We start from the raw sequence: 97,744 nt of genomic DNA on the forward strand, positions 1-97,744 counted from the left end.
AATAAACGACTCCAGTCGATCGATGAAGGTCTGCTGATCACTCTCTTCAATCTCACTATAAACGATGGCAACTGCCATCAAGTAGGACTGCCGATAATCGGTTTCTGCACGTCGCGCCTCTTTCAAGCAGGTCTCAACAACCAAGGCCTGGCTTCCTCCGAAGCAATCTGGGACAGTGTTGAAGATGTCTGCCCCCAACTTCCGTTCGTCATCATCGCGACTATCAACCAGCCGTTCTATGTGTTCATTCAGCTCCGGCTCAAAACGTGTCGAAAACTGCGATACAGCAGTACTAACTCTACTGCTGCTGGAAAACTTCTCTGGAACTTGAGGCATATAGGCTGTGAACACATTAGAATCACCAAATATAGCGTCGGTGTTATACTCATTTGCCCATTTCAGAGCTTTCCGTGCATGCTTCGCACCCCAGTCCTCGATAAGAGTGGCCACGGAATCCCCAAATTGTTCTCGCGTCTCGTCCGACGCCGAATCGTAAAAATAGAACCCAGCTTCCATCATGTCGATCGCATTCGAGTCCTTCGAGTTCACGATATCTTGGATATGATCGTAGAATTTATCGGCAGAGGTTTCATCGATATCTGATTCAATATCCAGTAGATGCTCCGATAGGGTGCTGTATGTGCGGCTCGCTCTGTTTTCGTTGCTCTGAGGGACGTATTCAATTAAGCGCTGCACAAATTGTCCCCGAATTTGAGGAGATGCTCCATTATCCAATTTGAGGAACAAATCCGCATTGATGAACTCCGATTCTTCTTCCTCGCGTTCAATCGAAACTATCAACGGCTTAAATAAGTCATCGGTGAGAAGTCCCCAAGCTGGTCCACCAGACCATATGAATTCAAGTGCTTCTCCGAAGGCAGAGTCTTGGAACTCTTCATTGTCATTTCCTTGAGGAAGTTTCAATAATTGAGTCGATAAGGTCTGTTTTGCTCTCCGAGGAAGCGGGTGACGTGCTCGGTCATCGTTCTCGTCTTCATACTTGTACGTGTGAGCAACAAATGCTTCAAGCCTATTTTGCTGCCATTCATCGTCAACTACAACGGTCTCTGCAAGTGCAGTGAAGAGATTTGTCCGGATTCCTCGTTCTGAAATCCGATCGAGAAGCCAGACAAGGTCGTACAAATTAAATCGTTCCACAAAACGACCACCAAGTCTTACAGTAAGAACTCCGGCAACTGAATCCGCAATACGTTGTTGTGCAGTGTCGTCAAACCGGTCAAAGACCTCAAGGATACTCTCTATTGTACTGAATAGGGCCTGATCCCGTCCCTCCTGGTCATATTCATCTAAGATGTTCTCGATAGCGGTACAATGCACTGCAAATGGCTCCTCTGACTCGTCGTCAACATCGTCCAGAAGCTGTTTGACTTCGTCGACCTGATTTGTACGCAATAACTGAACAAAGTTTGTGTCAAGAGCACCAGTATACCGCGGTTCACTCAAGTGCAGGAACGGCTTGATATCCGGGACAGAGGTTGGACGGGTGGCCTTCAAGAAGGTACGCAAGTTAGAAACACCACTGGTCTCTGCCGAGGTATCCTCAAACAGCTGATCAACCTCTTCCTCACGGTCTTCGGGCAGATCTCCCGTGAAAAACCGATCAACGTCTTCCAGTAATCGAGGGTTCTCTTGTAACGCGTTATAGAAGTCCGGATAGTCTTCTTCAAGCACTGCAATCTTAGCCAAAAAGGCCGGATTTCCGCTGACTCGACCCTGTTCTAACCCTGCATCGCTATCTTCGATTTCGCCTGCAAGCATACGCAACGCAGTGACCCGATTGAGCCCTTGTTTAATACGACGTGGCGTTTTGATATACGCCTTAGTCAATACATCCAATACTTCAGGGTCATATGGTTGAGTTAGCCGTTCATTTTGCGTTTCTGCATATGCCTCAATATCGTCCGCAAGCATAGGAGGAATTCGAATTGTGGTCTGGAAGAACTTCCGTAAGAATTCTCGCGTATTCTGGCCTTCTTTGAAGTATGTCCCCTCTTCGTGGTCAATTTGTTGAATATGGCTTTTCAATGCGTTATCATCACAGGGAATAATGTAGATACACGGCGAAACATCCATGAACGTTTTTAATGAGACTAACACCTCGTAGACCGTTCGACTTTGACATCGGTCGAGGTTATCGATTGAGATGATAATTCGATCCGTTCCAGTCTCGTCTTGTACTCTATCGATCAGTTGATGGAAAATCCGCTCATAAGCGCCGGACCACTCCTTTCGGGGATATACAAATTTCCGTTGTAGAGTCGTAGTTGCCGTTTGTAACTGTTCAGCCATAAACACCAACAATGGGGCTGCAATCAAGATCAGGAGACTGGTCGAAATACTATCGAACCCTAGGAAGCTGGATGCGACTGCAGCAATAGCGAGAACCCCAATGATAAAAATGAGATGAGTTGAATGGGTGAGGAAGTTATAGACACCTTCAATGAGGCTGTCTGTCTCTGCTCGCTTCTGCTCGTCCACATCGTAAAGCTGTCCGGTGATTTCATCTTCACCGATTAACCCATCCTCTATATTTGCATGCTCACCCAGTTCTTGGTCCAATGTGAGCAGGAGTTCTGTTCGAACAGAATCTTCAGCATGCTTCCACGCATCAAACTCAATACACACCGTTTCTCCGTTCGTATTCTGCTCTTCAATCCGATTGAACAGTAAACGGATAATTGAAGTTTTACCAGAACCCCACTTTCCAAAAATCCCGATGTGCCACGGAGGTTCAACAGTGTCTAAAATTCGCTCAAGAGCATCAACATATTCTGTATGCTGAAACGCATCTTCCTCATCAGACGCAATCGGCTCATCCGACAGGAAATTCAAATCATCCGGTTGATTAGACACAATAAATTGTTCTTGTTACCCATTATCAGGATTTCGATTGCTATCTTTAAACGACAATCCTGAATTTAGTCTAGCGACTCTCTTAGCCCATTCTGTAGGTTGAGCAGTCGCTATAGAGATGGTTGTGGCTGCGCGCACAGCGACCAGAGGGAGCGAGCACGGAGCGGTGGGTGGGGAGGTGGGGTTTGGGTCGGTCCCGCACCCTCAAAAAAAGAAGACCGCAACTACCCGCTAATCCTTCCACCACCGGCGCTCGCGCTCTGGGAACACGATCCGACTGTCGTAGGTCAACGCGAGACTGCAGCGCCCTTGGTACCAGTTCTTCTTTGCCCCCCACAACTGGATCCGATCGCCTTCTTTGACCCAGGGTTGGTCGCTTTTTGCCCACGAGGTGAACTTGATTTTCCCGCTATCATCTGCGATGAGGCCCACTTGGGCGATTGCTGGACTACTGGGTTCCCACAGCTCAATCACTGTCCCTTCGACGTTTATCTCTCCACCCGGAAGTTCGGGCACATCGGCAACCTCCAGGAGGGTACTGGGCATCAGCTTGACTCTCTCGAGCGTGTCAAATACTGCTTCCATCGTCGACTGACCATCTGCGATCCGTTCACCAAGCAGCCGTCCGATTGCGGCACGACTCGGGCCACCGTTCACTTTTTCAACGATCCGCTGGGCGTGTTGATTCACCGTCGCGAGTTCGTCCTGGGAGAGGCGCTCACGGGGATCCGGCGTTGGCTCCACGTCCTGCCGACCCGTCTCTTCGACCGTCACCCGGCTCGTCCGGCGAACCTGCTCGGTGACGACCTTCCGCGTGCGCTTCGCCCGTCCCTCTTGCGTTCCGAGTTCGGCCTGGGCACTGATGTGTTCGAGTTCGGCTTCCCGGGCCCGAATGCGCTCCTCCTGGGCGAGGGTCACACCGTAGATGCGATCATCGGCTTCCTGTGCGATCCCGTCCGGGTGATTGGCGTCCACTTTCGCCTGGATTTCCATGTTGACCGTCGGCTGGAACTCCGGGGTCTCGTCGACGACCTCGAACCCGTCCTCGTCGAGCTCCGGCTCCTCGAGTTGCTTGTAGGCCTGTTCATCGACCGAAATTTCATTACCGAATGCGTTCTTACTGGACATTGGAGTTCACTAACTCCGAAGGCGCTCACGCGCCACCACCCGCGTCTCCACCGCGGGTTTTCCACGACCGTCACCGACCAGAGTCATCTGCGCTCTCGCTCGCGCCTTCGCGCACGCCCTTGGCGGGCGCGAGCGAGAGCGCCTACACGACGGGACGCATCCAGCACCGCGCGCCGAACCGCCCGGAGCGAGCGGCCAGCGCATTCCCCGTTCGCCGCGACGCAACCACGTCCGTCGCGGTCGGCTTCGCCGAGGTCCGCAGGACCCGAACGGGAGAAGCGCTGGCGTCGAGGGCACATGCACTTTAGCCCGGAACGGGCGCGGGCGGTGCGGAGAGCGCCCGCATGCCCGGAATGGTCGGTCGCGAGCGACGCGGAGGGCGGAACGCGGCGAGCGGGGCGTGCCGGTACGAAGCATCTGTCCAGCCGGTAACGCCGCTTGGCAACACAACCGCTATCCTGGCGGACTCAGAAAGGGCGAGGCCGTCTCGGTCGTCCCCCGACCCCGTAAGCACCGCAGGAACGAGGAGCGCAGCGGCGGTCGCGGGATGCCGAGCGGCCGAGGGCTTTCAGGGTGTGTTTCGGATGTCGACCGCGATACCGGCTACGGGTTTGGTGGACTGGACTCCTCGTCGATCAGGACGTCGACGCTCCCTGGCGTCACCGCAAGCCGAACCCCCTCCACTGTGAACTGTACTTCCACGTCCTCAGTCGACGAGTTCAAAAGCTGCTCGAGCGCCTCGATATCGATGGAGTCGTACAGCTGGTACTCATCCCGATTCACCCCACATGCTTCGAGCGTCTCGATGATGTCGACCAAGAGGTCTGCCGACCCCCCAGACCCAGTCGTTGATGAGCGATCCATTGTAACGTCCAAAGCTTAGGACGGCAGGTGTTTAAAAGGTTAGGAGTCAACTGAAGTTGCTTATAGCTTCTCTAATTGACTTAGCGCGTTTGGGATAGCGTCGGCGCAACCAGAGATGATTATGCGCTTTGACGCCGACTGGATGTCACGTGCCGATGATCGCATTCTGGAGCATCTTGCTGAAGAGGGCCCGGATACCCCGAAGGAAATGGCCGACAGTGACCGCGTCCGCTTCTCTCGACAGCACATCAACGCCCGCTGTAAAACACTCGTCACCTACGGTCTCCTCGTTCATCTCGGGAACGGTGTCTACGATATCACTTGTAAAGGGAACCAGTATCTCGCCGGCGAACTCGACGCTCGTGACCTCAAGGGCGAATGAACCTACTCCTCCAGAAGTGCCACCAACTGGGCGACGTATGGGCTGTTGTCCCAGCTCCGGTGGGGGCTGATCGCGCTAAGTAGTGTTCGCGCCTCCTCGTGGGTCATATGGCCGTTCCGGGCGTGATCACAGATGAGCCGTGGTGTCGGGACAATTCGCGGCCCCTGGAGTACTGCGTGAATAAGCGCGAAGTTCGTCCCACCAAACTCGTCGGTGAGAAAGCCGTCGACGTCGAGCGCGTTCGCGAGGACGATGCCATCGGTTTCGCCGTCGTCGAGACCGAACGTCGGCCGCGAGTCCGGTGTCTCGTTACGCTCGTACGGATCGTCGACCGTGTAGTGATCACGGGCCGCGAGCACATTCGTTGCTGCGGCGCCGTGGATATCCTGATACTGCGTAATGTCACGGAGCTCTGCGACGACCTCTAGTGGCACGAACACGTCACACGAGGTGAGCAGATACTGAAGGGGATCGGGGGCGGTTTCAGTATCGTACGCTGCATCGGCGCGTGGCACGGCCAAACTGACCAGTGCGCTGGTGTCGGCCACGACTGTTCGCAGCTGTCGGCGACCGCTCATCGATCGTCGTCGGTCGCGGTGTCGACCGTTATCGCGTCGCCATCGTAGACGTCGACATCGTCGGGGGTAGCGAGATCGAGTGGCTCGTCCTCGAGATCGGCTTTGAGGAGGCGGAGTCGCTGGGCGGTCTCGGCGCCGACCAGTTGCTTGACCGTCTCGAACTCGAGTTGGTCGTCGTAGTACTTCGTTGCGACCAGCTCTTGGAACGTCTCGCTGTCAGCGGTCTCTTCGATGTACTCGCGGATGGCCTCGACGAGGAGATCCGTCCGATCTTTGTCGAAGAGATCTGCGATCGCGTCAAGTCGGTCGACGAGATACTCCGGGGACTGGAAATGGACTCGGCGTGGATCATCGCTCGCGCTCATTCTATGTGCAAGTTTTGCATACAGAAGGATAACCGTTTCGGCATATGTGCATACCTTGCACATTGTCTCAAGACTGAGCATAGGGCTCCGTCGAGTCACGGCGTGGAGTTTGCTTCAGTGCACGTCGACGTCGAGCGCTGCTCTCGGCGTCGCGACGACATGTTCCTCGAGGTCGCGCGTCCAGTACGTGGCAGGCCCACCGGGGCTACAACGTGCGCACAGCTGGAGGGGTCCTTCGAGGTGACCGAGTTCCACCCGGAACCGCGTGAGTGCTGCGAGCGCGTCGACGACGAGTCCGCAGCCGTCGCAGGCGTGATGATCGCGTTTGTCGGGATCCGGTCGCGTCTGGATGGCACAGTCGACACAGATTGGGTGGGTGACCCGCTCGTCCTGCCCCCAGGTATGCGCCTCCCCAGCCTCGGTGCCGGGCGGAGCGTCACAGAAGGAACAGCCAACGAGCGTCTGCTGCATTACTTGCCCTCCTCGCCGCTTTCGCGAGCGGCCATCCAGCCGTTGTGGAAGACGGCCAACTGGGTGGTGGAGTCGAAAGCAGTGCTACTCGGCTCGTGGAAGAGAACTTGAGCCTCAGGAACGGGTGTAACGATTCCCGCATCGACGAGCTCACCGACGAGGTTGCGGGCTGTCGCGTCGTCGACGTCCGCTGTGGCGACGCCAGCGGCGTCGCGGTCCTGGGCGAGAAGCTCTTTCTCGAGCTGTTCGTAGTCGGTATTCGTGTCGTCGTGAGGATCGGGATCAACCATGGTGAATCACGCCGCGCACGCTGTCGCGCGCCGCACGTTTCTCGGCGCGAACAAACAAAACCGTGTCAGCACGGCTCAGTCGGGTGTCGGAATTCGATACCCGATGACGGCGACGTCGTCGATGAACAGAATGCCCTTCATAAAGTCCAGCTTGGTCAAGCTGTGGCGATACAGGTTATCTCTCCCTCGGTAGTTTACTGGCACCACCAGGCAGCCGAATTCGATCTTCGGTCGCCCGTCTTTCTGGGTGCGATATCCTTTCTGGAACTTGAGCAGATCGTCGCTAATGCTTTTCCGCTCGCTTTTTTTCGACCTCGATCGCGATGCGCTCGTCAGGCTGGTACAGATCAACGCTGTAGTTAAATCCCAAATGCGACCAGAGTTTGCAGTTGGGGTTATACCCGCCGGCGCGATCGCCTTCATATTCGTACTCTGGCAATCCTTCAGCGATTTCAGCATCAAATGCCCCAATCTCCGTATTCTTCGATGAGTTTCGGAAGAAATCCTCAGGTACCTGCTCGACCGCAGAGCGAATGGACGCTAACGTGTCACTTGGAAATGACTGAGATGAGGTTTGTTTCCGTCGTTCGCTCAACATTGATACACTCTCTACCTCGACCATCGTACATGGTGACTCATCACCGGACATTCAAAACAGTATCCAGGTGTGTCTCCAACCTTCATGATGAGACCGTTGGGTGGCCCTCTGATATGCTTGGCCTGCGGCCTTGCATCTTGGCCCCTGTGGCCGCGAATAAAGGTTTGTGCCGCCACCCCCACCGTATATAGGTCGATTTTTCGGCTGTCAGGTGGCTGTTTTAGTCCATAAATCGCCAGACTGAGCCGCCTGACACCCAATTTCGTTGTCTGCTGGAAAACACACCTGCTCCCGTAACAGCTGTCAGGTACTGCTGTCTTGCGGTTTTGTAAGTTTAGGTGCAATCTGATTTCGTCGGGTGTCAGGTGAAAGATCCAAGAGGTGGCCGAGGAAGTAGTTGAGCAGTACCTCGAAGAGCCAGAACATAAGGCAGGGTGTCGGGCTTCACCCCCGACCGCAGTGAGTCGGGGAACTTCCCCCTAAAGTTTCATCTTTTTCGGTACCGTTCTTGTCTTTTTCTTTCGAGGAGATGGTGGGTTCCCCAAATCATCCATATAAATACAATCGAGGAAACGAGAAGTATTTCGAATCGAACTAGCGGAGTATTGTACACTTGAGAGATCACTACAGCTACACTCATCCACCCGAGCACAACTAACAGCAGTTGGTTCGATGAGCTTGGTCGGAGTTTCTCCTTCAAATTCATTAGTCTTCTAATATATCTCGGAGGTTCTCTCGGAGTGCTTCTCGTAATGTTCGCGGAGATCGATCCGCATCACGGGCGATCACCACCGTCCCGTCGCTTTCTTCGACAATCGTCTGTGGAATCGACCCATACAACGTTCGAGCCACGAAACTTTCCCCGGTCGCTCCCACGCTCACGGTATCGTATTCGCGGACAGTGTTGAGGAGTGTTTCACGAACCGCCTCACTCACGATGACTTGCGACTCGTATTCGTCCTCGTCGAGTGCTGCTTTCGTGGCGACTCTCGAAATCGCTTCCTCACCTTCAGTTGTCGGACTTCCCTGCTCCTCAGGCTCTTCTTTTGCAGAGGCATTTTCCTCAGCCGGCGGTTGGACATTCAGCAACGTCAGTGACGCTTCGTTGAACGTGCGCGCGAGTTCTCCGGCACGCCGCGCAGCAATAGGGGCATTCGGTCCACCTCCGGCGAGTGCAACGATTCTACCTGGAGACCGACGCGGATTCGTCACTAACGTCACTTCACACGGGGCTCGCTCGATCACGGGATCAAGCGTCGTCCCGAAGATGGCATCACGCCGACGAGACAAGCCTCCCCATCCCATCAGAACATGATCGGCATCCTCCTCCTCAATAACCGCGAGGAGCGCTCTACCGGCATCCCTACCGACTATCGCTCGCGTTCGGAGCGGAATATCCAACGTCTCAGCCGTCTCACGTGCACTCTCGAGCAGTTCCTGTTGACGTTCGACACGTTCCTCTTCGAGTTCGATCTGTTCTGGGGACATCTGTGGCGGCACTTCGATCACGTTGACCGCAACGAGTTCCGTCTTCCCGTTATCGTGCCCGTAGGCGCTCGCTGCGGCATACCTGATCAATGTCTCCTCAGTCGCGGGGTTCGCCACCGGAACCACAACACGGTACACAGTCGCTTCGTCCTCAGTTTCAGACTCAGGCGCGACCGCCTCACCGACAAGGCTCGTTGAAATCGCCCGGTCACGCGCATAGGCGAGATACCATACGACACCGATGCCAACGATCCCGAGACCGATGAGCTGAACGATCGTCCGCATCTGAACCATCACGCCGATACAGGCCAGGCCACCGATGATCGGGACTGCTGGATAGAGACGGCCGGGAATACGGAAATCCGGGTCGTAGTCTTCCGGGTCAGCGCGGCGGAGAACGATAACGGCAACGTGAACGAGTGCGTACGTGATGAGGAACGAAAAGGCTGCCACGTCTGCGAGCGTATCGATCGGGAGGGGCCCGGCGATTAACAGCAGAATCACCGCTCCTGTCGCCAGAATTGCCCGATAAGGTGTTCGAAAATTTGAGTGGATCTGATTCAGCCATTCAGATAGGAGTTTGTCTCGCCCCATTGCGAAGTTCACTCGTGCTGCGGATAGGATAGAGGCGTTCGCGGAGGAAACTGTCGCCAGCACTGCCCCGATAATCATCGCAAGCGAACCAACTGCACCGAGGTATTCGCCTGCAACGTCCGCAACCGGGATATTCGATGCTTCCAACACGTCCACGGGAAGAACGCCGGTCGAAACCAACATCACGAGCACGTAGAGGATGGTTGGCGTTACGACCGCCGCAATCATCGACAGTGGGAGGTTCCGTCCCGGATTTTTGATCTCTTCTGCGGACGTTGCGATCACCTCGAATCCGATGAACGTGACAAACACCGTCCCAGCAGTGAGCCCGACAGCACTCCACCCTTCAGGGGCGAACGGATCGAGCAAGGTTGGATCGATAGCCGCTAAGCCGAACGCTATGAATCCGATGATGAGAACGACGAGTAGAATGACGATGACGTTCTGTAATGATCCAGTTTCTTTGACCCCACGGTAATTCACGAGTGTGAGGAGCGCACCCATTGCGAGAGCGGAAGCGATGATCGGGAATATTGGATGTAACCCGGCCAAATACTGGCCGAAGCCGAGCATATAGAAGGCAGTCGCAAACATCAAACCGGCCCACATCCCCCACCCGACGATACTACCGAAGAGGCCGCCAAGTGCCCGATTGACGTAGTAATAGCTCCCACCGGCTTTCGGCATCCCCGTAGCGAGTTCGGACAGCGAAAGAGCTGCCAGCAAGGCGACCGCACCGCCAATGAGAAACGACACCATGCTCGCTGGGCCAGCCCTACCCGCGACAATACCCGGCAGAACGAAGATACCGGCTCCGATCATCGTCCCGAGTCCTAACGTGTACGCTTCGAGAAAGCCGAGATCTCGAGCAAGCTCTTGCTCAGCCATTGCATCTAACCTCCGCGTTTACCGTCGAAGTCAACGCATTATGGCGGCGCGGCACTCGTCTACTCATACTTTAGCCTCACGAGCAAACTCATATAAACTCCGCGATTGAATTTTTGATTCCGTAATTGAAGCCTCAGCATATTTTTGATTGAATAATACAGGGGTATTATATTGTCGGAGACAGTAGCGTCTGTCAGGAGGAGATAGTGCTGTGTCACACACAATAAGTAACTATCGGCTCGACGACATCGACCGTCGTATCATCCATGCCCTTATGGCGGATGCACGGAACACGTCGGCTCCGATGATAGCCGAGCAGGTGAACGTCTCTCCTGCAACGATTAGGAACCGAATCAAACAGCTCGAAGAACAGGGGATCGTTAGAGGTTACTACGCAAGTATCGACTTCGAACGCGCAGAGGACAAACTCACCTATCTGTACATTTGTACCGTACCTGCAACTGACGTCGAACATCTCGCACAAGAAATACGCAATATTCGGGGCGTCGTGAACGTTCGAGAATTAGTGAGCGGAACCCACAATCTTCACATAATGGCTGTCGGGGAAACCACGACAGAGTTCAAGCGGATCATGCGCTCACTCACGGAACTGAACATCGAAGTAGTAGAGAAAAGCCTCGTCCAGAACGAGGTTTTTGAGCCATACGCACAATACGGTGCTGATGATGCTGCACCGGCATGGGAGCCGACGGACTTTCTCCGACTCGCGGGTGGGACTGACGTTGTTGAGGTGTCGGTGAGTGAAAATGCCCCGATAGTCGATCTTTCGCTGGCAGAGGCTGCAGAACGCGACGTCATCGATGAAGATGCACTCGTGGTTGCTATCGAGCGTGACGGGCGAGTATTGACTCCACGAGGAGAGACAGTCATCCAACAAAACGACGTAATCACACTCATCTCTCGAGGAGATGAACCAAGCGAGGCTATCGAGGCGTTCCATACGGCTAACCAATCCCGGGTGTGACAGCCAATGGTCTCATGCCCTCACTGCGAGTATGAAGGGCAGGCCGCGAGTTTTAATTTTGAAACGATCCGTGCTGATCAGCGGTATAGCAAGTCTGATACCGAGATCATTGCCTGTCCAAAATGCGGAGCTGCTTTAAGATACTCGCACAGGGAGGGAGAGCTATAATGTTTCGACGGATGCTTCGTCGGTTTCGATTTAGAACGAAAGCTATCCACGAATGTCGAAACTGCGGGACTACAGTCGAAGATTCAGAGGTGGACTGTCCGAACTGCGGGTGTGAAGAGATCGCTACGTATTGCTTAGAGGAGGAAATATAATGACACAACTTACAACACGGATGCTTCTCCCCGTTGTGCATGAGGAGGACACCAAACGGACGTGTAAAGCTCTTTTTGAACATCGCCCGGGCGAACCGGATTCGTCGAAGATAATTGTTGTTCACGCGATTGAGAAAGCAGGAGGCGCGCCGGACAAGGCACCGCTACCAGCGCGGGAGGAACAAGCCGAGCGGGTTTTTGCGCTTGCTGAACAGATACTTGGAGGCCGTGGCTACGAGGTTGAGACGCGGCTCATATACGCGACAGATGTCGTTGACGCTCTTTTTGATGTTGCACGCGAGGTAGAGGCCACTTCAATTGTATTTCTGCCCCGAGAAGGGGGTCGTTTGAGTCGGCTTTTGACGGGAAACCTTTCTACACGACTGGTCTTAGATTCTCCAATTCCCGTGATCACGCTGCCGCAAGTATCTGATGACGAAGAGTAGATGATAGAGTCAGATATTCTATAGAGGTTACAGCCGAGTGCTTTGTCACGTGCGTGGAATACTTTACTGATCGAACAAAAGGAGCTGTTTCGCTCTGTCCAGTGCGGATCGGCTATTAGAGGTAGTCTCTGTCCCTTGGTCTGCATCTTGCTCGACTTCGCGCTCTTCGATAGCAGCTTCCAGTCGGTCACGTTCCGAGCGAACTGTTGTGAGTTCCGATTGTAGGCTCTGGATTTCAGCCTCAAGTTCCTCGACACGATCAATTTTTCCAGCCAACTCTGACTCCAGATGGTCGACCTTCGTTGACAGGAGTCGATTTTTTTCGTGGAGATGAACCCGATTAAGGTTAGAGGCCGTTTCATCAGTCTCGATCGAACCTCCTTCAGTCCCCTGTTCCTCATCTCTAGTCCCCTCATCCGGTATGATCGGCTCGCGTCTGTGCTTCAGACCGGCCTCCTCGATGGCAGCAAGTGTCTCGTTGTAGGTTTCGTAGTCGGGGAATCCCTCATAGGTTCCATCCTCACCCTCTCGATCGACGAACGCGTCCTCGGGACAGACTTCGAGAGCGATAGCCGCTTTTCGAACGGCCCAGAACGGCATCTGGTCGTAAGTACCGCCGTCGACACGGTCTGCGCCAGCCTCTGGAACCCATACGGGAATGTCGTAGCCAGCGCTACGCAGTTCGTCGACAGCAGCCCAGTAGTCCTCTCCATCGAGGTCTGCATCGGCGTCAGAGAGAATCCCAGTCGCGAGCGCCATCAGCTTCGCCGGCCCGCCGCCGGCGTTCACCTTCGAATCCCCGAAGGTGTTGGCCTGCTCGTCGACGAAACAGGACTGGCCGCTTTCACTGTGTCGCCAGCACGGGTCAAACTGTGGTCGTGGCTGGTTCGGATCCGTATCGTAGTCATCGCTCGCGTAGTGGCGAGCGATCTCGGTGATGTCGACGTTTTCGACGGCCTCGTAGACATCTTCTTTAAACGGGGTAATGGGCCGTCCTTCGAGGGTACCATCGAGTTCCTTCAGTCGCTCCTCGCGTCGCTGGAGCGCTGCCTCACGCTGTCGTTGTCGTTCCTGTTCCCGCTCGCGCTCCGCCTCGACCAACGCTGCTAGCGTGGCCTGCCACCCGTCGTGATCCTCGTAGAGGTCCGGCCAGAGCGTCGCGACCAGCGATTCGACGCAGTCCGTATGCTCGACCCGCGTGAGGTCGTCGGCCCAAGTGACTGCCTGCTCGATGAGAGTGTCGTCGACGGCCTCGAACGGACAGAGCTCGTACCGGACGTCGTCGGTCGCGATGGGGGTAACGACGGCGTCGTGATTTGCGTGAATCGAGAGTGGGGGCTTGTACTGACGGTTCTTGTTGTTCACCCAGTCGGGCTGGATGACATCCTTGGCACCGTCGACGCGTTCGTTCACTCGGGCCTCTGCTTCCTGGAGCCACGCGTTCGAGCGATCAAGGAACTCATCGAATACCCGTTCGAGTGCGTCCGGATCATCGCTGAAGTGATCTGCAATCGGAAGCGTGGCCTCCGGAGCACCGAACACGTACGCACCTCCCACCGAATCTAGCGCGTACACCGCGTCCCGAGTCCCGTAGAGTGTCGCGTACTCGTCGATGTAGGCGTCGAGGGTCTCCTCGACGAGTTGCTTGGTTTCGGCATCGAGGTCGCCGCGGTGTGGTTTGATGCTGTCGGCAAGGTCGATATCGCCCCACGCTGGAACTGCCCGGAGGTCGGTGTAACCAGGCGTCGGGGGCTCGTCCTGCCAGACCGTCATGCCTTCCGACTCGTCGTATCGACACGGTTCCCACCGCTGGAAGGCAGTTGACGTCTTGTAGGTGGTAACGGCATAGAGCGTTCGCTCGAGACGGCCGTGGATCTCGTCGTAGTCCCGATCGAGGCGGGCGACCCGACCACGCCGCGGATATCCCGCCTTGATCGCCTCGACGTCGTCGTGGTCACGCTTGATGTACCACCCGACGAAGTCGTTCAGGCCGATCGTGGGATAGTCGTCGACGGTCGCCAGCGCCTCGTAGACGGGTTTCGCACGGCGGTAGTGATCGTGGATGGCGGAGTTACTGAGCGTCATCTGACGTCCACCTCCATCTCCTCTGTAGGAGTCAAACGACTACGCCTCTCCATCGTTTGATCCCTCCGTGTAGGTGTCTCGAAGCTCGATCCCGACGTAACAGCGCTGGGTCTTCCCGTCCAACCACTTCTTGTCGCGCTCGAAACCAACGTGCTCGCGAAGTGCCTGCGTGAACCGGGATTTCGGCTTCACGTCGTACTCTCCGGCTGACGCAAACTGTTCATAGGCATCGTAGACGTCGCCGACCGGGACGATCCCGTCGTCACACTCGACAAGAGCATCGTGAACGAATGTACTGAGACCGAACGGATCGTCCTCTCCGTCTTCCCCTGCCGAGGGTTCTCCGTTGGCTGATTGATCGGGTTCCACTCCCGCGGGGTAGAGCTCGCCGTTCTGAACCCCCTCCACGAGTTCGGTACAGCTCTCGGTCGTCTCATTCGTCGGCTCATAGAGCTGAAGGCTGGGATCCTGACCGTCCTCGGTGACGATTCCAATTGCGTACGAGCTGTCCGTGTAGTCCGGAACAGGTAGGTCCGTCGTTGGAACGAAAGGTCGCTTGATAGGCACCCACTCGGCCTCAAACGCGTCCTTTGAATCGTAGGTGGCGGGCAGTTCACCAGGCTGGAATACCGTGTACGCCCCTGCCGACTCGTCGTAACTGTAGGTTGCTGGGAACTGATCTTTGGAGATGGTCTCGAAGTCTGTGACCCGGACGTGGGTCTCTCCAGTGCTATCTTCGAGGGTGAATTCATCCGACTGTTTAACCCAGCGGGTCTGTCGGCTGTTGTCTGTGGCTCGACGTGCGGCAGTCACACCATCTGACGCGCTGGCACCACCGTTGAAGGTGATGTGCTCCGTCGTTGTGTACAGCCGCGTCTTACCAGACTTGAGTCGATTGACGGGCTCCTCGAGGATGTTGGAAACCCGTCGGGCGAGGTCACGCCCGTCTACATCGTCATCCCGTCCGTCCACGACGAAGAGCGGGATCTTCTCTGCGGCCTGTGCTTTCCGAAGATTGGCCAGTACCTTCGCCGGACGCGTGTGTGTCGTCGTTTCGATTTCGATCGTGAAGCTGGGATCGACGTCGGGATGGGTTGCCAAGCCATCCGGACGGTCTCTCCCGTCCTGATCCAAGACCTGCACCGAAAAGCCGAGCTCGCCCAGCAACTCCTCGACGGCAAACAACAGCCGATCGTGGCTCTCGCCACCACCAGTTGGCGAGTCGGTATCGGGTGTCGCGGCCTCTTCGCCCGTTGGGGTCAGTTGACAGACGACTTCGGTAGTTTCGGCGTCCAGATCTACCTCGATCAACGGTGAGCGCTCCCTGATGTCTGGGAAGGCTTCGACAGTGCGATCCTCGAGCGTTTCCTCATCGAGTCGAGCTAGCAGTTCGTCATCGACTGCTGAGACGGTCACCCAACCGTTCTCGTCGCGAACGCCGGCATTAATCTGGACCGTCCGGATCGCTTGTGCCATGGCGACATCGAGTGGTTGGTCGTCGTCGGCCTCGGTCGCCACGGCCGGGGTGTGTTCCGGCGTCGACGTCGTCGAGTCCGATGCTACTCCGTAGCTGTCCCGTGTTCGTTCGTGAATCGCGTCGAGGGTCGTCTGGAAGTCCGTTTCCTCCCGTTCCGAGAGTGAATACTCGCTTTCCAGATGCCCCGGTGGAATCGGGAGTGGAGCGAGACTGAACGGTTCCGGACCGGTTTCACCGAACGTCGGGCTCGGGAGCCGGGTGATCCATTCACCGCGGGGAAGAGACCGAATGCGGTTCGCGAACGCTTCCGGATCCATATCCTCGTGGGCCATCACGCGAGCGATCTCCTGGTCGACGTGAATCTTTCCGACGATTGGACTGCCGACGTCATTCAACACGTTGAGGTAGACCTTCCGGTTACCTTCCGTTTCGAGCTGTTCTGGGAACTGTAGCGAGAGGCCGACCGAGAGTTGAAAGCTTCTGCCCTTCTCCAGCAGTGTATTCATTATGTCTGAGACGACGACACTGGAGGCCTCGTCGACGAGTAGATTCACAACGTAGTCATCGGGCTTCTGCTCGATGTCCTGTTTGCGCTGTTTGAGTGCGTCGTAGAGCATCGTCATGATCAGCCCGGTCATCACCTTTGCAGCGTCGTCGCGCAGATCGCCGAGTTCGAAGAGGATAACCATCCGGTCATCAAGCAATTCTCGGAAGTCGAACTGCGGATCCGTGTTATTGAAAATATGGCGTAAGTGCTCGTCCTGAGAGATGTAGTCGAAGCGGTTGCTCACACCACCCATTATCGTTGCGAACGTATTGGGATCGAGCTGGAGCTGTCGGTGAATTTTCTGGGCGACCTGCGGGTTCCTGGACCGGGGAGCAGCTCCTTCATCGACCTCTGGTGGACCTGCCTGCCAGAGTTGATCGAGGATGTGTTCGAGCTGATTGTGGCTGAAGTAGTTGACGCTCTCACGATAGAGGCCATTTTCGAGGCCGTATTCCTCGTCGTAGAGGATTTTGATGATGTACTTGATCAAGTTCGGCGCGACGACCGCCTGCTCGTAGCGCTCTTCGCCCATGACCATCTTGATGATGGTCTCATAGTGGTCGGCTTTGTCCTGTACTGCGTCGACACGATTGACGCCACTCCTCAGAGAGGGTTCGATGTTGAAAAACGCGAAGCCGGGGAGGATTTCGGGGATCGGAAAATGCAGGACGTTCTCCTCGAGGTCAGTCGTCCCAAACCGGCGAGCGTGGGCCCGCATATAGTTCTGACACATCCCATCGCCCTTCGGATCGATAATGATGATTGGGCCATCGGTGGAGTCGTACAGGGACAGGGCATCGTTGATGCTGGCTTTCGATTTCCCGGCACCAGTCGTTCCGAACCGTGCAAAATGTGTGGTCAGCAGCGACGGCGGGACGCAGGTCGGCTCATCTTCGGGTTCACCGGTTTCATCGAGCGCATAGCCGATTGTCATCCCGTTCCGAAACTCGTCCATTAGGTCGGGATGTGGGCGAGGGAGTGGATTTCGCGAGCGCTGTTCCGATCGGGTGCCACGACCCCCTTCGACGGTTAATTCCTCTGAGGAGGGGACAACGACAACATTGGCCAGCTCGTCGGCGTTGAAGACGAGATCCGGCTTTCGCTTCCCCCGGCCTGTGACGATCTCGGAGTCTCGAACATGCTGTAAGAGACGCCGAGCCCGTTTCTGCTTCGTTGCTTGGCGGAACCCCTTCGCTCTGATACGCTCGCTGTCAAGCCCATAAAACGGTCCATCGAGCGGATCGAGCGCTCGACTGAGTTGGTCGAGCCGTCGATCGAGGGACTCGAAAGTCCCTTCCATCGGGAGTGCAACCGCTCGAACATTAACGGTGAACGTCCGTTTGGGGTGTTTGGCTTCGATCCGATCGAAGCGATTGGTCGCTGCGCTTCCGACCTGGTAGTTGCGGTCGTCATCCGGCCGGTTCTCCATCTCGAACATCGGTCCGAGATACCGCTGTGCGAAGGTATCGCGACCTTCCATCAGGTCTTCTTTACGAAGTGCCGCATCGTCCGACCAGTCGGATTTCCGCTGCCAGACGACCTGGAACGCAATGGGATGCTCCGCTTCGGTCAGATGGTCGATCAACACCGCGATCGGCTGTTGTTCAGCATCGTACTCGTTCGGATCTGGGTCGCGTTTAGCGTACGGTTTGATCGTCGTCATCCAGTCCCGCTTGCGCTCTGCCTGTCCGTACCACTGCACCCCGACCGGTTCCAGATCGTCAATCGTCGGCCGAGCGAATACCGTTCCACGTTCCGTCTCTGTGGGTCGATCGAGTGTCGTTAGGGGATCATCTATAGGGATTCGCTCCGGGGGATGGGGTGTGAATACCCCATCCTCGAGTTCGATAGCCTCGCTCTGTGGCGACCACGCTTCTTCAGTGTCGAAGTCGGCTACTGCATCACCTCCATCTGTCCGCTCTGAGGTGTGCCCCTCCCGTGAGTTATCGCTGACTCCAACGGGTGAGAGGTCCTCGGTATCTGGTTGATAGAGTAACTGTCCACGTTCGAGTCGGTCTTGGAACGCTTCCCGCGAAAATTCCATCGGAGGAATGAGCTTCTTTGTGAGTGTGAGATCGACGCGCTCGATGTCGAAGGTGTCGGGATAGATCGTCTTCAGCTGCTTTTCAAGCGTGTCCAGATGCATCGGCTGATCGATACCGTAGTAGAATTCGACAGGTTCGTCCGTCCCCTCGCTTATCGCGACGAACTCGAATGTGGGCGGAGATGTATCGACTAGTGGATTTACTCGGTTCGCTAGCTTCGACGTCGCCGGGTTGGACAGTTTGTGCAGACTTTCGAACGCCGCAGGGAGGTTCTCTTTCCGAAGACGCTCGGAGGTCGGCGTGACTCGCACGTACTCCGTCATTGCGACTCTGCCTCCGGATCGCCGCCGTCGGTTTCCGTGGCCAACGACTGCGTGCGCTCATGCTGTTGCCCGTTTTGTTGAAGGTCGGGAATTGGCTCAGCGCCTGGTGTGCTTGCTTCCCCCTGATGTTGGGAACCTGAAGCACCGGGGAGGTCCTGAGATGACTGTTCCGTCGCGTCGAAGTCGATGACCTGCTTTTCCTTCTCCAGAGCTCGAACTTCGATTCCACGCCATTCACCATCGATCCCGACGAGTGCCTCGGAGTAGCCTGCTCGTTCGTTCCCCGGGACAGCGTCCTGGACGAAGCGCATTTGCGCCGAATTGAGCCCAAACTCGTTCGCCCAGTGTTCGTCCATTCCGTCGAGATGATGGAACTGCTTGATGGCGCACTGATCGAGGATTGCCTCCGCCTCCGGGTGCTGGAAGAACTCGTCGACGGTCTGCGTCAGCAATCGGATCGAAAGATCGTGGTGGCGGTGATGTCTGAACACCGTTTCGAGGAACTCTAGATTCGCGGCTTCTTGGAGAACGTACCGTGCCTCGTCGATCACAAACACGACCTCGTCGACCTCCTTGGCCCGCTCATATACCAGCGTGATCAGCAGCTGCATCACGAGGCTGGTGCTGTCACCAAGACTGCCCTCTTGCTGGGCGAGATCGAGGTAGATGATCTTCTCGTCGCGAATGTCGAACTCCGTTCCGCGTCCGAGATTCTCATAGCGGCCATCCTCCGCGAAGGGTCGAAGCTGGTCGATCAACCAGGTGGCATCTGTCTGGATCTTTCCGGACTCCTCGTCGGTTCGCACGACGAATTCGTCTGGCTCGTCGACCATCTCCTCGAGGATATCGAGGACGTCCCGCATCGTCGGGCTCTCGTTGTGATGCGTCGCGATGTCGTCGGTGATTCCGTTGCGAGCGTACGCCGTTTCGATGGCGTTTTCGAGCGTGGTTCGTTTGTCGCCGAGTCGAATGCCTCGGAGGGCGAAGTAGTTCGACAGGAAGCTCATCACGCTGTCGAGCTTTTCTCGATACGGACTGGCGTCTTCCCCCATCGCCCGCTGGACGTGCTCAGGCGTGGGCTTGATTTCGAGCGGATTCAACCCCATATTCCCGCCGACCGTGATGCGTTTCGCGCCCAGCGCCTCGGAGACACCAGTCCAGTTGTTCAGTGGTTCCAGGATGATACCGATACGATCCTTGCTCTGCTCGATCGATCGGATGAAGTTCTGTTTTGCACCGAAACTCTTGCCCGAACCGGGATCTCCGATCGTGAACATCGCGTAGCCGTTCTCCCGAGCGTACGGGTCGATGACGACCGGGCTATCGTTTCGCCAGTGAACGCCGAACTCGACGCCCTCGTCCTCGAGGATGGTCGCGTTGTGCGGCGACGCCAGAACGGCTCCGACGGCGTCGCCCAGCGCGATCGCCTCCCGTCCGAAGGGATTGGGACCGACTGGTGCAGCGGCCTGAATGGCGAGGTCTTGTTTGCAGATTGCGGTTTTCGGCGAGAGACCGGCCGGTTGCTCGCGAAGCCGACTGCGGACGGTACGGACGGACTCCCGAAGCTCGTCCTTAGTGTCTGCCCGTACCGTAATGAACATCCCCTGATCGAACACGCGACTTCCGTTCTCGACGGCCGTGTAGGTCGCGACGGCTTCGTTAGCCCGCCCTTGCAGGTACGCGCCACGAACGCTATTTTCGAGATCCGCATCGACCTGAAGGTCGTCAGCAACCCGCTGGAGCTCATCACGAGCCTGCTGCTGATTCTTGGGCGTGATATGGATCGTGAGATCGAACTCGACGTCGGTTAGCTCGAACAGTTCGTTCAAGTAGCCGTCCTTTGGATAATCTGGATAATCTGCGATATACAACGTCGAGGTCCACTGTTCCCCGACACGGGCGGCCCGGGTCTCCCACTCGACAGCAGCCGGTGCGATCACGCTTTTGTGTCGCTCGGCGAGATCATCGAGGAGTTCCCGCTCGGTTTCACCATCTGCCAGCGTCTCATCGTCGAGGAGTTCCGATAGATCGACCTCTTCTTCGGTGTCTCGAAGGCGGTCACGATAGAACTTCACGCCGAGAATAACGAGTATCAGGACTACGACGCCCACTATCGCGGCGTGGGTCGCGGTGAGATCACCAGTAGACGACGGGATGTTCAGACTCTGTAGCGGAAGGCCGACTTCCGTACTATGCATCGTCATCCCTCCGTTCGTGGCTCATAACTGGTTGTTCGCGGATGGCGTTGGCTGCGTCGTCGTACTCATGTTCCTCGCCGTTCCAGAAGTCCATCGTGAGCAGGAACAACTCGACAGTACTCAGACGTCGAGCCGACCAGCCGGGAGCCTTCTGTACGAGTTCGCTCTGGACGGCTCGACATCGCTGATCGAGTTTCTCGAACATTTTTGCCCGAAGTTCGGCGTCACGGAGACTCTCACGTCTCGCGACGAAGGGATTGAACAGGAATCCGATGACCGGAAGGGTGGTCAGCTTCTCTGCGGGTGAATGCTCGTCTCGATACCGGTTGTAGACGTCCATCGGCGTCACCTGCACGCCAATGAAGTAGCGAATCTGCTGGGTTCCCTCGAGTTCTCGTGGCCGTTGTTCTCGATATTCCGTGAGCAGCTCCTGGAAGACGGGGTTGTTCGCGACGTCTTCGTCTCCGAGTCGCGTATCGATCTGCGTGAGCAGGTCTTCTACCGGAAATGAACGGGTTGTGGCGTGGAATTTCAGACTGTAATCGAGTTCCGTGTTCGCGAACTCGCCGGCGACCTCCTGAACGTGGGCCCAGTCACCCGACATGGCGAAATCCATGTTTCCCGGGTCGACCTCGAGGAACGCCTCCATGGTACGGTCCGTCCGCTGAATCGTCCCGGCGCCGGGCCAAGCTCGTTCGATGTTCGTGAGGTCCTGTGTTCGTTCGTCCGGCGTGAAGGGGGTATAGTTGATGAGACCTCCCTCGTTGCGCGTCGTATCGGTCGCTTCGTCGGTTGTGGCGTGGTCGGGAGCGCTATAGGTAAATCGAGGCCGTTTACAGTAGTAGCGATAGACGTCCGCGAGCCACGTTGATGCTGCAAGATGGGACGGGCTCGCGTATACAGCCGCCACACCGAGGATGATCCCCGTAAGAACGAACGGGAGGACGAGTGTATCGCTCCCGACGAGGCCTGCGAGGAGCAGCCCTGCGATCGGGAAGCCGAACAACACGTAGACGTCGCCCTCGTCGACGTTAACGATGGGGATGCGGTTTTCTTCGCCCAGTTCGTCCATAATCCGTCGCGAAGCTGCTTCGTTGTCTGGTGCCATGATTAGTAGTATCCGGGATCGTTTTCGGTGCGTCTGTATTGCGGTACACCCTGCTGGCCGTACGCATCGGTCACGACGTTATCATGGGTCGTTCCACCGCCACCTCCTCTGTTGCTCCCACCTCCACCGCTGTTTCCGGCTCCTCCGTCGCCTCGGTATGTAGGGCCTCCCCAGTGGTTTCCGAGACGTTGGGCGGCTGCGTGCCCTGCAGCTGCCTTTGGCCCCCATCGTGCTGCCGTCGCAGCGATGGAGGGCCCTGCAACGTAGGCAGCGCCAGCGATCGCCCCGACACCGACTGCAGCCTTGGTGGTCCCTCCGATGAGCTTTGCAGTGACGGGGCTTGCGTACTTGAACAGCTTCCAAATAATGATCAACGAGAGGACGGGGAGTGAGGCAGCCACAAGATAACTCAGGAACGCACTGTCGGGAGCGACGGCCGACTCGGTTCCGTTGGAAAACAGGAGTTCATACCCCTTGAAGAAAATCGCAACCGGAAGTGGCAGAATGGCAAGCGGGACGAACTTCATGCAAACAGCTTTGGCAACACGAGATACTACCGGAATCCCGCCAAAGGCTACTGCAAGACCGATCGGCATCGCATACAAGTAGACGTACAGAAGAATTTCGCGGATGAAGAATAACGCTTGGAGAGCCCACATCGCAAATCCACCGATGGCGGCCATCAGTAGTGCGAGAGCAGGGTTTGTTACTGAAACCTCGAGAAAGTCAATCATCGCCCCCATGAGGACCTCGATCTCGGGGACTAGGGCGATCGTGAATCCATTCACTAGATATAGCGAGAGAACGGCGGCCCAATACCATACTACGATCAGGAACGCTCCGGTCCATGCACTCCGGCGCGTTTTCCGAGCTTCATAGGAACTCCCGATATCAAAAATACGGACGGTGTGACGGCCCTGAACGCAGATCAAGAGTAGAAGCAGAGCTAACAGCATAATCTCCCCGCCGACTAGAGATTCATACAATGCCACCCAAGGCTCGTTCTCAGGACGTCCAAAAACGAAGGTATCACTGGTTTCCGGGACTGGCGTCCCAAACAAGCTCTCTGTGATTTCTCTGTAACCGTCACTCAGACCAGTCTGGAACCACTCAATAAGCGTCTCGACCGCATCCTCGAACCATTGACGTCCGAAATCGACGAGATCCATTACTGGGTCACCTCGACTTCGATATCACACTCGACTAAATCTTCTCCACTATACGCGACTGAGTACTGTTGTGATGGATTGGGATCTTGAATAGCCGTTCTGATCACCACCTCGAACTCTCCTCGCTCCGTATCAGGTGAGCAGGACACGTTGTCACTCGCTGGATTAAACGGAGTAGAGTGACTGTATATCGTGACTGATCCTCCAGGTGGCAACCCGATCTGGTCGGCGTGTCCACCGAGGTCACTCTCCGTATCGTAGATCCCGCTCTCATCGTAATCATCTGGAGTTGGCCTAGGAACATCTCCACTGAACACGAGTCCGGAAGCAGTATCCGGACCACTGCCCGTGTTCTCGAGCGTGAGGATTACCTCCGTCTGAATAGTTCTCTCGCTGGCACCGTCATACATTTCATCAGGATGGTTTCTCCCGAGCAACAGTCCCGTAATCTGAGTATCTGGCCGTATCTCGATCGTCGACGATGACTGCTCCGTTCCTTCTGAAGATCCAATCACTTCGTATTCCCCAGGAACGTAATCGACTCCGAGTTCGACTGTTTCTCGGCTAACGCCCGTGGCTAATTCACGCTCGACGAATAGTTCCCCATCGGGTTGCACAACCGTCACCGCATTGAACGGGTGGTTCTCCTCGAATTCAAGGATGATCTCCGTTCCCTCGACTGTGACTCGTTCGAACCCCTCCGTGTCTTCCGGCTCTTCGTTACTCTCTTCGAATGCTGCGCAGCCACCGAGGCTAGCTACAGAGCTGGCAACGATACCTCCGAGGACTTTTCGTCTGGTTACGGTGTTGATTCTCGTCATCGGTGTTGATCCTCCGGAATTCGCAGGAATGAGCCAAGTTTGAGGCCCGCATACAGTGCTACCACGAACGGAATCGAGAATCGGACAACGTCGACGATCAGTGTCAGCCACCCGCTTATCGTCGACAGCGGATGCCATCCGACACTCGCACGATCTCCAACGTACGCAGGGTCGTGTGTTCGCCACGATCCCGGATGATATTCTGCAGTGTAGCTTCCCGGTGTGCGGATCGTAACGATCGCGACGCCCGAGGCGTTGGTTTCGACTCGCTGGTCACCGATCGTGATGTAACCGGAACGCTGTTCATGTCCTATTGGGGCAACACGCGGATGGTCTTCGAACGGGTTCTCAAGGGCGATCGGGGTACCGGTCTCGGCATCGCGGAGTTCGATACGGAGCGTTGCTTCTGTCTCGTTCTCTTCGACGGTTTCGACGGTGAGGTTGCTCTCACGGATTTCTCGCTCGGTTCCGCCATCGGGCTCGATGATATCTGCCGATTCACCGCGGACGATCCCCTGAACTTCGAGATGATCCCGGTCGATCTCGTCGTACCGAACGGCAAGCCCGTATGAGCGGACGTACGGCTCGTCGACGATCCCGATTTCGACGTTTTCGTGCACCGTTGGTGCTGGTGATTCGCTTTCGAATCCCCACACTTCGCGGATCTCTGGGCCGTCGCGAATCGGTTCAGCCCTAGGCCCAACTTCGGACGGGAATGCCCGCGTATACACTGGAAGCGCGTCGGAATGGACGACCTCCTCATCTGTCCGATTCGAGTGGACGAGATAATCCCAATCTGTGTCGCGAGCGGTGTAGTACCGCCAGACGCCTCGGACGGTTGCATCCCCGTCTTCAGTAAGTACGTAGCCATGCCACGGTTGCGTCTGATGGATAGCAACACCGGAATCGCCGTCCGGATATTCCGCGTGGTAGATGTACGCGGTGAGGTTGTAGACGTCGACATCGAGTGTTTGTGAGACGGTTACGCTATCTGTCGGATACTCGTATCGTGTCCGGGTTTCGTTGCCAACTTGTTCAGTAATCTCCTTCTCCAGTTCGACCTCGATCTCAGCTTCGAAGGTTAGTGTGGATGAGCCTGCGCCAGCGAGTTCGTAGTCGAAGAGAGGAGTATGCTGGCCGTCCTGCTCGGCGATCACGTCTCCGTCTTGTTTCACCCGGACCTCACTCACTTCGTGGTCGACAACCGACCACTCGACTGATTGATTGGATTCCGACTCATCATCTGGTACCGCAACGCGGTAATCGACGAAACCGCGGAGCTCGCCGTCCGGTGCGAGGTACAGCGACGTTTCCTCGTCATCGAGGTGAACCATCGTGGACGGCTGCACAGCGAAGATAGTCGCATGAGCGTCCTTGATGAACACCGAATCATTCAGCTCCGCGTTATCTGGGTATACAGACGTCTCACTGTCACCCGCCTCGAGAGATTCGAAATCGTAGGCTGTCCAGTGTTCGGCTGTCTCAGGTGGCTCTTTGAACGTGATATCGGTGCAGTTGCCGAGGGCGTGCATGGACGTCCGCTCCTCACCATACCGTTCTTCGTACTCTGCATCGGTCAGGCACTCGTTGGGAGCTTTTGACCAGAGCGTCGCCGTCTCGTTTTCGCTGAGACCGCTGTCGTCACTTCCGGGGCGTGGCGGATGATCGGCGCTGGCAACGCTTACAAGACCTCCCACGAGGACGGTGAGAGCGAGCGCGAGGCCAAGTGTCGAGCGGCGCATGGTTGATGTGACGAGTGAAGCGGAAGGTTCACCGATTACCAGGGAACTAGGTCAACACATTCGGCGAGTGGAAGCCCCATCACGGAGCCAGCGACGGTGTACAAGGGGCCGAGTACGAGCAGGACGACGGTGGATTTGAGGGCCGTTCGCTTGTGTCGCTTGAATCCCTTCTTTTGCTCGGGGCTCATCGTGAACATCTCGGCAAGGGAATCGGCCTGCCAGACGACGACAAGTCCGACGATCCCGAGAGCCGTCGTGATCTGGAAGAAGCCAGAGATCATGTCCGGCAGTCCCTCAGCATCACAGACGACTCCATCCTGAGCCAGAGCGGGCTCGACAGCGATGATGCTCAGCACGATCACTGCAGTGACCGTCTGGCGAATGGCTGGTCGATTAAAGGTCGATTCAGTGGTCTCTGGTGGATCGTTGTCGCTCATTGGTGCGTCTCGTTTTGGGGTGTTTCGCTGCGTTCCGTGGTCGATGTCTCGGGTACGTTTCCATCAGGAGTCCCAGCAGTATCGTCGACGAGTGCTTGGAGGTCGCTCAATCGGTTTGTTTCCTCGGCGATGTCTTCGAACGAGTACCCCTGCTCCTGTGCACGTTCAAGGAGATCCCGAAATTCGTGGGGATCAATGTCACGAACAGCCATCTCCTCGCGAAGCGCCTGCCGGTACAGTGCGGAGGCGTTGATGTAGTCAAACCACTCCAGGAACAGCTGATCGATTTCCTCGATGGTGACCTGTCGGGTTTTCATGTGTCTGCACGTGGATTTGTGATGATTGAATCCCGGTTCATAGCATACACTTGCCGAATACCTTCGGGAGGTGTGTTATACTCACCCGTGATTACACTGTCAAACGGTGTGAACAGTCACAGGCAATTATGTTATAACTCAGCAACAAATTCAAAGAAGGAAAACCACGGAAGACCTCTTCAAATCGCTTTGATCTAGCGCTGACAAATCTTCAGCGGGATGCCCTCTTTGGATCGGGTTGTAACTCGAGGCTCGAGGTTGATTTCGTCCTTCTTTCCCCACTCGAACTGGAATTTCTGTCCGATCGTCGCCAGAACTACTTTCGCTTCTAAGAGAGCGAATTCCCGGCCAATACAGGTTCGACGTCCGCCACCAAACGGGATGTATGCAAAGTCGTGGAGCTCCCCTTCAAACTCGTTGGTCCATCGCTCGGGACGGAATTCCAGTGGATCCTCGTAGAACTGCTCATCCCGATGGACGTGAATAATTGATAGGTGGATCTCATGTCCCTCCGGAATTCGATACCCGCCGACTTCGACATCGGTTATCGTCTGACGGGGGATTGTATGAATCGGTGGGTAGAGTCGCAATGCCTCCGTAATTATCTGGTCCGTGAACTCCAAGTTCTGGAGATTGTCGTAGGTAGGTCGCCCTCCATCAAGAACCGTATCCAGTTCCTCTTGGAATTGCTCTCGGATGTCTGATTGTGTCGCAATCACGTACCAGGTGAACGCGAGGGCAGCAGCGGTCGTCTCGTGCCCCGCAAAAACCATCGTGATCAGCTGATCTTCAATTTCTTCGGTTGTGAATTGCGGTCCATCTTCCCTATTACGCGCTTGTTGGAGCTGTGTCAGTAGATCCGGCGTCGTCGAGGCAGCTGCTGTCTGTTCAGGGATTGATTGTACGTTCGATCCGCTTGGCTCGTTAATAGATGGGGAAACTCCTGTCTGGTCGCTTCCTTCCTCGAGTAGCCTTCGAACCTCCTGGCGGAGACGCTTCGTTGATTGGTCGAACCGTCGCCGGGCAGGTGTCGGTACCCACGGTGGCAGAATCCATGAAGACGGTGTGAACCATTCGTTGAGTCCGTCGGCAGCGTCACGGAGATCTTGATCCTCCCCAGGAACCAATGCACGACCGAACAGTGTGGAAAAGAGAATCTCGAGAGTGAGGTTCTTCATCTCCGGCTCCAGATCCAGTGTTTCTCCCTCCTTCCACGTCTCGAGGCGTCGCTCAGTACATGCGACCATTTGATCCGTGTAGCCCTTGATTTGCTCGCGGTAGAACAGCGGTTGCAGCATCTCACGCTGGTGACTCCACTGCTGTCCCTCAACCGAAAGGAGGCCGTGCCCGAATGCCCGCTGATAGTCCTCAGTCTTCCCGAACGCGTCGATGTCGGAAACGAGAACACGGTCAAAATAATCCGGGTGGGCAAAGACAAATACATCGTCAACTGCCGGGAGGTCCATCCGATAGATGTCGCCACACTCCGACGTGGCACGCTCCACAAACTCAAACGGATCGCGAGCGAACTGCACGGCGTTTTTGAGAACCGGATACCCGGATGGCGCTGGTGGTAGTTTGGAGCTCACGATAGTCGGTCTTTGTGGGAATACCTGTAAAAAGTACCGTCGCAAGGAACGAACTATTTGTGATTTTGAATGAGATGCGTGTATCCAATCAGTTCGTTTCGATACCAGATTTGTACGATATATTCATAGCATTGGGAACGATAGCTTATCAAATGGGTGAGATTGAGTGACACACCCCGGACTTGTGGCAAAAAACCCGCTTACGGACGAACAGATTGTCGTCCGTGAATTCATCAGTGATCTTACTGGCTCTACCTCTCTGGATGTGCTTCGTTCACTCGACGAGGCACCCATGACGGCGTCGACCATCGCAGACTCCAGTCAAATTACCCGACAGACTGCATCGAGACATCTCGCTCGACTCACGGACTGGGGGCTGACGAAATCGGCTGTTACTGGCGGGTATGAACTTACAGCAGGCGGAAAAATTGTCCTTGAAGCCTTTGAAGCGTGTCCTGATGGTCTCGATCGCGAGCCACTCACCCAGCTAACTCGGTCAAAACACACCATCCCACTCTTACAAACGCTTTCAGAACAGCCTAGCCGCCCAAGCGAGCTAACAGGTACAGCTGACGGGTCTCCCTCACGTGCCACTGTTCGGAGAGCATTGCGAATGTTCGAGACTGAAGGGTGGTGTGAAGAGGCAGACGGTAAGCACAGACTCACGTCCACCGGGGAGCATACATTAGAACGGTACGAGGAACTGGCCGAAACAATTGAGCAGGTGCTGGAGAAAGCACCCTGGTTTCAACGACTCAGTCCAATTAGAACAGATATCCCGGTTCGGGCCCTCGCTGACGCAGAGCTGTATGTCTCCTCACCTCACTCACCTGGGATCGTCCTCGCAACGGCTCTCAAACTCTGCGACCCGCGGCTTGACAACTTCCGTGTGTTGACGTCAATCTTCAACCCGACACTCTTTACCGCATACGATAAGCTGCTCAAACTGGGTCTCAAGGGCGAAGCAATCGTCGATTCCTCGCTCTACGAGCGACTCCATGAAGAAGAAATGGAGTACTTCCTAGACGATTCAAACTACGGCAACTTTCAGATTTTTTGTCTCGAAGAGCCACTGACGCTCGGTATTGGGATCTACGATGGGAAGCAGATCGCGATTGGCGCGTACAATGATACCGGAGAGGGAGAACATATCGCGATGATCCTCAGCTCAAACAAGGCTGTAGTCAAATGGGGAGAGGATCTCTATAACTGCTATCGTAAACGAGCCCGGGATCCTACAGAGATCAAGCCATAGTGTGAATGGGAACCACCCCACTTCCCAGACATACCAAGAAGAGAAGTACGACTATTCCTTGTAGGAACAGGTTCGTTGGCAGGGTAAAATCTAAGCGCCTAGCCAATCGAATGAAGATATATTACCATGGTGCTCCGCGGAGTCCTCGCAGGGTATCTCCTGGGATCTGCGTACAAGCGTCGATCGCTCCGACGCAATGCACTCCGTGACTCCGGTACGGATACGTATAATCTAAAACCGGGCTATCCTGAGCCCATTCCTATCCACTTGGATACTGATGGCCAAATCCAGTATTCGATGAAGGTCTTGGACGGGCCACCTGTAGACTGTGTGCTGATGGACGATCGGAACTTCGCGTACTATACGGACGGGCTCGATTGCGAGTGCTACGAGCGAGGAACCGTGTACTGTGCGAAAGCTGCGGAGATTTCCTTTCAGCTCCCCGCAGGACAATATACGCTGCTGGTTAGACAAGCCCCCGAAGCGAGTGAAGAGACCACTACGCCAGGCGACTCCCGTGTGGAGTTTGCATACAGTATCGACGCCACATAACGATGCAAGAGATCCACCGCAAACCAGTGCCCTCTCGACTTGCTCAGACCACCGAGTTCCTGGTTTATTTGTTGGCGGTCATCGGTGGCGTCGTCTTCATCGCCGGCGCCAGCTACGTCTTCATTCCCACGATGATGTGGGCTGTTGTACCGTTCTCCCTCGGCCTATACGCTCTCTATCGGATCCACACGATCACAGACATTATAGGGGGAGCAGATAGTTCCAGACCAAGCGTTCTCGAACAACTGGTGACGAGAGTACTGTTCGGCAGTATAATCGCCGCTGCTGTGGGCGCTGGTCTCACAATAACGGGAACGCCTGCGATCGGCTTCCCGATAGTGCTCGTGGCGTTTCCGGTTGTCTTCCTCGCCTTTGGAATCAAACTCGAGTGGGTAGCACGACGGGGAGGCCGTCGATCACTGCTCGTGTGGGATCTCCTCGGTCGAGGATCACTCCTTACTTTTGGAGTCTGGATTACCCTCGAAATGGTCCTCGTTATTGGTGGTGAAGGCGCCCTTGGGATTCCGACGTTTGTAGGCAATATTTTGGCTGTAGTTGGTATTGCAGTTCCACTGCTCTACCTGTTGTTGGAACGCCCGATTGTCCGTAGACCGCTTGTGCAGATTGACCTCAAGCCAATCGGAAGCATCGTCACGCTGGTTCCGGTGCTCGAATACTGGACGCCGCTAGAACCATTGGAGGGGGAGTCCTGGCGTCGCGTGACAAAACCCGACGATGCACCCTCCGTTAGTGACAAACCTTCGAACCGCCGGTACAGCGCAAACCGGTAGATTGGCTGTAACAGGTGTTTGATCCTGAATTAGGTAGAATCCTGTATAACCGAAGACGTAATTCGGTCGAATGTGAGTCCTGCTCAAGAGCGACTTCTGTCGGACGGTGATAACAATCCCTCGGCATAGATAGAACAGCTTCATGATCTTAACCAACATACATCTCCCACTAATTCGAGAGTGTTGGTTAATCCTGTACAAGGTGATGGATTCCTGTCTAAGAGCGTACTGAACAGAAAACCACGGCTTCTCAATATGCCTGTAGACCGCTACAGGTCCCGTGGCTGTACCGTCTTCCGATCGTTCGCTTCAGCTCGCTGAGCGGCGTCTTCAAGCAGTTCGGAAACTTCCTCGTTGAGGGCGTCGTAGAAATCCGCCGATACGTTCTGTTCCGATAGTGCATCCTTCACAGCTGCTTTGACAATCAGGTCAGACATTTCATTGCAAAGTTCTCCTGTCGCCCACATAAAGGTTCTAAGTTCCTCAAACGGAATTACGGTTGTCACTTTTAAGACACGCGTTGGAGACCAGGGAGAACTTATTCAACCCCGTAAAAACAGAGAAACGGACGAATGTACGATCTGACAGGCTTCCAGCGTGATATCTTGTACGTGATCGTCGGACTCGAGGAGCCGCACGGGCTCGCAGTAAAGGCTGAGCTCGACGACTACTACGAACAGGAGATCAACCATGGTCGGCTCTATCCAAACCTCGACGATCTCGTCGACAAAGGACTCCTCAAGAAGGGTGAACTCGATAAACGAACGAATATGTACACAGTCACCCAGCGTGGACTGCGAGAAATAGAGGCACGGAGAAACTGGGAGGACGAATATTTAGGAGCTATAGAAGAGCTCTCCACGTCGGCCTAGATGCCTGTTGTGGTTCAATCATTCCGATCAGTCACGAAGCTTTGCGACGGACTTTCCAACCTCGCGGACGTGTTCGCTACGCTCCAGATCCAGCTCCTCGGCGAGATAATCAACTGTTTCTTCGAGATCCATGTTCAATTAGAGCCCATCATGACGTATGAATCTAGTACTCAATCATCTTGTCTACACGTCTAATTCTGTTTCGTAGTAGATTTCAGAGATTTGGTCTCCTGAAAGGTAGACGTACTTATCAAGGTCAATTCGTTTCCATATTTTCCCCTCCCGCCGAATGAGTTGTTGGGGCCATCGAAGGATCAAATCACTCCCTTGAATTGCTGAGTCATCCACGTATATTTCTCCCCAAATCTCGTTCCCGTTTTCCATCACAACACGAACCTGAGCTGGCTCTTCACGATTTTCTGACTGGAGATCCCAGACTGGGGGTCCCCGGACATCCAAATCCTTGTGTACGAATCGATCAATTGCCTCTCCTGAGACGAATCCTAATGCAACAGAAGAGACAAGTGCCAAAACATAAATTAGCCCTATTTCGAGAGGGGCATACGCACCTTCGATACGAATGTGAAGATCTAGCGTTAGGAGATGAAACAACAATAATCCCGAGACCAGAGTAAGACCTGATCCACCGACCGTGTAAATCCCTTTATCAAACTGATCGTCCGAGGAAACAACAGGACCGAAGTATTTTGCTAGTTTGTAAGTGATAAATCCTGGCAGAAGAAAGGCTAGCGCGTAGATTACGCTAAAAGAAGAGAAGGGGCCCACCATAAGAAGTAACGCTAATTGTCAGAGGATTCTGAATCGCTTTTACCCGTACTTTGCATTTCGATCCGAGGATCCTCTTCTGACGTCTTGGCAACCTTAGCGTTCTGTTCTATATATCGGGATATGTCAGCCACTCCATCGACATCCATCGCTTGGTATAGCCCCTTACTCATCGTCGCTTCCGCCACGTCGTGGGTCTTCTTCAGAGGTTTCTGCCGCATAGGATTTCTCTCGTTTCGGGGATGTACTGTTCGACTTTTTAGAGTCCTTTCGGTCGTCCGCCATATCAATAATCGATACGAAATAGAACATAATAAGGGTTCTCTGACCGGGGTGAAAGTGGTGCAATTTGTCCCACTTGGAGACAGACTACGCCTAGCTGTCAATTTCATTAAGAGCTTCTGTCGCCACATCACCGAGTTCACCGGCCTCGATGTGGGAGTAGCGCTCACGCACCATTTCTTCGGAGTTGTCGAGATAACGGGCAGCAACCGTGTACCCGAATGCTCGAACGAGAACCTCACCCATCCCACGTCGACCGCCGTGGGGTGCGAGATAATTGTGTTTCGGGTGGTTGATGTCGATTTCCGCTTCTTCTGAGAGTCGTTGGAGAATCGACCGAGCGCCGTCCGTCGTGATCGATGGAGGTCGAACGTCTTCGTCGAGAGCCAGCAAGAGGTCACGAGCGTAATTCTCACGCCGCTCGTCGATTACATTCGATTGTTCCCCTCGGTCGGCCAATTCGTTCCGGACTAGCGTCGCGAGTGTCCGCTGGTCGAACGTCGGAAACACTGGCCACCGCTGCGTCGGTGGGTCCATCAGCTTTCGATAGTTTCGAAGCGGAGCGATTGTCGGATCGGGGAGACTCGCAGCGTCCCACTGCTGTTTCTTCCGATAGACATCCATACTTCCGTCCTCAAGCGAGATCTCCTCCCACCGGACCCCGCGGCGGCGCGGGTCGTTCGGGTCTCGAAGGAGTTCACCGACGCGGACGGCGGTGTACGCAAGGACGAACACGAGGGCGCGGTCACGGCCCGCCTTCAGCGCCTCGTAGCGCGCTCGCTGCTTGTCGAGGGGGTCAGTATCCTCCGGGAGGGTCGTGTACGTCTCGATAGCGTCGCGGGCTCGCTCGTCGACGTGGCGGGTGAGCACGTGGCGCTGCTCAGACGTCCAGGCCTGCTGGTCGCCGGGCTTGCGGCCATCGTCATCCGGCAGCGGCGCCATCGCACTCGCCCGCTGCGCGTAGTGCGCCTCGAGATATCCTTCGTTGACGCACCAGCCACACCATGCAGAGATATAGCGGTAATAGGTTTGTACCGTGTTCTGCTTGAGTCCCCGATCGCCGGCGAGATGCCGGGCATATTCCCGGAAGACGCGTTCGTCGAGGTCCTCGAAGGTCGGCTCGCGGTCGACATCGTCCGGTACGATTCCGATAGAGTCGTCGCTGCCGCGGTCGCCGGCGGCCCAATCAGCGAACCGCTCGAGTTCGCGGGCTGCGTTACGTCGATAGTTCCCGCCGTCGCCACCGCGGCCCTTCCCCTTGTCCTGGAGGTAGCGCTCGAAGCTGTCGTCGAGTGGCGTCGAAAGCGCTCGATCAGGCATCCACCGGCCCTCCACCGTCCTGCGGGCCCGGTCTCGGTGCCTCTACCCCGGGGGAAGCGCCGTCGTGAGGCGGTTGCAGCATCCGTGCTTCACCGACGGCGTCGGGGTACTTCAAACTGGTCGTGATTACGGGCATAATCACGACCAGTAGTTGGGAAAGTCTCATAGCCAATATTTCCACGTTAGGAGGGCTCTATCTCCAGATCTACGGATCTGGTTGCTATTATATACTGTATGCCGCTATACTAAAATAGAAACCGTGGAAGTTGAGACTACAGTGGGTTTAGCGGACCTGTGATGCGTGGTTTTGGCCGGACCAGTGAACGGAAACTGCCTCAGATTGTTCTCCAAACGGCCACTTTTGTTGACCAACCAACCATACCCGCGAATTTCGACGACTTCCGGCAGCGTAGCCACTCAGACGCCGGGCTATCACGGGGTGAGTCCCGTTACTATCCGATTCCGGTTTCCTTCTTCAACAGCGTCAGCGTATTGTCCGCTGTCACGATTGGTGAATGCTCATACTCTCCGGTCAACTCCACCTGGACCAGGAGATCCACCGCTCGCCAGATCGAGTAGAGCAGACACGCAAACGCGAAATAGAAGAATCGGAGTCCAAAATGCTTCGATGTCGTCGCGGCCATGAATCGCTTGATGGACTTGTAACCACTCTCGATCTCCCAGCGGTAGCCGTACTCAGTGAGGTGCCCGCTCCCTCGATTCGTCATGAACACAGAGTACTGCCGGTGATCGTCGTGCTCGGAGTTCTCCTTCCGTCGGTAGATCAGCGTCGTCTGGTGCCACTCGTTGTTCCCGAGGTGAAGCTTCCGGTCGGTTTCATACCGGTCTTGGTCCCGCTGGAGCAAACGCTTCGCTTGGGCTTTCTCGCTGGTCTGCATCCGCTTTGGCACGACGTAGGAGTGCCCGCGCTCGCTGACCATCTCCAGGACGTGCTGGCTATCGAACTCCCGGTCCATCAGGACGTTATCGACGTGAACAAGTTCTTCAGCCGACTCCAGTAAGTCCTCGACGATCTCTTTTCGTGACTCGCCTTTCCGCACCGGGCGAGCATCGAGGACGAGCGGGACCGCATTGCCGACCAGTTGCACTGTCGCCCACTGGTACGCGTACTCGTCGGTCTTCTCTTTCGTTCCGATGATTTCCTCTTCGTGGCCGGTGCGGTCGCCGGTGAAGGGATCGGCTTCAGTAATATCGATTGCGACGATACCCGCCCGAAAAAACTCTTCAGTCTCTGCGACCTCATCCAGCAGTCGACCGACCGCTTGTCGGTACATCTCCCGAATCGCCGGTATCGAGAGGTCACGAATGTGGTCACGGTGGGCGTGACCCATCGGTGTCCGGTTCCGCTTCGACTCGTGAATGAAGCTCCGTGCCCCTTCATTTGCAGCCAGATTCTCACGAAGCCCGAGATACATCTGTAAATCCCAGTATGCGTTCTCGTGGATCTCACAGCCATCCCCACGCTCTAGCGAGAACACGGGGTAAACAATGCGACCGACATGATCAGTGATCTTCTCTGCTTCCCGCAGGATGGTGTGAGCGTCTGGTTCTGACGCCCTGAACGAGTCCTCGTGGACCCGGAGTTTTGGGTTTGGCTCACGTGGGACCGCGACATCCGCGTTCTGGGCGCTGATGAGGACCGTCCGCGCTGCTGACTCGACGGTCTCACGAAGATCAGCTGTAAACCGATTGTGCCAACTGCGCCATAGTGTCGACTGATCTGGAATTGATTCCAAGTCGAGCTGTTCGCAGAGCTTCGAATGTCGATACAAATACTCAACGAGGGCTGTTTCGTGAGCCCAACCGTGGAGTTCTTTCAACAAGAATGTCCGAAAGAGAGTGTCTAACTCGTAGCGCGTCGAGCCAGCGTAGCAGTCGTGGATTCCGAAATCGACGTAGTTGAGTGGGTACTGGCAGACAAATTGCTCGACTGAGTGGTGTTCCTCGTGTTCGAACCACCGACGTGAAATAGTTCTGATATCTGCTTGCAGGGCCTCAAGAGAACTGCGGTCGTACAGAGGTGTTGAGTCGTACACTGGCCAATCGACAGTTGATTTTTCGGCAATGTGCCGGAATACATCTCTTCGAGAGGTTCTTGTTTGTGTCATCTTGTTGGGAGGAGTATCGAAGGAGGTCGGATTCCTGCGTCCAGAGAAGGGTCAGAGCAGCCCACTGCTTCCCGTCCAGTACGGGTTCCCGAGCGGCTAGTCGTCTGCGACAGCCTGAGTGTTCGGCATCTCCGGATGTGCTTCGGTCTGTTCGGACACTGCCATCCACTCCAAGGACTCCTCGTAGTGGAAGACGCGGTGATCCTGAGTCGGATCGACGACTGTCAGTGAGAGCCAGTTGTTGTCCAGAATTTCGGTCAGTTCCTCGTGGTCGGCCACGATGTCGGTGACGCGCTCGACTGGCGCGTGGATGATCGTCGAGAGGCGGAGCGGTTGGTGATACGGTTCGTCGTCTGCGATCATCAGCGACTGGAGCGGGAGCCCGGCCATCAGATCGCCGCCGTTGCCCTGATAGACACCGACGTTGCCGACTGGGTTCTGGGTCACCTTCGACCCGCTGCCGTAGACGGCGTTGTCGACCGTCGAGAAGTAGTACTGGGTGTTGATCCACTGGGTGACGACCATGGGGCCAGTCAAGATGGCCTCCAGCGCGTCTCCGTCGGGGTCAGTCGACCAGTCGTACGAGTGGAGGAATGCACGCCCGTCGAGATCGCAGCCGCTGGTCAACTCGCGGGGGCCGATCACGAAGCCAGCGTTGCCAGCCAGCCCCCACTCGGGACGCGTCTCGGCCCAGTCGGCGGCACGACGTTCCGTCTCGGTGACGCCGGCAGAGCCGTCGGCCCCCATCGCCTCGGCGCGTTCGGCCGTCGCGTACTCGCGAGCCGTCGCAAGATCCGCCCGCAACTGGTCAAGGTCGTCCGCGTGGCTCTCGGGCACGTCGTCCGCGAACAGGTCCACTTCGTCGGTCGTCGTGTTGTGCTGACCGGCGATGAAGACCGTATCCTCGGGGATGTCGAACCCACGCTCACGGAGATCAGTCTTGACGGAGTCGTCGTTACAGATCTTCGCGAGAACGCGGGCACTCGGGCCGCCGGGGTTGCCCGCACAGGCACCGCAGTCCAGACTCGAGTCGTAGGGGTTGTTTGCCGTCTCGCTGGCGTGCCCCGCGAAGACGACGAGACGACCGAACTCCTCGAACCCCATCAACTCGAAGGCAGTTGCGGCGTATTCGACTTTCTCCTCGGTGGTCAACCCCACCGGCAGGTCGCCGGAGTAGGTGTACTGGTGGTGGATCAGCGGCTCACAGAACTCGTGGTCGTCGGGCACCAACTCAGCGGCAGCGTCGATCAGGTCGTGGACGCGCCCTGGAACGAGCGTCCGAGCCGCGAGTGAGAGCCCATACCCGCTTCCGGCAGTCTCGACGTATCCGTAGGCGGTGGCCGCGTTGGCCTCCAGTATCTCGATGACTTCGTCGGCGGCCGCACGCATGCCGGACCAGCGGTCGTGGCGCGCCTGCGTGTCGTCGTCGGTCGGGAAGTCGGTGATGTGATGCTGTGGGTCGAGGATCGGTGGACAGGCATCGACCGACACGTCATCGTCGTATCCCTGATACTCCATCGGGATGCCAAAGAAGCCAGCGTACCCGTGGGTCTTGTAGTTGCCCGTTGTTTCGATGTGACGACGGATGACCTCCGAGCGGGTGTCGATACAGAAGACCAACTGGGCATCCGGGCGGCCCGACGTATCGCTGTCGTACATCGACTGACTCTGGGCCGCGACGGTCCCGACGAGGTCTTCGCGGTAGGTCGCTTCCCACGCACGCAGGAACGCCTGAGCGAGGTCATCCGCCGGGTTCACGTCGCCGTCGTCGTCCGGCTTGATGTCGGCGTCGGCAGCATCCAGCAGTGCCAGACGCGCCGCAAGGTATCCCTCCAGCGAAATCGGGTACGTCGACTGCCATACACCCTCGTCCTCGGCGCGTTGCTTGATGAACCCGGTCCAACCCGGGAGCGCAGCCAGCTGTTCCTCGAGGATGGGCACCCACTGACTCTCAGGGTACGACTTCAGGACCGCCTCAATAGCCTCGATTGGCGCTTCGGGCAGGTCGACGACGACCCCCTCGTCGGGGATGTCGCTGTCGTATTCGGCCATTCCACGGAAGGCGGTGTAGAACCCTGCCTCACGGTTCGGCATCGACCAGTGGGCGCTCCCCTCGTCGAGAAAGGCTGACAACCACTTCGTCAACACCCTGTCGACGTGGTCCGTGGCGGTGTCCGTGTCACTGTTCTCAGCACCGGCCTCGTCGGCCATACGGTCGAGTAACGTCGCTGGGTCATTCTCGTAGCCTGCTTCAGCGAGCTCCGCCTCAAGGAGTTCCCGGTCGATCTGGCCGCGTTCCAGCGCCGTTCCGAACGTCTCGGCGCTGGGGTAGCCACGGCCGCCCAATAAAGTAGCGGCCTGTTCGACAGCCTCTCCAAACGGCCGGTCCTCGAACCCCGAGAGGGGGTTTGCCGTCACGAACGAGTGAATGGGCCAGAGGGAACCGACGGTGGTCGCAGCTTCGTCGATGCTGTCTCGGATGGCGGATTCAGTACTCATTGTAATCCTCCGTGGAAGTCAGTAAGGTGTTCGATGACGGTTGGGTGGCGTTCAGCAGTGCCACGTAGAGCCGCTGGCTGTGTTCGTGGATCCCGGTCTCGATGGCGACATAGATGCCGACGAAGCCGACGGCGATGACCACGTGGAGCAGAGTCAGTTCGGTCGTTGCCGTGCCGACTGCCAAGAGGCCCGAGACACCTTCGTAGACAACGGCGTAGACGACGATGGCCGGGAAGAACACCAGCGGGACGGCCCCATAGCGGGCGAGCGTCGGAAGTGAGGTGTGCTGGACCGCGCTACGGGCCGCGTGGAGCGTGGTGAAGACGACGAAGAAGGTCAACAGGAGGCCGCTGTCGACGCTTGCTCCCTTTCCCGTCAGCACCGTGAACACCACCCCACCGGCGAGACCGGTCAGCAACGCCACGACAAAGCCGACGGCACTCGTCATACGGCCGATCGTGTGCTCGGTGGTCTCGCTCGGACTCGTGTGTTCGACCTGTTCGCCCGAACTGAGGAACTGATAGGCCTTGTAGAATCCGTGTAGGATGAGATGGGTGATCGCAGCCCCGAAAAAACCGAGGCCGGCCTGCATGATCATAAAGCCCATCTGACCGACCGTCGAGCAGCCGAGCTTTCCTTTGATATCCGTCTGGACGGACTTCAGGAGCTTCCCGCCGCCAGCACTCGCCGCGCCGACGGCGACCACTCCGAGCATGAGCGTGGAATCGACCGTAATAACCGGGGCAAAGCGAGTCAACAGGATGCCGCCCGCGTTGACGAACCCGGCGTGCATCAGCGCGGACGCCGGCGTCGGTGCGGTCATCGAGGAGAGCAGCCAGTTGTGGAACGGGATGAGGGCGGACTGGATCATTGCCGCGAGCACAAGCGCACCGGCTGCGACCAGCAACACCGAACCACCGAGCGTGTCGGCGGCCGCGCCAATTCCGGAGACCGTCGTCGAGCCGGTCGCCCACCACAGCGCCGTCAGCGCAATCCCAAGGAGTACGCTACTGGCGATAAAGTACTTACGAGCGACCGTCGCGGCGGCCTGTGCCTGTTTCCAGCCCTCGGTGATGCCGATGAGTTCGGCCATCACCAGACCCATCGCCACCCACAGGAATCCGAACAGTGCGATGTGGTCGGCCGCGACGAGTGCCATCACGGCTGCGGTGAACCCGAACATAGCGAGGAAGAACCCCGTTTTGTGGGTGCTACCGGCCATGTAACGGCGCGAGTAGCTGTGAACGATACCGCTGAAGAAGGTGACCACCACCCACATCAGCACAGTCAGGCCGTCGATGGCAACCAATCCAGGGACTTCCCATGCGGCACCAAACCGGATTCTGGCGATGAGGACGACGATACTCGCGACGAACAGCGACCACACGAGCCACGTTAGTGCAACGGGCACGAACGGCGAATCCGCCGTCGTGTCCCGGAGCGCTCCCACCGTCGGTTTCGAACTGTGTTCTGACATCGTTCAGCCCATCGTACGACTTATTGCGGCACCCGAGGCGGTCCCAACGGGTCCGATTCTGGTCGCTTTCACCCCTTAATTGAACAGAATGGTTGTTAAATCTATCTATATTCACATTCTGTTCGGTATACGGGAATTATAGAACATTATGATTGTCCAGCGGTGCACAGAGTCGCCTGGTAGAGGAGTCAGGTCAGGAGGCTTGCGACACGTATCGACGCATCGTCGGGGAGACGAGCCCGGATTGTGGTCGGGTCTGTCGCACCATCGAGGGCGACCAGATACCGCTTGTCTGGGAACGAACTGTACGCACCGTCCTGATCGTAAACGTAGCCAGCGACCGTCACCGACAAGGGGAGTGCCTGCTGGAGAAATTGGACCTGTTGGCGAACATTGTACTCGGCGAGTCGGTGCTGTACCGTCTGAAGCGGCAACGATTCCGTCACGACTCCCTCCTCGAACGCTTCTCCGACGAGCGAGCGGAGCGGATCCAACCGTACTTCGATCCCGACAGGTGACTCTGCATCGGGTGCAACCCACCGCTCATAGGCGTCTTCGAGAACCTCACAACTCGTGTGTCCCACAACGATGACCGCTGTGATGTCGTGCTGGGTTCTGAGGTGTTCGATGGTGCTGTCTGGAACCGTTTGTTCCTCGTATCGTTCCTGTGTCTGATTCCCGAGAGTCTCGACGCTAACGACGTTCCAGGTAGCGTCAACCGGCCACAGCGGCCCCCGGCGCTTGCAACTGCTCATCGAGCACGAGACGACGAGTGCCGTCTGCGCATCCGATTCGTGTCCCATGTCGCTTTGAGGCCCGGCCCAGTCTTGAACCGACTCGATGACAGATTCGAGATCGTTCCCGTTCATTCTACGCTGTGCCACCTCCGCTCGGACCTATTACTGCCGCCAGCGGGTTCCTTCGACCATTTTGGTCCCCAATCAACATTGCTTTACCGGAACGTTCGATATACCCGTACAAAAAACCATATCGTTATTGACGTGGAGGTGCTGGTATGGAAGCACTCTCGGGAACTCTCCTCGTCGGCCGGTCGTTCGAGCCGATGCGGGGTCGTGTTGTTATCGAGGACGGTCAGATCGAGCGTATCGAGGAGACAGAAATGACATCGACCGATATCATACTGCCGGCGTTCGTCAACGCTCACACGCATCTGGGTGACTCCGTCGCGAAGGAAGCAGCTGTAGGGCTATCGCTCAACGAAGCAGTGGCACCGCCGGACAGTCTGAAACACCGACGATTGGCGGCTGCCGACCGTTCCGACCTCGTATCAGCGATGCGCCGGACGCTCCGATTTATGGAGCGAACTGGGACGGTCTCCTGTTTGGACTTCCGGGAGTCCGGAGCTGCCGGGGCACGCGCGCTCCGTGAGGCGGCTGCGTCCGTTTCCCTCGACCCGTTCATCTTCGGGAGCGGAACGCAGTCCGTCCTCGATGTTGCCGACGGGTACGGCGGCTCCGGGGCAAACGACGGCGACTTCACCGAACAGCGTGCTGCCTGCCGGAAACACGACGTGCCCTTTGCGATCCACGCTGGCGAACCCGACGCGACTGACATCCATCCGGCACTCGATCTGGAGCCGAACCTCCTCGTCCACATGGTGCACGCAGAACAGGACCACCTGCAGCGAGTTACAGAGCAGTCAGTCCCGGTGGCGGTCTGTCCGCGCGCGAACACTGTTCTCGACGTTGGAACCCCTCCAGTACGGGAATTGCTCGATCACACGACAGTCGCACTCGGGACTGACAACGTCATGCTGAATCCCCCGTCGATGTTTCGGGAGATGGCGTACACGGTGAAACAGTTCGACGTGACTGCCCGAGAGGTGTTACGGATGGCGACGACGGCCGGTGCCGATATCGTTGGACTCGGTTGTGGTGTCATCGCTCCCGGCCGGCGCGCAGCACTCCTCGTCCTCGACGGTGACTCGGACAATCTGACGGGCTCTGTTGATCCAGTACAGGCAGTCGTTCGTCGCGCGACCGAGGTGGACGTCAAACGTGTCCTCGTCTAGGAATCGTCGCCTGTCTGAGTCTTGGAATTGAACTTTCCGAAGGGCGTCGTCTCGTGACTCCGAACGAGGACTTCGTCGGCAACGGTGAGCCCCATATCGAGAAGTTCCTGTGCAACGGGTGTAATGTCGCTGTCCGTCTCGCCGACTGCAGTGACGAGGAGGTTTTGTTCACCAGTGACCAACTCCTGAACTGATACCACGCCATCGATGTCCAGAATATCGGGGACGAGGTCACCACGTTCGGGAATCGCAGCGGTACAGTAAAGCAGCATTCGGAGCGGATAACCTGATTTCTGATAGTCGACCCTAGCGCTGTATCCTTTGATTACGCCGTCGGATTCGAGACGCTGAATGCGCTTGCGGACAGTACTGTCAGAGGTACCGGTCCGCTCCGCGATGTCTCCGGACGACATGTTTCGAGCGTCTTCTTGGAGTGCATACAGGATCGCTTTGTCGACATCGTCGATCTCCTCGTTAGTCATATCAGTGTGTCCGCGACAAAGCCACTTTACCTTTGTACGTTGTTAGGGCATTCAACAGAACTCTCTGCTCTTTCTTCCCTGTGCCTCCCAACAGAGTCTATGCATTGAGAAGGCCGGCCTCAACTTCCAAGAAACCGGTGTCGGTATCCAGTGCAAAGAATAATCGCAAGACAGCAAGCAGATGGACATTTACATTACCTACATTATGTACAATGTGTCCGATATCCAAATGATGGAGAAAATCGGTGGGATCCAAGATTAGTCGTTTATAGCCTGGTCACTCAGCATCGCCACAATTTCCTGAACACGGTCCTCATCAGCTTCGATACCACGTTCTCGGAGTATCTGGAGAGCAACCTCGTCACCGTGATCTGCAATCACTCGTAGACACGCATCTTGGAACTCTCTTCCCTCAAACTCGGGGACATCAAACATTGAGCACGCGGCAGTTACTGAAGATCGCATCCGGGTAACGCCATCCCACGTCTCATCCCGGACGTAGAAACCGTGCATATCGGTCTCGTCAAAGGAGAAGGCCGGTCCACCAGTGGATTCGTCCACATCCTCCTCATCCTGATCAGGTACGGACTCAGTCCCCGACTCTGTGTCTTCAGTAGTTATCTCCTCCTCCGCTTGCGGTTCATCCTCGGTATCAGTACGTTCGTCGTCGTCCGATTCTACTCCTTCTTCCGTCTGTTTGAGCTGTTCAGCGACGTCCCCGAAGCGCTCATCCTCATTAGGCATGGCTTTGTTCCTCCACGAGATCCGCTAAGTGGTCGAAATTCGGGATTTGGTCACAATCTTCGTCGAACTCCGAGACGGGCATTCCTTGCTTGAAAGCGCGAGAGATCGCGGTTCGTTCGCGAATTCCTGGCTTCGGAATACTCTCGATGGTGCGTCCCGAGTCATCGAGGGCATCGAAGATTTCCGGGTCCACACGAGCGTACTCAGGGACGAACGAACCGAACTCTCGGTTAAGATTTTCAACGAGAGTCCGGTGCTCGTTGCGTTGCCCCATTGTTTCTCGAATCATATTTGGGGTAACTGCGAGAATATCTAACCCGATATTCTGCCGAATTGGAGAAATCTGGCGTTCAATCATCTTGTTGAGGCCGTTAATCGACCCAGCACGTGGGATCAACGGGATTATGACGCGCTGGACGGCGATGAGGGCATTATCGGAGAGTTTCCCACGGCCGCCTGCGGCATCGATTATCACGTAGTCGTATCCGTTTTGGATGAGCGGATCGACGACGTTCCTCCGAAGCTTCACGTCTGCGAACCGTTCGTCCTTCAGCCTCGTCTCAACGTTCTCGAGCTCGTTGCTCGACGGGAGGAGGTGAACACCGAAGTCCGTCTCAATAAGCAGTTCTTCGGGATTTTCACCATCGATAAGGGCGTCACCGAGGTTAGCATCTCGGTCGTACGCATCGTCGTACCCAAGCTGGGTCGTCATGTGCCCGTCCTTATCCAGATCCAGTAGTACCGTCTCATGGCCGCGAGCAGCGAGTCGGTCAGCGATGTTGAGTGCGATCGTGGATTTTCCTACGCCGCCCTTAAGCAACGAGACTGCTGCTCCGGGAAGTCCTTCAAACTCGTCAGCACTCATGGGTCAGCACCCCGCAAAAGGTGGATTTTGCACATTTTGTAGGCAGTTTGCATTGTGTAGATATTGAAGGTTGCGCGTTTCGTTGATAATGTGAGTTTTGTCCTGCTCATACGCGGCAAATGAAGCTCACCCACCATAATTCTGCGTCAGACAAATTGGGTGCGCCATCCACACAACCCACATTTTGTACATTATGTGGATTGTTCACCCAACCTTCATTCGCCCCCGATCTCTACCAACTACACGCAATCTACATAATCTGCATTATCTACAATTCGTTCAAATCCATCACAATTATCGCTACCTCCATTAAGCGCCAATGAGCGCAATACATGCAACCTACATTGTTTACATTATCCAAATTATGCAGAGAGCGTGAGATATCGACATAGTCTAGCCATTCATTATGAGAAAACGGTAGAGATTCACAGCAACAGTCAGTCTTCTCTTCAGCAGCGTGGGAGAAATGCCGTGCAGCGAAAGACCCCTTCAGGCGATGAGAGTCGCGAATCTTCAACTGATCGCCGCACTTCGGGTACTCGAGGAGATCCCCTTTCTGTACCTGATTCGGAATGACCTCGGTACCGTCGTGGAGGCCCAAGAACGGCATTTAAATTCTACATTCTTAGGCTCACCGGTATTGGCTTATAAGTTCGCGGATGTCGTCAGAGTCTACATAGAAGCCTTGAAGCCTAGTAGTTCTGTCTGCTTCTTTAAGTAGCATGTCTCCGTCTCCACCAAGTTCCTCTGCTCCACCTTCGTCAATTAGGATTCGAGAGTCAGACTGCTTTGGCAGCCGGAAAGCTACCCGAGTATCCAAATTAGCACGGAGGTCCGTGTCGATAGCTTCGTGGGAAGGTCGTTGGGTAGAGATGACGAGATGGATACCCTGTGCCCGTGCGATTTGAGCGATGCGGCGCACGTTATCCTCGGTGTCATCAGCGTCTTCTCCAAGTTGCTGGAGTAGGTCGCTGTATTCATCGATGATGACGACAATCGGCTTCATCTGGTCATCCGGATTCTGTTCGTTGTACTCCCCAATGTCACGGCAGACGCTTTCGCGCAGCAGCTGTTTTCTACGCGGGATTTCATCCTCGACGAGCCACTCGAACAGGTTGGCAGCTTCTTCGGCGCCAGTGATCACTTCACCGTTAGAAAGGTTCGGCAGAGCATCGAAGAAGATGAAGTCGGTCTCCTTCGGATCAACCAAGGCGAACTCGACGTTGTCTTCGCCTTTCTGCTCCATGAAGTTCATAATCAGGGAGTACAGGAACACGGTCTTCCCGCTACCTGTTGCTCCGCCGACCAACATGTGCGGTGCTTCAGAGAGGTCAGAACGGTAGACATCGCCGTCTGGTGTAATGCCTGCTAGGAAGGGTAATGAAGATGTCTCGATTTCGCCGGGCGGTTTGTACCGGTCTTTGTAATCGCGTTGAGGTACCACGACGTTGTGTTCCCGAGGAACGTCAAGAGCTACGTACTCTGTTCCAGGCAGTCGCTGGACGATTGGTTCTTTCTCGAACGCCATTTCTCGGGCGATGTCCTCTGTACGTTGCTCTAGGGAACTCTGTTTCTCGCCTGGTGCCAAACGGATCTTGAAGCGGACTACGTTTGGTCCGACATCAATATCGTCGGGATCGATATTTCGGATGTTGATCTTGAACTCGTTGAGAACCCGTTTCAGGGTTTCTACCAGGTCAGTGTATTCTTCGGGATCGCCGAACCGGTCAGCAGATTCTTTGTTGACGTCTGTCTTTTCCGCGTCGCTGACGGTGTCTCTCCCGCCGGTTTCCTCCTCGTCCGCTTCCGGCTTGGTTTCGTCGACCTCGTCCGTTTCCTCTTCTGCGACAGCTTCTTCTTCAGCATCCTGTTCCAGCCTCTGGTTCTCTCGGTCTTCGATGCCGCTGACGATCAACCGCTTAATTGACTGGCGGGGAAGCTTGTCGACCCTAATGGACTGGGCGTTCGTAGTTACGCCGTTAATTCGTTCGTCCGACGTGGCTTCGCTGGTGACTTCGACCGATACGATCCTCGGGTTGATCTCGATTTGAGCATCCCCGTTGAATACGTTATTAATCCGGTCTGCCCACTCCTGCTTACCCTCCATCCCTTCGGCGGAGGTCAGTTCGTAGTACAGTTGTTCGCGGAGAGCCTCTTTCCGGGGCGACGTGGTGAGGTTTTTCTGGCCAGTGAACAGGCCACGGATTGTGTCTGTCGTCTCGAAGACTTGGTCGACGGCATTCCCTTCCACGACCTTGGTGCCATCTTCGTCTTTGACGGTGTAGGCACCGCTAGTTTCTTCCAGAGTCTTGATTTCGATGATGTCGAGGATAAGGCCACCATCGTCGTCGAACTGGACGGTAAGGATGTCGGCCCGGCTCTCGCTGTCTCCCAGATTCAGCCATTCCCGGGTGCGTGGGTTGTCGATGGAGAAGATCAGCTTGGGGTCGGCCAGCGTTTGTTGCAGCCACTGGACGGCGATAATCGAGCCAAGCAAGCCTTTTGTGTTTCTGGATTTTCCGCTGCCGAGGGTTTCCCGGGTGATGAGGCGGAGAAGGCCGCTTTGCTGCAGGTCAGCGATTCTCTCTGCGATATCCTCCAAATCGGTGTCGTCAGGCGCGAGACGGTATTCGGTGATGATCCGGCGGAGGACCCGTCGGAAGTAATCGATATCCTCAGAGTACGTGGCGAAGTCGCGTTCGCCGCGTCTTTCTCTAGAAATTAGGTTGTCCTTCCAGAACGGGTTACCATTCATCGGCGGTGAGGAGATTGAGATCCAGATCACGGAGTCGAGGAGTTCGTCGATAGTCTCTTTCTTGACGTTAAGTTCGTTGACCTCGGCGTTGTGGATGGCCTGCCGCTGGTTATACAGTTGGTTGATCAGGTCCTGGTACTCGGAGAAGAGGACTCCTTCCTTCGACGGTGAGATATTTATTTTGTCCTCGAGTAGGTCGTAGTCGAACTCTTTCGGGACGTATAGCGGGTGGATTGTGGTCTCGGCATCACGCTCGAAGGTCTGGATGCTGAAGTTGCTCTGGTCGTTAATCAGGATAAAATGCTGTGGGTCGCCTTTCAGGCCCTCAGCGTATGAGTCGTAGCTGGAGTGTTCGGTTGTAACGATCTCGAACTCCCCAGAGTCGTTGTCCGGGCCGAACAGGTTGATGATGTCCTCGGATACGCTAGGTGAGACAGTTCCGTTGAGGACAGGTTTCTCTTCGTCTTCGATAAAGGCAAACTCCACTGTCGCGCCTTGGATTTCTTCTTTCTCAGCCAGATGAGCGATATCAGAGAGAAGGTTCACAGGATCTAGTGGGTCGATGACGCTGATCTTAAGGTGGCGTCTGGACGGAGGGTATGCTGACGTGAATTTGTCGAGTACGTAGTCGTAGAACTTGGAGTTCGTGCCTTCTGCAGCGTTCTCGATCCGGGTGTAGACTGGCAGCCTGTCGAGCTCCGCGGATTGTACGAGATAAGTCTCATCCGCCAGTCGGTAGTTCCCGCCCACGTGGATGCTACGGAGGACGTGTGGCTGTTCTTCGACGCTGTTGATGAGGAAGTTGCGTTCTTCCTCGGTCAGCGACTCTTTTTCGTCCTTCATCTCCCGCGCCAGTTCGGAGTACTTCCAGAGGTGGAGCGGGTGGAGTGGGGAGAGGACGAGTTCTCTGTCATCTTCGTATTCGAGGATGACGGTGTCGAATAGGAGGAAGTCGGAGAGGAGTTTGGAGGAGCCTTCGGAGCTGACGTCCTGAATCTCTCGGTACTTCTTGTCCAGTTTGTCCTGGACTTCGCGGTATGCATCTATGTAGTCTTCTGCGGATTTTAGCAGGCCTTCGTCTCCGAGAAGGCGGATGAGCGGTGCGGATAGCAGTCCTGGTAGGGCGTAGACAAGTTCGCTACGGGCTGTTACGTATCGGTCGATGGATTCGACTAAGTCCTCGAACTTGCCGCTGTTCTCAGCCACTCCACGGAGTTTTTCGAAGGTGCTATCTTCGCCTCGTGGTTGGAACTTCTCAGTTCTCAGAGCTTGGAAGTTCTTGATCGCACTTTGCCTGTCCTCTGGGTTGTGAATGATACCGCCGAAGGAATCCTCGGTAACGAAGTGATCGATGAAGTAGTAGAGGTCGTCGTTGACGTCGAAGGCCAACTGCTCATCCCCGGTGAACTCCATATCGACCCGGTTTTCTTCTTCCTCGACGGCTTCTCGGTACTGGTCATCGAACTCTTCTGAAAGCCGTTCCAGTTCTTCATCGTTGTCATCGAAGACTGCTTCCACGCTGGCAGATTCGACATCTCTCCGGGTGCTAGTGGTTGAACGTCGTTGGCTGGACTGGCCAGCGGTGGAGAATATTTCGTTGACCTCGTTGTACTTCAGGTCGGCGAGGATCTCCGAGTCGCCTGTTCGTTCGAACCGGCGAAGCTTGGCTACGGATTGTTCCCGTTCTTCCCTTTCGCTGTTGTCGACTTTGGTGACGCTGTTAGTGAGGCGACGTCGATCCCTATTCGACATGTGAGAGACCCGCAGTACAAGGTCCAGGTTGTCGGAAAGTCTGTCAGGGATTTTGTCGGGGTTGTTGAGCCCCGGATCGTTGAACAGCCGCAGTCTGTAGAGTTCGGTTCCAAGGGCGTCGAGTGAGGCTTGTTCTGATTCTTTGAGCGTCGAAGTTGCGTAGTCAGCTACTGCAGGGATTTCGAATCTATCGTAGAGGTCGGATCCAAGGGTTTTCCAGATGGCTTGAGCTGGGGGACTGTCGGCGAACTGTTTCTTGGCCTTCATCTGGTCGGTGATTTCTCGCGTGATTTCTGCCAGAGGCAGGTCGACCATGCCCTCGAAATCTTTCATCGAGTTCAGACGGGCGTGGTCTCCCCGGACCAGAATCACCAGTTTCTCTGGTTCGATTCGCCCGTCCCATTCGAATCCGGTGTCGGTGCCGTTCCGCCAGTTGACGGCGACACTGACTTTGTCCGTGAGTCTGACGGAGGAGTCCTCCGTCCGTGACTGAAGATCGTCAATGTCTGCTTCATCGATGCTGACCATTGCGAGGCCAACATCGTACCGTGCATTACTGCAGAGGATATCGACAAATTCCCCAGCGTCGAACCGGGGCGGCGATTCGATGATAATACCGATGTTTTCGTCGGTCAGTTGGTCGACTGTCTCGTTGGCGATTGCTTTGCCGATCAGATCCTCGTTGCTCTCGTATGAGCTGTCTTGTGTCTGTGTGGTTTCGCTCATATTTCCTCCTCGGGGACAGAGACGATGGTGACGCCGTCCGCGTATTCCTCAGCGTATCCAAGCCTGGATACTGCTTCTTTGAAACCCTCGTAGTTCTGGTTATTCAGCGGATCACTTTCGGATGCGCTGGCACCGAGGCGGATGTCCCACTCCGTCAGGTGGCTGCGGTCCTGTTCAGTTCCGCCTACGATGATTCCGTACCGTTCCCGGAGTTCTTCTGAGAGATCTTGGAGAGACATACTCGTGCCTGGTTCGATTACGGAGAGTAGGATGGGTTCCAGCATCTCGGGGTCAGGCCGATATCTGCGTTTGTTCGCCCGATTTCCTCGTGGTTTGAGGATTCCGGCACGCCAGGCGAATGTCTGGGCTGTGGACTGCGGTGTGTACGTGTCGAACCGGTTCGAGAAGTCGTGGATGACGTTGCTGACAGCGTCCACCAGCCTGTAGAAGGTGGTATCCTGTTCGGGATCCCGAGAAGCCCGGAACACCTGCTCGAATTTTTCGTAGTCCTGCTCGATCTTGTCCTCCTTATTCCGGTTCAGTTCCAGGAAATTGTGGTTCTCGATCTCTCGGAGGACGTCTTCCTCGCTAAAGTCTTTGTAGCCCTGCAGGTCGAGGACGTGTTTTACGCCGAGCCGGGTGGCTAACTGAATCTCTGACCCGACGACGCGGAATGATTCGAGGCTGGCGTTGGCTACCGGGTTGTCCCTATTCCCGGTATAGTTCAGAACGAGTGGGACGGGTTCGTTTTTGCCCCCGTCTTCTCGAATCTCATTGTGTCGGTTGGCCATGTAGACGTAGAGTAGAAACCCGCCAAATTTGATGGTGCGGCGAAGGTCACGGGCGTAGTTCAGGTCATAGTCGCCGTTGGAGTCTTTCAGATGCTTCGACAGGGTTTCGAAGCCTTCGACGAACTCTTCCGCAATCTTCTTGCCCCCGAATGCGTCTCCGAGGACCGGTTCTTCCCAAGGCGAGACCGTGACATTGCCTTTTTTCCCGTCTTTGGCGAGTGGTCGGAACAGGAGAGAGATAGCGTCGTGGTGATCCTGAAGTTGGTCGGTCAGCTTCAGGTTGATGTCGCTGTCGGATTCGTCCAGTACGGTGTAGATGAACTGAGAGGGTGTTACACCGATTCGGCGGTAGGCGACGAACCAGTCGCTCATAGAGGTCATCGCAGAATGTCGTGGACTACTTGCGTACAGGGCGTTGTCGTTGTCCAGAACTTTCCTTATCCTGTATCGAAGATTGTCCATTTGTTCGTCACTGAGATCACGAGAGGACTCGAACAGGCCGTGGTATTTCTCGTCCAAGTCGCTGGAAGGGGTTTTCCCAGGTTTCTCGACGAACTTGAACAGGTCCTCCGACTGATGAGTAGATCCCAGGACGTTACTGAAGACGACCTGGGAGAGGTGCACCGGTTTTAGAGAGGCAGAGGTTGCTTTGAATCCGAACGCGGCTTCCGATGCGTCGGAGTTGACGTCGTTAAGTCTCATTGGCATCGGTGTTCACCTCCGCTCCATCTGGTATCGGTCATCGTTGACTGTCAGGATCTCGAGTTCGCCGGTTTCCGTGTCCATAATGTGGACGGTGCCGTAGTCCTCATCATGGCTTTCCCTATACTCGATTTCTTCCATAAATTCTAGCAACTGCTGTTCTTCCTCTCTGCCGCGTAGGATGTAGGGGATATTGCCTTCCAGGGCACCGAGTGTTTCTGATAGATCTGGATCAATCCGTAGTCTGACTGTTGAGTCACGGCCTTCGTATTCGAGAACGTGGTGGTCGTGGTTGTAGTCCATTGCATCTCTGATTTCGGGATGGAGCTGCGGGACTCGGCGGTTCAACTCACGTTTGGGAATTTCTGTCCGGGAGATCAGGGATAGGGAGCTTTTAGATCGATAGTTATGGGAGAGCCAGACTCGGAGGTCGGAACCTTTGGAAGAATCTGGCATGAAATAGCTGTTAATCATCTCTATGACATCCTCTTTCACGCTTTCGTCCGAACGATCCCTGTTCCGCTGGTTATGGAAAGAGTAGTTGGTCTCATGGTAGAGGTCGCGGGCGTCGTAGTCTTTGATGACTACGTCCTCAAAGTAGAACTGGCGTTTCTTTTCGATGAAGCGTTGGTCGACTTCTTCCTCTGAATCTTCTTCGTCTCTCCGTGAAATCTCTTCTTCAGCGTCTGCCCAGAGCTTGCTGTCAATGAATGGATGGGTGAGGTTGCGGGGATGGAAGTGTTCGTTCAGGAGGGTGAAGATCTTCCCGCTGCCACTGAACGCGAGGTTATAGTATTTCAGGTCTTCATCAAAGTTGGAGACGCTCTTTTCTTTGGCTCCAGTGATACAGTAGGCGAGGAAGTTTAGCAGGTCACGAACGGTTACGTGGGCATCCAACTGGCCAACTGACTGTAAGAGACGAATGGTATTTTCTCTGACACGATTGTTCCTCATCTTGTCTATGTTGTAGGCGATGTGGCCGTCAATGTCGTCACCGTTGTTCTCTTTCAGGAATTTGTTCGAAGTTAGGTTCTCGATGGCCTGACCGATGACCTTGCGAGTTAGGATATTCCTGTTGTTGAGGTCGATGACGACGATAGAGTCGAAGTCAGCATTCTCGGCTTGGTCTTCGTCGTAGATGATCTGGTTCTGGAACTGGCTTCGAACTTTTTTCAGGAATGGACAGTCGTCGGCGTGCCGGGTGGTCATCTCGTAAAGAGGGCCGTCGTTGATAGCGAGGATACCAGGCCGACCGTCATCGAGGGCGTCTTTCCATTTGTCGAGTAGAATGGTGTAGTCGTCGTATTCTGAGGCGTCCGAGAGATAGAAATAATCGGGGTCCGGATACTCAGGTTTCATCTGCAGGATGTACTGGGTTTTTCCGTCTCCAGGGTTCCCGGTGAGAACGACCTGTTTCCCGTCTTCCAGTGCGTCCTGTAGGTATTCCTCTCCGTCCAAGCGGGTTGTTATGTGTATCTCTCTACGTTGTTCGTCAGTGAGCTGTTCAGCGAAGCCTCCCTGTGCGAGTTGCGAAAGAAATCGCAGATCCAGCGTTGATGCTTCAATTCCCATATTTACCTTTGATGTTGATGACCGAGTAATCCTGGCATGTTAACTATTACTTATAATAAACTCACTGAGGCTGGCCTGTCGTTTGTCAAAATCAATCTCACTGCTCAGTTTGAATTCTTGCTTGTCAAATTCCCGGATATTCTCGAGCACACGCTGTTTCTGGACTCTCATACTTGCCCACCGGTCTATCCAGTAATTGTAGATGGACTGCTGCTCTTTCTCAGGATCATCAAAATTCCAGTAGTAATCGGGCTCTCCATTGATGCCAAGGAGATACTCTTGAGTGTTTTCTGCGAGGTTAACTCCGTAGACGATTCGTCGGGATTCGTGCTTCAATAGATCCGTTTCCAGTCCGCAGTTCTTCAAACCGCGACGGATTTTACGGATTCGTGGAGACACGCCTTCCCCAAATCGACCTCTGACTACTTTTCGACCTTCCTCAAATTGTGTGACTTGGCTTAACCGTTTCCGTGTTTCAGGGCCAAACTGAATCGTACCATACCCCTCTGTATATCCGATCTGATCGTATTCGATCCGGCCGTTTCCAGTAGGGACTCTGATACGGTCGTACTGAGCACTACCGATTTCAAACAGCCCGGTAGTATCGAGGAACACCAACTCGTTTTGTTTGGTCACCGGCTCGCCTTTCATCGAGCTGGCGATTTCACTCTGATAGTCGCCATACTTATGCTGGTACATATTGATGACCTGAGGACCGGTCAAGGCCATTGCCACAAGTTTTCCGCCGAGAATGCGGTTGTAGGGAGGGATAGCGCCGCAAACCATGATGTTCATCATTCCGGCTCCGACTCTCTCCTTCTTGATTTCTTTCAGCGCGGTTTTGATAGCTCGTCGTCCTGAATCGTTATTTAGACCAGTGCGAATGAACTCCTCATCGCCCTCCTCGCTATGTTCTTGGAAATACTTCCGGTCCCGAAGCAGTTTCTGAAGCGCTCTAGCACGCTTCTTCCTGAATAATGCAGTTTCGCTTCTCTCCATCCACGACTCCATCTTCTCTGGGTTCTCGTCTTCACCATTTTCGATGGTCTGCTCAGCCTCGGTCTCGATATCTTCGAGAATCTCAATTACACGACCATTCGGGTTATTGAACCGCTCTTGCGACAATTCATCGTATTCGTCAACGAAGTCGTCGTAGCGGATGTCCTCAATAGCGTCCCTAATTGACTGTTCTAAGGCTTGCCGTATATCCGAACAGAATCGGCTGACTCTCTGCTGATACTCTTCTTCCGATTCAAGCCACTCTGTTTGAGTTACTGCTCGTGTTTTTTTATCCGGCGTCCGCTTCTCTGCCGGTAATTGCTCCTCATATTCATGGATCTGTTTCTTCCGCTGCAGTGTCTCTTCAATGGCCTCAATCCTCCATCCGATGTAGTTGTCTCGGACGGACATATTCATCATCGGACTCGCAAGCGTCGCGATCCCCATTACGGGATCTTTTGGCTTTGCAGCATTTCTAATAAGGAAGTTGATATTTCTCCCAGGGACTGTATTATACGGAGTTAGCCAAGTATATCGGAAGTAGCGCCAGATATCCATCAAATCCAAACCGGTATGTTGGCATTTCTGGCCCTTCTCGACTTTTTGTATATATGGTTGGACGATGTCGTGTAGTTCCTCCACAATCTCCTCTTGGTTTTGATCTAGAAGCGGCGCTAAGTCTCCATAGAGTTGTTCTCCTTCAGTTATGAGTTCGAGGACACTTCTCCCACCATTAGTGTTGCGGCGGGTATCACGTTCCATTTTCCGGATAAACTCGCGGACACTTTCCTCTTTGAATTGCGCTCGACGTTCCTTCTGAAGAATTGTTCTCTCTTGTTCTTTGAATTCCTCCGGGTTGTCCTTGTAGCGATCCGGGTCTGGTCGGACGACATGTAGATCAGAGTTTTTCCGGATGTCATAGTTGATTTCAATGAGATCCAAGAGGACTTCTAACGCAGCGAGATATCGAATCTGGCCCTCAGTTACTTCGTCTTCTATTTCACTCTCAATAGATCGAATCTCATCTTTGATGGCAACTTCTCTATCGAGTTCTTCCTGAAATTCGATTAGTTCATCGGTTAGAGCGTCAAATCGCCGTTGGAACTGATCTGGGAGATTAGGCGAAAAATCAACTTCTCGTTTAGAATTCGCACCCATAGTAATCTGGTTAACGTGGCAAATCGTTCTCTGCTGAAATCCAAAAGAGTATCGACTCGACTCAGTCTTCACCCCCCTAAACGACCCAGGAAATTCACTCATAATTATTTGGAAAATTATATGTTTGTAGTTATTCAATAGATTTAATCTACCTGTCGATCAGGTTTGATAACATATGCGTAAGGGGATTATCAGGACTAGAATCGGAGGCCTCCAAACCACCCGTGAGTAAACTTTCTATCCCCTTCGGGCTCAACCCAGAGGGAACAAAAACTCCAATCGAGGAGGCACAACGGAAGACAGACTACTATCGATGCCCAGAATGTGGTGAGTTTCTAACCCCTCGTATTGGCACTCAGCGCCAGTACTTTGCTCATAAGCAAGGTGTCCTGGAGGACATTTCCTGTTCACTCTCCAGCGACGAGGGTGTCGAAAAGATGATCGAGGATCTCCGTACTTCGGACATCGAAGAGGACGAGCGTGAGCGGTCGATTCGAACTTATCTCGGGCAACGCCATAATAGCGCAATCGAATTATTTGGTATCGTTCCATCACTCGATTGGGATCAAATCCAAGAAAATGAGGACGTAGACACGCTCTTAGAAAAGGTCGAAATCGAGGCATCAGGAATTACCCATCCACCAGTACCGAGTAACTTCCACCCATCGGAAGCAGAGGTCACGCTTGATCTCGACCCGTCAGCGGACAGGTACAAACTCCAAATCAAAGGTCCAGATATCCTCGGAAGTATCACCGGCACTTGGACTACTTCAGGGCTCCATCACGGTGACCTCTTTATTGGTGACGAAACTCGGGCGCAACGATATAATTCGGAGCGCCAAGTGCGCAAAGATACGTGGGTATATCTGGTTTCAAAGAATCCCCCAAAATCCGAAGTATCGTTCGTTGACGTCTACGACTTCGCGGATGTAGCCTTAGTCGGGTTCCGGGCTTCCGAAAAGACAGAGCCCTTCCTCGATCGTTATGGAGGAGGTCTTAGTACAGAAAACTACGGATTCGATGCTGACGTTGTATTACCTGCACACGCAAATCCAACTGTCGAGGCACCCCTATACGCGCCACCAGAGGAATCAGTTCTCGTAGGGGTTACTCCCTCCGAGGAAATCGACCCAATATTCGAGGTTGTTTCCATCCCCAAAGATGCAAACGACACAGTCGAAATCGACCGGACTGGGCCTGGTAACCCCCGTTACTACAAAACCGAGGTACCCCCAGGTGGATCGCGGCGTGTAAGTATTCATCAGCGGAACTCCGATCGTCATCGCCTGATCCACCTCCATCCGTCTGAAGAATCGTCGACCATCGACACTCTAGAGCCGGGATCACGGCGAATCGGTATCGAAATCCAAGATGAGAACCATCGTGAATTACTCACACCGATCGGAGACCAGTCTTCGAAGCATATGCCCGTTGATTTTAATCCTCATTTATTACACACGACCCTCGGATATGTCGGGCCAGAAGATCTCGAATTGGAAGTGATCGCCACGTTTGCTGAAGGCGCATCTTTCGGGCCAACAATCAGCCGGGACGTAACAACAATCAGTGACATGATCTCGGAAATCGTCCATTGGGTAGAGTGCGGCTGTATTGAACTTGAAATCCGATTCAATGGTATTGGGACCGTTTCAATCCGATTTCCCCAGGAGGAACAATGAATCTGAAACCCGGTGACGAGTTTACAGCGGAAGTAGACAAGATTACGAAACGTGGAACCTGCACCGTCAAATACGATGGACAAGGAATTAATATCGGACCGGTCACGTGCGAACCCGGTCGTTCGGTTCGATTGCGGTACCTCGGGGCAGATTCAGTAGCTGGAACATCGATACGTTTCGCGCTTTGCCTGACCGATGAGGTCCTCGCGGAGAATTACAAAGACCACATTCGACGCCATGTAAGTGGTCTTCTTCCTGACCAACCACCACAAGAGGGAGAACAAACCTACATAGAGGTAGAGAAGATCGATGAGTACGGCCTCGGACTCTCGGTTGCTGGAGATGAAGTCGTCGAACTCGGACCAGTACAAGCTGACGAAGGCGACTTAGTGCATGTTGTCGGACGAGAACCGGGATATGCAGAGGTACTGAACGCAAGAGCACGTGGGAAACGTTACAGGATACGCTTTGATATCCTCCGAGAGCGCTGGGACAAACTCCCTGTCAAAAAGAATGAATCATTCATGGCAACGATAGATGATACTGATGGGAGGAATCTCATCGCGTATGTCGACGGGTTGCCAGTATATTTCTCAGGGGGCAAAGCCCGAATCGGACAAAAAATCGAAGGGGAAATCATCAGATTCCACCGGGGGCGCGGGATTGGGAACGTGACAAGAGTCTATGATTCGGTAGGTGACATCGAAGACCCAAATCATGGCACCCGGATGCAACAGCTTCAGCAGGCTGGGTTCAGCCAAGAACCGTTTTGTGAATTCGCCACGCGGTTTACTGGTGCGAGTGACGAACAACTACCATCGACTGAAATCGGTATCCGAAACGCCATAATCGGTGAGGCAATCCGGCTCGGTCTTGCTGAGAAAGCTGAGTCGGGGGGCCAGCAGTATCCACAGGCACACATCACCGCAATCCGACATTGGGTTGTGCATAAGCTTGCGGCCATTCTGGGACAGCCAGCTGCTGACGGTGACACGACACCCGATGACGTCGGGTGGTTCCGAGCAGCATTAACAGAGCGTACCGGTCCCACAATCACGTTCCTCGGAGATGTGCTACAGCTCTCACAAGGGTACTATGCTCCAGCCCCGACGCGGGCTGTAATGATCTCCGAATCCGAAGCCGTACTCGTTTCAGGGGATCCAAGTCATCCATTCCATGAGTCCGGCTTGGATATCGAATTCCGAGGATTGACACGGATCCTTACTGACATCAGTGAATCAAAATTGCGTTCAAGAAAAATTCCCGTTCAATCCAAAAATGAATACATCGGTCTGGGCGAGGCGCCTATCACGACGCCCACCACACTACGTGAGTACATCGAACATCGACCAAAGGTGTCGTGGGAACCGGAGGAAGATTGGGCACCATACACTGGACAGTACTATGGCTTCAGCTTAGACGGTGAGCCGCTCGTTATTGAAGAGGCCGATGGAACTGCGCTCAGCTTGTGGCGAGTTCCAGTCGAATACGGAGCTGACACCTACCAATTAAAAATTCGATCGGGTGACGTCGAAACAAAGGCCGTCACAGTCTCACCGAAATACCGCAAGCATGCGTGCCTAATCCTCGACTCAATGGCCGAGGACCCACAGACAGTTGAACTCACCGCATATGACGACGAGGTCTTATTGAGTTGTGACTTTGCGCCGCCGCGAGCACAGATGCGCTGGCTGTATGCAGTCGGAGCAGAGTGGCTTGAGACATCGTCGTATCAACTTCAATGGCGAATTTCGGACACCGATGCCGATTCGGTACGGGAAGTCTTCGACGAACTGCCCGTGACCATCATCGACAACACATAACATGAAATCAATAAAAGAAGTCTCGGAAGAGCTCGAGAACGACCTTCAACAGTATATCGAATCACGTTACCACCTTCACCATCCGCGGCTTCTCAAGGAACGTCGTGCCTTGATGGACGAGGGAGAGACAGCCACCGAACCATGGGTCGAGGCAACACCGACTTATGTCTCGGGTGAACCCCTCAGAGAATTGGGCCTGCCGAGCGAAGTTGTCGATTTGCTAAAAGGTCTCGAAAGCGACGATCTCGATATCTTCGATCCGCCGTACAAACATCAGGCCGACGCCCTCCAATCGTTCTTCAACGACGAGGACGATCTCATCGTATCCACCGGAACAGGGTCCGGGAAAACCGAAATTTTCCTCTACTCAATTCTGGGTCAGCTCGCCCAAGAGGCAGCGCGAGGAGAGACAGCTGACCAACGTGGGATGCGGACATTAGTTCTCTATCCGATGAACGCCCTCGTCGCGGATCAACTCTCCCGGATGCGTCTACTCTTTGGTGACGAGGACGGTGCAGATACACTTGAGGACTACATGGGCCGGCGTGTACAGTTCGGGATGTACACGAGTCGTACACCCTATCACGGGGAGTACGACAAGAGTAAGAACGATAATCTGGTCAAGCCGGTCATCAACCGGTATCTCAAGTTAGAGGAAGAACAGCCGGACCTCTACGAACAACTCAAACAAAAAGGCCGTATTCCAGCCAAGGATCTCGAAGGGTTCCGGAACAAGAATAAGAAAAAGGAGACTCACTTCCGTACCCAACCTGGCGACACCGAACTTTTCACGCGTCAGGAAATGCACACCCGCGATGGAAGCAATCCCCATGGCGGGACGCCGGATCTCCTGATCACGAACTACTCGATGCTGGAGTATATGCTACTCCGGCCGATCGAACAGCCCCTTTTCGAGGATACCCGTGAGTGGCTTGCCGAAGACGAAGAGAACGAATTGAATATCGTTCTCGACGAAGCTCACCTCTACCGGGGCGCACAAGGGGCAGAGGTTGCGCTCCTCTTGAGCCGCTTGCTCCAGAAACTCGGGATATCTCGCGATCGTGTGCGCTTCATTCTCACGAGTGCGACGATGGGCGAAAACGTAGAGGAAGCAGCCCCAGACTTTGCGGCCCAGCTCACAACCGGAGATCCGGACGATTTCTCAGTGGTTACGGGAGAGCAGGTGGAGTACGAAGGTGGAGAGCCAAGCAAAAAACGTACGGCGCAACTCCTAGAACGGGTTCGCTACCAACTAGAGGACCCATCGAAGATTCGCAACGTTGCGAGCGAAAGAGGCTGGGACCCTCTCGAAAGTGATGACGTTGAATCGGTCCGTTCGTACCTCGCCGACCAATTAGTCGAAGATCCACTCTTCAAATTGGCGCACGAATACCTTCGTGAAGAGCCACTGCGCCTATCAGCGCTTGCCGAAGAGTTGTTCGAGGACATCGATCAGGATTTGGCTCGTGAGGCGACAGGCAACCTCCTGTACCTTTGTACAGAAGCACGTCAGGGAGAGGAACAGGCGTTGCTCCCGACGCGTCTCCATATGTTCCTCAAAGGGCTCCCCGCCCAGTACGCGTGTGTCAATCCCGAGTGTAGCGGCCGTCGCGTTACTGAGGGAGAGAACCTCCTCGGACGCATCTACAGTAATCCGCACACGACCTGTGAGGCCTGTGGCAGTCGGGTCTTCGAACTGATTAGCCACCGCACCTGTGGGGCAGCATATCTTCGAGCGTATCGACGGTCTGACGACGACCGCGGGCCGACGTTCCTATGGTCAGATCCCGAGAGCAGCGAGGACTTGGACGAACTCCACCTGTTAGTTGAGGACCCTCGTGATGACCCGAACCCGGACCACGAACACGGCCGTTCGCTCGCCGAGACGACGGCCTCACGAAATCTCTCGATTACCTCCGGGCACCTTGTTGACGATCGCCACGTTGACGGCGAAGGGTCAACCACTCATATCGAGGTTCAGGTCCCGACTGAAGAGCCTCCGGATGAGGACGGGGCGTGGAGTTGGACTCAATGCCCGGCGTGCGGTATCAAAGAGCGGCGCCGTCCGAATGGTGACACGAAGATTGAAGATCTGGTCACCAAAGGAGAGGAACCATTTGCGCACAGCGTCCGGTCGATGTTCGGTATCCAGCCGACCGATCCACTCAAAGATGAGTTCCCCAACGAGGGGCGGAAGGTATTGTGCTTCTCTGACGGGCGACAGAAGGCGGCCCGCTTAGCTCGAGATCTCCAATCGAACGTTGAATCTGACTCGTTCCGCGAGGTCTTAACCGACATTATCGGATCCGCGGACGGTGAAATCACGATGGATCGGTTATTCGCCGAGTTCGCAGTCTACTGTGCGAAAAACAACATCGTATTCTTCGACGACAGCGACCAGTACACGAATCAGTCGGGTGTCGTGTACAAGGGGTCACGCTCCCACTTCGAGGATATTCGTGGGAACCTATCCGACATCGTCAATGAGTACTACCTCGAGTCCATCGAGGATATACCTGAGGTACCAGCCGCACGCAATGCGTTGTCGGAGCGTCCCCGCCAGTATGAGGAACTTCTCCTCCGATCGTTGGGCGATGAACAGTACTCCATCACCGGCGCCCTCGTCGGGTACATTACGCCGTCCGAGGAGGTGTTTGAGAAAATTGATGAAGCTGTCCCTGAAATTGAGACAGACCAACTCAAGAGCATCCTCATCGAGGCGCTTCGTCATGCCTGCGAGGAACGAGCATTTGATTCAAGTATTGAAGCCAGACGACGTTCGAACTCCTACTCCTACCAAAATTGGATTGACCCGGACGAGACGGGGCTCCCCCACAGCGAAATAATCCCTGAATATATTGTAGAATCACTCGACGACGAAGTGCCGGAAGGGGCGTGGAATAGTCTGAGACGGGCGTTGATGACGACAGAGCCTGTATTGTTTGGGGCCTCTCACGGCAATTACTTCGCCAATCCGAAAGCAACGACAATCGATCTCCGACTCGACGACGATTGGTACCGGTGCGAAGGGTGTCGCCGGTTCTCGGTCGTGTCACTCAATGATTCGTGCCCATACGATGGTTGCCGGGGGACCCTCAGTGCGGTAAGCGATGATGATATCCATCTCCAAGCACGCAAGAACTTCCTCCGGAACCCCCCACGCGAAGTGCTCCATGGTGAACGGGACCCGCTCACGCTCCGTTCAGAAGAGCACTCGGCACAACTGAGTGCAAAGGACAACTCCGAGGCGTTTGCACGTTCCGAAGAGTACGAATTGCTCTTTCAGGACATCCTCGTCGGGGACTCAGAGGCCGATCAGCCGATCGACGTTTTAAGCTGTACGACCACGATGGAAGTCGGCATTGATATCGGTAGCCTCACTGGTGTCGCCATGCGGACGGTCCCGCCAGGACCAGAGAATTATGAGCAACGTGCTGGCCGGGCAGGGCGTCGCGGAGCCGGGCTTTCAACGATAGTTACCTTCGCGGATAACTCCCCTCACGAGTCACACTACTTCGAGAATCCTGAAGAGATGATCACGAGCGAGGGGAATGCACCGGTCATCTACGCCGGCAACGAAAAGATTGCCCGACGGCACATCAACGCCTCGCTGCTTGCTCGGTTCTTCGATCCATCGGCCGTCGAGACGGAAGCTGCCGTATTCCGCTCGCTCAAAGGTACAGCCGAGTTCTTTGAAGGAGAAGGCGACCAAACGCTCGCCGCGTTCGAAGACTGGCTGGACGAAGAGATCTTCGCCGATTCATCGTCGACGCTCGAGCAATTGAGTGCCCTCCTTCCGGATGCACTAGGAAAGGGACGTTCATCTGACTGGGAGGTCGCATTAGTCCGCGACACCGCTACAGAGTTCTTAAACGAACTCCAGGAGCTACAAGCCAAAACAGAATGGGAAGATCAATCCACGGAGGACGACGACCTACTTTCCGTCCTTTTGGACGCAGCCCTACTTCCGACGTTCTCGTTCCCAACTGATGTGGCCGATTTCGTCGTACGCGAAAATGAACCCGGGTCGTCACAGCCGAAGAACAAGTACCAGATGTCTCGGGATCTGAAGCAGGCACTCTCAACGTACGTTCCAGGCCGGGAAATCGTCGTTGACAAGAAAACCTACGAGTCCTACGGCGTATATGTCAAATTTCCAGATAATCCGAAGAACCGAGTGGCTGGCGAAGACTGGAGAGACCTTGATTGGTTGAACTGGTGTGACGTCTGTAAGACGGTCTTTGACGAGCATGATGAGAGTCTCGCAGCCAAGGATATGGAGTGTCCTGTCTGTGAGGGAGCGACGGTCAGTTCACTACAGATGTACACTCCAGAGGCGTTTGCACCGAAAGTCGATGAGACAGGTGCAGCTGAGAAAGGATCGGACTACAACGAGAACCGGGCCTACGCAACACAGCCTAAATACCCGCTTACGTCGACTTCTCACGAGAGTGAGAACGCTAGCGAGATGGCAGAGGAGAAATCCATTGGCCATTCGGTAGTAGGGAAGATGAATGACGAACAGCTTCTTGTCGCTAACTTTGGGGCTGACGAGGATGGGTTCGAGATCTGCACCGATTGTGGGGCCGTTAGCCGCGATGGCCCACTCTCAAATCCACACGCACGTCCCTATCCCAAGGACCTCCGATTCGTTGGTGAATATGACTGGGATGACCAGTGTACCGGTTCGACAGTCACGACGAGTTTCAGCCATCGCTTCCCTAGTGATTTGACTGTCCTCCAAATCCCGTTGAGTGATGAGATGGAGTTCGTCCCATCGGAAGCATGGTTCGAGACACCGGGCCAGTCACTTGCGGAAGCATTAGTCATGGGTGCATCCCGTGCGCTGGGAATCGAAGATGATGAACTCGAGGGAGGGTTCCGTACTCGATCGGCAGAACATGCCGATATCAACGCTCAAGGCGTTATTGAGGTCTTCCTCTTCGATACAACCGCCGGTGGTGCCGGGTTCTCATCTCGCGTTTGGGAAGAATTCGACGCTGTGTGTGCAGAAGCCCGCACGATTCTCGAGAGTTGTTCATGCGATACGGCGTGCCACAACTGCCTGCGCCGCTATCAGAACCGGCATCTCCACGGCTCGTTGAATCGCCACGAAGGCCTCGCCTTGCTCGATTATTCACAGACAGGGATGCCCCCGACGCTTCGTCCCGCAAAGGCACAGAGCCTGATCCAGCAACTCGAACGTGCCCTGGAGTTGAAGGAAGAGGACGTCGTACTCAGGGCGATTGACGACGATAAATGGAAAATCGAAATCGATGGGACGACGATGACGTTCGGTGTCCGCTCTAGTCTGCGGCGTTCACGTGCGCCTGAGTCGCCAACGTACGACGAAGACTACTCAGACTACGAATTGTCCCAACGGTTGCCAGAGGTGGCTCACTCGATCGTCGATAAACTCCAATAGCGGAATGGATGGGTCAGAGCAGTTTTCACACGTAAACTGGTCGGCGTCGGCAGCGCAGCTGTTCCAAGAGTGCCCACGGCGGTTCTTTTATCGATACCAACAGACCGAGTCTACCGGGGACTATAGTGAGTATACACCGTCGCCCGGAGCCTATCTGGGAACAGTCGTACACGAATCTCTCGCGGGGCAGGTTGCACGGTGGGCTCGGGGTAAGAACATCCATCTCCAGACTGCAACCGATTACGCGAAAGACGAACTTGAGAGGTATGTGGAAGTGAATGCTGAGACGATTGCAGATTGGATTGACCATACGGATGAGGAAACCTTCGATAGCGATTCGTTCACGCGGTCATTAGTTCGTACAGCCCGTAATCACATCAGACAGTTCTTCCGGGTGATTTGGCCCCACTTTGGGGACCACCGCTACATCGCCCACGAAACTCGCCAAACGTTCGATGTTGCCGAAGAGCCCGTCACCGTCCAACCAGACCTCTGTACGCGAAGCCCAGAGGGAGACTTTGTCGTCACTGACTGGAAGACAGGTGCGTTTGACCGGTTCAGTAACCCGACGATACAGATGCAAGCATATGCACTCTATGCTCACGAAGCGTATGAACCCGAACTCAGTCGGATTCGGGTCCGATTAGCCCATACTGGAAGTGGGGAGTTCGACCGAATGGTACCGACTACGGAAGACATCAGACGGGTGCGAGACCAGATTACGAACGATAGGGCTTTCTGGGCCAGTCAGGGAGACGTAGAATCCTATGAGACAGATCCAACGATCCAGAAATGCAACCAATGTTCGTATCTTCACCGGTGTATAGACGGGCAAGCTGTCGTGGGGGGAGACCCAGAATCAAACTAAGTAACCAAGTACAAATTAAGTCGGCTTACATTTTATCTATTGTACACAAAGTAAATTGATTAATACTATTTCTTAGTCATGAAAATTATAAATCCACTTTCGTCGGATGAAATCGTCAACTGATGAACGCCCTTCGCGCGACTGCCAACTATCTCCTTGGGCTTTCTCTTCCCGAACCAGTTTGAAACCTGCCGCTGAATAAACCGTTCCCCTGTTACCCGCTACTCCAGCATGAGCAGAGATCCGTTGATACCCCTCTAAGAATGCCCAATCCCGGGCGCGAGCAATAAGCCAAGAACCCGTGTTTGCTGGTCTTTCGGGTCGTGATCCGTACCGCGTAATTGAGATTTCTTTATCCGCATCAACCATTCGAGCCACAGGACGGCCAAGAACGCAAACTGCAATTAGATCGGTCTTATAACGAGCTCCGAAAGCAGCTTTCCAGCCCGGGACACCCCCTAATTTATGGCTTACTTCATCTGACTCGAGAAAGTCGTTAATCTCGTTTCGGCTTCGCTCTCTGGTTAATTTAAGATCCGATACAGAGCTAGGTGCTGATATTGCATCTTTCATCGTTTGCCTGAGGCGATTTGCGCCTCACCCAATCAGGCGCATAAAAAACAGAACGTGACCGCTAGAAGGAGCACATATTTCTGACAAAGTATATTTGAGATTCAATAAATCGTCAAATAATACAGCTGAAATTTGAAATCAGATTTTATTGCGGCATTTTTCTTACATTTCGTTGAATAGATGAGTATCGAACACCGAGATATAGGAACGCCGGTTTCCGGGAACTCCCACACCAAGGAAGCTATTATTGAACTCAGACGCTCCTAAAGGCTATCAAAACCGTGATCAAGCAGGAGTAATGTAGATCTTTCCGGAAACGACCCGGTCACGTTTTTACGACCTGACGCAAAATCAGTCTGTTAGTAACATATGATACGCGATGCTCGCGTCCTTCGTGCCGGGTTCGTTCCTCGGGAAGTTGAGCATCGCGACGCCGAAGTCAACCACCTCTCCAGCGTTCTCGATCCCATCACGAACGAAGAACCAGCCGAAACAGCCATCGTCACCGGACCCAGCGGGACGGGGAAGACGTGCATCTCGAAATTCGTCACGGAACGGCTCCGGGAAGAGGTCCTCGACGTTGAGACCACCTATGTCAACTGCTGGCGCAACTACACCCGGTTCCGGACGCTCTACCAGATTCTCGACGACCTCGGCGCCACCATCGACATCCACCGGCAGTCGACGCCGCACGACGAACTCGTCGACCGCCTCCAGCGGCACGACGGCCCTCGAACCGTGGTCATTCTGGACGAGGTCGACCAGCTAGAGGACCCGAGTGTCATCTACGATCTCCATAGCCTGCCACAGTTCGCGATCATATGTATCGCGAACAAGGAAGAAGAGCTGTTCAGCCGAGTCGACGACCGCCTCGTGAGCCGCCTGCGCTCCAGCGAGCACGTCCGGATGGACAAGTACCACGATGAACAGCTGTACGACATTCTGAGCGCTCGAGCAAAGTGGGGACTTGACGAGGACGTCATCACCGACGATCAACTCTATCGGATCGCAGATGCGGCCGCTGGCGACGCCCGCCTCGCGATCGGTATCCTCCGAACGGCAGCCGGAAAGGCTGATCGCGAGAATCACGAGCGGATCACCGACGACATCCTCCTAGACGCCGCCGAGGATGCTCGCGCCCAGATCAAGCAGAAGAGCCTCGATTCACTCACCCCACACCAGCGGGTCGTGTACGATATCGTTCGCGACCACGGTCCGCTCGGGCCGAGCGAGATCCACGAACGCTATTCCGAGAACGTCGACGACCCTCGAACGAAACGGACCGTCCGAACGTACCTCTCGAAGATGGACCAATACAACCTCCTCAAGGCGAAGGGCACGAGTCGGGACCGGGAGTACTTACTCGTCAATTCGGCAGCTGCCTCACCGATGCAGTGACGAGGGGCTCCGTCACTTACCCGGAGCTGAACTCGCCGAGGCCCGATTGCTCGTGGTCAAGCGGCTCAATGACTCGGGGATCGTCGTTACCAGGGTTGTTGACTCGCGTCGAGATCTCATAAGCGTCCAGATCGGCCTTCGGATACGGCTGGCGCAGTTCCTTGCGGGTGTCCGGGTCTGCGGCGAGCCAGTCAGATTCCGCGTCCTGCGGGAGGACGACCGGCGTCCGATCGTGGATTGAGTTCATCACGTCGTTCGGATCCGTGGTCAGTATCGTCACGCACGAGATCGTTGTCTACGAGCCCCGGTACCGGGAAAACCTGTACCGGTAGCGAGAGCCCCATACTTCCGTCAGGTAATTCGGTTTACGACTGACATTCCGGACTAGGGTTCAACGGTCCCACTCGCAGATCCCACCCAGAATCAAGCGACTGAAGATCTTCTTCCTGCTCAAACTCCTGCACGGTAGCTAACTCGTCATCTGTGAGGAACCCGTGTTCCTCAATATCACGGGTAAATGACTTGATCTTCCGGAGCGTCTGCTGAATGCCCATTTCGAGAAGATTGTACAGCTCCCGGAGCAACACCAGATATGCTTTGAGTCCCAGCACTTCACCGATAATCCCGAGCAAATACGTGTGCGCCCGCTTCACGGCGAAAGACGCAACACGACTTACCAAGCCGAACTTCGCCAGTAACAGGTCAGCCACAAGAATACCCAGGCTCAGCAGGAGATCTTCCACGGCATCTGTCACCGCATCTGGCTCTGCTCCCACAACGCGGCATGCATCATCAATCACGTGGTCAATGCTGTTGACGACCGGGAGCACCGACCGTCCCCATCGTGCCCATGTGGATGCACCATCTAGCAGCTGCCGGGCGAATGTCGGCGTATACCCGAGTTTGTCGTCGAGGACCGCGAACACGATTCGTGTGACGGCCACTGCCTCAACGGCGCGTGGTGCCTCCGTCAGCACATCTGCGACGGAAAATGATTTCATCTCGTTCGGGACTCGACCGCAGATTGCTTCAGCGACGGGTACCATCGCTTCGACAACCGGCAACTCTGCGGCTCCAACCGTCGTGTAGAGGGTGGAGGCCTGCGCTGGAGCTGCTTCTGCCGCTTCCTCCGGCTTGTTTCGGCGGACGCGGGCGGATACCTCGACGGTCACATCTTCGCTTCCCGGACTAGACAAGACCTCGTCGGTCCAGTCAAAGACCAGATGATAGTCGCCGCCAGCGATGACGTTTGCATCACGCCGCGGCCGGGCATTGGTCAGACAGTCCAGCGTCTCAATATCGACCATCCCCCCTTCGACATCCCATGGCTGCACCTGGTCTAGCTTTCGCGGGATGTTGTCGAAATAGACGACCGGCCAGGGGACCGATCCGAACCAGCCAAGGTCCTTCGATTGGGTGTCGTATAGGGGAATCGACGCGACCTGTGTCCGGTATTTCTCCAGTCCATCGTCGTCCACGACCAGTACGTCCGGAAGTTGGCCGCCGTCTTTCGGTCGGACCTCGTACTCGATAATAGCATCGTCCGAGAAGTAGGGAATGTCCCACGTCCAGAACGGGTCGGCCTGCGGGAGTTCGAGCTCGCCGTATATCTCTGCTATCACCGGGTCGACGGGCTCCGGTTTCGGGCTAGATGGTGTAGTCTGATGGGATTGCTCCGCTGTAGTTACCTGCGCCCCACCTACAACTGGATAGGTGAGGGCAGCCGCAGCCGTCGCGAGAAACCGGCGGCGAGAAGACCTCATTTACCTATAGGTATCCTGCAATGAAAAAGAAGCTTCTGCCCTCTACTCTGGGACTACCGTAGATCACTATTGGCATCGGGGAGTAAAAGAACTGGACCAGCCGTACTATCCTATTCCCGGACATTGAATGCTTTCACCGCAACACGGACCGGATGCCCAATCTCCGACTCCAGTCGAGATACGCTGTGATCTGCAATCTCCGACACCTCAGAGACGTACCGGTCGTGATCCATCGTCGCCTCCCATATCCGGTCCTCAACCGTCCCGAAGTCCTGACGCCGTGAGAAAATCAAGAGTGCAGCGTGTGAATCCCGGACGGTCAGGTTGTTTAGGAGCTGGTCGAACGCGTCCGCATACACAGATGGTCCATCCCAGAATTTGCACTCCGCGATGAACAAATTCTCGTTATCATACCGGAGCAGGATATCCGTCTTCCCACCTCGATTGAACGTTTCTCCGGTCGCGAATCCAGAGTAATGCGAATTAATCCCCATCAGGAAAATATCGCGTAGCGACTCCTCATCCAGACCCCTGACCGGCGTGGCTGACCGTTCCAAATCCCGTCCCAAGTCGTCAAGCAGATCCAAGACCTCGATAAAGGTCCGGTCCTGTAGCACCTCGTCATTACTGTCCGCGGCCGGTGACAGCAGCTCGATCTCTCGCTTTTTCTCCGGCACTACATATCCAGGTTCCGCGGTATCACCGGTGTCGACACCTAGTTCGGCCATCACCGTATGGTTTGTATCGACGATTTCCCGCCGTTCCTCAATTGAGCGGCGGGCGGTCCGCTGCAGCTTCTCTTCCATCTCCGCGATATCATCCTCAAGCTGTTCCACGAACCACGCCACCTTGTCCACCCATTCGTCAACCTCGGACTGGATCTCGGCCTGGACCTGTTCCGCATCCTTGTTCCCGATCGTGTAGTCGACGTAGTAGACGACCTCGTTTCGGTTCAATTCGTTGTAGCACGGTTTGTTCAGCTTCGAGGAACTGGGATTAATCTGCAGGAGATCGCCGTCGCCGTCGAACGGCAACTTCACACTGATCCGCTGGTACGTCTTAGAGGGCCGGCCGCGCTGATTGAGGCCGGGCAGGCCTTGGCCTCGCGGGATCTCTTTCTCAATTTCGCCGGCCTGTTCTAGGTCGTAGTCGTTGAGATGGATCGGGGATGGGGTATATTTCGACGTGAATATCAGGGTCAGGAGGTCGGTGCTATCCTGCAGCTCCTCGTTGGACAGTTCCTTGATTTCGTCCTTCAGCTCTGTCTCTTGCTCCCGCCGGTACTCGTGGATCGATTGGTCAGAGAAGAGATGGTCAACGGATTGTCGTCGTCTCATTACCACGTGTTGTGCCGTGGTCTGTCATAAAATACCGGATCAATCAGTAGACCGGTCGTATCACAGGATCACGAACTACGGACTTCCCGTTCGACCTCGTGCTCTACCGCATCTGACTCCTCATACAAGAACTGTGATGGCCGTTCCTGTGTGAACCCGCAACCGGGACACTTCCAGATCGGCTTGTCATCCCGGAACCGCCGCGGTTTCGTGTCTGTCATCAGATCGGTACCGCACCCCGGGCAGACCGGTGAGTCAGCATACGCGTAGGCGTCACCAAGACTGCGCCGGCGGCCGTGCAGCACTCGCCATTTCACGCCGAACTTATCGATCTCCCACTCGGAGACGTCGCGCCGCGGCTTCCCTCGAGCCGTGGCAACGAATGCGGCGGACCGGCCACCACTACTGTTACCGAACGTCTTCCGGGCCCAGGACAGGAGCCACCAAAGTAGAGCGAACGCAATTATGGCGATCAGCACCACCCGGAGATACGGATTATTCAGGAAGGTGAGAGGTTCGATATCGGTGATGGTTCCTGGGAGAAGTGGCTGGAGTAGGGAGGCGATGAGGATTGCAGCCGCCGCGGTTACGATTTCGTCGACCGAAATTTCCATTCACCAAGTGATCATATGCCAGTATTGTTAGGTGTATCGAATTGCTAGGAAACGTTTATCTTGTCGCTGTAGACCATGTAGACCGCAAACGCCTAAGAACTGTCATCACTGGAGGGCTTAAAGACAATTCTGGAAACATTCTCAGAAACAGACGAAGTCCGCCAGAAATTCGGTGACTGAGTCCGGTTCTAAATTTGTCCCAAGCCTTCCCGGAAACACGGAAACTACACGCCGCGGCTTATCGGGAATGTAGACATCTAGTCGAGTATGCCCGATCAAGTGACGTTGAACCGGTTGGCAGTGGATCAGCCGACACGAGGGGCTGACCGTAATCGAACGCTCGCTGACCAAGCCGACCCAGCCACGGACGACATGCTACTCCCTTCCCTCGAGGACGGCGTTACCCTGCTCGATGTGAATGGGAGCCGCGGCGTCCCGATCCTGCAGTCGCTCGTGCTCGACCATCTCCTCTTACACGACGGCCCCGCCTTCTGGGTCGACGCAAACGGACACGCGACGACGACGACACTCGCCCAGATTGCCCCCAGCCAGCGATTACTCGACCGGATCCACGTCGCACGGGGATTCACCGCCTATCAGCACTACGGCGCCGTCTGCGACCTCCAGACGGCAGTGAACAAGTCGATCCAGATGTCCACCGCCGATGCCGGGTCGGTCGGTCGAGAGTCGCCAGGTCATGACGAGAACACGTCGCTCCACACCCCCGCTCTCATCGTTACGCCGGCCGTCGACGCCCAGTACCGCGCCGACGATACCCTCGGCGAGACTCACGCGAAAACCCTCCAGGCTCGAACTCTCGCCCGGTTGGCGACCTACGCCGATGGGTACGACATCCCGGTGCTCGTTACGCGAAACGAACGAAACGAATTCACCGAGCCGGTCGCGACGGTCGCGGACCATCACCTGGAGTGCGAGCAGACTCGGATGGGGCCACGGGTGGTCGGCGAGGACTTCGAGACGCTCGTCTATCCCGTCGGTGATGGCGCGTACTACCAGACGACGTTCGCGTACTGGCGGCAGCTGCTCGCGGCACGCGCCACGCAGGTCGGCGTGGAACCGACGACGCCGACGCCGTCGACGCCGACCCCGGAGGGTGTCGGAACGGGCGTCACAGCTGACGGTAAGACGGTGGCGGCCACCGCGGACCCCTTGCTCGATGCGTGGACGGCGAGCGGTACAGGAGGCCGATAGCGATGGGACGCACGAACCCGACGTACCGAGATGCACTGCGGGCCATCGAAGAGCGCTGGGCGGACTTTCGCCGGGCACTCCGTCGTCGCGACCAGCCGCGATTCGACCGGCTGTTCGAGTACGCTCGCGAGCACGCCGACGCGAGCGGCCTGTTGAACCACCAAAATCCGCTCCTGCCGGCGCTGTTCAGTATCGATCTCGAACAGGAGGCCCGCCTCGACGACCACGAAAAGCGCCTCGAGGAGCTCGAAGCCGCAGTCGCAGCAGGCGATGACCAGGAGGTCGCTCCACCGGACTCGAACCCGTGAAGATGCCGTTCAGCATCGACTTTCTGGACGATGGTCGCGTCTTGGAGTGGGAGCTAACCGCCGACGGCGCCGTCGCGACCGAGCGCGATGATTACACGCCGCGGTTCTACATCGCCCCTCGCGATCCCGACGCCGACCTCGATCTCACGACACTCCAGTCGGTGTACGACCAGCACCCGGACGTCGTCGCGACCGAGATGGTTTCACGGCGGCCGGGCTTTCGACGAGACGAAGAGCCCGCCCTCGCGGTCGACGTCGCCCACATCGACCGCGTCACCCCACTCGCCCGGCAGGCACGCCAGCTGTCGGACTATCCAATCGGGGATCTCGCCTGTTTCAACGTCGACTTCTCGCGAGAGTTCCGGTACTGTCTGGAGACCGGCGTCGATCCGACGCCGGCGAGCGAGCTGTCGACACTCCGGCTCAGCGTTCCGCTGACCGAAACAAGCAACGACATCTATGGGGAGCTGTCCGTCGCCGGCGACACCGTCACCGGCTCGCCGACGGATATCCTGACCGCCGTCCAGGGGATGCTCGACACACACGACCCGGACGTCCTGGTCTGCTCGACGAGCGAGATCGTCCCGACTCTGTACGAGATGGCTACGGACGCCGGCGTTGAGGACTTCTCGCTGAGTCGGTGGCCGGACGTCGACTACCAGCAGCTCGCGAGTCGGTCGACGTACTCGAGCTACGGCCGTGTCGGCCACTCGCCGGCGCGGTACAACGTACCCGGCCGCGCGATTATCGACGAGTCGAACACGTTCTTCTACGGGGAGACGAACCTTGACGGCGTCCTCGACCTCGTCTCACGGTCGAAAAAGCCCGTCCAGGAGCTCGCGTGGGCGTCGATCGGAAACGTGCTCACCGCGATCCAGATCTGCGAGGCCCACGACCGCGGCGTCCTCGTGCCGTGGAACTCCTGGCGCCACGAGTTCTACAAGCCGATGGGGACGCTCCACGACGCCGACCGTGGCGGGTTCATCTTTGCCCCCGAGGTCGGACTCCACGAGAACGTCCACGAACTCGACTTCTCAAGCCTCTACCCGAACATCATCTGTACGCGAAACGTCTCACCGGACGTCATCCGGTGTGACTGCCACAGCAACCGCGACGATGTCCCCGGCCTCGGGTACTCGATCTGCGAGGACCGGGGCTACCTCGTCGACGTGCTGCAGCCGATCATCGACGCTCGCGACGAGATTAAGGCGGCCATCCATCGCGAGAAGGATCGAGACGACTCCGACGAGGACCGGCTGGCAGAACTCGAGGGGCGGTCGGGAGCGCTGAAGTGGATCCTCGTCGCGTGCTTCGGCTATCAAGGGTTTAGCAACGCGAAATTCGGCCGCATCGAGTGCCACGAGGCGATAAACGCGTTCGCTCGCGAGATTCTGCTGACGGCGAAACAGCGGCTGGAAGCCGGCGGCTGGCGCGTCGTCCACGGCATCGTCGACTCCATCTGGGTGACCCCGGACCCCGACGTCGACGACGAGGATCGCGAGAACCTCGAGGCGCTAGCGATGGAGATCACCGAGTGCGTCGAGATTCGGCTCGAACACGAGGCCCATTACGACTGGGTCGCGTTCATCCCGCAGCGCGAGAGCGACACCGGCGCGCTGACGAAGTACTTTGGGAAGGTCGCTGACGCCGAGGAATTCAAAATTAGAGGTATTGAGGCCCGCCAGCGCTCAACCTCGCCGTTCATCGAGGACGTCCAGCGGTTGTGTATCGAACGATTCGACACAACTCGCTCTCCGGAGGCAGTTCTCCGTCATCTCGAGAAGGCAATTGAGAGACTTCACGTGGGAGAAGTGTCGATAGGAGAGCTCGTCGAACGGAATCGTGTCTCCAAGCCACTTGAAGGATACACTCAGCACACGCAGAATGTGGCGGCGCTCGAACGGGCTCGCGATCAGGACCTCGCCGTCCACCCAGGCCAGGATATCGAGTACGTGGTCGTCGACGACGAGAAATTCTCACGGGACCGTGTCGCTCTCGTCCACGAAGAGATCGAGACCTACGACGCCTCGTACTACGAGACACAACTCGTTAGAGCTGTCGAGAGTGTGCTATCACCGCTCGGCTGGGATCAAACAGAAATCCGGCGGATACTCTCCGAAACCCGAGAGATGGAGCTAACGGAGTTCACGTTAGATAGCGATAGCAGCCCTCTATCGACTTATTCGGGTTACTCCCACACTAAGTCGACGGTATCTCGATCGAAGGACAACTGTCACCTGGATTGAGTAAAAACGCTAGTGGGCGACGGAATCAATCCCATTCACACTCCGGGGGTGCTCCGTTTCAGTAAGACCCCCCGGAGTGTGAATGGCGAGGTTAAATCAATCACACCGAGGGTGAGTAACCTATATGTGAATGGGGTGAATTGGTCCGTCTATGCCAAACAACGAATCTACGCAAACAACCGTTGACGAGATCTTAAATATCGATGAAGGAAATGGCGAAGATGAATCGGATATTTTTGAGAAACCGTGGTTGCTCGAAATCGATAATGTTCCTGATGCCAATCGGATCGTCGGTCGTGACGATCACATCACGTTCTTGGCAAAGAATCTCCGAAAGATGCGGACAAATAGCGTCCCGGATAACGTTCTGGAGTGGGGTGAAACGGGGACGGGGAAGACACTAGTTGCAAGACACGTCTGTGAGCGCCTCGAAGCAGCAACTGAAGGAACGGACTCCCCGATCGTTACTGCGTACATTAATCCGGATCCCATCTCTACGTATACCTCCACCTTCCGAAAGATCGCAGAGCAGGTGAACGCTAAAGCAGAGAACCCGCTTGACGTCCCCTATCAAGGCCTCTCAGCAGAACATTATCGAGATCAGAAGTTGTGGCCCGTTGTTCAGAGGGAATTTTCTGGCGGTCTCGTCGTCATTATCGATGAAATCGACAAGCACGGCGAAGTCAACGAAGTCCTCTACACACTATCACGGACACAATCAAAAGACGACGTTGATTTCCCAGTCCTTACAATCGGGATTTCGAATGACATCGAATTCAAAGGAGAAATCGAGTCACGGGTTCAATCGACTCTCCAGCCAGAACACCGAACGTTCACACCATACGAAGAAGATCAGCTCATTGCAATCCTCGAAAATCGTCGGGACGCATTTTATGACGGTGTCCTCGATGACGAGGTGATTCCAACCACAGCTGAACTTGCAGCTGAAGAACACGGTGACGCTCGACGCGCAGTCCGATTGTTCCGGAATGCGGGCGAGATCGCCGACGAAGAAGGCGACGATATCGTGACCGCGAATCACGTTCTCGAAGCTGACGAACTCGTCGAAGTTGAGCTCTTTATGGAGATGGTGAAAGGGACTCCGTTGTCCGGAAAATTACTCCTGTTTGCTCTCACACGTCTGGACCGGAATAACCCAGAGAAAGAATGGTTCCGGACGTCAGAGATTCACGAGGTTTACCAAACGGTTGCACGGGATGTTGAAGTAGAGCCGAAGGGGTACAACCGTGCGCTCGAACTGCTGAATAAGCACGTGACGACAGGAGTTCTCGAATCGAAAAAGAAGGAAGGCGGAGATCAGGGGAAGTTCAGGTCGTACTCGCTCCAAGGTGACGTAGAGAGTACACGAACTGGACTGATCAACTCAACGCCAGAACTTCAGACGTTGATGGGATGGTGACACCCCCACCCCACGGTGTGAATGGTCCACCATAGCCTACGACGGGTGTAGATAGAGCCGGACTCGAGCTGTAGAAGCTGACTCGTTCGTCTGAAGAACCTATTACGGCACGCAGAGCGGCTTACACGTTCTGTCACGGTAGCTGACCCGGTCCGCTACTGCACCGCACCGCAACTATCGTTATCTTTATTGTACAGTAACCAAAACAGCCCACCGAGTAGAAGTACCCTATGAGGTGAGGCCTTGTGCCGAAGCCGAAGCTTCGCCACTGAGGCGAGAACTCTCCGTACGGTGTGAGGACTTCTGCTGTTAAGGACTTCTTAATCGCGGTACCCTGGGTGGTGGGCCATTCACACTGAGGGGTGTGGGGGTAAACGAAGCTTAATTTATCCACGTGTTGTTATGGCTTCTATCGGCGTAAAGTCTCGTCAGTGAGTAGTCGTTGGTAGCCCATTCACACCGAGGGGTGTCGGGTAAACCGATCCCATTCACACTCTGGGGGGTGTCATCTGCTATGCTACGAATCTCGCTGAAACGAACATCAGGCTACAGTTCAATCTCGTCTACTTGTCGGGATTTACCGGCCCTTTGTACTTCGATTTTATTTTTTCGCCCTCCCGCCACTGCCAGTAGTAGTAGCGATTGTCGTTGATCTCTTTGATCGTGATCGTTGCCTTCGTTGGAACGTCGTCTGGGAGGTCGTCAGGTCGCTTTTCGATCTCGTCCTCCGTTGTCTCTTCCTCGAGACGGGCCTTGCGTTCCTTGTGTTCGGCTAGCTCTTCGGCGTACGTGGCAATGTCACGGAGGTGCTCCGGAGTGGACTCGTTGAGCGTATTGACCAAATCCGTCGGGAGGTTCATCGGCGGGGTCGGTGGTTCGAAAGACATCGGCTGTTGCCTCTGTTAACCAACAAGAGCCGACAACCCATAGTTTTGTTGGTTAAGTTAGCAGCGTCGACCCGAATCCGCTGTCTGTAACATTACTCGCAACTTCTTTATATACAAGTTTCGTACTATGTTACACCATGCTTCGGCGCATCGAACTCGAGGTTCTCGCTACCGTCGAACGCGGCGACACGATCTCCGAGATCGCGACGAAGCTTGACCACAGCGAGAGCTATCTCTCCCGGGCTGTCGCGGATCTCGTCGAGAAAAGCCTCGTCTACACGGAACGCGACGGTCGCCGAAAGCGGGTCGTTCCCTCTGATAGCCGGGCCGTCGAAGTCTACCAGGACCTCGTCCGCCAGCACTCCCACATCGACTTCCCTGAGCTGTTGACCGGCAAGGCCTTCGAGGTACTCTACTACCTCGATCAGCCGCGAACCGTCTCCGAAATCGCCGACAAAAGCAACAACTACCGCAACACGGTCAACCGAGTTTTAAAACGACTTCGCGACCGTGGTCTCGTCGGCACGGACGACAGCCGCTACGACTTCAACGCCGACTTCGACCGACTCAATGAATTCGCACGCGAACTGACGCACCATCTTCACCGACAGAGTCTCGAAGCGGTCGCCCCGAATGGCACGATTCTCTGGGAGGATCACGACGAATTTCTCGCGCAGACCGAGACGGAGGTTGACGCGGAGAACTTCCACGAAACCGGCCTCGCTCGGTTCGCGGCGTTCGACCTCCAGTTTCTGTTGACCCGCCACCGCTACTACCTCTACTCCGAAGACGCAGCGAAAATCTCGCCGGCGGAACTCTGCTGTCACACGCTGCTGATTGACGACGACAGCCGCCACCGCTCGTACTGCCTCCTGTTACTCACCAGCGTCGACATCGACGAGAACGATCTTCGAGAGCAAGCGGTGAAATACGGCCTCGAAGAAGAAATCGACGCCCTGCTCCGGTACCTCGAGACGCAGGGAGGGATCGAGGTCGACCGCCTCCCCGAGTGGTCCGAGTTCCAGAAGCTGGCAGCAGACTACGAGGTGCCACTACCCAAATGAGACCAACATTCGGCCGCAAATACATCGAGAACGAGTTTCAGCGAATCTCAGATGGCCTGTCTGACCCGCTCACGGTTTACCTGATCGGTGGCGGCGCGATGTCGCTGCGCGACCTCAAGGGGGCGACGAAGGATATCGACCTCGTCGTCGCGGACGGCGACGCGTACAGCCAGCTGTGGGCCGTCTTGATGGACCTCGGATATTCGGAGGTGCAATCGCTGGAAGCCGATTACCGGGCGCTGGGTGCGACCAGCTGCGTCGAGAACAACGATGGGTGTCGTCTCGACATCTTCAACCAGCAGGTCGCGAACAAACTCGTGCTGACCGAAGGGATGCAAGAGCGCAGCGAGCCGTTCCTCACCACGGATCGACTGACGGTTCGGCTGGTCAGTAACGAAGATATCTTCCTGTTTAAGATGATCGCAGGTCGCGACGACGACATCGAGGACATGAATATGCTCGTGCAGGCTGGCCTCGAATACAACGTCGTCCGAGATGAACTCGAAGCGCAGATCGACCGGCTCGGCGACGACCAGTTTGCCACCTTCGCGAATGAGGCTCTGATCGAACTCGACGAGCGATACGGGGTGACCACACCGATCGAGGATCGCATCCAAGAGCTGACGAACCGATACTACCGCGGGCTCGAAGTCCTCCAGGCACTCGATGAACCGATGACCGTTGACGAACTGGCAGCTGATCTTGGAATAGACATCGATGAAGTCCGGGACAGGATCGCGTATCTCGTAGAATACGACCGAGTACGCCAAGAAGGCGACACAGTCAGTCCGGTGGAGTAGACCGGTCTCCACCTCTAGTCAGAAGGAAGGCGACCATCTGGGCGGGGAACACGTCCCCGTTTGATCTCGTGATCCACTCGACGCATGTGCTTGCAGCCCCCCTCAGGTGTTCGCTGCTGCCAGTCGGGACAGGTACATGACTCGCTGATGACGTCGACTTCGTACCAACGTCCAGACGCGGACTGCACCTCGTATCGACCACCTTTCGAAAGCAGCGAGACGTCCATCGCTTCATTGACGGCGCGCTGGGTCCGTGGCTCGAGGTCGTCCTGTGACTGTGGGCCATCGTCGACGACCAGCCGGTCGCGGACGTCGCCCGTTCGTCCACCGTCCGTGGCGACGGCTTCCGCAGGGCCACTGAGCCGCTCGTGGAGAATGTCCTCGACCGAATGCCCTTCCGGCCAAAGGTAGTGGACTTCGCGACGATCGCGATGGTCGTAGGACCCGCACGCGGCTGCGCTGCCAGTCCAAACCCGCCAGGCACCAAGCGCGGCCATCACGTCGACAATCGTCCGTGGAACCGTCTGGTGGTCGTCCGGAAAGAACACTCGGAAGCGGGTACACGCTTCTTGTGGCGGGACGGTCTCCCACCAGTCTTCGCTGGAGCCCCAGCTGTCGCACATCGCTTCGTCGCTGCCGTAGCCGACAGTGACGCCGTCTATCGACGTCCAGTCCGTCGGCAGGTGGTCTGCCTGTCCTTCGAGCACTCGGAGGACGGCGTATCGAAGATACTCGTGGGCTTGGTTGTCCGCCGTTCGAGCGACCTGGTCATGCTGCTCGGCAACGTGCTCGGCTTCCTCGAGGACCATCGTGAGATAGCGATCAGTCATGATTCGACGGAGGTCAGATTGCGCCTCCGCCCCTCGGCGGGCGCTGAAAAACTTAACCAACGAATCGGAAGGGATCCTCTGTTTGTTGGTTAATCGATTAGGGAGTGGGCGAGTTTTCGAGGACGTCGATGAGTTCTTCTGCCGTCCGACTGATCCGCCCAAGCCGCTCCCGAACGACCTCGGGATCGTCTGACTCCCACGCAGCCAGGTAGAACGCCGACCCACTGGTATCGAGCCCGCAGTAGCGCCCGATGACGTAGGCTACCGCCTCGGCCTCGACTTCACGTTTCGACCGTTCGGTGTCGTCGTCAACGTCGAAGTGGAGCAGGGCGTGCGCGTACTCGTGAATCAGCGTCCGGACGAGGTCGGCGTCGTTCTCCCGGGCGCGAACCTCGACACGCGGCTGCATATCGACGAGACTGAGCTGTTCGCAGATCCCCTTCGCTTCACCATGCGTCCACTCGCCTTCAGGAACGATCCGAACCGTCACACCGAGTTCATCCGCGATATCGGTCAGCCGGTCGACGAGGTCGCCGGCGTCACCGGTTGCTTCAGTCTCGAGTTTGGGGAGCGGTTCGCCCTCGGTCTGGGAGACGTCGAACACCGGGGCGGGCTTAAACCCGACCAGGCCCTTCGACCACTCCTTGGGGGGCGTCTCGTCGTAATCGCAGTCGCTTTTCTCGTGATAGTTCGGCGAGTTCTCGCACTCAGGGCACTGTTTCGTGATAATCGGTGCCCAGATCCAGATGGCCGACTCACCTTCCTTCACGTGCCGCTCGAACTCCTCTTGCCAGGTTCGGTAGCCCGCCACGCGGGTCGCCTCGGGACACTGGTGTTTGATCAGGAGCGTGTTTCGATACGAGTAGTCATGGAAGCGACTCTGCACATCGAGCCACTCTTGGAACTCCGCGCTGGCTTGCGCGTCGTCGACGCCGTCGACGAGGTCGTCAATCCACTGTTCGATGGTACTGTTCATCTCGTCCGATCGCGTGTCGGTCTGATTGAAGGAGACCGACGAGTCACTGGTTGTAGCCATTATGTTCACCAAATCGAGTTTACTGCGACTGTGGCAGTTCAGAACGCGCCGCACGCCTTCGGAGCGTACAAAAAACCACCCTCTCGGTTACCGGAGTTCGTGGGTTTCGTCAGCGAAGCCGAGCGTGACCAGGTACTCGAGGAACTCGTCGAACCGTTCGACGTCACTAGGCGTCTCGGTCGCCAGATGACGCGTCCATTCGATGGCCCACCGGAATGCGGGATCCGATCCGCCCTTACCATGAATGTACCACCAGCGAGCCGCCTTGAGAACGACCAGTGGGTTTGTCGGCGGCTGCTCGCTCGCTAGACCATGGGTAATCGACTCGATTTCCGCGGGCACTTCGGCTGGCTCGATTTCCCCGGATTGGGTGTTCGAGATATCGATTGGGATCTCATCGACTGAAACGCCGTCTGCAGTTTGTTGCTGACTCACGGGAATTCACCTCTGGAGAAGACTCACGAACGAGCCTCCGCCCTCTCCCGGGGCTCGAAAAACAGAACGCTGCGTTACGCTGGCGGGATGTAGACGCTCTGCTCGCCGGCGATTTCCTCAAGGTTGTTTCGATGGCGGTGTGAAAAGTAACACTCGTAGCTACAGTATCCACAGACTGCCCCGGTATCGTATTCGGCGACATAGGGGCCACGACGAGTTCGCCAGACGTTCGTCCCGCACTCAGTGCAGGCGGCCTGCTCAAGATCAGCTGGTTTTGGTCCCTTGTACTCAACGTTCAACCCGTCGTCTTGCGGTGTCGATTCAGGCCAGATACCGTGGGATTTCCAGAATTCACGGATTCGGGCGAGACTATGGCGCACCGTCTTCCGAACGGTGACGTGATCGGCGTCGCGACCGCTATCGTCCCAGCCGTTCGCCGTCCAGAACTCGCCGAACTGCGCGCCTCGATGAATCCCGTTCCAGTCGACGCCAACGATGTCGGCCGGCGGGTCGTCCGTGAGCGTCGGTCGGGTCAGCTGCTGGATAACGTCGAACTGTTTGAGTGGGCTCCCACCGAGGATGTGGACACGACGGCCGCGCCAGTCTGTCGGATCGGAGAACTCGTGCGCCAACCGGTCAGCGTAGCCACGCGAATACCCAAGAACGATGTCCTCGGGAATCTCGTCGATCACCGCTTGGCACTTCGGGACGATGATGAGTTCGGCCCCGGGGTAGCTACCCTGAATCTCGCGAGCGGCAGCGACGTGGTCGTCGACGTCAGCAGGTTCGTAGATGTCGCCGATGACACCGACCTGTGGCTCGTGCTCGAAGAACCGATCGACGAATCGATCCAGATCGGGATTTCGGAAGTCGTTGTCGAGCATTCCGACAGGAATCTTGAGGTTCAGGTACTGGCCTGTCTGATACCCACAGTCCTCGCGAAAGCCGGGAAGGAAGCCGAGAGCAAATGCATCGGCGACAAACGGCGCTCGATGAAGGAACGCTACGTGGTTAGCTTGTCTGGCGGCGGCGATTTCGCTAGTCGTGCTGGCGTTAGCACTCAGATCGAGGGACATGACTGGATTCGCGAGGCCGGTGTTGGCTGCCCCGCACCCCTTCAGGGAATAGAAAAACGAGGCAACGCGAATTAACCAACAATCGCTGAAGATCTGCGCAGTCTGTTGGTTAAGAAAGGCGCTTACTCTTCATTCTCACGTAGCTCTTCGGCTCTCCACTTGAGCCGTCGCAAAATCTGCGTCCGATTCTGGTGGGCGTTCTCGTAGGCAACACACTCCCGAAGCGTCTCCATATCGGGGATCGTCGCGATTCCAGCGTCAATTAGGCGTGTGTTCGGTGCTTCTAGACGTTTCTCTGGGGGAAACTCATCATTCTCTCCATCGTCAGTTGTCTCCATCTCAGAAGGCCTCTACCTCTTGAGGGCCGACAAAACAACACTCTGTGCGACGTGGTCTTTCTAACAGATCTTGTTCTAACCCGACGCTTACTCGATACAGCAACTCATCTTTGACGTGTCCCTGCGGAACGACTGGCAGGCCTGTTTGAACGCTTCGGAGAACGTCGGGAACGGATGAACTGTATCGATGATGTCGTCCACGGTCAGTCCGAATTTCACTGCCAGCGTAGCTTCCATAATCATGTCGGCGGCCCGGGGGCCGACCATGTGGACGCCAACGATCTCGTCGGACTCGTGGTGTTTGACGACCTGAACGAGGCCATCGGTATTCTTGACGGTTTTCGCTCGAGGGATGTCCGCCATCTTGACGGTCCGACAGGAACAGGTGCCGTGTTTGTCCATATATTCCTGTTCGGTCGTGCCGACAGCTGCGATCTCGGGGCTGGTGAAGACGACTGCGGGGACGGTGTCGTAGTGGATGGTCACGTCCTCGTTGCCGAACGCGTTCTTGACAGCGTGGTTGCCCTCCTTGGCAGCGACGGTTTCGAGTTCGGGGTCGCCAATTACGTCGCCGGCCGCGTAGATGTCGGGGTTGGTCGTCTGGAAGTGTTCGTCGACGCGGATCGCTCCGTCGACCACAGTCTCGACGCTCACCGCCTCTAGGCCGATACCTTCGCTGTTGGGCTTCACGCCCGTCGCGACGAATAGTGCTTCGGCGGTGAACGTGCGGTTCCCGCCGTTGACGACCGTTTCCACTGCGACGCCTTGCTGGACCGTTTCGGCACCACCGTAGGTCGCCGTCGTTCGGATCTGTTGGAAGTCGTTGCCGGACACCACGTCGATACCCTCCTCGTGGAAGGCCCGCTGAATTTCCCGACCGAGCTGCCCTTCCATGTCCGAGAGGACGTGCTCGGAGCGTTGGAGGATCGTGATATCGACGCCGCTACGATGGAGGATCTGACCCCACTCAAGGGCGATGTACCCACCGCCGATGATGGTGATGCTCTCGGGGAGTTCGCGTTCCTCGAGGATGGTCTCGCTGGTGTAGAACTCAACGTCGTCGAGGCCGTCGATTGGTGGCGCCCACGGTGAACTACCGGTCGCGACGAGTGCCTTCTCCCCAGTGATGTGCGCGCCCTCGTCAGGGCCGTCGACGACCTCGATAGTTGTGTCGTCGACCAGCTGGCCGTAGCCCTCGTAGATGTCGGTCTCGAAGTGCTCGGCGACATCGACGTAGTTCTCTTGGCGGAATCCCTCAACGAGGTCGTCGGTTCCGTCGAGGGCATCCGCCCAATCGACGGTCGGCGCTTCGGTGTACGTGACGGCGTCAAAGGGATTCTCCGACGCCGAGGCACTGTTTTCGGCGACCGCCAGCAGATGCTTGCTCGGGACACAGCCGACGTTCACGCAGGTCCCGCCGATCGGCAGGCCCGTGTTCACCATCGCCGACGAGAGGTCTCGCCGGCTCGCTTCAGTGATCGCAGCGAAGGCTGCGGCGCCACCGCCTATAATCACGAGATCATAATCATACGTGCTGGTCATTTGTGGCTATACTTTATGACGGGAAGTTCTTATACTTCGAAGTCCAAAGTTATGGAGTAGGTTCGAGGCTACAAAGCTATGGCAGATACCACCGCAGACACGCCTGTGTGCGATGTCGAGGGCACGTGCTACTGTCCGCTCACGGGCGTTATCGACACGCTGAGCCGGAAATACGCGATGCAACTCGTCAGCATCATCGGGGCGCACGATACGCTTCGGTTCGCGGAGATTGAGGAGCACCTTCCGACGGCGAGCACCTCGACCATCTCCAAACGGCTCGATGAATTCGAGGACGCCGGACTGATCTCTCGAACTCAGTATAACGAAATCCCACCGCGTGTCGAATATGCGCTCACAGAAGAAGGAAGTGAGGTTCGAACACGATTAGAGCCACTTCTCGAGTGGGCGACGGAGAATCGCTAAGCAACTTCGGGCACGCTAGTTGCCTCCTCGAGTAGGGTTCCCGGATACAATCGATAGGTTCGTCCTTGTGGCTCGCGGTAGATGAGGCCGCGGTTACGTAATGCTTTCAGAGTTTGGCTGACTTTTGCATCGGAGAAATCGCTCCGACCGACGACTTCCACTTGAGTGATACCGGGTGTTTCGAGGACCGGCTGGAGAACCTGTTGTTCGTCCTCTGGGAGAATCTCGAGATGAATCTGTGGTTCAGTATGTATTTGGCTGGCGATCGAGGTGTATGCTCTTCCGAATACGAGAAGCCCACCTACCGCGACGAGAGTCGTGAGCCCCCAGAGTATGATCCCGATATCGTGTAAAGATGGCTGCAGATGGCCGCTCAGGGCAAACAGGATATGTATGATTCCGTGGATGCCGATGAGAGCCACCACAACCACTATCAAGAGTGCGGGCCCCCGCGCCAAATTCGATACACATGGAAGCCGATCCCTCCACAAGGTCGAAATCTGCATGGGTTCGTATGACATTACCCGAACGATGGTCGAGAGACGGCTTAAACATGAATAACTGGCACTCAATCCATTTACGCTATCACGAGCACTGGGGACGATAGCGCGGGAAACCTCAAAATTCCCGCGCGGTGAAACGTCCTATCGAAACGACGCCCTCAGAGTGCCTGATAAACCATTTAGCGATTTTTCCACAGTCAATTCACACCCATACTTACTACACCCACTTAGTCAAATATAGTGACCCGAAGAATGATTATGCAACACATGGAAAAAATCACCGTTCACGCACTCTGTTGGGCATCGTGCTCGGTGATTATCACATGACGGATACTTCTCCCTCCTCCGACGAAACACCGCCCGGCATGCCACGCTGGGTGAAGGTGTTTGTGCTCATCGTAATCCTCCTGATCCTGCTGGTTCTCATCACCATGTTTGCTCTTGGTGGTGACCACGGTCCTGGACGTCACGCCCTGGGATGCTGACAGGAATTATCCTGTTGAGCTCACGGCCCAGCCGTGAGTTCCCTACGACTTGGAGCGATACGACGGTCGGTGACGTCATGCTGTCCGAGGATGGCCACTGATGACATATGTAATGTCACAACGCGTTCGTAAGTTCGCGCTCACCGTACACATCATGTTCTCGGTCGGCTGGATCGGCGCGGCCGCTGCCTATCTAGTGCTCGATGTTACCGTTGTGACCAGCCAGGACGCACAGACGTTGCGCGCTGCCTATCTCGCAATGGAGTTGATCGCCTGGTACGTTATCGTCCCCTTGGCCCTCGCCACATTGCTAACCGGACTTGTCATGTCACTGGGCACCAGTTGGGGACTATTCCGGCACTATTGGGTCCTAATCTCACTTCTGCTGACTGTTTTTGCCGTTATCGTCCTGCTGGTGGAAATGCAGACAATCAGCCACTTGGCAACCGTCGCATCGGATGCGACGACGTCCAGTGCAGATCTCCGCGCACTGTCGAGTACACTACTCCACTCCGCTGGCGGCCTTGTCGTGTTGCTCATGGTTCTAGTGCTGAATGTGTACAAGCCGCGGGGTCTCACCCCCTATGGGTGGCGTAAACAGCAGAAGCAACGGGAAGAATCGTAGACCTAGACGCAACGACAACTTGAGTGGCTTCGATTAAGCAAATCGAACTCACATTTTTCCCCGAGTTAGCCTCTCGCCTCTTGGAACCGATCGCGTAGCGCGTCCTCGCGCTCCTCGAACTGGTCAACCTTCTCCTGCAGATCCTCGCTGACACGTTCGATACTCGCAAGCGCCCGCTCGCCGGCGAGCGACGCCTGCGATCCGTCGTCACCCGCCTCCAGCTGCTCTTCATAGGCTCGTTCGACGCGCTCGATCGCCCCCTCTGGATTGAACAGGATGTCGTTAGCCGTGCGGACGTACTGATCGAGGGACGCGCCTTCCTTGCCCTGGAAGAAGTGAGTGAGCGCGTATGTGGCACCGGAATGCAGCGTCCACATGTCGATCTCGAAGGGTGAGACCGCATTTGCTTCCGCATCGCTCGCGGCACGCTCGGCCAGGTAGTCAGGGAAGCCCAGCAGGCTGTAGAACTCCGTAACGGTGAACGGAAGCTCCGAGAAATCGAGGTCGATGTCTTGGGCGTCCCGGATGAACTCGAAGAGATCGTCGGCGACGAGTTCGACCTGCGCGAGGATCTCCTCCCACCACGTCCGGAAGTTCCCCACGTCGCCGACGTGCTTGATGACCTCCTTGTCGGTGAGCGAGCGCATCGTGTTCGAACAGTAGCCGTCCTGAGCGAAACCCTCCACGTAGACCGCGTGCTCGCCGAAGAAGTCGTAGCCCGACGTGACACCCATCGTGATCGGGTCCGATCGGCCAGGGAGGCGGACCTCGAGACCATCGAACATAATGTCCATGTGGACCTCACCCCCGCCTCGGTAGCGTCGAATTTCCCCGAACATCACGTCACCCAGCGGTGCCCCATCGATGGTCTCCTCGCGAAGGACCTCTTCTAGCGGGCCGTACACGTCGACCGGGTTGATGATTGAGTACGAGTCAGTAGGGATGTGAAACAACGGGTCCGTCTCGGTGTCTTCTTCTCGTGACTGCGAGCGAGCTCGATTTGGCTCGACGAGCGCGTTGAAGCGTTCCGTCTCAACCCATTTGTCGGTGAAAGGGTTCTGGTACGCCACAGTGGTCTCGACGGCCTGGGGGAGATCTCGGACCGCCTCCGCGAACGTCACGGTGTCTGTCCCCCCGCGACGCTGTCGATACCACTCAGGAAGTTCGGTGTCGGTACGCCCGTCGACGCCAGCGAAGATGGTTCTGGCTTCTGGGTCTTTCATTTCGGTCACCTCGAAGCAGGAACGCTCGTCGATCCGCGACTGCATGGTCTCGCGCCCTGCGCCCCTCTGCCGGGCGCAAAAACAACTTCTTGTAAACTAACGCCTGATCTGGAGAGCGTGCTCACGTCATGATTGGATGTCGTCGGTGGTCTGGTCCCGATCCCTCTCCTGGCGGTCGTTATATCGCTCCAGTTCGCGACCGACCTTTTCGAGAGCATCGACACCTCGCTCGACGAGCTGGTAGGTCGCTCGCGACAGCCGTAGCGTTTCCATCAGTGCTCCCCCTCCGCCGGCTCGAGGAGTTCGTTACTCTCCGAGGCGAGATCGCAGATGGCCTGTTCGACGTCGCCGTCGACGGTGACCGTCCGACTCGCCAACGGCGCCGGATAGGCTCGATCTCCTTGGCTACACAGGATGATGAGCCACTCGTCGACGCCCTCTCCGAGTACGATGTAGTGGTCGCGATCATTCCGCTGGAACACTCGTCGATCGGGTCGGGAAACAGTCCGCCAGTTCGCAGGCAACGACGGCGCCGGCAGACCACCGTCCGGAACGGGGACGACGTCGTCGGTGATAGCTCCGAGCGCGGCGTTGATCTCCTCCCCGGTGAGGTGCCAGCACTCCGCGGGTCCGGCACACTCTAGATGACTGACCACCTGATTCCGGAATTCGATGTAATGCTCTCGAACGAACTGCTCGTCGTCGTAATAGTCGAGGAGGAGCGCACAGGCGAGCTGTGCGGGCCCGCTTCCGGTATATCCCCACTCGAAGCCACCCGGACTGTGGTTGACGAGCTTGAGGCTGCGCTCGAGGGAGAGCCGCCGATGATCCGCGAGGTTCAGGACGACAGTGTTGCCGTCAACACGAAAGCCGACGTATTCGACTGTCTTTCGGTAGTTCTGAGCGAGCTGTTCTGACTGTACTCCTTCTGAGGGTGTTGGCGGTGCGTTCGCGTTCATCGATGTTTCGCGGGAGGGCCGATACCCCCGCACCCCTCTCGGGGGTTCAAAAACAGCCCGAGTAAACCGGTCGGTAAGCTTTTGATTGAATACGCTCCAGTAGACGTTGTCACGTTTTCTCGCAGTCCCGGGTGCAGCTGTTGATCACTGATCGCTCGGTACGGACGTGACCACTTTCGTTCAGCGTGCTGACCGTTGCTCCCGCGCGGCTGCGGGAGGACGGGACAGCACAATTATGAACTCCGATGGTATCCCACCCATGGAACCGCTCGCACCACTCGTTGACCGTATGCGTGCCCTCGCGGCGGAGGAACTGCCAGCGCCTCGAACGTGCAAGATCCGCCTCTGGGATGATGGCACGTTCGACGTCGTCATCTATCACGGGATGGGCGACGACGAGCGGCAGTGGCTTCGATACGAGCGTACGACAGGAGAGATCCTCTGGGAATATGTCCGCGGCGCTCGCTGGGTGTCAGAATCCCTGACCGGGAACGAAACGATCTACGAGCCGGCCTATGAGGAGTCCGATGTCCGTGTTGTTGCCACCGTGAAACCGCCGTACAAATAGAAACAGAAATGGAACGACCTACTGAGACGCTAGGGGATCTCGAAGCTGACGGTAACAACACCGTCTCTCGGCCCTGAGTTCGGCAACATATTTGGTAGTCGCAAATTACGTTCCACTTATATCAGGATGGCTGTACTGGATGATCTCTCGGGGTTCGAGTTTGAGGATGTAATGGAGGACGTGTTCCGGAACCTCGGGTACGAGAACGTCCGCCAGGCCGAGCGGATAGCTGACGAGGGTCGGGACGTCATCATGGAGGAGGTCGTCGACGGCACTCGCCGTGGCATCGTCGTTGAGTGCAAGCACACCGGGACGGTCGGACGACCGGTCGTCCAGAAGCTCCACTCCGCGATCGCCACCTTCGACTTCGACGGCCCCAAACGCGGGATGGTCGTCACGACAGGTCGATTCACGCACCCTGCTCAAGAGTACGCTGAGCGACTCCAGCAGAACGATGATCCCCATCCCATCGAGTTGCTCGACGGTGAGGATCTCCGTGAGATCGCCGACGAGATCGGCTTGGATCTCTACAACGGCCGCATCGAGATCCTCTGTGACGAAACGCTCCGGCCATACGACCCGGCTACGGACGTCGACGCGCCCGTTCGGGAAGCGTTCCGCGACATCGAGAATATCGAGGCTGCCGACCTGCCGGTGCCGCACTCGGAGGTGACGTTTCGCCCGGTAGTCGCGGTCACCGCCGACACGAATGCCGTCTTCGAGACCTCTGTTGGCGTCATCCATCGAATAAACGATCGAACGCGATTCGTCGTCCACGCTGAACGAGGGCAGCCGAAAGTGGCTGACGACGATGCCGCGACGCTGGTCACCGAGAATCTTCATGCGACGGTGGAGCTCGACCCGGGTCAGTTCGAGGAGGTGTTCGACGGCCTCGAGGAGCGTCGGTTCGGGCAGACACAGACCGAGTACAAGGAGTGGGCCGTCGACCGGCTGCGGGAGTACCACACGACGACGGTGACATACACCGGCGACAACAACGTCACGTACAACAAGACCTGCGAACCGAACCGTTCGGATATCTCGGTGCAGTCGATCGAGCCGGTATACCTCCCCGAGGTTCGACACACGACCGACATTCTGGACTACACCTACTCCTACGAGTACTACGCGGCGGGGCCCTCGCGGGTGACCTCCGAGGACGGAATCCATCGCTGCGTTCACTGCGAGATGAGCGACGTCGACGAGACGTACACTTATTGTCCCAACTGCGGGGCGATTGCCTGCGACAGCCACACCAAGACCGAACGGCTGGAGGGAGAGCCGGTCTGTACGGGGTGTGCGGTCACCGAGCGGTTTGCACTGAAGACGAAGTATTTCTACGACGAGGACAACCTCGAGGCGTTCCGCGAGGAATACGCCGCGATGCCGCTTCACGAGAAGGCCATGGAGAACAAACTACTGGCTGGGGGAAGCGTGGTCGCGACGCTCCTGGTCACCATAGGCCTGCTCATGCTCGTCGGCATCATCTAGACCAGTTACACACTCACGCCGGCTCAGCGACCAACTCTGCGAGTGCGTTCTCCAACGATCCGTGGAACTGCCAGCTGGCCCGCTCGAAGGCCTCCTCGGTCGGGCCATCCCATCTGGGGAATGCGGTGTGGCCGCTCACTTTGACTGTCCACTCGGCCGGCTCCTCGAACGGATTCCGGGTCGGGAGCTCGACGACGTAGAGGTATTCTTCGTCACCGTGGATACCGTCTGTCGGGTTCTCAACGCCGTGGCCGAGCAAGAACAGCGGCTGGTCCAGATGTTCCATGTTGGCCGGCTCGAGGAGATCCGAGGGCTGAGCGGCGTGAATGCTCCGGTCACGCCCCTCATCGACGTACAGGGTCATCGTCGAAAGCGTGTCGAGAAACAGGAACTGAGCCGCGGCGTACGCTGGCCCGCGCTCTGTTCGTGTTTCGTCGAGCAGTTGCTTCAGTTGAACGAGATCTCGAAGGACGCTGTCGGGATAGCCGTCCGAGTGTCGGTAGATCTGTGCGATGCGGTTAGTTTCAGACTGTTCACCTGTCGTCTCGCTCCGTTGGACGAATCGGAGTTGGCTCCGTGTTGACATCGATACTCTCCGGCGCGTGTGCGCCGGCACCCATCGCCGGCGCAACAACAACGATCTCACAATCGCTGAAGAATCGAATTCCGCTACGCCAGATGTGACACCGCTTCTGGCTCTTCGACGTCGTCGAACTCACCACGTTCGACCGGCTCCCACTCCTCGCCCGGCTTAGGACTCCACCAATCGACCTCGTAGCCGCCCGGTGCGCCGAGTATCTTCACTCGCGCTGACCCATCTGGAAGATCACGACGGAGTTTCTCGTCGACGTGGAGGTTCCAGGTCGTGTCTGTGTCGAAGCGCGCAATCACGGCATCTTCGTACCCGTGATCCTCCAGGGGTTCCTGGAATTCGACCCGCGTGTTGCAGTTCTTGCAAAACACCCCTTCGAAGGGAATGTTGGTGAATACCTCGTGCCCGCAAACAGGACACCAGAGGAACTCGAACAGTGCCTCACTGTGTCGGTCGAGTACTTCGAGACTCATTGGTGGACTGACCCGGCTTGATCGGGTCAATTTCTCTTGCCCGATCGAAAAAACAACTCCAAGCGCGTGTTCGTACAGTCAGCGCTCGGCCCCGTACACGATTTGTGAGGGGGCTTCGTATCCACAGTTCCGACACTCGTACCAGCGCTGGACTTTTGCGCCGTCAGCCGCTTTCCCACCGATAACGATAGCCTCGTTCAGACACTCTGGGCAGCTTAGCTCGGGCGCTGGCCTGTCCCGAAGCGCATCCCGGAACGTGGTCGCCTCCTTCGTCTCGTACCCTCTCGACCAGACCGGGTAGCCATCGACGAGGATCGCTCCACGCCATTTGTAGCGGTAGGAGTCAGGGGCTCGATGCAGGATAGCTCGAGCGCCAGTTTCGGTGTTCCGATACCTAAGCGCCGGCGTACGGCTCTCGCGCCGCCAGTTGGTGATTCGGGGCATTGTTAGAAGTGGACGTCCGCAGGCACGATCCAGGGGTTCTCGATTTCCTCGAGGATTCGATCCAGCTGCTCGCGATGACGGATACCGCTCGCGTGCTCGGTGTACAAGAACACCGTCGGCCCGTCGTATGCGCCCACTTGGTGGAACGCATGCCGAGCGAGATCTTCGTCGCGCATGATCTCCTCGTCAGAGAACTCGTCGAGTGCCTCCCTCACCCGTTCGAGATTGCGCTCGAATTCCTCCTTCGTTGCTTCCCAGCCCCGATCGAGTAACTCCTCCCCATCGTCGGAGTCGACGGGGACTGCAGTCGGGAGATCACCCCAACGCGCCTCACCAGCGACGGACGTATCCTCTTCGTCAAAGGTGACGTAGTAATCAAACACCGCACAGGAATACGGATCGGCTCCGACCAACCGATCGAACACCGTCTTTCCGGTGGCAAGCGCCTCGTCTTTCGTCGATGCCTCTATCAGTGCGTATATGACCATGTGCATCTGTTTCACCTCGGAACGCCGACGCACTCCTTTGGTCCGGGACGTTACATCTTAATGCGCCGGCACCGCTCGCCGGCGCGGTCACAAACTATCCAGAGATTAAGGAGAGCGTTCGACCGTTTCGTGTTGATGAACGGAATCTGCAGTTTTCATTCTGATGGCAACCACCAGACAAATCGTTTGCCTACGTCCTTTTTATTGAGACGTCCTTCCTGTTCAAGTGCCTTGAGCCGACGTCGAGCCGTCTGGAGATGGTAGTCGAAATGTTCTGCGACTTCTTTCGTCGTTACGACCTCGTTGGACTCCACGAACGTCAGTAATTCATCGTCGGAGTGTTGTTTCTCAAAAGGTCCACTACGTTCATCGTCTGGCATACAACGTAGAGGAACTATTGTTGGTCCGGTCTCTTATGTGGATTTTATATGTACAACAAAGCTATGTACAACGTGCTTTTTACAACAGGCATGTTGGAACATACTTATTTGAGTTTGCAGTCACAAGAATAGTAGCAGGGAACGGTATCGAATGACGTACGAGGCCACGTTTGACCCAGACACTGAGAAAGCTAGTACGGCGGTATTGAGAGCATTGGGTAGAGCGAACGGCGTCAAACCGATCGATATCCGCCCACCCTTAGCCGAGAGTATCGATCCCGACGCACTCGATATAATACTCAAACAGAGCTACAGAGAGGCGACACAGGTCGTATTTACGCATGCTGACCATCGAGTTATTGTAGAGGCGCACGGACGCATACTCATCGACGACTCGAAAGAGGACACTTCCTGACCGCCTTCAGGGTGACCTCGTACTTCGACAAACGCTGATCGTCAGATTGCCCGATTCGTAGTCTGTCTCGTGGTCGACCGCGAACACGTCCGATTCGTACGCCGCGTGATACGCTCGATGCAACTCGAGCGACCCAGTCGCCTTGAAGTGAAAGAACGCAGCTGCGGTGTAGGGTTTGCTCTGGGTCTCAATCTGCGTCTCGACCGAGGCTGGGAGTGCGATTTGGGGCGTGTCGGTGTCGATACTCGACGCGAATCCTTTCGCTTCGTCGACGGTTGCTCGTGAATGCGCTGGTGTCTCCCCGGTTAACACGTTTATCGGCGTCTCCGTGTCGTCAGTGAACAGGACATCTTCGAAGGTTCGCGTCCCGAGGATCGCGTCGGGATCCAACTCGCAATCGTGGAATGGATCATCGGCTGGTTCTTCGGTCATCGAATCATGAGCCAAAGGGGGCTCAGTCCTTTTGCCCCCGAAAAACAGCCACTGCCTCGAAGCAGATCGCCTACGAGTGTCCGACACTCGCACTTTCGAACGGCGATTCGCCGGTCGGGATGAGCAATTCCTGTCGATCGCTGACCCATTCGGCCAGCTTCCGCTTGAGATATTGCCTCGCCGTCGACGGTGTGAAGACGCCCTTGTCGATCATGTCGCCTACGACGTCCTTGAGAGCCTGGAACTGGCCCTGTAGATGGCCGTCGCCGACCGGCTCACCGTCGTACCAGCGCACGGTAGCGAGCGCGCCGTTCCCGACCGTCTCGTCTTGTTTGATCGTCTCCGAATCGTACTGCAGACCGAACCATAGCGTCCGATAGGCGGCTACCTCGAATGTCGTCGACACCACGTAGAACGCCTCGTGATGCAGGTAGTCGAGATGATCGGCGACGATTTCGTCGAGGGAGAGTCCCGTAGCTCGAGGTTTCGGATCGACGACGGTCGACGGCTGATTATCGCCGGCGAAGTAGCCGTCGACGGCATCTGCCTCGAGGCCATCTACTAGGTCTGCGAGAAGCTGTTTCGCCCACTTGGAGTCGGTCTCCTCGCCACCGAACGGCGACTCAGCCGAGATTCGGTGCTTGAGCTTCAGGTTCGCTGCGCCCCAATGGCTGTAGTGGAGCGTGTACTGTCCGTCTGTGCGTTCGTACGCAACAAGTGCGCGGTGTCCCATCGAGCAATCACCTCACGGGGCGACCGCGACTGGATCGCCCCGCACCCCTCCCGGGGGACGAACAACTCTACCAGTAGTTGCTAGCGAGGCTTCTTTATTCGGGATGAGTACTGAAATTGGGGCGGCTAAATCGGTAAGTGGAGCTGCGAATGAATCAGCATCTCTAGCCACATAGAGAAGCCGTGTTAGGCGATGGTCTACTCAAAGACCGGTTCTGGTTCGGTGGGTTGAGTCGCATCACAGACGCGGATACGACCGTCGGAGCGGACGAACACGTTCCACGTGTCTACGCGAAAACTGAGGAGCGTGTCACCGTTCTTGACGCCATCAGAGGGTTCAAACAGCGCGTTAAGGGCGTCCGGGTCAACGTAATCGAACAGTGGTGGGAGTTCAGTCGGATCAACACCGGCAGCGTCCGCCAGAGCCCGTAAAACAGCCTCTGTAGCAGAGCTATCATTCTCGAAGTCGTATTCCGCATCAACGACCGGTGTGCATCCACGATAGACAAGTAGTCCTCCCCGGTTGACCATGGTACCTTGACTCACTCAATCTATAAATTGTTGTCGTGAGGATATGGGTGACATCATGTCCTCGTTCTGTACTGACCGGCTGTTTCAGCTCTCACTCTAAATAAAGAAACAGTATCGGAAACTACTGCTACTCGTCGATCGGGTCGGGGGAACTGAGGTCCGCGTGGAGGACTTCGCCGTGGCGAACGACGTACCGCTTTGCTAGAACCGGGAACCGACACTTCGTGAACCCCGCTGTCTGGATATCGAGTGCCTCGTCGGCTTCGAGGTGGCCAGCCAGTTCTCGCAGGAATTCGTGAGTCACGATCCCGCCGTCGTAGTCCGGGAGGCCGCTCTCCCGCGCACCGTACACTTCAAAATCGCCGTATCCCCAGATGGAGAACTCTCCGTCCTCAGTAACTTCCCAGTTGAGGGTGCCAAAACAGTGGTTCTCACAGAGCTCACGAACTATCTGTGGATCGGTGACGACTGCACTACTCGATGTCGTCGCTGCTTGGAGCGTGGCCATAGGTTACTCGCAGGGCGTATATCGCCCCGCGCCCCTGTCGGGGCGATAACTACTCACCACACCCGCTCGGCGAGGTTTCCGCAGCCGTTCGGTCTGCTCTCGTGAGGGGGCTGGCATCCTCAAGGATGGCTCTGGCACGGTCAATTTGCTCGCGATCGTCGTCCTCCAGCCGTTCGGTGTCGATGCTGTTGAGATTGCTGAGCGCTCGATGCAGCCGATACCCAGGTGTGTCCCGCGGATCCATTGGAAGCGCCTCGCCGATTTATTGGCGCAGAAAATCTCGAGGGGGTCGGCGGTGTGTCCGCGATCAATTACAACTGATTAACCAACGCTGGACTTGATAGGATGGAGAATGTTGGTTAAACTGGATGGCCGGCGGTAGTCACTCTGGAACCGGACCGAAACGAGCTGTCCCGCAGGCCTGACACTGCCAAATCGGGTTCCCGTCCCAGGCCTCTTCGGGGAGTTGTTCGTGGCCGCTGAAGCGGTGAGGCGTCGTCTCTTCACAGCGTCGGCAGTGAATGTGCTCAGTGTTCGACCTCTGGTTCTCCCGGCGTTTCGTTCGATTTTCAGTCGGGTGCTGCTCGGCTCCGAGTATCGGGATCAGCCACCGTTCACCATCCGCGGTATCGGTCCAAGACTCGATCTGCTCTCTGTTCAGAACGCTGCGGCCGCTCTCATCATACAGCCGCGGAAGCGATCGTTCCCCATTGCCGTGGTCACTCTCATCAGCGCGGTCAATATGCTTCGTCGCCACCGACAGGAGCTTCCGACCCTGCTCCGTCCCGATGCGGACTGCTGCGGGAAGCTCGCCCCACGTGTCGTGGAGAGTAGCTGCCGGTGTTTCGGCTACGTCGTCGATAAGCTGGGAGTCCTCGAGTGGATTCGCCCTACGCCGCTGGAGGAGCGTACACGCCGCTGCTCCTTTCGCGAGTGCTGTGTAGTCGCACGTTGCTTCAACGATGGCGAAGATGACCCGCGGAACGGGGGTCGGGGCTGTATGCTCGTCGCCGGTCGTACCGACCGACTCAATATGGTGCTCGAGACAGGTGGTACACTTGCGTTGCTTCGCTGAAATCGGCTGTCCACACCCTCGGCAGGCCTTCGACGTCGACTCGTCCGCGTTTGGATAGCCCTCACTATCGAGCCGATCGTGACCTCCGTGTCTCGAATCAAGATGGTGATCCGGGACGTGGGTGGCTTCCCCACGGGGCTGAAACGCCTCTCGGTCGAGCTGTCGATTCGATTTCCCCGTCACGCTGACGGGTTCACCCGTCTTCGTATTTAAATCTCGGTGAGAATAGCAATAGAACATCGAATAGCAATCGGTGAGTTCTGCTTGATCGACCACTCAACAATACCGCTCTACGAGCGTGTTGTGATGCGTTCGGATCGTCACCGGAGTGGTATCAGCGACCTTCGCGAGATCCGTCTGCGTCACGTAACACCCCGTCTCTTGGGCTGCCGTGTACAGGCAGGCGGCTGCAAACCCCGTCGGTTGCACACCCGTTACGACGCCGTCGCGCTCAGCCACTTCCGCGAACTGTTCGGCTTGTCGACGAACCCGATCTGGCAGTTCTAGCGCCGAGGCGAACCGCCCAACGAACGCCGCCGGCTGCATCGGTGGTGTCGGGAGGTTGAGCTCTCTGTTCAGGACCTTGTAGGCGTTCCGGAGGCTCGAGAACTCACACCGGGCGTACTCCTCGACGTCGTCGACGGTCCAGGTCAGTTCGTTACAGCGCGACGCGCCATAGACGCTCGCGGCGGCCATACTGTCAATCGAACGCCCTCGGAGCAGATCCTCGTCCTGTGCGCTCCGGAAGAGTTGACACGCCTGATTACGGACGCCCTCACCGAGCTCGAGACAGCTCGCGATCCGTCGGACCTCACCGAGCCCGTGCGCTAGATTCTGTTCCCACTTCGAGCGCCATCGTCCTCGTCGTTGCTCGCGACGGAGTCGGTGGAGCTGTCGGCGCTTGTCGCCTGACAGGGTGTTTCCATTCGCGTCGGTGTTCCGGCCGATCGTCGTCGAGAGGCCGCGATCGTGACGGGCTGGGGTGAGGGGAGCACCGGTTCGTTCCGGGTTCGATTCCGCATCCCCGTAGTCCCGCCACTCTGGGCCGTGGTCGATCGGTTGTTCATCGATGATTAGCCCACAGTCGTCACACACTGTTTCGACCGTGTTAGTCGTCACGTGACCGTTACACTCGGGGCACTGGCTTCCCTGCTTGTCGGGCTGTACGTCCTCGTCAAACGTCGTCTCGTAGATGTCACTGATCGCCATACGAATCACCAACTGAAGTGCTCGTGACTGCGACGAGCCCCTCACCCATCGAGGGGCTCAAAAACCACTTACTCGCGGTATTGCGGACTGCCGTCTACCGCATTCGGAAGAAATGCAGAGGTCTGTCGAACGAGCATTTGAGCTTTCATTTACTCGCAGCGTTAAAATCCACGTTCAATACTTCAACTCCCGAGTAGAACGTTCGACAGGAGGACGGAAGTTCGTGATAGTGCTTTTTACTCGGTGTCGGGTGGTGAGTTCACACTCTCAAATTTGATTTCAAGAATAAGTCTCGTTAGAGATGATCTTCCTTAATAAGTGAAATACGATCTGGATCTGGATTACCACGGTCTTCAACAGCGGTTAGCAGTCCGTCAATTGTGTTGTTCATCGTATTATTCGTGCTATTCTGGTTGAGATAACTTTCGATCCGAGTGAGTATCGCGTCTTCTGACTCTGTAAAGTCGGGGCAGTCTGAGAGCAAATTGAAAATTGAGCGAGCCTGTTTCGTGTTAGCATCTCCAATCGCATTCACCATGATCTCAACGCAGCGCTGTAGTTTTCCTTCGCTTAGCTCGCCATGTACACTGTAAATGACCGTTACAAGTTCTTCTGGAGGGAGCGATTCATCTTCCAATGCTTCGATGATCGCATCAGCCAACTGACGTTGGTACCGTGGTTCCACGTCACCGTCGATTGCCTCCCATACTTCTTTGAAGGCTAGATAATCACCCGACGTACGCTCGTCAATAAACGACTCCAGTCGATCGATGAAGGTCTGCTGATCACTCTCTTCAATCTCACTATAAACGATGGCAACTGCCATCAAGTAGGACTGCCGATA

General features: G+C 56.1%; 83 protein-coding genes and 2 pseudogenes. 23 read left to right on the top strand and 62 right to left on the bottom strand.

What is annotated here, in order from left to right:
* The 3 genes from HZR14_RS09320 to HZR14_RS09330 form a co-directional block, all read right to left on the bottom strand.
* A partial coding sequence (locus tag HZR14_RS09320) for a KAP family P-loop NTPase fold protein (RefSeq protein ID WP_181692598.1) occupies window positions 1-2,874 on the bottom strand: 2,874 nt, incomplete at its 3' end.
* Window positions 2,875-3,105: 231 nt separating this feature from the next.
* Window positions 3,106-4,002: a DNA-binding protein gene (locus HZR14_RS09325; protein ID WP_181692599.1), complete on the bottom strand. Its 897-nt coding sequence runs from the start codon at window positions 4,000-4,002 to the stop codon at window positions 3,106-3,108.
* A gap of 603 nt (window positions 4,003-4,605) precedes the next feature.
* Complete coding sequence (locus HZR14_RS09330) at window positions 4,606-4,866, bottom strand: HalOD1 output domain-containing protein (protein ID WP_181692600.1); 261 nt, start codon at window positions 4,864-4,866, stop codon at window positions 4,606-4,608.
* Window positions 4,867-4,987: 121 nt separating this feature from the next.
* On the opposite strand from HZR14_RS09330, the gene HZR14_RS09335 reads away from it, so the two are divergent.
* On the top strand, window positions 4,988-5,248 hold the full coding sequence (locus HZR14_RS09335) for a helix-turn-helix domain-containing protein (protein ID WP_181692601.1): 261 nt from the start codon (window positions 4,988-4,990) through the stop codon (window positions 5,246-5,248).
* 2 nt (window positions 5,249-5,250) lie between these two features.
* Here the strand turns inward: HZR14_RS09335 and HZR14_RS09340 are convergent, their stop codons facing one another.
* The 6 genes and pseudogenes from HZR14_RS09340 to HZR14_RS09365 all read right to left on the bottom strand — a co-directional run bounded on the left by HZR14_RS09340 (window position 5,251) and on the right by HZR14_RS09365 (window position 10,520).
* Complete coding sequence (locus HZR14_RS09340) at window positions 5,251-5,826, bottom strand: hypothetical protein (protein WP_181692602.1); 576 nt, start codon at window positions 5,824-5,826, stop codon at window positions 5,251-5,253.
* Window positions 5,823-6,191 (bottom strand): ribbon-helix-helix domain-containing protein, encoded by a 369-nt coding sequence (locus tag HZR14_RS09345; protein WP_181692603.1) that lies wholly within the window; start codon window positions 6,189-6,191, stop codon window positions 5,823-5,825. Before HZR14_RS09345 ends, HZR14_RS09340 begins: the two co-directional genes overlap by 4 nt.
* Window positions 6,192-6,305: 114 nt before the next feature.
* Window positions 6,306-6,662 carry a DUF7558 family protein gene (locus tag HZR14_RS09350; protein ID WP_181692604.1) on the bottom strand — a complete coding sequence of 119 codons (357 nt, stop codon included), beginning with the start codon at window positions 6,660-6,662 and terminating at the stop codon, window positions 6,306-6,308.
* Window positions 6,662-6,952 carry a DUF8069 family protein gene (locus tag HZR14_RS09355; RefSeq protein WP_181692605.1) on the bottom strand — a complete coding sequence of 97 codons (291 nt, stop codon included), beginning with the start codon at window positions 6,950-6,952 and terminating at the stop codon, window positions 6,662-6,664. The genes HZR14_RS09350 and HZR14_RS09355 overlap by 1 nt, the downstream gene beginning before the upstream one ends.
* A gap of 75 nt (window positions 6,953-7,027) precedes the next feature.
* Window positions 7,028-7,574: pseudogene (locus tag HZR14_RS09360) on the bottom strand (hypothetical protein).
* Window positions 7,575-8,255: 681 nt separating this feature from the next.
* Window positions 8,256-10,520, bottom strand: a complete 2,265-nt coding sequence (locus HZR14_RS09365; RefSeq protein WP_181692606.1) for an amino acid permease — start codon at window positions 10,518-10,520, stop codon at window positions 8,256-8,258.
* Window positions 10,521-10,731: 211 nt separating this feature from the next.
* Here HZR14_RS09365 and HZR14_RS09370 point away from each other — a divergent pair, with 211 nt between their 5' ends.
* Complete coding sequence (locus HZR14_RS09370) at window positions 10,732-11,505, top strand: Lrp/AsnC family transcriptional regulator (RefSeq protein ID WP_181692607.1); 774 nt, start codon at window positions 10,732-10,734, stop codon at window positions 11,503-11,505.
* Between the two features lie 319 nt (window positions 11,506-11,824).
* Window positions 11,825-12,271, top strand: a complete 447-nt coding sequence (locus HZR14_RS09375; protein ID WP_181692608.1) for a universal stress protein — start codon at window positions 11,825-11,827, stop codon at window positions 12,269-12,271.
* A gap of 63 nt (window positions 12,272-12,334) precedes the next feature.
* Here the strand turns inward: HZR14_RS09375 and HZR14_RS09380 are convergent, their stop codons facing one another.
* From HZR14_RS09380 to HZR14_RS09425, 10 genes are all read right to left on the bottom strand, one after another.
* Window positions 12,335-14,356 (bottom strand): hypothetical protein, encoded by a 2,022-nt coding sequence (locus HZR14_RS09380; protein WP_181692609.1) that lies wholly within the window; start codon window positions 14,354-14,356, stop codon window positions 12,335-12,337.
* A gap of 39 nt (window positions 14,357-14,395) precedes the next feature.
* Window positions 14,396-17,680 (bottom strand): helicase HerA domain-containing protein, encoded by a 3,285-nt coding sequence (locus tag HZR14_RS09385; RefSeq protein ID WP_255479223.1) that lies wholly within the window; start codon window positions 17,678-17,680, stop codon window positions 14,396-14,398.
* A 1,064-nt stretch (window positions 17,681-18,744) separates the two neighbouring features.
* Window positions 18,745-20,946, bottom strand: a complete 2,202-nt coding sequence (locus HZR14_RS09390; protein ID WP_255479224.1) for a VirB4 family type IV secretion system protein — start codon at window positions 20,944-20,946, stop codon at window positions 18,745-18,747.
* A complete protein-coding gene (locus HZR14_RS09395) occupies window positions 20,939-22,054 on the bottom strand; it encodes a TraC-like domain-containing protein (RefSeq protein WP_181692611.1) in 1,116 nt (371 codons plus the stop codon). Before HZR14_RS09395 ends, HZR14_RS09390 begins: the two co-directional genes overlap by 8 nt.
* A gap of 2 nt (window positions 22,055-22,056) precedes the next feature.
* Window positions 22,057-23,223, bottom strand: coding sequence for a TrbL/VirB6 family protein (locus tag HZR14_RS09400; RefSeq protein WP_181692612.1), 1,167 nt, complete (start codon window positions 23,221-23,223; stop codon window positions 22,057-22,059).
* Window positions 23,223-24,044 carry a hypothetical protein gene (locus tag HZR14_RS09405; RefSeq protein ID WP_181692613.1) on the bottom strand — a complete coding sequence of 274 codons (822 nt, stop codon included), beginning with the start codon at window positions 24,042-24,044 and terminating at the stop codon, window positions 23,223-23,225. Before HZR14_RS09405 ends, HZR14_RS09400 begins: the two co-directional genes overlap by 1 nt.
* Entirely contained in the window at window positions 24,041-25,786 is a 1,746-nt protein-coding gene (locus HZR14_RS09410; protein ID WP_181692614.1) for a DUF8186 domain-containing protein, read from the bottom strand. The genes HZR14_RS09405 and HZR14_RS09410 overlap by 4 nt, the downstream gene beginning before the upstream one ends.
* Window positions 25,787-25,821: 35 nt before the next feature.
* Window positions 25,822-26,223, bottom strand: a complete 402-nt coding sequence (locus HZR14_RS09415; RefSeq protein WP_220132518.1) for a DUF7985 family protein — start codon at window positions 26,221-26,223, stop codon at window positions 25,822-25,824.
* Entirely contained in the window at window positions 26,220-26,540 is a 321-nt protein-coding gene (locus tag HZR14_RS09420; RefSeq protein WP_181692615.1) for a hypothetical protein, read from the bottom strand. The genes HZR14_RS09415 and HZR14_RS09420 overlap by 4 nt, the downstream gene beginning before the upstream one ends.
* A 194-nt stretch (window positions 26,541-26,734) precedes the next feature.
* Entirely contained in the window at window positions 26,735-28,129 is a 1,395-nt protein-coding gene (locus tag HZR14_RS09425) for a cytochrome P450 (RefSeq protein WP_181692616.1), read from the bottom strand.
* Window positions 28,130-28,313: 184 nt separating this feature from the next.
* Here HZR14_RS09425 and HZR14_RS14730 point away from each other — a divergent pair, with 184 nt between their 5' ends.
* Both HZR14_RS14730 and HZR14_RS09435 read left to right on the top strand, forming a co-directional pair.
* Window positions 28,314-29,384, top strand: coding sequence for a transcriptional regulator FilR1 domain-containing protein (locus tag HZR14_RS14730; protein ID WP_489675553.1), 1,071 nt, complete (start codon window positions 28,314-28,316; stop codon window positions 29,382-29,384).
* Between the two features lie 554 nt (window positions 29,385-29,938).
* Window positions 29,939-30,727, top strand: coding sequence for a hypothetical protein (locus HZR14_RS09435; RefSeq protein ID WP_181692618.1), 789 nt, complete (start codon window positions 29,939-29,941; stop codon window positions 30,725-30,727).
* A 269-nt stretch (window positions 30,728-30,996) separates the two neighbouring features.
* On the opposite strand, the gene HZR14_RS09440 is transcribed toward HZR14_RS09435, so the two are convergent.
* Window positions 30,997-31,164, bottom strand: coding sequence for a DUF1931 domain-containing protein (locus HZR14_RS09440; RefSeq protein WP_181692619.1), 168 nt, complete (start codon window positions 31,162-31,164; stop codon window positions 30,997-30,999).
* 135 nt (window positions 31,165-31,299) lie between these two features.
* Here HZR14_RS09440 and HZR14_RS09445 point away from each other — a divergent pair, with 135 nt between their 5' ends.
* Window positions 31,300-31,599 (top strand): helix-turn-helix transcriptional regulator, encoded by a 300-nt coding sequence (locus tag HZR14_RS09445; protein ID WP_181692620.1) that lies wholly within the window; start codon window positions 31,300-31,302, stop codon window positions 31,597-31,599.
* A 183-nt stretch (window positions 31,600-31,782) separates the two neighbouring features.
* Here the strand turns inward: HZR14_RS09445 and HZR14_RS09450 are convergent, their stop codons facing one another.
* From HZR14_RS09450 to HZR14_RS09475, 6 genes are all read right to left on the bottom strand, one after another.
* Window positions 31,783-32,388: a DUF6338 family protein gene (locus HZR14_RS09450; protein ID WP_181692621.1), complete on the bottom strand. Its 606-nt coding sequence runs from the start codon at window positions 32,386-32,388 to the stop codon at window positions 31,783-31,785.
* Window positions 32,389-32,760: 372 nt separating this feature from the next.
* The gene (locus HZR14_RS09455; protein ID WP_181692622.1) at window positions 32,761-33,987 is read right to left on the bottom strand and encodes a tyrosine-type recombinase/integrase; all 1,227 of its coding nucleotides are present in this window, start codon (window positions 33,985-33,987) and stop codon (window positions 32,761-32,763) included.
* A gap of 452 nt (window positions 33,988-34,439) precedes the next feature.
* Complete coding sequence (locus tag HZR14_RS09460; RefSeq protein WP_181692623.1) at window positions 34,440-36,116, bottom strand: transposase; 1,677 nt, start codon at window positions 36,114-36,116, stop codon at window positions 34,440-34,442.
* A 96-nt stretch (window positions 36,117-36,212) separates the two neighbouring features.
* Window positions 36,213-38,615 carry a DUF2309 domain-containing protein gene (locus HZR14_RS09465; RefSeq protein WP_181692624.1) on the bottom strand — a complete coding sequence of 801 codons (2,403 nt, stop codon included), beginning with the start codon at window positions 38,613-38,615 and terminating at the stop codon, window positions 36,213-36,215.
* Window positions 38,605-40,092 (bottom strand): proton-conducting transporter transmembrane domain-containing protein, encoded by a 1,488-nt coding sequence (locus tag HZR14_RS09470; RefSeq protein WP_181692625.1) that lies wholly within the window; start codon window positions 40,090-40,092, stop codon window positions 38,605-38,607. Before HZR14_RS09470 ends, HZR14_RS09465 begins: the two co-directional genes overlap by 11 nt.
* A gap of 188 nt (window positions 40,093-40,280) precedes the next feature.
* Window positions 40,281-40,961, bottom strand: coding sequence for a carbonic anhydrase (locus HZR14_RS09475; RefSeq protein WP_181692626.1), 681 nt, complete (start codon window positions 40,959-40,961; stop codon window positions 40,281-40,283).
* A gap of 146 nt (window positions 40,962-41,107) precedes the next feature.
* Between HZR14_RS09475 and HZR14_RS09480 the strand changes: the two genes are divergently transcribed.
* Window positions 41,108-42,124: an amidohydrolase family protein gene (locus HZR14_RS09480; protein ID WP_181692627.1), complete on the top strand. Its 1,017-nt coding sequence runs from the start codon at window positions 41,108-41,110 to the stop codon at window positions 42,122-42,124.
* On the opposite strand, the gene HZR14_RS09485 is transcribed toward HZR14_RS09480, so the two are convergent.
* From HZR14_RS09485 to HZR14_RS09515, 7 genes are all read right to left on the bottom strand, one after another.
* On the bottom strand, window positions 42,121-42,606 hold the full coding sequence (locus HZR14_RS09485) for an Lrp/AsnC family transcriptional regulator (RefSeq protein ID WP_181692628.1): 486 nt from the start codon (window positions 42,604-42,606) through the stop codon (window positions 42,121-42,123). The genes HZR14_RS09480 and HZR14_RS09485 overlap by 4 nt on opposite strands.
* A 258-nt stretch (window positions 42,607-42,864) precedes the next feature.
* On the bottom strand, window positions 42,865-43,350 hold the full coding sequence (locus HZR14_RS09490; RefSeq protein ID WP_181692629.1) for a DUF7970 domain-containing protein: 486 nt from the start codon (window positions 43,348-43,350) through the stop codon (window positions 42,865-42,867).
* On the bottom strand, window positions 43,343-44,215 hold the full coding sequence (locus tag HZR14_RS09495; RefSeq protein WP_181692630.1) for a ParA family protein: 873 nt from the start codon (window positions 44,213-44,215) through the stop codon (window positions 43,343-43,345). Before HZR14_RS09495 ends, HZR14_RS09490 begins: the two co-directional genes overlap by 8 nt.
* Before the next feature lie 631 nt (window positions 44,216-44,846).
* Window positions 44,847-49,448: a DNA translocase FtsK gene (locus tag HZR14_RS09500; RefSeq protein ID WP_181692631.1), complete on the bottom strand. Its 4,602-nt coding sequence runs from the start codon at window positions 49,446-49,448 to the stop codon at window positions 44,847-44,849.
* A complete protein-coding gene (locus HZR14_RS09505; protein ID WP_181692632.1) occupies window positions 49,445-50,941 on the bottom strand; it encodes a hypothetical protein in 1,497 nt (498 codons plus the stop codon). The genes HZR14_RS09500 and HZR14_RS09505 overlap by 4 nt, the downstream gene beginning before the upstream one ends.
* Window positions 50,942-50,953: 12 nt before the next feature.
* Window positions 50,954-52,513 carry a hypothetical protein gene (locus HZR14_RS09510; protein ID WP_181692633.1) on the bottom strand — a complete coding sequence of 520 codons (1,560 nt, stop codon included), beginning with the start codon at window positions 52,511-52,513 and terminating at the stop codon, window positions 50,954-50,956.
* 39 nt (window positions 52,514-52,552) lie between these two features.
* Window positions 52,553-54,772 carry a Druantia anti-phage system protein DruA gene (locus HZR14_RS09515; RefSeq protein WP_181692634.1) on the bottom strand — a complete coding sequence of 740 codons (2,220 nt, stop codon included), beginning with the start codon at window positions 54,770-54,772 and terminating at the stop codon, window positions 52,553-52,555.
* 122 nt (window positions 54,773-54,894) lie between these two features.
* Here HZR14_RS09515 and HZR14_RS09520 point away from each other — a divergent pair, with 122 nt between their 5' ends.
* The 4 genes from HZR14_RS09520 (at window position 54,895) to HZR14_RS14610 (ending at window position 64,465) form a co-directional block, all read left to right on the top strand.
* The gene (locus HZR14_RS09520; RefSeq protein ID WP_181692635.1) at window positions 54,895-56,349 is read left to right on the top strand and encodes a competence protein CoiA family protein; all 1,455 of its coding nucleotides are present in this window, start codon (window positions 54,895-54,897) and stop codon (window positions 56,347-56,349) included.
* Window positions 56,346-58,172, top strand: a complete 1,827-nt coding sequence (locus HZR14_RS09525; RefSeq protein WP_181692636.1) for a hypothetical protein — start codon at window positions 56,346-56,348, stop codon at window positions 58,170-58,172. The genes HZR14_RS09520 and HZR14_RS09525 overlap by 4 nt, the downstream gene beginning before the upstream one ends.
* 112 nt (window positions 58,173-58,284) lie before the next feature.
* Complete coding sequence (locus HZR14_RS09530) at window positions 58,285-63,597, top strand: DEAD/DEAH box helicase (RefSeq protein ID WP_181692637.1); 5,313 nt, start codon at window positions 58,285-58,287, stop codon at window positions 63,595-63,597.
* Window positions 63,598-63,601: 4 nt separating this feature from the next.
* Entirely contained in the window at window positions 63,602-64,465 is an 864-nt protein-coding gene (locus HZR14_RS14610; protein WP_181692638.1) for a RecB family exonuclease, read from the top strand.
* Between the two features lie 72 nt (window positions 64,466-64,537).
* Here the strand turns inward: HZR14_RS14610 and HZR14_RS14615 are convergent, their stop codons facing one another.
* Window positions 64,538-65,038 (bottom strand): XF1762 family protein, encoded by a 501-nt coding sequence (locus HZR14_RS14615; protein ID WP_370464972.1) that lies wholly within the window; start codon window positions 65,036-65,038, stop codon window positions 64,538-64,540.
* 369 nt (window positions 65,039-65,407) lie between these two features.
* Here HZR14_RS14615 and HZR14_RS09540 point away from each other — a divergent pair, with 369 nt between their 5' ends.
* Window positions 65,408-66,436 (top strand): Cdc6/Cdc18 family protein, encoded by a 1,029-nt coding sequence (locus HZR14_RS09540; RefSeq protein WP_181692639.1) that lies wholly within the window; start codon window positions 65,408-65,410, stop codon window positions 66,434-66,436.
* A 16-nt stretch (window positions 66,437-66,452) separates the two neighbouring features.
* Here the strand turns inward: HZR14_RS09540 and HZR14_RS09545 are convergent.
* The 4 genes and pseudogenes from HZR14_RS09545 to HZR14_RS09560 all read right to left on the bottom strand — a co-directional run.
* Window positions 66,453-66,728: pseudogene (locus tag HZR14_RS09545) on the bottom strand (SOS response-associated peptidase family protein); the annotation flags it as partial.
* A 73-nt stretch (window positions 66,729-66,801) separates the two neighbouring features.
* Window positions 66,802-68,058, bottom strand: coding sequence for a hypothetical protein (locus HZR14_RS09550; protein WP_181692640.1), 1,257 nt, complete (start codon window positions 68,056-68,058; stop codon window positions 66,802-66,804).
* Window positions 68,059-68,309: 251 nt separating this feature from the next.
* Window positions 68,310-69,536 (bottom strand): hypothetical protein, encoded by a 1,227-nt coding sequence (locus HZR14_RS09555; protein ID WP_181692641.1) that lies wholly within the window; start codon window positions 69,534-69,536, stop codon window positions 68,310-68,312.
* Between the two features lie 68 nt (window positions 69,537-69,604).
* Window positions 69,605-70,150: a hypothetical protein gene (locus tag HZR14_RS09560; RefSeq protein ID WP_181692642.1), complete on the bottom strand. Its 546-nt coding sequence runs from the start codon at window positions 70,148-70,150 to the stop codon at window positions 69,605-69,607.
* A 372-nt stretch (window positions 70,151-70,522) separates the two neighbouring features.
* Between HZR14_RS09560 and HZR14_RS09565 the strand changes: the two genes are divergently transcribed.
* The 4 genes from HZR14_RS09565 to HZR14_RS09580 all read left to right on the top strand — a co-directional run bounded on the left by HZR14_RS09565 (window position 70,523) and on the right by HZR14_RS09580 (window position 75,336).
* Entirely contained in the window at window positions 70,523-71,362 is an 840-nt protein-coding gene (locus HZR14_RS09565) for a hypothetical protein (RefSeq protein WP_181692643.1), read from the top strand.
* A 2-nt stretch (window positions 71,363-71,364) separates the two neighbouring features.
* On the top strand, window positions 71,365-71,670 hold the full coding sequence (locus tag HZR14_RS09570; RefSeq protein ID WP_181692644.1) for a DUF8156 family protein: 306 nt from the start codon (window positions 71,365-71,367) through the stop codon (window positions 71,668-71,670).
* Window positions 71,671-71,672: 2 nt separating this feature from the next.
* Complete coding sequence (locus tag HZR14_RS09575) at window positions 71,673-73,916, top strand: type B DNA-directed DNA polymerase (RefSeq protein WP_220132521.1); 2,244 nt, start codon at window positions 71,673-71,675, stop codon at window positions 73,914-73,916.
* Between the two features lie 151 nt (window positions 73,917-74,067).
* Window positions 74,068-75,336 (top strand): orc1/cdc6 family replication initiation protein, encoded by a 1,269-nt coding sequence (locus HZR14_RS09580; protein WP_181692645.1) that lies wholly within the window; start codon window positions 74,068-74,070, stop codon window positions 75,334-75,336.
* A gap of 563 nt (window positions 75,337-75,899) precedes the next feature.
* On the opposite strand, the gene HZR14_RS09585 is transcribed toward HZR14_RS09580, so the two are convergent.
* Entirely contained in the window at window positions 75,900-76,223 is a 324-nt protein-coding gene (locus HZR14_RS09585) for a DUF6788 family protein (RefSeq protein WP_181692646.1), read from the bottom strand.
* A gap of 137 nt (window positions 76,224-76,360) precedes the next feature.
* Here HZR14_RS09585 and HZR14_RS09590 point away from each other — a divergent pair, with 137 nt between their 5' ends.
* Complete coding sequence (locus tag HZR14_RS09590; protein WP_181692647.1) at window positions 76,361-77,287, top strand: helix-turn-helix transcriptional regulator; 927 nt, start codon at window positions 76,361-76,363, stop codon at window positions 77,285-77,287.
* On the top strand, window positions 77,284-78,087 hold the full coding sequence (locus tag HZR14_RS09595; protein WP_181692648.1) for a DUF6036 family nucleotidyltransferase: 804 nt from the start codon (window positions 77,284-77,286) through the stop codon (window positions 78,085-78,087). The genes HZR14_RS09590 and HZR14_RS09595 overlap by 4 nt, the downstream gene beginning before the upstream one ends.
* Window positions 78,088-78,101: 14 nt before the next feature.
* Here HZR14_RS09595 and HZR14_RS09600 read toward each other — a convergent pair whose 3' ends face one another.
* The 6 genes from HZR14_RS09600 to merA form a co-directional block, all read right to left on the bottom strand.
* On the bottom strand, window positions 78,102-78,917 hold the full coding sequence (locus HZR14_RS09600; protein WP_181692649.1) for a hypothetical protein: 816 nt from the start codon (window positions 78,915-78,917) through the stop codon (window positions 78,102-78,104).
* A 97-nt stretch (window positions 78,918-79,014) separates the two neighbouring features.
* Window positions 79,015-79,953: an ArdC-like ssDNA-binding domain-containing protein gene (locus tag HZR14_RS09605; RefSeq protein WP_181692650.1), complete on the bottom strand. Its 939-nt coding sequence runs from the start codon at window positions 79,951-79,953 to the stop codon at window positions 79,015-79,017.
* 87 nt (window positions 79,954-80,040) lie between these two features.
* Window positions 80,041-80,388: a DUF8013 domain-containing protein gene (locus tag HZR14_RS09610; protein ID WP_181692651.1), complete on the bottom strand. Its 348-nt coding sequence runs from the start codon at window positions 80,386-80,388 to the stop codon at window positions 80,041-80,043.
* Between the two features lie 74 nt (window positions 80,389-80,462).
* The gene (locus tag HZR14_RS09615) at window positions 80,463-81,464 is read right to left on the bottom strand and encodes a DUF6610 family protein (protein ID WP_181692652.1); all 1,002 of its coding nucleotides are present in this window, start codon (window positions 81,462-81,464) and stop codon (window positions 80,463-80,465) included.
* A 122-nt stretch (window positions 81,465-81,586) separates the two neighbouring features.
* Window positions 81,587-81,802: a DUF8129 domain-containing protein gene (locus HZR14_RS09620; RefSeq protein ID WP_181692653.1), complete on the bottom strand. Its 216-nt coding sequence runs from the start codon at window positions 81,800-81,802 to the stop codon at window positions 81,587-81,589.
* A gap of 87 nt (window positions 81,803-81,889) precedes the next feature.
* Window positions 81,890-83,344, bottom strand: coding sequence for a mercury(II) reductase (gene merA, locus HZR14_RS09625; protein ID WP_181692654.1), 1,455 nt, complete (start codon window positions 83,342-83,344; stop codon window positions 81,890-81,892).
* A 78-nt stretch (window positions 83,345-83,422) separates the two neighbouring features.
* Here merA and HZR14_RS09630 point away from each other — a divergent pair, with 78 nt between their 5' ends.
* The gene (locus HZR14_RS09630) at window positions 83,423-83,767 is read left to right on the top strand and encodes a winged helix-turn-helix transcriptional regulator (RefSeq protein WP_181692655.1); all 345 of its coding nucleotides are present in this window, start codon (window positions 83,423-83,425) and stop codon (window positions 83,765-83,767) included.
* Here HZR14_RS09630 and HZR14_RS09635 read toward each other — a convergent pair.
* The gene (locus HZR14_RS09635; protein ID WP_181692656.1) at window positions 83,764-84,288 is read right to left on the bottom strand and encodes a helix-turn-helix transcriptional regulator; all 525 of its coding nucleotides are present in this window, start codon (window positions 84,286-84,288) and stop codon (window positions 83,764-83,766) included. The two genes, HZR14_RS09630 and HZR14_RS09635, sit on opposite strands and share 4 nt — an antisense overlap.
* Window positions 84,289-84,867: 579 nt before the next feature.
* Between HZR14_RS09635 and HZR14_RS09640 the strand changes: the two genes are divergently transcribed.
* Window positions 84,868-85,380, top strand: coding sequence for a DUF2269 domain-containing protein (locus tag HZR14_RS09640; RefSeq protein WP_181692657.1), 513 nt, complete (start codon window positions 84,868-84,870; stop codon window positions 85,378-85,380).
* A gap of 65 nt (window positions 85,381-85,445) precedes the next feature.
* On the opposite strand, the gene HZR14_RS09645 is transcribed toward HZR14_RS09640, so the two are convergent.
* The 3 genes from HZR14_RS09645 to HZR14_RS09655 all read right to left on the bottom strand — a co-directional run bounded on the left by HZR14_RS09645 (window position 85,446) and on the right by HZR14_RS09655 (window position 87,562).
* Complete coding sequence (locus HZR14_RS09645) at window positions 85,446-86,648, bottom strand: hypothetical protein (protein WP_181692658.1); 1,203 nt, start codon at window positions 86,646-86,648, stop codon at window positions 85,446-85,448.
* Window positions 86,649-86,729: 81 nt separating this feature from the next.
* On the bottom strand, window positions 86,730-86,876 hold the full coding sequence (locus tag HZR14_RS09650) for a hypothetical protein (protein WP_181692659.1): 147 nt from the start codon (window positions 86,874-86,876) through the stop codon (window positions 86,730-86,732).
* Window positions 86,876-87,562, bottom strand: a complete 687-nt coding sequence (locus HZR14_RS09655) for a DUF6166 domain-containing protein (RefSeq protein ID WP_181692660.1) — start codon at window positions 87,560-87,562, stop codon at window positions 86,876-86,878. The genes HZR14_RS09650 and HZR14_RS09655 overlap by 1 nt, the downstream gene beginning before the upstream one ends.
* Before the next feature lie 259 nt (window positions 87,563-87,821).
* Here HZR14_RS09655 and HZR14_RS09660 point away from each other — a divergent pair, with 259 nt between their 5' ends.
* Window positions 87,822-88,130 carry a hypothetical protein gene (locus HZR14_RS09660; protein ID WP_181692661.1) on the top strand — a complete coding sequence of 103 codons (309 nt, stop codon included), beginning with the start codon at window positions 87,822-87,824 and terminating at the stop codon, window positions 88,128-88,130.
* A 126-nt stretch (window positions 88,131-88,256) separates the two neighbouring features.
* The gene (locus tag HZR14_RS09665; RefSeq protein WP_181692662.1) at window positions 88,257-89,621 is read left to right on the top strand and encodes a restriction endonuclease; all 1,365 of its coding nucleotides are present in this window, start codon (window positions 88,257-88,259) and stop codon (window positions 89,619-89,621) included.
* Between the two features lie 13 nt (window positions 89,622-89,634).
* Here the strand turns inward: HZR14_RS09665 and HZR14_RS09670 are convergent, their stop codons facing one another.
* From HZR14_RS09670 to HZR14_RS09690, 5 genes are all read right to left on the bottom strand, one after another.
* Window positions 89,635-90,207: a hypothetical protein gene (locus HZR14_RS09670; RefSeq protein ID WP_181692663.1), complete on the bottom strand. Its 573-nt coding sequence runs from the start codon at window positions 90,205-90,207 to the stop codon at window positions 89,635-89,637.
* 83 nt (window positions 90,208-90,290) lie between these two features.
* On the bottom strand, window positions 90,291-90,686 hold the full coding sequence (locus tag HZR14_RS09675; RefSeq protein ID WP_181692664.1) for a DUF7567 family protein: 396 nt from the start codon (window positions 90,684-90,686) through the stop codon (window positions 90,291-90,293).
* Window positions 90,687-90,764: 78 nt separating this feature from the next.
* Window positions 90,765-91,130 (bottom strand): DUF7568 family protein, encoded by a 366-nt coding sequence (locus HZR14_RS09680; RefSeq protein WP_181692665.1) that lies wholly within the window; start codon window positions 91,128-91,130, stop codon window positions 90,765-90,767.
* 2 nt (window positions 91,131-91,132) lie between these two features.
* Entirely contained in the window at window positions 91,133-91,624 is a 492-nt protein-coding gene (locus HZR14_RS09685; RefSeq protein ID WP_181692666.1) for a DUF7995 family protein, read from the bottom strand.
* A gap of 149 nt (window positions 91,625-91,773) precedes the next feature.
* Window positions 91,774-91,998, bottom strand: a complete 225-nt coding sequence (locus HZR14_RS09690; protein ID WP_181692667.1) for a FaeA/PapI family transcriptional regulator — start codon at window positions 91,996-91,998, stop codon at window positions 91,774-91,776.
* 151 nt (window positions 91,999-92,149) lie between these two features.
* Here HZR14_RS09690 and HZR14_RS09695 point away from each other — a divergent pair, with 151 nt between their 5' ends.
* The gene (locus tag HZR14_RS09695; RefSeq protein ID WP_181692668.1) at window positions 92,150-92,413 is read left to right on the top strand and encodes a HalOD1 output domain-containing protein; all 264 of its coding nucleotides are present in this window, start codon (window positions 92,150-92,152) and stop codon (window positions 92,411-92,413) included.
* A 6-nt stretch (window positions 92,414-92,419) separates the two neighbouring features.
* On the opposite strand, the gene HZR14_RS09700 is transcribed toward HZR14_RS09695, so the two are convergent.
* The 8 genes from HZR14_RS09700 to HZR14_RS09735 all read right to left on the bottom strand — a co-directional run.
* Window positions 92,420-92,845: a DUF8025 family protein gene (locus HZR14_RS09700; RefSeq protein ID WP_181692669.1), complete on the bottom strand. Its 426-nt coding sequence runs from the start codon at window positions 92,843-92,845 to the stop codon at window positions 92,420-92,422.
* A 70-nt stretch (window positions 92,846-92,915) separates the two neighbouring features.
* Window positions 92,916-93,578: a DUF6735 family protein gene (locus HZR14_RS09705; protein WP_181692670.1), complete on the bottom strand. Its 663-nt coding sequence runs from the start codon at window positions 93,576-93,578 to the stop codon at window positions 92,916-92,918.
* A gap of 197 nt (window positions 93,579-93,775) precedes the next feature.
* Entirely contained in the window at window positions 93,776-94,108 is a 333-nt protein-coding gene (locus HZR14_RS09710; RefSeq protein ID WP_181692671.1) for a HalOD1 output domain-containing protein, read from the bottom strand.
* Between the two features lie 127 nt (window positions 94,109-94,235).
* Entirely contained in the window at window positions 94,236-94,616 is a 381-nt protein-coding gene (locus HZR14_RS09715; RefSeq protein WP_181692672.1) for a hypothetical protein, read from the bottom strand.
* A gap of 49 nt (window positions 94,617-94,665) precedes the next feature.
* A complete protein-coding gene (locus tag HZR14_RS09720; RefSeq protein WP_181692673.1) occupies window positions 94,666-94,860 on the bottom strand; it encodes a DUF8012 family protein in 195 nt (64 codons plus the stop codon).
* A gap of 138 nt (window positions 94,861-94,998) precedes the next feature.
* Window positions 94,999-95,874: a hypothetical protein gene (locus HZR14_RS09725; protein ID WP_181692674.1), complete on the bottom strand. Its 876-nt coding sequence runs from the start codon at window positions 95,872-95,874 to the stop codon at window positions 94,999-95,001.
* Window positions 95,875-95,967: 93 nt separating this feature from the next.
* Window positions 95,968-96,900, bottom strand: coding sequence for a transcription initiation factor IIB (locus HZR14_RS09730; protein ID WP_181692675.1), 933 nt, complete (start codon window positions 96,898-96,900; stop codon window positions 95,968-95,970).
* 295 nt (window positions 96,901-97,195) lie between these two features.
* Window positions 97,196-97,744 (bottom strand): hypothetical protein (locus tag HZR14_RS09735; RefSeq protein WP_220132522.1); only part of this gene is annotated, 549 nt, incomplete at its 5' end.

Origin of the sequence: Natronomonas salinimetallica (assembly GCF_013839515.1) — an archaeon.
Classification (GTDB): Archaea; Halobacteriota; Halobacteria; order Halobacteriales; family Haloarculaceae; genus Natronomonas.

Coding starts and splice junctions, on each gene's coding strand:
- HZR14_RS09645 (WP_181692658.1), bottom strand. CDS start 86,648: ATGCAGTCGCGGATCGACGAGCGTTCCTGCTTCGAGGTGACCGAAATG.
- HZR14_RS09580 (WP_181692645.1), top strand. CDS start 74,068: ATGCCAAACAACGAATCTACGCAAACAACCGTTGACGAGATCTTAAAT.
- HZR14_RS09525 (WP_181692636.1), top strand. CDS start 56,346: ATGAATCTGAAACCCGGTGACGAGTTTACAGCGGAAGTAGACAAGATT.
- HZR14_RS09345 (WP_181692603.1), bottom strand. CDS start 6,191: ATGAGCGCGAGCGATGATCCACGCCGAGTCCATTTCCAGTCCCCGGAG.
- HZR14_RS09620 (WP_181692653.1), bottom strand. CDS start 81,802: ATGGAGACAACTGACGATGGAGAGAATGATGAGTTTCCCCCAGAGAAA.
- HZR14_RS09595 (WP_181692648.1), top strand. CDS start 77,284: ATGAGACCAACATTCGGCCGCAAATACATCGAGAACGAGTTTCAGCGA.
- HZR14_RS09350 (WP_181692604.1), bottom strand. CDS start 6,662: ATGCAGCAGACGCTCGTTGGCTGTTCCTTCTGTGACGCTCCGCCCGGC.
- HZR14_RS09480 (WP_181692627.1), top strand. CDS start 41,108: ATGGAAGCACTCTCGGGAACTCTCCTCGTCGGCCGGTCGTTCGAGCCG.
- HZR14_RS09530 (WP_181692637.1), top strand. CDS start 58,285: ATGGACGAGGGAGAGACAGCCACCGAACCATGGGTCGAGGCAACACCG.
- HZR14_RS09540 (WP_181692639.1), top strand. CDS start 65,408: ATGATACGCGATGCTCGCGTCCTTCGTGCCGGGTTCGTTCCTCGGGAA.
- HZR14_RS14610 (WP_181692638.1), top strand. CDS start 63,602: ATGGATGGGTCAGAGCAGTTTTCACACGTAAACTGGTCGGCGTCGGCA.
- HZR14_RS09475 (WP_181692626.1), bottom strand. CDS start 40,961: ATGAACGGGAACGATCTCGAATCTGTCATCGAGTCGGTTCAAGACTGG.
- HZR14_RS09445 (WP_181692620.1), top strand. CDS start 31,300: ATGTACGATCTGACAGGCTTCCAGCGTGATATCTTGTACGTGATCGTC.
- HZR14_RS09575 (WP_220132521.1), top strand. CDS start 71,673: ATGCCGTTCAGCATCGACTTTCTGGACGATGGTCGCGTCTTGGAGTGG.
- HZR14_RS09555 (WP_181692641.1), bottom strand. CDS start 69,536: ATGAGACGACGACAATCCGTTGACCATCTCTTCTCTGACCAATCGATC.
- HZR14_RS09365 (WP_181692606.1), bottom strand. CDS start 10,520: ATGGCTGAGCAAGAGCTTGCTCGAGATCTCGGCTTTCTCGAAGCGTAC.
- HZR14_RS09415 (WP_220132518.1), bottom strand. CDS start 26,223: ATGAGCGACAACGATCCACCAGAGACCACTGAATCGACCTTTAATCGA.
- HZR14_RS09465 (WP_181692624.1), bottom strand. CDS start 38,615: ATGAGTACTGAATCCGCCATCCGAGACAGCATCGACGAAGCTGCGACC.
- HZR14_RS09390 (WP_255479224.1), bottom strand. CDS start 20,946: ATGCATAGTACGGAAGTCGGCCTTCCGCTACAGAGTCTGAACATCCCG.
- HZR14_RS09340 (WP_181692602.1), bottom strand. CDS start 5,826: ATGAGCGGTCGCCGACAGCTGCGAACAGTCGTGGCCGACACCAGCGCA.
- HZR14_RS09705 (WP_181692670.1), bottom strand. CDS start 93,578: ATGGGACACCGCGCACTTGTTGCGTACGAACGCACAGACGGACAGTAC.
- HZR14_RS09700 (WP_181692669.1), bottom strand. CDS start 92,845: ATGACCGAAGAACCAGCCGATGATCCATTCCACGATTGCGAGTTGGAT.
- HZR14_RS09470 (WP_181692625.1), bottom strand. CDS start 40,092: ATGTCAGAACACAGTTCGAAACCGACGGTGGGAGCGCTCCGGGACACG.
- HZR14_RS09660 (WP_181692661.1), top strand. CDS start 87,822: ATGGAACCGCTCGCACCACTCGTTGACCGTATGCGTGCCCTCGCGGCG.
- HZR14_RS09600 (WP_181692649.1), bottom strand. CDS start 78,917: ATGACTGATCGCTATCTCACGATGGTCCTCGAGGAAGCCGAGCACGTT.
- HZR14_RS09515 (WP_181692634.1), bottom strand. CDS start 54,772: ATGAGTGAATTTCCTGGGTCGTTTAGGGGGGTGAAGACTGAGTCGAGT.
- HZR14_RS09560 (WP_181692642.1), bottom strand. CDS start 70,150: ATGGAAATTTCGGTCGACGAAATCGTAACCGCGGCGGCTGCAATCCTC.
- HZR14_RS09565 (WP_181692643.1), top strand. CDS start 70,523: ATGCTACTCCCTTCCCTCGAGGACGGCGTTACCCTGCTCGATGTGAAT.
- HZR14_RS09680 (WP_181692665.1), bottom strand. CDS start 91,130: ATGCCCCGAATCACCAACTGGCGGCGCGAGAGCCGTACGCCGGCGCTT.
- HZR14_RS09495 (WP_181692630.1), bottom strand. CDS start 44,215: ATGAGTGCTGACGAGTTTGAAGGACTTCCCGGAGCAGCAGTCTCGTTG.
- HZR14_RS09395 (WP_181692611.1), bottom strand. CDS start 22,054: ATGGCACCAGACAACGAAGCAGCTTCGCGACGGATTATGGACGAACTG.
- HZR14_RS09335 (WP_181692601.1), top strand. CDS start 4,988: ATGCGCTTTGACGCCGACTGGATGTCACGTGCCGATGATCGCATTCTG.
- HZR14_RS09635 (WP_181692656.1), bottom strand. CDS start 84,288: ATGTCATACGAACCCATGCAGATTTCGACCTTGTGGAGGGATCGGCTT.
- HZR14_RS09420 (WP_181692615.1), bottom strand. CDS start 26,540: ATGAAAACCCGACAGGTCACCATCGAGGAAATCGATCAGCTGTTCCTG.
- HZR14_RS09455 (WP_181692622.1), bottom strand. CDS start 33,987: ATGCCTGATCGAGCGCTTTCGACGCCACTCGACGACAGCTTCGAGCGC.
- HZR14_RS09325 (WP_181692599.1), bottom strand. CDS start 4,002: ATGTCCAGTAAGAACGCATTCGGTAATGAAATTTCGGTCGATGAACAG.
- HZR14_RS09505 (WP_181692632.1), bottom strand. CDS start 50,941: ATGAGACTTAACGACGTCAACTCCGACGCATCGGAAGCCGCGTTCGGA.
- HZR14_RS09640 (WP_181692657.1), top strand. CDS start 84,868: ATGTCACAACGCGTTCGTAAGTTCGCGCTCACCGTACACATCATGTTC.
- HZR14_RS09330 (WP_181692600.1), bottom strand. CDS start 4,866: ATGGATCGCTCATCAACGACTGGGTCTGGGGGGTCGGCAGACCTCTTG.
- HZR14_RS09510 (WP_181692633.1), bottom strand. CDS start 52,513: ATGGGAATTGAAGCATCAACGCTGGATCTGCGATTTCTTTCGCAACTC.
- HZR14_RS09490 (WP_181692629.1), bottom strand. CDS start 43,350: ATGCCTAATGAGGATGAGCGCTTCGGGGACGTCGCTGAACAGCTCAAA.
- HZR14_RS14615 (WP_370464972.1), bottom strand. CDS start 65,038: ATGAAAGATGCAATATCAGCACCTAGCTCTGTATCGGATCTTAAATTA.
- HZR14_RS09355 (WP_181692605.1), bottom strand. CDS start 6,952: ATGGTTGATCCCGATCCTCACGACGACACGAATACCGACTACGAACAG.
- HZR14_RS09405 (WP_181692613.1), bottom strand. CDS start 24,044: ATGACGAGAATCAACACCGTAACCAGACGAAAAGTCCTCGGAGGTATC.
- HZR14_RS09650 (WP_181692659.1), bottom strand. CDS start 86,876: ATGGAAACGCTACGGCTGTCGCGAGCGACCTACCAGCTCGTCGAGCGA.
- HZR14_RS09710 (WP_181692671.1), bottom strand. CDS start 94,108: ATGGTCAACCGGGGAGGACTACTTGTCTATCGTGGATGCACACCGGTC.
- HZR14_RS09730 (WP_181692675.1), bottom strand. CDS start 96,900: ATGGCGATCAGTGACATCTACGAGACGACGTTTGACGAGGACGTACAG.
- HZR14_RS09615 (WP_181692652.1), bottom strand. CDS start 81,464: ATGTCCCTCGATCTGAGTGCTAACGCCAGCACGACTAGCGAAATCGCC.
- HZR14_RS09375 (WP_181692608.1), top strand. CDS start 11,825: ATGACACAACTTACAACACGGATGCTTCTCCCCGTTGTGCATGAGGAG.
- HZR14_RS09605 (WP_181692650.1), bottom strand. CDS start 79,953: ATGGCTACAACCAGTGACTCGTCGGTCTCCTTCAATCAGACCGACACG.
- HZR14_RS09450 (WP_181692621.1), bottom strand. CDS start 32,388: ATGGTGGGCCCCTTCTCTTCTTTTAGCGTAATCTACGCGCTAGCCTTT.
- HZR14_RS09410 (WP_181692614.1), bottom strand. CDS start 25,786: ATGCGCCGCTCGACACTTGGCCTCGCGCTCGCTCTCACCGTCCTCGTG.
- HZR14_RS09585 (WP_181692646.1), bottom strand. CDS start 76,223: ATGTCTTTCGAACCACCGACCCCGCCGATGAACCTCCCGACGGATTTG.
- HZR14_RS09685 (WP_181692666.1), bottom strand. CDS start 91,624: ATGCACATGGTCATATACGCACTGATAGAGGCATCGACGAAAGACGAG.
- HZR14_RS09570 (WP_181692644.1), top strand. CDS start 71,365: ATGGGACGCACGAACCCGACGTACCGAGATGCACTGCGGGCCATCGAA.
- merA (WP_181692654.1), bottom strand. CDS start 83,344: ATGACCAGCACGTATGATTATGATCTCGTGATTATAGGCGGTGGCGCC.
- HZR14_RS09715 (WP_181692672.1), bottom strand. CDS start 94,616: ATGGCCACGCTCCAAGCAGCGACGACATCGAGTAGTGCAGTCGTCACC.
- HZR14_RS09380 (WP_181692609.1), bottom strand. CDS start 14,356: ATGACGCTCAGTAACTCCGCCATCCACGATCACTACCGCCGTGCGAAA.
- HZR14_RS09720 (WP_181692673.1), bottom strand. CDS start 94,860: ATGGATCCGCGGGACACACCTGGGTATCGGCTGCATCGAGCGCTCAGC.
- HZR14_RS09630 (WP_181692655.1), top strand. CDS start 83,423: ATGGCAGATACCACCGCAGACACGCCTGTGTGCGATGTCGAGGGCACG.
- HZR14_RS09655 (WP_181692660.1), bottom strand. CDS start 87,562: ATGAACGCGAACGCACCGCCAACACCCTCAGAAGGAGTACAGTCAGAA.
- HZR14_RS09590 (WP_181692647.1), top strand. CDS start 76,361: ATGCTTCGGCGCATCGAACTCGAGGTTCTCGCTACCGTCGAACGCGGC.
- HZR14_RS09670 (WP_181692663.1), bottom strand. CDS start 90,207: ATGTCAACACGGAGCCAACTCCGATTCGTCCAACGGAGCGAGACGACA.
- HZR14_RS09485 (WP_181692628.1), bottom strand. CDS start 42,606: ATGACTAACGAGGAGATCGACGATGTCGACAAAGCGATCCTGTATGCA.
- HZR14_RS09385 (WP_255479223.1), bottom strand. CDS start 17,680: ATGGAAGGGACTTTCGAGTCCCTCGATCGACGGCTCGACCAACTCAGT.
- HZR14_RS09500 (WP_181692631.1), bottom strand. CDS start 49,448: ATGAGCGAAACCACACAGACACAAGACAGCTCATACGAGAGCAACGAG.
- HZR14_RS09440 (WP_181692619.1), bottom strand. CDS start 31,164: ATGTCTGACCTGATTGTCAAAGCAGCTGTGAAGGATGCACTATCGGAA.
- HZR14_RS09400 (WP_181692612.1), bottom strand. CDS start 23,223: ATGGATCTCGTCGATTTCGGACGTCAATGGTTCGAGGATGCGGTCGAG.
- HZR14_RS09690 (WP_181692667.1), bottom strand. CDS start 91,998: ATGCCAGACGATGAACGTAGTGGACCTTTTGAGAAACAACACTCCGAC.
- HZR14_RS09460 (WP_181692623.1), bottom strand. CDS start 36,116: ATGACACAAACAAGAACCTCTCGAAGAGATGTATTCCGGCACATTGCC.
- HZR14_RS09435 (WP_181692618.1), top strand. CDS start 29,939: ATGCAAGAGATCCACCGCAAACCAGTGCCCTCTCGACTTGCTCAGACC.
- HZR14_RS09665 (WP_181692662.1), top strand. CDS start 88,257: ATGGCTGTACTGGATGATCTCTCGGGGTTCGAGTTTGAGGATGTAATG.
- HZR14_RS09675 (WP_181692664.1), bottom strand. CDS start 90,686: ATGAGTCTCGAAGTACTCGACCGACACAGTGAGGCACTGTTCGAGTTC.
- HZR14_RS09695 (WP_181692668.1), top strand. CDS start 92,150: ATGACGTACGAGGCCACGTTTGACCCAGACACTGAGAAAGCTAGTACG.